The organism is Ramlibacter sp. Leaf400 (genome assembly GCF_001424545.1).
Classification (GTDB): Bacteria; Pseudomonadota; Gammaproteobacteria; order Burkholderiales; family Burkholderiaceae_C; genus Ramlibacter.
In genome coordinates this window covers 335235-446762 of sequence record NZ_LMQL01000011.1, presented here as the reverse complement: position 1 = coordinate 446762, position 111528 = coordinate 335235, and the positions used below count along the sequence as shown (strand labels likewise).

General features: G+C 70.1%; 106 protein-coding genes and 1 tRNA gene (2 of these 107 running past the window's edge). 47 read left to right on the top strand and 60 right to left on the bottom strand.

The window, feature by feature from the left end; all coding sequences use genetic code 11:
- A protein-coding gene (locus ASG30_RS15725) for a winged helix-turn-helix transcriptional regulator (RefSeq protein WP_055898669.1) crosses the window boundary here: on the bottom strand, nucleotides 1-223 show its 5' portion. 107 nt of this gene lie to the left of the window's left edge; only the first 223 of its 330 coding nucleotides appear in the window; its start codon is at nucleotides 221-223; its stop codon lies off the left edge, out of view.
- A gap of 161 nt (nucleotides 224-384) precedes the next feature.
- On the opposite strand from ASG30_RS15725, the gene ASG30_RS15720 reads away from it, so the two are divergent.
- On the top strand, nucleotides 385-1092 hold the full coding sequence (locus ASG30_RS15720) for an SOS response-associated peptidase (protein ID WP_055898666.1): 708 nt from the start codon (nucleotides 385-387) through the stop codon (nucleotides 1090-1092).
- Between the two features lie 10 nt (nucleotides 1093-1102).
- Here ASG30_RS15720 and ASG30_RS23020 read toward each other — a convergent pair whose 3' ends face one another.
- Nucleotides 1103-2440: an MATE family efflux transporter gene (locus tag ASG30_RS23020; protein WP_055898661.1), complete on the bottom strand. Its 1338-nt coding sequence runs from the start codon at nucleotides 2438-2440 to the stop codon at nucleotides 1103-1105.
- Entirely contained in the window at nucleotides 2437-3183 is a 747-nt protein-coding gene (locus ASG30_RS23015) for a hypothetical protein (RefSeq protein ID WP_055898658.1), read from the bottom strand. The genes ASG30_RS23020 and ASG30_RS23015 overlap by 4 nt, the downstream gene beginning before the upstream one ends.
- A gap of 209 nt (nucleotides 3184-3392) precedes the next feature.
- Between ASG30_RS23015 and ASG30_RS15705 the strand changes: the two genes are divergently transcribed.
- On the top strand, nucleotides 3393-6293 hold the full coding sequence (locus ASG30_RS15705) for a PAS domain-containing protein (protein ID WP_082522134.1): 2901 nt from the start codon (nucleotides 3393-3395) through the stop codon (nucleotides 6291-6293).
- A 3-nt stretch (nucleotides 6294-6296) separates the two neighbouring features.
- On the opposite strand, the gene ASG30_RS15700 is transcribed toward ASG30_RS15705, so the two are convergent.
- Both ASG30_RS15700 and ASG30_RS15695 read right to left on the bottom strand, forming a co-directional pair.
- A complete protein-coding gene (locus tag ASG30_RS15700; protein WP_055898653.1) occupies nucleotides 6297-7175 on the bottom strand; it encodes a restriction endonuclease in 879 nt (292 codons plus the stop codon).
- Nucleotides 7176-7183: 8 nt separating this feature from the next.
- Entirely contained in the window at nucleotides 7184-7582 is a 399-nt protein-coding gene (locus tag ASG30_RS15695; protein WP_055898650.1) for a response regulator, read from the bottom strand.
- Nucleotides 7583-7889: 307 nt separating this feature from the next.
- Here ASG30_RS15695 and ASG30_RS15690 point away from each other — a divergent pair, with 307 nt between their 5' ends.
- Nucleotides 7890-8261: a hypothetical protein gene (locus ASG30_RS15690; protein WP_055898647.1), complete on the top strand. Its 372-nt coding sequence runs from the start codon at nucleotides 7890-7892 to the stop codon at nucleotides 8259-8261.
- 13 nt (nucleotides 8262-8274) lie between these two features.
- Here the strand turns inward: ASG30_RS15690 and ASG30_RS15685 are convergent, their stop codons facing one another.
- Nucleotides 8275-8637 (bottom strand): DsrE family protein, encoded by a 363-nt coding sequence (locus tag ASG30_RS15685; RefSeq protein WP_055898645.1) that lies wholly within the window; start codon nucleotides 8635-8637, stop codon nucleotides 8275-8277.
- Nucleotides 8638-8811: 174 nt separating this feature from the next.
- Here ASG30_RS15685 and ASG30_RS15680 point away from each other — a divergent pair, with 174 nt between their 5' ends.
- From ASG30_RS15680 to ASG30_RS15670, 3 genes are all read left to right on the top strand, one after another.
- On the top strand, nucleotides 8812-9234 hold the full coding sequence (locus ASG30_RS15680; RefSeq protein ID WP_055898641.1) for a VOC family protein: 423 nt from the start codon (nucleotides 8812-8814) through the stop codon (nucleotides 9232-9234).
- Nucleotides 9235-9335: 101 nt separating this feature from the next.
- Complete coding sequence (locus tag ASG30_RS15675) at nucleotides 9336-11594, top strand: hybrid sensor histidine kinase/response regulator (RefSeq protein WP_055898638.1); 2259 nt, start codon at nucleotides 9336-9338, stop codon at nucleotides 11592-11594.
- 139 nt (nucleotides 11595-11733) lie between these two features.
- On the top strand, nucleotides 11734-12981 hold the full coding sequence (locus ASG30_RS15670; protein ID WP_055898635.1) for a hypothetical protein: 1248 nt from the start codon (nucleotides 11734-11736) through the stop codon (nucleotides 12979-12981).
- A gap of 27 nt (nucleotides 12982-13008) precedes the next feature.
- On the opposite strand, the gene ASG30_RS15665 is transcribed toward ASG30_RS15670, so the two are convergent.
- Complete coding sequence (locus tag ASG30_RS15665) at nucleotides 13009-13455, bottom strand: DUF1294 domain-containing protein (protein WP_082522133.1); 447 nt, start codon at nucleotides 13453-13455, stop codon at nucleotides 13009-13011.
- A gap of 124 nt (nucleotides 13456-13579) precedes the next feature.
- Between ASG30_RS15665 and ASG30_RS15660 the strand changes: the two genes are divergently transcribed.
- Nucleotides 13580-14227: an HAD family hydrolase gene (locus ASG30_RS15660; protein WP_055898623.1), complete on the top strand. Its 648-nt coding sequence runs from the start codon at nucleotides 13580-13582 to the stop codon at nucleotides 14225-14227.
- A 132-nt stretch (nucleotides 14228-14359) separates the two neighbouring features.
- On the opposite strand, the gene ASG30_RS15655 is transcribed toward ASG30_RS15660, so the two are convergent.
- From ASG30_RS15655 to ASG30_RS15615, 10 genes are all read right to left on the bottom strand, one after another.
- Nucleotides 14360-15031: a DUF2894 domain-containing protein gene (locus ASG30_RS15655; protein ID WP_082522132.1), complete on the bottom strand. Its 672-nt coding sequence runs from the start codon at nucleotides 15029-15031 to the stop codon at nucleotides 14360-14362.
- Complete coding sequence (locus ASG30_RS15650) at nucleotides 15028-15732, bottom strand: OmpA family protein (protein ID WP_055898764.1); 705 nt, start codon at nucleotides 15730-15732, stop codon at nucleotides 15028-15030. The genes ASG30_RS15655 and ASG30_RS15650 overlap by 4 nt, the downstream gene beginning before the upstream one ends.
- 5 nt (nucleotides 15733-15737) lie before the next feature.
- Complete coding sequence (locus ASG30_RS15645) at nucleotides 15738-17813, bottom strand: hypothetical protein (protein ID WP_055898617.1); 2076 nt, start codon at nucleotides 17811-17813, stop codon at nucleotides 15738-15740.
- Nucleotides 17810-18544 carry a DUF3348 family protein gene (locus tag ASG30_RS15640; protein ID WP_055898607.1) on the bottom strand — a complete coding sequence of 245 codons (735 nt, stop codon included), beginning with the start codon at nucleotides 18542-18544 and terminating at the stop codon, nucleotides 17810-17812. The genes ASG30_RS15645 and ASG30_RS15640 overlap by 4 nt, the downstream gene beginning before the upstream one ends.
- A gap of 344 nt (nucleotides 18545-18888) precedes the next feature.
- Entirely contained in the window at nucleotides 18889-19968 is a 1080-nt protein-coding gene (locus ASG30_RS15635; RefSeq protein WP_055898605.1) for an alpha/beta fold hydrolase, read from the bottom strand.
- A gap of 88 nt (nucleotides 19969-20056) precedes the next feature.
- A complete protein-coding gene (locus ASG30_RS15630) occupies nucleotides 20057-20764 on the bottom strand; it encodes a pseudouridine synthase (protein ID WP_055898602.1) in 708 nt (235 codons plus the stop codon).
- 23 nt (nucleotides 20765-20787) lie between these two features.
- Entirely contained in the window at nucleotides 20788-22191 is a 1404-nt protein-coding gene (gene dbpA / locus ASG30_RS15625; protein WP_055898598.1) for an ATP-dependent RNA helicase DbpA, read from the bottom strand.
- An 89-nt stretch (nucleotides 22192-22280) separates the two neighbouring features.
- The gene (locus tag ASG30_RS22875) at nucleotides 22281-22430 is read right to left on the bottom strand and encodes a hypothetical protein (RefSeq protein WP_200947305.1); all 150 of its coding nucleotides are present in this window, start codon (nucleotides 22428-22430) and stop codon (nucleotides 22281-22283) included.
- A gap of 104 nt (nucleotides 22431-22534) precedes the next feature.
- Entirely contained in the window at nucleotides 22535-24868 is a 2334-nt protein-coding gene (locus ASG30_RS22620) for a P-loop ATPase, Sll1717 family (protein WP_156385570.1), read from the bottom strand.
- A 22-nt stretch (nucleotides 24869-24890) separates the two neighbouring features.
- Nucleotides 24891-26681 (bottom strand): glutamine--tRNA ligase/YqeY domain fusion protein, encoded by a 1791-nt coding sequence (locus ASG30_RS15615; protein ID WP_235579814.1) that lies wholly within the window; start codon nucleotides 26679-26681, stop codon nucleotides 24891-24893.
- A 166-nt stretch (nucleotides 26682-26847) separates the two neighbouring features.
- On the opposite strand from ASG30_RS15615, the gene ASG30_RS15610 reads away from it, so the two are divergent.
- On the top strand, nucleotides 26848-27237 hold the full coding sequence (locus ASG30_RS15610) for a hypothetical protein (RefSeq protein WP_055898588.1): 390 nt from the start codon (nucleotides 26848-26850) through the stop codon (nucleotides 27235-27237).
- A gap of 90 nt (nucleotides 27238-27327) precedes the next feature.
- Here the strand turns inward: ASG30_RS15610 and ASG30_RS15605 are convergent, their stop codons facing one another.
- On the bottom strand, nucleotides 27328-27570 hold the full coding sequence (locus tag ASG30_RS15605) for a hypothetical protein (protein WP_055898585.1): 243 nt from the start codon (nucleotides 27568-27570) through the stop codon (nucleotides 27328-27330).
- Nucleotides 27571-28119: 549 nt separating this feature from the next.
- On the opposite strand from ASG30_RS15605, the gene ASG30_RS15600 reads away from it, so the two are divergent.
- Nucleotides 28120-29904 carry a thiamine pyrophosphate-requiring protein gene (locus ASG30_RS15600; RefSeq protein ID WP_055898582.1) on the top strand — a complete coding sequence of 595 codons (1785 nt, stop codon included), beginning with the start codon at nucleotides 28120-28122 and terminating at the stop codon, nucleotides 29902-29904.
- Between the two features lie 121 nt (nucleotides 29905-30025).
- On the opposite strand, the gene ASG30_RS15595 is transcribed toward ASG30_RS15600, so the two are convergent.
- From ASG30_RS15595 to ASG30_RS15575, 5 genes are all read right to left on the bottom strand, one after another.
- Nucleotides 30026-30577 (bottom strand): DUF3455 domain-containing protein, encoded by a 552-nt coding sequence (locus ASG30_RS15595; protein ID WP_055898579.1) that lies wholly within the window; start codon nucleotides 30575-30577, stop codon nucleotides 30026-30028.
- Between the two features lie 88 nt (nucleotides 30578-30665).
- Complete coding sequence (locus ASG30_RS15590; RefSeq protein ID WP_055898576.1) at nucleotides 30666-31454, bottom strand: LytR/AlgR family response regulator transcription factor; 789 nt, start codon at nucleotides 31452-31454, stop codon at nucleotides 30666-30668.
- Complete coding sequence (locus tag ASG30_RS15585) at nucleotides 31451-32587, bottom strand: sensor histidine kinase (protein WP_082522131.1); 1137 nt, start codon at nucleotides 32585-32587, stop codon at nucleotides 31451-31453. Before ASG30_RS15585 ends, ASG30_RS15590 begins: the two co-directional genes overlap by 4 nt.
- Before the next feature lie 23 nt (nucleotides 32588-32610).
- The gene (locus ASG30_RS15580; protein WP_055898574.1) at nucleotides 32611-32901 is read right to left on the bottom strand and encodes a 2TM domain-containing protein; all 291 of its coding nucleotides are present in this window, start codon (nucleotides 32899-32901) and stop codon (nucleotides 32611-32613) included.
- Between the two features lie 45 nt (nucleotides 32902-32946).
- The gene (locus ASG30_RS15575; RefSeq protein WP_055898570.1) at nucleotides 32947-33357 is read right to left on the bottom strand and encodes a DUF2306 domain-containing protein; all 411 of its coding nucleotides are present in this window, start codon (nucleotides 33355-33357) and stop codon (nucleotides 32947-32949) included.
- A 265-nt stretch (nucleotides 33358-33622) separates the two neighbouring features.
- Between ASG30_RS15575 and ASG30_RS15570 the strand changes: the two genes are divergently transcribed.
- Nucleotides 33623-34567, top strand: coding sequence for an alpha/beta hydrolase (locus ASG30_RS15570; protein ID WP_055898568.1), 945 nt, complete (start codon nucleotides 33623-33625; stop codon nucleotides 34565-34567).
- Nucleotides 34568-34657: 90 nt separating this feature from the next.
- Here the strand turns inward: ASG30_RS15570 and ASG30_RS22615 are convergent, their stop codons facing one another.
- Complete coding sequence (locus ASG30_RS22615; RefSeq protein ID WP_235579813.1) at nucleotides 34658-35230, bottom strand: hypothetical protein; 573 nt, start codon at nucleotides 35228-35230, stop codon at nucleotides 34658-34660.
- A gap of 193 nt (nucleotides 35231-35423) precedes the next feature.
- Between ASG30_RS22615 and ASG30_RS15560 the strand changes: the two genes are divergently transcribed.
- Entirely contained in the window at nucleotides 35424-36248 is an 825-nt protein-coding gene (locus ASG30_RS15560) for an undecaprenyl-diphosphate phosphatase (protein ID WP_055898565.1), read from the top strand.
- A 132-nt stretch (nucleotides 36249-36380) separates the two neighbouring features.
- The gene (locus ASG30_RS15555; protein ID WP_055898563.1) at nucleotides 36381-36584 is read left to right on the top strand and encodes a hypothetical protein; all 204 of its coding nucleotides are present in this window, start codon (nucleotides 36381-36383) and stop codon (nucleotides 36582-36584) included.
- Between the two features lies 1 nt (nucleotide 36585).
- On the opposite strand, the gene ASG30_RS15550 is transcribed toward ASG30_RS15555, so the two are convergent.
- The 4 genes from ASG30_RS15550 to mutS all read right to left on the bottom strand — a co-directional run bounded on the left by ASG30_RS15550 (nucleotide 36586) and on the right by mutS (nucleotide 41852).
- Entirely contained in the window at nucleotides 36586-37335 is a 750-nt protein-coding gene (locus ASG30_RS15550) for an alpha/beta fold hydrolase (RefSeq protein ID WP_162243744.1), read from the bottom strand.
- Between the two features lie 85 nt (nucleotides 37336-37420).
- The gene (locus ASG30_RS15545) at nucleotides 37421-38230 is read right to left on the bottom strand and encodes an alpha/beta fold hydrolase (protein WP_055898557.1); all 810 of its coding nucleotides are present in this window, start codon (nucleotides 38228-38230) and stop codon (nucleotides 37421-37423) included.
- A gap of 173 nt (nucleotides 38231-38403) precedes the next feature.
- A complete protein-coding gene (locus tag ASG30_RS15540) occupies nucleotides 38404-39231 on the bottom strand; it encodes a proteasome-type protease (protein ID WP_055898555.1) in 828 nt (275 codons plus the stop codon).
- Nucleotides 39228-41852 carry a DNA mismatch repair protein MutS gene (gene mutS, locus ASG30_RS15535; RefSeq protein ID WP_055898552.1) on the bottom strand — a complete coding sequence of 875 codons (2625 nt, stop codon included), beginning with the start codon at nucleotides 41850-41852 and terminating at the stop codon, nucleotides 39228-39230. Before mutS ends, ASG30_RS15540 begins: the two co-directional genes overlap by 4 nt.
- Before the next feature lie 128 nt (nucleotides 41853-41980).
- Between mutS and ASG30_RS15530 the strand changes: the two genes are divergently transcribed.
- The gene (locus tag ASG30_RS15530; protein WP_055898549.1) at nucleotides 41981-42532 is read left to right on the top strand and encodes a GAF domain-containing protein; all 552 of its coding nucleotides are present in this window, start codon (nucleotides 41981-41983) and stop codon (nucleotides 42530-42532) included.
- Nucleotides 42533-42595: 63 nt separating this feature from the next.
- Here the strand turns inward: ASG30_RS15530 and ASG30_RS15525 are convergent, their stop codons facing one another.
- Nucleotides 42596-44119 carry a sialidase family protein gene (locus tag ASG30_RS15525; RefSeq protein ID WP_156385568.1) on the bottom strand — a complete coding sequence of 508 codons (1524 nt, stop codon included), beginning with the start codon at nucleotides 44117-44119 and terminating at the stop codon, nucleotides 42596-42598.
- A gap of 247 nt (nucleotides 44120-44366) precedes the next feature.
- Here ASG30_RS15525 and ASG30_RS15520 point away from each other — a divergent pair, with 247 nt between their 5' ends.
- Nucleotides 44367-44669 (top strand): hypothetical protein, encoded by a 303-nt coding sequence (locus ASG30_RS15520; RefSeq protein ID WP_055898543.1) that lies wholly within the window; start codon nucleotides 44367-44369, stop codon nucleotides 44667-44669.
- 100 nt (nucleotides 44670-44769) lie between these two features.
- On the opposite strand, the gene ASG30_RS15515 is transcribed toward ASG30_RS15520, so the two are convergent.
- On the bottom strand, nucleotides 44770-45873 hold the full coding sequence (locus ASG30_RS15515; RefSeq protein WP_055898540.1) for a mechanosensitive ion channel family protein: 1104 nt from the start codon (nucleotides 45871-45873) through the stop codon (nucleotides 44770-44772).
- 1 nt (nucleotide 45874) lies between these two features.
- Nucleotides 45875-46786: an inositol monophosphatase family protein gene (locus tag ASG30_RS15510; protein WP_055898536.1), complete on the bottom strand. Its 912-nt coding sequence runs from the start codon at nucleotides 46784-46786 to the stop codon at nucleotides 45875-45877.
- Between the two features lie 124 nt (nucleotides 46787-46910).
- Here ASG30_RS15510 and ASG30_RS15505 point away from each other — a divergent pair, with 124 nt between their 5' ends.
- The gene (locus tag ASG30_RS15505) at nucleotides 46911-47636 is read left to right on the top strand and encodes an RNA methyltransferase (RefSeq protein ID WP_055898533.1); all 726 of its coding nucleotides are present in this window, start codon (nucleotides 46911-46913) and stop codon (nucleotides 47634-47636) included.
- A gap of 634 nt (nucleotides 47637-48270) precedes the next feature.
- On the opposite strand, the gene ASG30_RS15500 is transcribed toward ASG30_RS15505, so the two are convergent.
- The 3 genes from ASG30_RS15500 to yjgA are packed head-to-tail and all read right to left on the bottom strand — an operon-like array spanning nucleotide 48271 to nucleotide 50688.
- Entirely contained in the window at nucleotides 48271-49482 is a 1212-nt protein-coding gene (locus ASG30_RS15500) for an amidase (protein WP_055898531.1), read from the bottom strand.
- Nucleotides 49479-50081, bottom strand: coding sequence for a molybdopterin adenylyltransferase (gene mog / locus ASG30_RS15495; RefSeq protein ID WP_055898528.1), 603 nt, complete (start codon nucleotides 50079-50081; stop codon nucleotides 49479-49481). The genes ASG30_RS15500 and mog overlap by 4 nt, the downstream gene beginning before the upstream one ends.
- Entirely contained in the window at nucleotides 50074-50688 is a 615-nt protein-coding gene (gene yjgA / locus ASG30_RS15490; RefSeq protein ID WP_055898525.1) for a ribosome biogenesis factor YjgA, read from the bottom strand. The genes mog and yjgA overlap by 8 nt, the downstream gene beginning before the upstream one ends.
- A 62-nt stretch (nucleotides 50689-50750) precedes the next feature.
- On the opposite strand from yjgA, the gene pmbA reads away from it, so the two are divergent.
- Nucleotides 50751-52160, top strand: a complete 1410-nt coding sequence (gene pmbA, locus ASG30_RS15485; protein ID WP_055898522.1) for a metalloprotease PmbA — start codon at nucleotides 50751-50753, stop codon at nucleotides 52158-52160.
- Between the two features lie 153 nt (nucleotides 52161-52313).
- On the opposite strand, the gene ASG30_RS15480 is transcribed toward pmbA, so the two are convergent.
- The 11 genes from ASG30_RS15480 to nirB all read right to left on the bottom strand — a co-directional run bounded on the left by ASG30_RS15480 (nucleotide 52314) and on the right by nirB (nucleotide 63045).
- Nucleotides 52314-52535: a type II toxin-antitoxin system HicA family toxin gene (locus ASG30_RS15480; protein ID WP_055898520.1), complete on the bottom strand. Its 222-nt coding sequence runs from the start codon at nucleotides 52533-52535 to the stop codon at nucleotides 52314-52316.
- A complete protein-coding gene (locus tag ASG30_RS15475) occupies nucleotides 52528-52734 on the bottom strand; it encodes a hypothetical protein (protein WP_055898510.1) in 207 nt (68 codons plus the stop codon). The genes ASG30_RS15480 and ASG30_RS15475 overlap by 8 nt, the downstream gene beginning before the upstream one ends.
- 21 nt (nucleotides 52735-52755) lie before the next feature.
- Nucleotides 52756-53205, bottom strand: a complete 450-nt coding sequence (locus tag ASG30_RS15470; protein ID WP_055898506.1) for a GatB/YqeY domain-containing protein — start codon at nucleotides 53203-53205, stop codon at nucleotides 52756-52758.
- 92 nt (nucleotides 53206-53297) lie between these two features.
- Entirely contained in the window at nucleotides 53298-53510 is a 213-nt protein-coding gene (gene rpsU / locus ASG30_RS15465) for a 30S ribosomal protein S21 (protein WP_012346814.1), read from the bottom strand.
- A gap of 225 nt (nucleotides 53511-53735) precedes the next feature.
- Nucleotides 53736-54947, bottom strand: a complete 1212-nt coding sequence (locus ASG30_RS15460) for an NAD(P)/FAD-dependent oxidoreductase (protein ID WP_055898503.1) — start codon at nucleotides 54945-54947, stop codon at nucleotides 53736-53738.
- A 6-nt stretch (nucleotides 54948-54953) separates the two neighbouring features.
- Nucleotides 54954-55379 carry a DUF2784 domain-containing protein gene (locus ASG30_RS15455; protein ID WP_055898501.1) on the bottom strand — a complete coding sequence of 142 codons (426 nt, stop codon included), beginning with the start codon at nucleotides 55377-55379 and terminating at the stop codon, nucleotides 54954-54956.
- A gap of 203 nt (nucleotides 55380-55582) precedes the next feature.
- Nucleotides 55583-56356, bottom strand: a complete 774-nt coding sequence (cobA, locus tag ASG30_RS15450) for a uroporphyrinogen-III C-methyltransferase (protein ID WP_055898758.1) — start codon at nucleotides 56354-56356, stop codon at nucleotides 55583-55585.
- Nucleotides 56357-56376: 20 nt separating this feature from the next.
- Nucleotides 56377-57279, bottom strand: a complete 903-nt coding sequence (gene ybiB / locus ASG30_RS15445) for a DNA-binding protein YbiB (RefSeq protein ID WP_055898498.1) — start codon at nucleotides 57277-57279, stop codon at nucleotides 56377-56379.
- A 54-nt stretch (nucleotides 57280-57333) separates the two neighbouring features.
- Nucleotides 57334-60156, bottom strand: a complete 2823-nt coding sequence (locus ASG30_RS15440) for a nitrate reductase (protein WP_055898755.1) — start codon at nucleotides 60154-60156, stop codon at nucleotides 57334-57336.
- Nucleotides 60157-60172: 16 nt separating this feature from the next.
- Entirely contained in the window at nucleotides 60173-60601 is a 429-nt protein-coding gene (nirD, locus tag ASG30_RS15435) for a nitrite reductase small subunit NirD (RefSeq protein WP_055898495.1), read from the bottom strand.
- Nucleotides 60598-63045 carry a nitrite reductase large subunit NirB gene (gene nirB / locus ASG30_RS15430; RefSeq protein WP_055898492.1) on the bottom strand — a complete coding sequence of 816 codons (2448 nt, stop codon included), beginning with the start codon at nucleotides 63043-63045 and terminating at the stop codon, nucleotides 60598-60600. The genes nirD and nirB overlap by 4 nt, the downstream gene beginning before the upstream one ends.
- 68 nt (nucleotides 63046-63113) lie before the next feature.
- Here nirB and ASG30_RS15425 point away from each other — a divergent pair, with 68 nt between their 5' ends.
- Complete coding sequence (locus ASG30_RS15425; protein WP_055898490.1) at nucleotides 63114-64832, top strand: bifunctional protein-serine/threonine kinase/phosphatase; 1719 nt, start codon at nucleotides 63114-63116, stop codon at nucleotides 64830-64832.
- 101 nt (nucleotides 64833-64933) lie between these two features.
- On the opposite strand, the gene ASG30_RS15420 is transcribed toward ASG30_RS15425, so the two are convergent.
- A complete protein-coding gene (locus ASG30_RS15420; protein ID WP_055898487.1) occupies nucleotides 64934-66184 on the bottom strand; it encodes an MFS transporter in 1251 nt (416 codons plus the stop codon).
- Nucleotides 66185-66390: 206 nt separating this feature from the next.
- Between ASG30_RS15420 and ASG30_RS22610 the strand changes: the two genes are divergently transcribed.
- Nucleotides 66391-67659 carry a type IV pili methyl-accepting chemotaxis transducer N-terminal domain-containing protein gene (locus ASG30_RS22610; protein WP_162243743.1) on the top strand — a complete coding sequence of 423 codons (1269 nt, stop codon included), beginning with the start codon at nucleotides 66391-66393 and terminating at the stop codon, nucleotides 67657-67659.
- A 15-nt stretch (nucleotides 67660-67674) separates the two neighbouring features.
- Here the strand turns inward: ASG30_RS22610 and ASG30_RS15410 are convergent, their stop codons facing one another.
- The 7 genes from ASG30_RS15410 to ASG30_RS15380 all read right to left on the bottom strand — a co-directional run bounded on the left by ASG30_RS15410 (nucleotide 67675) and on the right by ASG30_RS15380 (nucleotide 75325).
- A complete protein-coding gene (locus tag ASG30_RS15410; protein ID WP_055898482.1) occupies nucleotides 67675-68139 on the bottom strand; it encodes a chemotaxis protein CheX in 465 nt (154 codons plus the stop codon).
- Complete coding sequence (locus ASG30_RS15405; RefSeq protein ID WP_055898479.1) at nucleotides 68139-68510, bottom strand: response regulator; 372 nt, start codon at nucleotides 68508-68510, stop codon at nucleotides 68139-68141. The genes ASG30_RS15410 and ASG30_RS15405 overlap by 1 nt, the downstream gene beginning before the upstream one ends.
- A gap of 17 nt (nucleotides 68511-68527) precedes the next feature.
- Nucleotides 68528-70651, bottom strand: coding sequence for an ATP-binding protein (locus tag ASG30_RS15400; RefSeq protein WP_055898476.1), 2124 nt, complete (start codon nucleotides 70649-70651; stop codon nucleotides 68528-68530).
- Nucleotides 70652-70709: 58 nt separating this feature from the next.
- The gene (locus ASG30_RS15395) at nucleotides 70710-71561 is read right to left on the bottom strand and encodes an ABC transporter ATP-binding protein (RefSeq protein ID WP_082522128.1); all 852 of its coding nucleotides are present in this window, start codon (nucleotides 71559-71561) and stop codon (nucleotides 70710-70712) included.
- A gap of 17 nt (nucleotides 71562-71578) precedes the next feature.
- Complete coding sequence (ntrB, locus tag ASG30_RS15390; RefSeq protein WP_082522127.1) at nucleotides 71579-72442, bottom strand: nitrate ABC transporter permease; 864 nt, start codon at nucleotides 72440-72442, stop codon at nucleotides 71579-71581.
- A 32-nt stretch (nucleotides 72443-72474) separates the two neighbouring features.
- Complete coding sequence (locus ASG30_RS15385; RefSeq protein WP_055898468.1) at nucleotides 72475-73785, bottom strand: CmpA/NrtA family ABC transporter substrate-binding protein; 1311 nt, start codon at nucleotides 73783-73785, stop codon at nucleotides 72475-72477.
- Nucleotides 73786-74104: 319 nt separating this feature from the next.
- Nucleotides 74105-75325 (bottom strand): nitrate regulatory protein, encoded by a 1221-nt coding sequence (locus tag ASG30_RS15380; protein ID WP_055898465.1) that lies wholly within the window; start codon nucleotides 75323-75325, stop codon nucleotides 74105-74107.
- Nucleotides 75326-75385: 60 nt separating this feature from the next.
- Here ASG30_RS15380 and tsaD point away from each other — a divergent pair, with 60 nt between their 5' ends.
- On the top strand, nucleotides 75386-76426 hold the full coding sequence (gene tsaD, locus ASG30_RS15375) for a tRNA (adenosine(37)-N6)-threonylcarbamoyltransferase complex transferase subunit TsaD (protein WP_055898462.1): 1041 nt from the start codon (nucleotides 75386-75388) through the stop codon (nucleotides 76424-76426).
- Between the two features lie 152 nt (nucleotides 76427-76578).
- On the opposite strand, the gene ASG30_RS15370 is transcribed toward tsaD, so the two are convergent.
- Nucleotides 76579-76962 carry an Hsp20/alpha crystallin family protein gene (locus ASG30_RS15370; protein ID WP_055898459.1) on the bottom strand — a complete coding sequence of 128 codons (384 nt, stop codon included), beginning with the start codon at nucleotides 76960-76962 and terminating at the stop codon, nucleotides 76579-76581.
- Between the two features lie 114 nt (nucleotides 76963-77076).
- Between ASG30_RS15370 and ASG30_RS15365 the strand changes: the two genes are divergently transcribed.
- The 25 genes from ASG30_RS15365 to ASG30_RS15245 all read left to right on the top strand — a co-directional run bounded on the left by ASG30_RS15365 (nucleotide 77077) and on the right by ASG30_RS15245 (nucleotide 101873).
- Nucleotides 77077-78324: a branched-chain amino acid ABC transporter substrate-binding protein gene (locus ASG30_RS15365; RefSeq protein WP_055898456.1), complete on the top strand. Its 1248-nt coding sequence runs from the start codon at nucleotides 77077-77079 to the stop codon at nucleotides 78322-78324.
- A gap of 10 nt (nucleotides 78325-78334) precedes the next feature.
- Nucleotides 78335-79492, top strand: a complete 1158-nt coding sequence (locus ASG30_RS15360) for a pyridoxal phosphate-dependent aminotransferase (RefSeq protein ID WP_055898453.1) — start codon at nucleotides 78335-78337, stop codon at nucleotides 79490-79492.
- A 985-nt stretch (nucleotides 79493-80477) separates the two neighbouring features.
- Nucleotides 80478-80741, top strand: a complete 264-nt coding sequence (gene rpsO, locus ASG30_RS15355; RefSeq protein ID WP_055898450.1) for a 30S ribosomal protein S15 — start codon at nucleotides 80478-80480, stop codon at nucleotides 80739-80741.
- 237 nt (nucleotides 80742-80978) lie between these two features.
- Entirely contained in the window at nucleotides 80979-83240 is a 2262-nt protein-coding gene (pnp, locus tag ASG30_RS15350) for a polyribonucleotide nucleotidyltransferase (RefSeq protein WP_055898447.1), read from the top strand.
- A 39-nt stretch (nucleotides 83241-83279) separates the two neighbouring features.
- Nucleotides 83280-84266 (top strand): NAD(P)H-quinone oxidoreductase, encoded by a 987-nt coding sequence (locus ASG30_RS15345; RefSeq protein WP_055898444.1) that lies wholly within the window; start codon nucleotides 83280-83282, stop codon nucleotides 84264-84266.
- 126 nt (nucleotides 84267-84392) lie between these two features.
- A complete protein-coding gene (gene tpiA / locus ASG30_RS15340) occupies nucleotides 84393-85136 on the top strand; it encodes a triose-phosphate isomerase (RefSeq protein ID WP_055898441.1) in 744 nt (247 codons plus the stop codon).
- Nucleotides 85137-85175: 39 nt separating this feature from the next.
- Nucleotides 85176-85598 carry a preprotein translocase subunit SecG gene (gene secG / locus ASG30_RS15335; RefSeq protein WP_055898438.1) on the top strand — a complete coding sequence of 141 codons (423 nt, stop codon included), beginning with the start codon at nucleotides 85176-85178 and terminating at the stop codon, nucleotides 85596-85598.
- Between the two features lie 119 nt (nucleotides 85599-85717).
- Nucleotides 85718-85802 (top strand) — tRNA-Leu (locus ASG30_RS15330).
- A gap of 86 nt (nucleotides 85803-85888) precedes the next feature.
- Nucleotides 85889-86260, top strand: a complete 372-nt coding sequence (locus ASG30_RS15325; RefSeq protein WP_055898435.1) for an NADH-quinone oxidoreductase subunit A — start codon at nucleotides 85889-85891, stop codon at nucleotides 86258-86260.
- 32 nt (nucleotides 86261-86292) lie between these two features.
- On the top strand, nucleotides 86293-86772 hold the full coding sequence (locus ASG30_RS15320; protein WP_027102937.1) for a NuoB/complex I 20 kDa subunit family protein: 480 nt from the start codon (nucleotides 86293-86295) through the stop codon (nucleotides 86770-86772).
- A 4-nt stretch (nucleotides 86773-86776) separates the two neighbouring features.
- Nucleotides 86777-87421, top strand: a complete 645-nt coding sequence (locus ASG30_RS15315) for an NADH-quinone oxidoreductase subunit C (protein ID WP_055898432.1) — start codon at nucleotides 86777-86779, stop codon at nucleotides 87419-87421.
- Nucleotides 87414-88670, top strand: coding sequence for an NADH-quinone oxidoreductase subunit D (locus tag ASG30_RS15310; protein ID WP_055898424.1), 1257 nt, complete (start codon nucleotides 87414-87416; stop codon nucleotides 88668-88670). The genes ASG30_RS15315 and ASG30_RS15310 overlap by 8 nt, the downstream gene beginning before the upstream one ends.
- Nucleotides 88670-89161 (top strand): NADH-quinone oxidoreductase subunit NuoE, encoded by a 492-nt coding sequence (gene nuoE / locus ASG30_RS15305; protein ID WP_055898750.1) that lies wholly within the window; start codon nucleotides 88670-88672, stop codon nucleotides 89159-89161. Before ASG30_RS15310 ends, nuoE begins: the two co-directional genes overlap by 1 nt.
- The gene (nuoF, locus tag ASG30_RS15300; protein ID WP_055898420.1) at nucleotides 89158-90522 is read left to right on the top strand and encodes an NADH-quinone oxidoreductase subunit NuoF; all 1365 of its coding nucleotides are present in this window, start codon (nucleotides 89158-89160) and stop codon (nucleotides 90520-90522) included. Before nuoE ends, nuoF begins: the two co-directional genes overlap by 4 nt.
- Nucleotides 90523-90530: 8 nt before the next feature.
- On the top strand, nucleotides 90531-92696 hold the full coding sequence (nuoG, locus tag ASG30_RS15295; protein ID WP_055898417.1) for an NADH-quinone oxidoreductase subunit NuoG: 2166 nt from the start codon (nucleotides 90531-90533) through the stop codon (nucleotides 92694-92696).
- On the top strand, nucleotides 92693-93775 hold the full coding sequence (gene nuoH, locus ASG30_RS15290; protein WP_055898414.1) for an NADH-quinone oxidoreductase subunit NuoH: 1083 nt from the start codon (nucleotides 92693-92695) through the stop codon (nucleotides 93773-93775). The genes nuoG and nuoH overlap by 4 nt, the downstream gene beginning before the upstream one ends.
- 7 nt (nucleotides 93776-93782) lie before the next feature.
- Nucleotides 93783-94304, top strand: a complete 522-nt coding sequence (gene nuoI, locus ASG30_RS15285) for an NADH-quinone oxidoreductase subunit NuoI (RefSeq protein ID WP_055898410.1) — start codon at nucleotides 93783-93785, stop codon at nucleotides 94302-94304.
- 96 nt (nucleotides 94305-94400) lie between these two features.
- Nucleotides 94401-95081: an NADH-quinone oxidoreductase subunit J gene (locus ASG30_RS15280; RefSeq protein WP_055898407.1), complete on the top strand. Its 681-nt coding sequence runs from the start codon at nucleotides 94401-94403 to the stop codon at nucleotides 95079-95081.
- A complete protein-coding gene (nuoK, locus tag ASG30_RS15275) occupies nucleotides 95078-95386 on the top strand; it encodes an NADH-quinone oxidoreductase subunit NuoK (protein ID WP_055898404.1) in 309 nt (102 codons plus the stop codon). Before ASG30_RS15280 ends, nuoK begins: the two co-directional genes overlap by 4 nt.
- Before the next feature lie 31 nt (nucleotides 95387-95417).
- Nucleotides 95418-97451: an NADH-quinone oxidoreductase subunit L gene (nuoL, locus tag ASG30_RS15270; protein ID WP_055898401.1), complete on the top strand. Its 2034-nt coding sequence runs from the start codon at nucleotides 95418-95420 to the stop codon at nucleotides 97449-97451.
- Nucleotides 97452-97464: 13 nt separating this feature from the next.
- Nucleotides 97465-98940 carry an NADH-quinone oxidoreductase subunit M gene (locus ASG30_RS15265; protein ID WP_055898398.1) on the top strand — a complete coding sequence of 492 codons (1476 nt, stop codon included), beginning with the start codon at nucleotides 97465-97467 and terminating at the stop codon, nucleotides 98938-98940.
- Between the two features lie 13 nt (nucleotides 98941-98953).
- Nucleotides 98954-100441: an NADH-quinone oxidoreductase subunit NuoN gene (gene nuoN, locus ASG30_RS15260; RefSeq protein ID WP_055898396.1), complete on the top strand. Its 1488-nt coding sequence runs from the start codon at nucleotides 98954-98956 to the stop codon at nucleotides 100439-100441.
- A gap of 101 nt (nucleotides 100442-100542) precedes the next feature.
- Nucleotides 100543-100851 carry a DUF2818 family protein gene (locus tag ASG30_RS15255; RefSeq protein WP_055898392.1) on the top strand — a complete coding sequence of 103 codons (309 nt, stop codon included), beginning with the start codon at nucleotides 100543-100545 and terminating at the stop codon, nucleotides 100849-100851.
- Entirely contained in the window at nucleotides 100844-101422 is a 579-nt protein-coding gene (locus tag ASG30_RS15250; protein ID WP_055898389.1) for an NUDIX domain-containing protein, read from the top strand. Before ASG30_RS15255 ends, ASG30_RS15250 begins: the two co-directional genes overlap by 8 nt.
- A gap of 7 nt (nucleotides 101423-101429) precedes the next feature.
- Nucleotides 101430-101873, top strand: a complete 444-nt coding sequence (locus ASG30_RS15245; protein WP_055898387.1) for a DUF1178 family protein — start codon at nucleotides 101430-101432, stop codon at nucleotides 101871-101873.
- Nucleotides 101874-102058: 185 nt separating this feature from the next.
- Here ASG30_RS15245 and ASG30_RS15240 read toward each other — a convergent pair whose 3' ends face one another.
- The 3 genes from ASG30_RS15240 to ASG30_RS15230 all read right to left on the bottom strand — a co-directional run bounded on the left by ASG30_RS15240 (nucleotide 102059) and on the right by ASG30_RS15230 (nucleotide 105514).
- Entirely contained in the window at nucleotides 102059-103333 is a 1275-nt protein-coding gene (locus ASG30_RS15240) for an NAD(P)/FAD-dependent oxidoreductase (protein ID WP_055898384.1), read from the bottom strand.
- Between the two features lie 10 nt (nucleotides 103334-103343).
- Nucleotides 103344-103664: a c-type cytochrome gene (locus ASG30_RS15235; RefSeq protein ID WP_055898381.1), complete on the bottom strand. Its 321-nt coding sequence runs from the start codon at nucleotides 103662-103664 to the stop codon at nucleotides 103344-103346.
- A 77-nt stretch (nucleotides 103665-103741) separates the two neighbouring features.
- The gene (locus tag ASG30_RS15230) at nucleotides 103742-105514 is read right to left on the bottom strand and encodes an ABC transporter transmembrane domain-containing protein (RefSeq protein ID WP_055898378.1); all 1773 of its coding nucleotides are present in this window, start codon (nucleotides 105512-105514) and stop codon (nucleotides 103742-103744) included.
- Nucleotides 105515-105639: 125 nt separating this feature from the next.
- Here ASG30_RS15230 and ASG30_RS15225 point away from each other — a divergent pair, with 125 nt between their 5' ends.
- Nucleotides 105640-106194 (top strand): hypothetical protein, encoded by a 555-nt coding sequence (locus ASG30_RS15225; protein ID WP_055898375.1) that lies wholly within the window; start codon nucleotides 105640-105642, stop codon nucleotides 106192-106194.
- A 102-nt stretch (nucleotides 106195-106296) separates the two neighbouring features.
- Here the strand turns inward: ASG30_RS15225 and ASG30_RS15220 are convergent, their stop codons facing one another.
- Nucleotides 106297-107346 (bottom strand): lipocalin-like domain-containing protein, encoded by a 1050-nt coding sequence (locus ASG30_RS15220; RefSeq protein ID WP_055898370.1) that lies wholly within the window; start codon nucleotides 107344-107346, stop codon nucleotides 106297-106299.
- Nucleotides 107346-109874 carry an FtsX-like permease family protein gene (locus ASG30_RS15215; protein WP_055898366.1) on the bottom strand — a complete coding sequence of 843 codons (2529 nt, stop codon included), beginning with the start codon at nucleotides 109872-109874 and terminating at the stop codon, nucleotides 107346-107348. Before ASG30_RS15215 ends, ASG30_RS15220 begins: the two co-directional genes overlap by 1 nt.
- 32 nt (nucleotides 109875-109906) lie before the next feature.
- Here ASG30_RS15215 and ASG30_RS15210 point away from each other — a divergent pair, with 32 nt between their 5' ends.
- Nucleotides 109907-110644, top strand: a complete 738-nt coding sequence (locus tag ASG30_RS15210; protein WP_055898748.1) for a GNAT family N-acetyltransferase — start codon at nucleotides 109907-109909, stop codon at nucleotides 110642-110644.
- Nucleotides 110645-110660: 16 nt separating this feature from the next.
- On the opposite strand, the gene ASG30_RS15205 is transcribed toward ASG30_RS15210, so the two are convergent.
- Nucleotides 110661-111149: a hemerythrin domain-containing protein gene (locus tag ASG30_RS15205; protein WP_055898363.1), complete on the bottom strand. Its 489-nt coding sequence runs from the start codon at nucleotides 111147-111149 to the stop codon at nucleotides 110661-110663.
- A gap of 239 nt (nucleotides 111150-111388) precedes the next feature.
- Between ASG30_RS15205 and ASG30_RS15200 the strand changes: the two genes are divergently transcribed.
- Nucleotides 111389-111528: the 5' portion of a ribbon-helix-helix protein, CopG family gene (locus tag ASG30_RS15200; RefSeq protein ID WP_442965692.1), read on the top strand. Its footprint extends 94 nt past the window's final position; only the first 140 of its 234 coding nucleotides appear in the window; its start codon is at nucleotides 111389-111391; its stop codon lies beyond the right edge, outside the window.

Sequence of the window (111528 nt, the reverse complement as noted above, 5' to 3'; positions counted from 1 at the left end):
GAGTGACGCAATAGCCGTCGGGGCCGTGGCCGATCAGGCCCGCCTCGCGCATCTCCTTGATGCGGGTGTTCAGCGTGTTCGGGGTGATGCCGCCCACGCTGTCCTGCAGCAGGCGGAAGGTCTGCGGATGCCCGTCGCGCAGCGCCCACAGCACGCGGATCGCATAGCGCGCCTCCAGCAGGGCCAGCAGCTGGTGGATGGCCACGTTGTCCTTGGAACTCATGCTTTCTTGTTCTCCCCGCCCCGGCGCGGACGTCGCATTCGCGGCGTGGACGTCGCATTCGCGGCGCGGGCGTCGCGGCGGGAGGGGGAGTGTACGCAGCCTGCGCTACACAAACAATAGCGGGGAAACCCAGCTTCCTGCGGCTCCGCTACCATCTTCCGATGTGTTCGAACTACGTGCCGGTGAGCCGGCGCGAACGGCTGCTGACCTTCTTCGGCGTGGAACGCGACCGCGACGACGCGCCGGTCGACACCTGGCCGCTGGGCCTGGCGCCCTTCATCCGGCTGGCCGAGGAAGGCTCGGGCTTCGAGCGGGTGGTGGACGACGGCGTGTTCGGCCTGCTGCCCGATTTCGCCACCGAGATCGGATTCGGAAGAAGGACCTACAACGCACGCAGCGAGACCGTGGCGCGCCTGCCCAGCTTCCGCGAATCCTGGGCCCGCGGCTGGCGCTGCATCATCCCCTGCGAGGCGATCTACGAACCCAGCTGGGAGACCGGCCAGGCGGTGCGCTGGGCGATCTGGCAGGAAGGCTTCGTGCCGTTCGGCGTCGCCGGCATCTACCGCAAGTGGCGCCACCCCGATGGCCGCGACGTGTTCAGCTTCGCCATGCTCACCGTCAATGCCGACGCCCATCCGCTGATGCGGCGCTTCCACCGGCCCGAGGACGAAAAGCGCATGGTGGTGATCCTCGACCCCGAGGACTACGGCAACTGGCTCACCTGCCGCGTGCAGGAGGCGAGCAACTACCTGCGGATGTGGGACAGGCCGCTGGTGGCCGAGGCCTCGCCGCTGCCACCGCGCACGCCCAAGGCGTCCAGCGTCCGCACCACGCGTCCCCCGCCGCCGGAGACCGGCAGCCTGTTCTGACGCGGCGGTTTCAGACCAGGCTGCGGATCGGCTGCCGCTTCCACACCCCGTGGAAGTACGCGGCCTGCAGCAGCAGCCCGACGCCGTAGGTGGCGGGATAGGCCAGCCAGATCCAGCGCAGGCCCAGCGTGCGGTCGAACAGCCAGCCGAGCGGGAAGACCAGCAGCGCCAGGCAGCCCAGCGAGATGGCCGTGGGCACGCGCACCGTGCCGGCGGCGCGCATGATGCCGCTGAACACGCTGGCCATCCCGAACAGCACGCTGCCCACCACCATGATGCGCAGCACCGAGGCCGCCAGTGCCACCACCCCGGCATCGGTGAGGAACAGGCTGGCCGCGGGCCGCGCCAGCAGCGCCACCAGCAGGGCCAGCCCGCCGGTGATCGCCAGGTTCATGCCCAGGCCGATGCGCGTGACCTGCGCGATCTGCGCGAGGCGGCCGCCCCCGATCGCCTGCGCCGCGAACACCGAGGACGCGATGGCGATCGACATCGCCGGGAACTGCACGTAGGCCATCACCTGGTTGACCGCGCCCCAGGCCGCCGTGGCGTGCACGCCGTGCGCGTTCACCAGCGACAGCAGGGCGATGTCGGCCAGCGAGCCGACCGTGAAGAACAGGCCGGTCGGGATGCCCAGGCGCACCACCTGCCGCAGCAGGGGCCCTTCGAAGCGCAGGTGCGGCACCAGCGTGGACCAGGCCAGCACGTGGTGGCGGCGCGAGAGGTGCCAGGCCAGCCAGAGCAGCCCCGCCACGTTGCCGGCCAGCACGGCCCACGCCGCGCTGGCCACGCCGGCGCCGGCCCGGATCAGAGCAGGCGTCAGCAGCATCGAGAACAGCGTGGTGATCGCCAGCATGCGCAGCGGCGTGACGGTGTCGCCCACGCCGCGCAGCAGCGAGGCCGCGACGATGGAGACGAACAGCGCCGGCAGCGCCAGCAGCAGGACGTGGGCATAGGCGACCGCCTGCGGCAGCACCGCTGCGGGCGTGCGCAGCCCCTGCAGCATCCGGTCGATGCCCAGGAAGCCCAGCCCCATGATGACGACCCCGAGCACCACCGCGCCGGCCAGCGTGGTGCCGGCCACGCGCCGCACCACGTCGTGCTTGTGGGCGCCCCAGGCCTGGCCGACCAGGATGGTGCTGCCCGTGCCCAGGCCGATCACCAGCGCGATCAGGAACATCAGCAGCGGGAAGAAAGCGACCGCGGCGGCCAGCGCGCTGGTGCCCAGCATGCGGCCCAGGTAGATGTTGTTCAGCGTGCCGGAGAGCGCCTGCAGCACATTGGTCAGGACCAGCGGCGCGAGGAAAGCGAGGAAGCGGGTCCAGAGCGGTCCCGCGTCGCCGCGGGTCAACCGCCGGACCGCGGACGCTGCGCCGGCGGCGGGGAAGGCTCGATCGGCGCGGGCGCCGTCTTGCCGAAGACGGGCATGGGCTGCGTCTTCTCGAAGCCCATGGGCTGGGTCCGGGTGAAGCCCGAGCCGTCGCCACCGAAATCGCGGTCGCGTTCGCTGAGCATGCGCTCGAGCGCCTTGCGCCGGTCGTCGCCGGGCTGCTGGATGCGGGTGGGTCCGGTGATCACGTCGCCGCTGGCCTGCGCAGGCTCGGGGACCGGCCTGGCGACCGCACCCGTGCCCACGGAGAAGGGCCTGGCGGTGTCCGCGGTCCAGCTGCCGGGGTGGGGCAGGGGCGGGCAGATGGAGACGTCGTCCAGGTCGAACTGCCAGGACAGGCCCATCAGCCAGTGCTCGGCCTGCGGGTCCAGCGCGAGGATGCGCTTTTCCACGTGCTCCTGCAGGGCGACCGAGTGGTGCATCAGCCGGGCGTCCCAGTGCTTGACCACCAGCCGCACGTGCACGCCGGCATCGCGGCCGGGGGCGGACGTGGTGAGGGGATCGGCGCGGATCCAGGCGCTGGGGATGCCGTTGTGCAGCAGCGTCTCGCGGACCGTGACGCGCACCAGCTCCTTGCGGATCGACTGCGGCGTGCCGCCTCCGCCCCGGGTCGACGGGCCGACGCTGTTCTGCACGCTGCTCGCCGCGCGTGGCGCGGCAGGCTTGGCCGCCGCCTTGCCGAACAGGCGATCCATGAGTCCCATGCGAGTCCCTCCGGTGGCGCCGTTGCGGCGCTTGTTGTAGCTGTCGAGTATGCGCGCTGGCCGGCATTCCGGCAAAGCGACGTCGTTTTACTTACACGGCGGCCCGGCCCCGCGTGAAAGCACGTCCGGCGGCGCGTCGGGTGCGGCCGGGTTCATGGGACGATCACGGGTTCGAGGGCATCGCGACCCCAAAAAATGACAAGACAGGGATGAGGAAAACGACGCCCAGCACATCGGATTTCGGGCCGACCGTGATGTCGCTGGCCGTTCCGGCCGCTACGCTGCCCGGGCGCAGCGCGCTGGTCTGGGTGGCCGTGTTCGCCGTGGTTTCGGGGGTCCTGGTGGCCACCGCGCTGTGGCTGCTGCGCGGCGAGGCCGTGCGCTGGGGCGAGCAGCTCACCACCGCGCTGGCCCGCGTCATCACCGAGCAGACCACCCGCAGCATCCAGACGGTGGACCAGCGCCTGCAGTTCGCCGAACAGACGCTGCGCGATGCCGCCGAGGCGGGCCGGGTGGAGGGCGTCGCCGGGGACGCCCTGCTGCGCGCGCAGCTCAAGGACCTTCCCTACGTGCGCGCCCTGTGGACCACGGATGCCCAGGGCCAGGTGGTCCACCACACCGACGGCGGCGCGGGCATGCCCAGCGGCTCCGACCGCGAGTACTTCATGGGCCCGCGCGCCGCCGAGGGCCCGCCGGCCGCCTACGTCAGCCCCACGGTGCGCAGCCGCGCCACCGGGCGCCTGCAGATGACGGTGTCGCGCCCGGTGCGCGATGCCGGCGGCGCCTTCCAGGGCGTGATCGTCGCCGCCATCGAGCCGACCTATTTCCAGTCGGTCTGGCAGGGGCTGGACGTCGGCAGCGGCGGCATCGTGAACCTGATGCACCGCAACGGCCAGCTGCTGATGCGAAGCCCGCCGAACGAGTCGGCGCTCGGGCGCGACTACGGGCACCTGCCGCTCTTCAGGGAGTGGCTGAACCATTCGTCCCAGGGCCTGTTCCACGGGCGCAGCGTGATCGACGACGTCGAGCGCCTGGTGGCCTACCGCTCGCCGTCCACCTACCCGCAGCTGGTCGTGATGGTGGGCTCGTCGTACGCCAACATCCTGGCGCCCTGGCGCCGGTTCGCCGCGCTCACCGGCGGCGTGTGGCTGCTGTCCGTGCTGGGGGCCGCCGCGCTGGCGCTGCAGGTGCACCGGCAGGCGGCGCGCCGGCGCCACCTGGAGCAGCGGTTCGGCGATCTCGCCCAGGCGATGCCGCAGATCGTGTTCATCACCAACGCGCAGGGCGTGGTGGAGTTCGTCAACCAGTGCTGGTCCGACGCCACCGGCCGGCCGGCCGAGGAGACGCACGGCGTGCGCTGGTTCCAGCTGGTCCATCCGGAGGACGCGCTGCGGGCCGAAGCGGAAACGGCGCCCGGCGTCGCCGCCGGCGAGCCGGTGCAGGCCGAACTGCGCCTGCGCTATGCCGACGGCTACGACCGCTGGCAGCTGGTGCGCGCCCGGCCGAATCGCAACGGCGCCGGCCAGGTGGTGTCGTGGTACGGCACCTCCACCGACATCCACGAGCTGAAGATGGCGCAGGAGCAGCTGCAGGAGCAGGCCGACATGCTGCGGCTGGCCGGCGAGCTGGCGCGCCTGGGCAGCTGGGAGCTGGACCTGGAGAGCGGGCGCATCGCGCTGTCCGGGGTGGCGGCGGCGATGCTGGACCTGCCGCCCGGCGCCATGCCGGCGCTGGGGGAGTTCTACGGCCTGATGGGCCCCCGGGGCCGCGCCAAGGCCCAGGTCACCCTGCAGCGCTGCGTGCATTACGGCGAGCCCTTCGACCTCGAGGGCCGGGTGCGCACCCCGGCCGGCCGCGAGGTGTGGATCCGCGCCATGGGCCAGCCCGTGCGCGACGCCGCCGGCCGCGTCATCCGCGTGCAGGGCGCGCAGCAGGACGTCACGCAGCGCGTGCGCATGGTGGCCGAGATCCGCGAGCTCAATGCCACGCTGGAGCAGCGCATCGCCCAGCGCACCCTCGAGCTGGAACGCCAGGAGGCGCTGTTCCGCACCCTGGCCGAGCAGGCCCCTTTCCCGATCTGGACGCTGGACCCGAGCGGGCGCGCCACCTTCTTCAGCCCCGCCTGGTACCAGCTGGTCGGCGGCGCCGCGCCCGGCGGCCTGGGCATGGAATGGACCCAGGCGCTGCATCCCGACGACCGTCCCCTGGTGCTGGCCAACTGGTCGCGCTGCCAGAAGGACGGCGGCACCTTCCAGGGCACGCGGCGCCTGCGCGCGGGCGACGGCACCTTCCACACCACCTCGTACCGGGCGACGCCGGTTCGCGGGGAGGAGGGCCGGATCGTGTTCTGGGTGGGCATCGACGCCGACATCACGGACCTGAAGGCTAACGAGGCGGCCCTGAGCCTGGCCAACGACCAGTTGCGCTCGTTCTCCTACTCGGTCTCGCACGACCTGCAGTCGCCGCTGCAGCGCATCGGCTCGTTCGCCCAGCTGCTGGCGCAGGAGCTCGGGCCGCTGCCCGCCGGATCGAGGGCCGACCATTTCCTGCGGCGCATCCAGGCCAATGCGGAAGAGATGGTGCAGCTGGTGCAGGGCCTGCTGCTGCTGGCCGAGGTTTCGCAGGCCGACATCGTCCGCGGCCGCGTCGACCTGAGCGCCATCGCCACCGAGATCCTGGAAGGCCTGCAGGCCGAATCCCCCGCGCGCCAGGTGCGCTGGCACGTCGCGCCGGACCTGGTGGTGCTGGGCGACGTGCGCCTGATGCGCTCGGTGATGGAGAACCTGCTGGGCAACGCCTGGAAGTTCACGGCGCAGCGGGAGGTGGCCGAGATCGCCGTGGGCGGCTCGGTATCGCGCGGCGAGTTCTTCGTCCGCGACAACGGCGCCGGATTCGACATGGCCCATGCCGACAAGCTCTTCGGCACCTTCCAGCGGCTGCACGGTCAGAACGAGTTCCCGGGGACCGGGATCGGCCTGGCGACGGTGGCGCGGGCGCTGCAGCGGCAGGGCGGGGCGGTGCACGGCGAGAGCGAGCCGGGCCGCGGGGCCACCTTCCGCTTCACGATGCCGGTGCCGGCCGATGCGGCGCCTGCCGCCCTGCCGGCCTGAAGTTCAGGCCTCGGCGACGGGCAGGGTGAAGCGGCAGCGCGGGAAATCGGCGCAGCCCCAGAAGCCGGCGCCGCCGTTGCGGGCGCTGACCTCCACCATCTTCAGGCCGCAGCGCGCGCAGGTGGGCCGCCAGTACTCGCCCTCGTAGGCGAGTTCGATCAGCGCCTGCTGCTGCTCGGGCGAGCGCTGCGCGATCAGGTCCAGCAGGCCGTCGGCGTCGCGCGTGTGGATGCCGTGGGCGCGAGCGAACTTCAACGCGTCGGGCGTGAAGGTCGAGGTGGTGAGGTAGGTGCCGCGGGCCAGGTTGTGCGAAGCCATCAGGGCCAGGAATTCGCGCAGTTCCTGCACGCCCACCGGACGCGTGCGCCAGTGCCTGCACTGGACCACCGCCACCGGCCCCTGCGCGTGGCGCGAATGCAGCCAGAGGTCCGCGCCGCCATCCACCCCGTGCGACTGCAGCCGGGTCTCGAAGCCGGCCTGCGCGAACAGGCGGGCGCACACGGTATCGAAGCGCTGCCACTCGATGTCGTCGAACACCTGCGGGCCCCAGGTCCGCGCCGGCGGCCGCTGGCCGCGGTGCGAGCGCGGGTCGTGCGGCTCGGGCGGCGGCGTCATGGTGCCGACGAAATCGGTGGAGTCCACCGGGATCAGCGTGGCTTCTCCCGCGCGGCGCGCCAGGCTGGGCCGGGGCTTGAGCGCGTAGCCCACCGCGCCCAGCACCAGGCCGGTCAGCAGCACCACGGGCGCCGTCTGCAGCATCGAGCTGTCCGAGCTGCCCAGCATGAACCTGAACAGCAGCAGCGCGCAGCCCAGCCCGAAGAGCGAGACGGCCGTGCCCACGAGGGTGTGCGAGAAGTGGCGGCCGCGAGACTTCCTGGCCATGGGATGGTTCAGCTGTCGTGCCCGGCCGCCGTGCAGGCCAGCGTGAGCGAAAGCTGCTGCACCAGGTCGCCGAAGTCCAGCGGCTTGAGCCACAGCTCGTCCACCGGCACCGCGGCCGCGCAGGCGCGGTCCTCGGCCGTGAACCAGGTGCCGGTGAGCACGATGCGGGTCTGGTCGAAGCGCGGGTTGGCGCGCAGCACGCGGGCCACGTCGAGGCCGCAGCCGCCCAGGAGGTGGGTGTCGACCAGCACGGCGCGCGGTGTGGCTTCGCGCAGCCACACCAGCGCCTCATGCGGGCTGGCGGCGGTGCGAACCTGGTAGCCGCAGAACTCCAGCGCCATCGCCAGCGTCTCGCGGCAGTCCGCGTGGCTGTCGACGACGAGAAGGGTTTGGCTGGCGTGCCCCATGCGTTGCAGTCTGGCTCAGGTCGCGGCTGCTGGCAATCGCGGATCGATGAAGGAATCTCCTGAGGCAGGATAGTGCAGGTCCCCGGGTAAGACCCGATGCGTGGGCCAGGCCGCAACGAAGCGGTGAAACGGACGGCACTTTCGCAAGGCCGCGAATCACGCGGGCGTTGCTGAACCGCGACGAACTGCCGAGCTTGGTTACAAGACTCACGGTTTGTGCGTTGGCGTACGCAACGTTGCACTTCGGGTGCGACCACCGCCCCGCGGCTTGGCAGCATCAAGCTCAGCTGTTTCATCCGGAGCCACGATGCTGCCCCTTCGACCCACCTTCTTCGCCGCTTCCCTCGTGCTCGCCGCCGGACCGCTGGCTGCCCAGGACGACACCTGGCAAAGGCAGGTCTACAAGTGCAACGGCCACACCTATTCCCACGCGCCGTGCGCCGACGCCCCCATGGGCTCGCGCCGCGTTTCCAAGACCTTCGACTCGCCGGTGCCCCAGGACCGCGCCAAGCAAATGAACCGCGCGCAGCTGCCGCGCGAGGCGCGCGAGCAATGCGCCGATCTGGAGTCGTCCATCCGCCGCGAGGAGGCGCGCCTGAAGGGCAAGCCTTCGCCCACCGAGGAAGAGCTCGGCAACGTCGCGATCCAGCGCGTGAAGTACCGCGAGATGCGCTGCTGAAGGCAGCGGCGCTTCAGAAGCTCAGGCTGGCCGCGCCGGCCTTGAACTTCTCGTGGATCACGCTGGCGCCGGCGATCTGCACGCCTTCGATGAAATCCTCCTGCGCATAGCCGCGCGCCTTCACGCAGGGCGGGCAGGCGATCAGCGTTCCGCCGCGCGAGACGAAGTCCTGGATCAGCGACTTGAGCGGATCCATCGGCGCCACCTGCGTGGTGTCCACCGCCTTCTTGCGCACCAGGTCCACGGCCGAGCTGGTGAGGAAGGCCGTCACCTTGAGGCCGGAGGTGATGCCGCCGCAGGCGATGGTGAAGGCGACCGAGGAGAGTTCGTGGTCGGTACCGCGGGTGACGAGCACGACGAGTTCACGGGTGTCCATGGCAGGTTCCTTTCGAAGGGGCAAGGATCATCCGGCCGCGCCCCGCATCCCGCAAGATGGTGGACAGGCCGCTCGCGGAACCTTGTCGATTTCCGCCGCCCCCGTTCGTCGTGCGGGTGGACGGGCGCCCGGCGCGGGACGCGCCCGTCCTGCCCACCCCACAGGAGATCCGCCATGCCCACCCTCGACAGCTACATCTTCTTCGACGGCCAGTGCGCCGAGGCCATGCGCTTCTACGAGCGAACGCTCGGCGGGAAGATGGAAACCATGATGAGCTACGCCCAGTCGCCCGACCCGCAGGCCTGCCCGCCGGGCGACCCCGACCGCGTGATGCACGCCTGCGTCGTGCTGCCCGACGGCCGCATGCTGATGGCCTCGGACTCGCCCGAAGGCATGCACAAGCCGATGTCCGGCTTCGCTCTCTCGCTCAACTACCCGACGGCCGACGAGGCCCGCCGCGTGTTCGACACGCTCGCGGCCGGCGGCAGCGTGACGATGCCGATGGCCAGGACTTTCTGGACCGAAGCCTTCGGCATGCTCACCGACCGCTTCGGCACGCCGTGGATGGTCGGCGGCGGCCAGCAGCAGGGCGGCTGACGCAGCCCATCCGGGCGTGGCGGCGCCGTCCTACGACGGCGCTGCGCAGCTTGGTTAGATTGTCCGGGTCGGTGGCGCCGGCTGCGCCGCCGCGCCCACCCATGCCGTCGTTCCGTCCCAAGACCCTGAACCAGACGCTGTGGCGTTTGCTGGCGGCGGTGCTGGCGCCGCTGCTCCTGGGCACCCTGGGCCTGCTGGCACTGCAGACGGTGCAGGAGAACCGCCTTGCGCAGACGCGCCTGTCCGCGCTGGCGCAGACGCTGGTGCAGGCGGCCGACGCCGAGTTCGACCGCGCCCGCGCGCAGCTCGAAGTGGTGGCCGCCTCGCCCCTGCTGCACGAAGGCGACTGGCCGCACATGCGCGAGTTCGCCAGCGAGGTCACGCGCAGCCTGCCGGGCAGCCTGATCGTGCTGGTCGGCTCCGACGGCCAGGTGCTGTTCAGCACCGCGATCGCGCCGGGCGATCCCCTGCCCAACCTGTGGCAGCTGGGCGCCCAGAACAAGGAGGTGCTGTGGGAGGGCCGCCCGCTGCCGCTGAGTTCGGGCAACCTCTCGCGGCAGGCGCTGGAGACGGGCGGCCCGGTGTACAGCGATTTGTACTTCGGCGCCCAGGTCAACCGGCCGGCGCTGTCGGTGTCCATCCCCGTGCAGCGCGACGGCGTCGCGCACTACGCGCTGATCTTCTCCTTCTCGCCCAACCTGCTGCAGGAGCGCCTGCAGGCCGCGGTGCGCGTGCCGGAGATCCGCGCCGTGCTGGTGGACCGCCGCGGCGCGGTGGTCGCGGCCAACGATGCGGCGTCCACCCGCATGGGCGACCTGGCCACGCCGATCAGCCGCAAGGCCGAGGCCACCAGCGGCTTCTACCGCGCCCGGGGGTACGACGGCGTGGACCTCACCGGGGCCTACGCGGTGTCGCCGATCGGCTTCACCATCCGCGTGTCGCAGCCGCACGGCAGCGACCTGTTCCCCACGCGCTGGACCTCGCTGGCGCTGGTGGGCCTGCTGCTCACCGCCGTCGTCGTCAGCGCGCTGCTGGCCGGCGTGCTCAGCCGCAAGCTGGCGCGCCCGCTGCGCGAACTGGGCGACGACGTGCTGGCCGGCCGTTCGCCGCCGCCCGAGCGCGACACCGGCATCGCCGAGATCGACCTGCTGGCGCAGGCGCTGCGCGACGGCGCGACGGCCGAGCACCGCCGCGCCGAGGAGCAGACGCGCCGGCGCGTGGCCGAGCACCAGGAATCGATGCTGCGCCAGGCCGACCGCCAGAAGGACGAATTCCTGGCCACGCTGGCGCACGAACTGCGCAACCCGCTCGCCCCGATCCGCACCGCGGCCGAGCTGATCCGGCTGCGCGGGCCGGCCGACCCGGTGATCGAGCGCGCCCGCGCGGCCATCGAGCGGCAGACCATGCACCTGTCGCACCTGGTGGACGACCTGCTGGACGTGTCGCGCATTACGCTGGGCCGCATCCAGCTGCGCCAGGAGCCGGTGAACCTGGGCGAGGTGGCGGCGACGGCGGTGGACTCGATCACGCCCGCGGCCGCCAAGGGGGGCCTGTCGGTCGAGCGGGACATCGAGAGCCCGGCGCCTTTCGTCCGCGGTGACCCGACGCGCCTGGCGCAGTGCGTCGTCAACCTGCTCAACAACGCGGTGAAGTTCACCGCCAGCGGCGGCCGCCTCAAGGTGCGCGTGATGCGGCAGGGAGACCACGCGGTCGTCGAGGTACAGGACAACGGGGTGGGCATCGCGGCGGAGAATCTGGAACGCATCTTCGATCTGTTCGTTCAGGAGCGGCACAGCGGCCACGGCGGCAACACCGGCCTGGGCATCGGGCTGGCGCTCGTCAAGCGGCTGGTCGAACTGCATGGCGGCAGCATCCGTGCCCACAGCCACGGCCTTGGGCAGGGCAGCTGCTTCCGCATCGAGTTGCCCGTGACGGAGGCGCCCATGACATCCATGCAACCCCAGGCCGCACCGGAACGCGCGCGGGACAGCGGTGCTCGCGTGCTGGTGGTGGACGACAACCGCGATGCAGCCGAGACGCTCGGCGAACTGCTCGGCATGAGCGGCTACCGCGTCCTGCTCGCGCACGACGGCGTGTCGGCCGTGCGCGCCGCGCTGGACCAGGCACCGGACGTGGCGCTGCTCGACATCGGCCTGCCGGACATCGACGGCTACGAGGCCTGCCGGCGCATCCGCGCGCAGGCCGACCGCGAGCACCAGCCGCTGCTGGTGGCCGTCACCGGCTGGGGGCAGGAGAGCGACCAGAAGGCCGCCCGCGACGCCGGCTTCGATGCGCACCTGACCAAGCCGGTGGCGCCCGAGCAGCTGATGGCGCTGCTGAAGGAGCGCCTGGCGCGCTGAGGCCGCTCGTTGCGCTTATTGCGCGGGAGCAACAGCGCGGGCCACGGGCCCGTGCGGTATGCACGGTTCGCTGCCAGCGGGCCTGAAGGTCTTGTCACAGACGAGCCTGCGGTGCGCCCGAACCTAGCATCGTCCGTACATGCGACCTGCCTCGATCCCCCGCCGTCCGCTGTGCGCCGCGCTGTGCGTCGCGCTGGCGGGGATCGCGCACGCCGAGTCGCCCACACTGCCGGCGCCGCCGACGACCGCCGCGCCCACCACCGCCGCGCCCACGACGACCGCCGCGCCCGTGGCGCCCCAGGCACTGCCCGCCGCCCCCGGGGCGGCCACCGGTTCGCTCGAATCGCCCGAGGTGCAGCTGCGCTACGAGCTGGTGGCGCCGCGCGAGGGCCAGCAGGGCCGCGTGCTGCTGCAGGGCGAAGTGGAAGCGGGACCGACCCGCCTGCGCACGCAGGTGCGCATCGCGCCGGGGACCCAGGACCAGCCGGTGGGCGGCGTCGACGCGAGCTGGGACGTGCCCGCGCCCGGGCCGCTCGGCCGCATGGTGCTGGGCGACGGCTACACCGGCGGCGCGGGCTGGAGCCCCGCCGCGCGCATGACGGGCGTGCGCCTGGGCCGCCCCGTCGCCCTGCGCGAGCCCCTTCGTGCCGATTCGGTGCCGGTCGGCGTGCCCGCGTTCTCGGGGGCGCACCCGAGTGCCGGCTGGGAGGGCCGCTGGCGCGCCGAGGCGCGGCGACTGCTGCCCGCGCCCGACGGCCCCTCGGCCCCGATGCCCGGCGACGCGCAGCCGCTGGCCGTCGGCGCCACCGACTACGAACTGCAGCTCGGCCGCCTGCGCGAAGGCTGGGACACCACCGACCGTCGCTACGGCCAGGGCTTCGGCGCCGCCGCCTACCGCGCGGGCGTGCTGCGCGGGCTCACCGCCGAAGCGCGCGCCGAGTGGACGCCGACGCAGAGCGCGCAGGGCTTCGAGCTGCTGCAGCAGCTGGGCGGCGACACGGCGCTGCAGGCCGTGAGCGCCCAGTCGTCGGCGGTCGAAGGCACGGGGCAGCGCTGGGGCATCGGCCTCGTCAGCCCCGGTGATCGGCTGCGCTGGCGCCTGTCCTATGCCGCGGCGGACCGCGAGTTCCGCTCGCCCATCGGTGGCGCCGAGGCGCGCGAAGGCGTGCGCCTGGACACCCGCCTGCAGCTCACGCGCCGCGCGAGCGCCGAGGCCAGCGTCGCGCGCCGCATGGCCTGGGACGCCGTCGCCCCCGAGTCCACGCTGGCGCTGGGCAGCCAGCTGGAGCTGACGCAGCAGGTGCACATGCGCATGGACCTGTCGCGCCGCGTGGGCGTCGATCCGGCGTGGCGGGCAGGGGTGTCGGTGTCGCTGCCCTTCGAGTGAGCTGGCGACGAGGCGCTGGCGGGGGGTTCACCCGCCCGGAAGGTGAAGGTGGAGCCAGTAGCCCAGGCCCGCGCAGTGCGCGGCCACCGTGAACCAGTACACCTGCCGGAAGGACAGCTTGCTCGTCTTGTGGCGCAGCACCTGCTGCGCGAACCAGGCGCCGCCCCAGCCGCCGGCCAGGCTCCAGAAGTGCAGCGTGTCTTCGGGCGTGCGCCAGCCGCCCCGCCCGGCCGCGTACTTGTCCTGCCAGTAGGCGAAGAACGCCAGCAGGTTGACGACGGGCGACAGCGCGAGCACCCACCACGGCAGCTTCTGCGTCCAGACTGCCCACACCAGCACGGCCGCATAGCCCGCCATCAGCGGCAGGATCAGCCAGGCGCCGCTGGAAAGGGCGGCAGGGCGGTGGGTGGACGCCCGATGCGGCCTGTCGCGCGAAGGCGCTTTCTCGCGGGTCCGCTTTCCCTGTGTTCGCATGGCGCGGATTGTCGAGACGGGGCGTGCGGGCGGCAAGCGAGGGGCTGGCAGATTTCGCAATCGCGGCCGTCCTACGCCTGTCCACCGACGCGGGCGTCATGCTCCAGGGCAAGCGAAAGTCCCCATGCCCCAGCCCTGCCAGGCCATCCTTTTCGACCTCGACAACTGCCTCTGCGATTCACGCGAGGCCGGCGAGGCGCTGTTCGCGCCGGCCTTCGCGGCGATGGCGCAGGCCAACCACGGCCACCTGTCCGAGGAGCGCCTGCACCAGGCTTTCGAGGAGTGCTGGTACACGTCCCTGGACCTGGTCGCGCAGCGCTACGGCTTCACGCCGTGGATGTACGACGCGGGCCATGCGGCGTTCACCAAGCTGGACGTGACGCAGCCGCTGAAGGGCTACCCCGACCTGCAGGTCCTGCCGCGGCTGGCAGTGGACAAGCACCTGGTCACGTCGGGTTTCCGGCGCCTGCAGCAGACCAAGGTGGATGCATTGGGCATCGCCCACTGGTTCACCAGCGTGGTGATCGACGCCGTGGACGTGCAGCCGCACGTCGGCAAGCAGCGGATCTTCGAGGACATCGTGGCCGGGTACGGCTACACGCCAGGGCGGGTGCTGGTCGTGGGCGACAACCCGCTGTCGGAACTCAAGGCTGGCAAGGCGCTGGGGATGACCACGGTGCAGTCGCTGCGGCCGGGGGTGAAGAAGGCCGAGGCGGATGTGCATATCCGCAGCTTCGAGGAGTTGATTGCGCTCGTGGGACCGGCGAGCTGAGCTCGTTTCCCCCCACCGTCATCCCCGCGAAGGCGGGGACCCAGGGCTTTCGGCAGTCCGCGAAGGCGGACGCACTGGGGGCGAAGGCGGATGCACTGGATTCCCGCCTTCGCGGGAATGACGGGGCCCCGCCTACTTCTTGCGCCGATTGCGCGCCGCCGCCTTCCCCGGCTTGCCCTTCCCCTTCCCCTGCTCGCGCGGGTACTGCTCGCGCGCCTTCTCCAGCCACTGCAGCGTCTCGACCTGCGCGAGGAAGCGGCGCAGGTAGTCGGTGGACAGCTCGCGCATCAGGCCCAGTGAACGCAACACCAGCGCGTGCGAGTTGAGCGGGCCGGCGTTGGCCGGCGTGCGGGAGATGGCCTGTTCGATGCGGTCGAGCGTGCGGCCGCTTTCCCACGACTGGCGAAAGCGCCGGGCGTTCGGCAGTTCGTCGCGGCCGGACGCACCTTCGTCCGCATCCGTGCCGGCTTGCGCCGCGGTCGCATCGCGCAGGTAGGCGTTCAGTTCCGCGAGCGGGGCGCAGCCCGCCTTGGGCCGCGCCGCCGCGACGACCGGCTTGCGGGGTTCGCCCACCGGTTCGCGCTGCGGATGCTGCCGCGCGTAGTCGTCCAGCGCCGCCTGCAGCTTCCCCTCCAGCAGCCGCCGCACCGACGCCTGCTGCGCCGGGATGCGCTCCGACAGCGCCTCGATGTACCGGAACCGCGCCGGGTCGGCCCGCCACCCGCCGCCGTCGCGCAGGGCCGCGACGCGGGCGGCCAGGCTGCCCGCCCCGTCCTGCGAACCCTGCGCCCCCTCCATGCTCATCGAGTCGCCGTCGCCGTCGCCGTCGCCGTCGCCGTCGCCGTCGCCGTCGCCGTCGCCGTCGCGGCTTGCGCGGTCTTCGCCGCCTGCACCCGCGGCACCGGCGCCATCTCCACGCGGCGGTTGAGCGCGCGCCCCTGCTCGTTGGCATTCGACGCCACCGGCTGCTCCGGCCCGAAGGCCGCGGCGAACACCTGCGACGACGGCATGCCTTCTTCCACCAGCACGCGCGTCACCGTCAGCGCCCGCTGCGCCGACAGCTCCAGGTTGTCGTCGAAGCGGCGGTTGCCGCCCGAGACGGGCTTGTCGTCGGTGAAGCCGCTGACCATCAGCAGCTCGTTGCGCTCGCCCAGGTACACCTTGAGCGGATGCACCAGGCTCTTGAGCAGCAGGCGGCCGTCGGGCCGCAGCTGGTCGGAGTTGACGGCGAACAGCACGCTGCCGCTGATGCCGATGCGGCCGTTGTCCACGGTGATGCGTCCGGTGGCCAGCGGCACGGCCAGCGCCTTCTCCAGCGCCATGCGGCGCTGCTCCTCGATGCGCCGCTTCTCGATCTCCACCTGCAGCGTGGCCACCAGGTCCATCTGGCCCACCAGCACGCCCACCAGCACCAGCACGAACGCGCCCACCAGGCCGGCCATCAGGTCGGCGAACACCGTCCAGACCGGCGCGACCTCCTGCGCGGCCGCGTCGCTGTCGTCCATCTCGATCACGCGACGCTCTCCGCCACCGGCGCGCTGCGGGCCTTGCCCTGCAGCTGGCGCAGGCTCTCCACCAGGCCCTGCTGCGAGGCGATGCTCAGGTCGATGACCTCGCGCGCCTGCGCCACGTAGTAGGCCAGCTGCTCGTCGCTGCGCGCGGTGGACCGCGTGAGGGACGTCTCCACCCGCTGCAGCGTGTCGCTCAGCTTGTCGTGGCTGGCCTGGAAGTGACGCACGCTCTCGCCGAACGATTCGGCCACGCTCGCCATCTCGACAGCGCTGCCGCTCACGTGCGCCGCCATCTCGGCGGCCTGGCCGGCCTGCGTCTCCATCGTCTTCGCGAAGCGCTCCTGCGCCTGCGCCAGCACCGACGTGGCCGACCCCACCATGCCCTCGACGGCCGCGCGCTGCTCGCCCGCGGCCTGCTCCAGCGACTGCACCAGCGCGGTCAGGCGCTCCAGCAGCACGGTGCGTTCCTGCAGCGCGAGGTTGTCGCGCTCGGCCACGCGGCTCATCTCCTGGCGCAGCTGGCCGATCACGCCGGCCGCGGCCTGCGGCACTTCGGCGGCGGTGTTCAGCAGGCGCGTGATCGGCGCCTCCAGCGCGGCGCCCAGCGTGGCCAGGTGCTGCGCCACGGCGGCCTGCAGCTCGGACAGGCGCTGCACCGCGGCGTCGCCGCGCTGGCCTTCTTCCTGGCGCAGCGCGCCCAGTTCGCTGCGCCACAGTTCCGCGGCACGGTCGATGCGCTGAACGGCCGCTTCGCCGCGCTGGCTTTCTTCATTCCGCAGCGCACCGAGTTCCGTGCGCCAGAGTTCGGTGACCTGGTCCAGGCGCTGCACGGCGGCATCGCCCCGCTGGCTCTCTTCGGTGCGCAGCGCGCCGAGTTCGGTGCGCCACAGCACGGCCAGCTTGTCCATGCGCTCGCCGTGCTCCTGCAGCCAGCGCGCTTCCGCCTCGGCGCGGGCAGCCACGAGCTGCTGCGACTGGTCCAGCAGCCGCGACACCTGCTCCAGCGCTTGCCGCGACTGCGCGCCCGCGCGGTCGGTGACCTGGTTGGCGCGCTGCTCCAGCGCCCCGGTCCAGGCCTCGAGCCGCTGCTGCTCGGCGGCGGTGAACCGCTGCGTGAGCGCGTCCACCTGGTCCTGCGCCACTTCGCCCAGGCGCTGGTGCAGGCGCTGCGATTCGGCCACGACGTGCGTCATCGCCTGCTCGACGATGGGCTTGACCGTCTCGCCGGTGCTCTTCGCGTTCGCCGCCAGCGTCTGCTGCAGCGAATCGCCGACGCTGCGTGCCAGCGCCGAATAGGCCAGCGTGACGTCGCGCTGCAGCTGCGCCTGCCGCTCCAGCAGTTGCGCGTCCAGCTGCTCGCTGCGGCGCTCGATGCGGTCCATCACCGCATGCAGCGCGGTGACCACCTCGGGCAGCGAATGCGCCTGCGCCTGCAGCGCGCGCACGGTTTCCTGGCGCTGGTGCGCCAGGGAGAAGGGCTGCAGCACCGAGGCGATGCGGGTGTCCAGCAGGCGGCCCACCTCCAGGCGTTCGCGCCGGCCGATGGCCGACATCAGGCCCAGCATGGCGGAGGCGGCCACGCCGGCCACGGAGGTGCCGAAGGACAGGCCCAGGCCGCGGATCGGTTCGGCCAGCGCCGAGCGGATCGCCTGCAGGTCGGTGGAGCCCTGCAGCGCGAACACCGCGCCCTTGAACGTGACCACCATGCCCAGGAAGGTGCCCAGCATGCCCAGCATCACCAGCAGGCCCACGAGATACGGCGTGAGCGCCGGGCCGGGGAGGCCGCTGCGCTCGCCCTCGATGCGCGAGCGCACCACGGGGCGCAGGGCCGCGGGCACGCGATCCAGCCAGTCGGCCAGCGCCGCGGGCGGCTCCTTGAGGCCTTCCAGCGCCCCGCGCAGGCCGGTGGTGGTGGCGCGGAACTGCCGCAGCTCGAACGCGCCCACCAGGTAGACCGCGGCGATCACCGCGGTCATCACCAGGGCCAGCCAGCTGGTGCCGACGAAGCTCCAGCCCACCCACCCCAGTGCGAGCAGGCCGATGCAGAAGGCGATGGTGAAGAAACGGTGGTTCATGGGGTCGGGGATCCGGGTTCGATGTCCTGGCGCAGCGCGTCGACCAGGCCGGCGACGGGCTCCAGCCGCAGGTCCAGCTCGGCCAGCAGGGCCTGGCGCCAGTCCTGCGTGAAGGTGGCCAGCCAGCCGCCCGGCTGGGTCCACTGGCCGGGGTCGTCGGCCTCGCCGGCGGCTTCGAGCTCCTGCCGGTGGGACGAGCGAAGCTGGTGGAAGCGGCGCTCCAGCAGCGTGGTGGTGGTGGGCAGCAGCGCCTGCTCGCGGTCGGCGAGCAGTTCCTCGAAGGCCGCGTCCAGGAGGGCCAGTTGCCGCAATCGGGGCGAAACGCGCGAGACGGTCTGGCGCACGTGGTCGCGCAGCGCGCCCAGCATCTGGCCGAACTGCCGCTGCAGCTCGGCGTGGCGCTGCTGGTAGAGGAGCCAGCCGAAGTCCTCGTCGGCCGGCTTCAGGTGCGCCAGGGCCAGCGGGTCCTGCGCGACGGCCTTGGCCAGCACGCCGAGCACGCGCTGCACGTGGTCGGCCAGGGGCTGGGCCTGCCGGGCGGCCGCCTTCGAGGGCGCGCCGGCTTCGGCCGCGGCCAGGGACTGGTGCAGGCCCTGCAGGCGGATCGCGTCCAGCGGTCCGAACCACAGGCTCAACCGCTCGGCCACGTCCATGCCCGCGGCGTCCGTTTCCACGGGCGCCCACGGGTCCAGCACGCGAACCATCTTCGAACGGGTGAAGGTGCTCTGCAACAAACGATCCTCTGCACCCTCGTGGGGTGCGGTCCAAGTCCTCCGGGCCGGGGACGCGGATCCGCTTTCCGCGGTGCGCCGCCGCGCCTGCTTGTGCAGGCCGGCACCCTGGGCCCGGCTCAACCGGACCCCTGTGCGGGCGTATTAGAAACGATCCGGCTGGGCTGGCGGACGTCGGTTGCCGTCGGTTGCGTTACGCAGGACGAGCCCGCCCGGAGGAAGTTGCTCCAGGCCCCCGTCCGCGTGCATTTGTCGCGCCGGCTGCATCTTGATGCAGACAACGGCGGGCAAATGTGCCTATTCCCTCCGGGCGGCCGCCTGGGCGCGCCCGGCAGGCGGGCAGGTCAATATCCGGCCGTGGACAGCGAGGCGGCGGCGGCGGGTGGCGAGCCGGCCTGCGCGGACGCCGCGGGAGCCGTCCGCTCGACGGCCGCTACCGTGCCCGGCTGCACCAGCCCGGGTTGCCCGCTCGCCAGGGCCTCGTCGATGGCCGTGCAGATCTGCTCGTGGGCGTGGTGGTGCGCCATGTGCCCCACGCCCGCCAGCAGGCGCAGGCGGCTGTGCGGCAGCTGGTGGTGCAGCCGTTCGGACTGCCGCGGCGACACGATGTGGTCTTCCGCGCCGGCGATCAGCGTGAGCGGTGTGCGCAGGCGGTCGTACTGCTTTCGCAGCGCCCGCGCCTGGGGAACCATGTGGCGGCCATCCTCCGCCGCCGACCGCTGCTGCAGGGGCCGCAGCAGCATCTCGCGCGGCAGCAGCTCGCGGAAGCGCTCGGGCACCGGGGCCGGCGCGAACATCGCCCGGATCGCCATGTCCAGGGTGGCCCGGGCGGTCCAGGCGGCGGTGGTGTAGCGCAGCACGTCGCCCAGCACGGGCACGGCCGCCGGCAACGCCATCCAGCGGTCCAGCCGCAGGCTCGGCCAGTAGTAGCCGCCCACCAGCACCAGCCCGGCCACGCTGCCGGGGTCCTGCAGCGCCATCGCCATCGCCACCTGCGTGCCCAGCGAGTGGCCGACGACGACAGGCCTGTGCACGTGGAGCGTCTGGGCGGCCTGGTGCAACAGCCGGGCCTGCCGGGCCGGGGTCCACACCACGCCGCGCGGGCGATCGCTGTGCCCGAAGCCCGGCCGGTCGATCACCAGCACCTGGTGCCGCCGGGCCAGCCGGTCCACCAGCCCGCTGGCCTCGAAGTCGGCGCCGTCCACCATGTTGCCGTGCACCAGCATCACGGGCGGGCCTTCGCCCACCAGCCGGTAGTGCAGGCGCGTGCCGTCGATGTAGACCAGGTTGTGCGGCGCCTGGTGCCGGCGCTCGGCGGCGCGCGCCTGGCGCTCCACCCACAACGCGCTGCCCGCCGCGGCCACGGCGGCCAATGCACCGAAGGACGCGGCGCGTGCGCCGCCCGAGGGGATGTTCATGCTCATGGGACGAGCATCGCGGCTCGGGCCGGGCCTGCTGTCGGGCGCGACTGACAAATGGCGTAGTTCATTCCTGCACCACCCTCGCGGTGGCTCATGCGGGGCGGGTCAGCTGATCCCACTCGGGCCCGCACGGCGCCTCGATCCGCAGCCCGCCGGGCAGCGTGAGGCTGGCCGCGTGCAGCCACAGCCGGCTTGCGCCCAGGTGCGCCGCCACCGCCCGGTTGTGCGCGCCCTTGCCGTGCGTGGTGTCGCCCACCAGCGGATGCGCGATGTGCTTGAAGTGCCGGCGGATCTGGTGGCGGCGGCCGCTGAGCGGCTCCACTTCCACCAGCGCGTAGCGGCTGGCCGGGTGCCGGCCGTCCACGCTGAACGGCCATTCGAAGCAGCGCAGGCGCCGGTAGCGGGTGAGGGCGGAAACGCGAGGCTGGCCCGCGGAGGGCAACTCGGGGTCGCGGGCCAGGGCGTAGTCGATCTCGCCGGATTCGGGTGGCCAGCCGCGCACCAGGGCCAGGTAGCGCTTGGCGACGGCACCGGCTTCGAAGGCCTTGCCGTACTCGCGGGCGGCTTCCGCGCTGCGCGCGAAGAGCAGGACGCCGCTGGTGGCCTTGTCCAGGCGGTGCAGCGGGAAGAGGCGCTCGCCCAACTGCGCCTGCAGCAGGTCGAGGGCATTGAACGGCTCGTGTGCGTCGAGCCCGCTGGCGTGGACCAGCAGTCCGGCGGGCTTGGCGATGGCCACCAGCTGCGCGTCGAAATGCACCACGCGCAGTTGGCCAGGCCCCGCGTTGGCGCTGGAAGACATCGCCGGATCGCGGACCGCGGGACTCAGTCGCCCGACTCGCTGTCGTCCAGCACGCGCACCTTCACGCTGCGCCCCTTCACGCGGCCCGCGTTCAGCCGTGCCGCCACCTGCTGCGCGATGCCGCGCTCCACGGCGACGTAGGTCGAGAACTCGTTGACGTCGATCTTGCCCACCTGCTCGCGCGTGTAGCCCAGGTCCTTGGTGAGCGCGCCCAGCACGTCGCCGGGGCGGATCTTCTCCTTGCGGCCGCCCTGGAGGTGCAGCGTCGCCATCGGCGGCACCAGCGGCCCGCCCCCGGGCGCCGTGAGTTCGGCCAGCGGATGCCAGGTGCTCTCCTGGCCTTGCAGCAGCTCGATGCGGCCGACCGCGCCCATCTCGTCCAGGCTGGCCAGGCTGAGCGCCAGGCCGCTCTCGCCGGCGCGGCCGGTGCGGCCGATGCGGTGGATGTGCACCTCGGGGTCGGGCGTCACGTCCACGTTGAGCACGCAGGCCAGGCTGGCGATGTCCAGGCCGCGCGCGGCCACGTCGGTGGCCACCAGCACCGAGCAGCTGCGGTTGGCGAAGCGCACCAGCACCTGGTCGCGCTCTCGCTGCTCCAGCTCGCCGAACAGCGCCAGCGCGGAAAAGCCCTGCGCCTGCAGCGAAGCCGCCACCTCGCGGCAGCGCGCCTTGGTGTTGCAGAAGGCCAGCGTGCTGGCCGGGCGGAAGTGGTCCAGCAGCCGGCTGACGGCGGGGAGGCGCTCGCGCTCGGTCACCTCGTACCAGCGCTGCTCGATGGCCGCGCCGGTGTGCTGCGCCTCGACCTTCACCGTCACCGGCTCGCGCAGGAACTGCGAAGCCAGCTTGGCGATGCCCTCCGGGTAGGTGGCCGAGAACAGCAGCGTCTGCCGCTGCGCCGGGCATTGGCGGGCGACCTTGGCGATGTCGTCGAAGAAGCCCATGTCCAGCATGCGGTCGGCCTCGTCCAGCACCAGCGTGTTGAGCGCGTCCAGCTGCAGGCTGCCGCGGTCCAGGTGGTCCATCACGCGGCCGGGCGTGCCCACCACGATGTGCGCGCCGTGCTCCAGCGTGGCCAGCTGCCCGCGCAGCGGCACGCCGCCGCACAGCGTGACCACCTTGATGTTGTCCTCGGCGCGCGCCAGGCGCCGCACCTCGGCCGTCACCTGATCGGCCAGCTCGCGCGTGGGACACAGCACCAGCGTCTGCACCGCGAAACGGCGCGGGTTGAGGTTGGCCAGCAGCGTCAGCGCGAAGGCGGCGGTCTTGCCGCTGCCGGTCTTGGCCTGCGCGATCAGGTCCTTGCCCAGCAGGGCCGGCGGCAGCGCAGCCGCCTGGATGGCCGTCATCTCGGCGTAGCCGAGGCGGTCCAGGTTGGCGAGGGTGGCGGGGGAGAGGGGGAGCGTGGAGAACGCGAGGGAAGCGGGCATGCGGGGATCATTCCACACGCCGCACCGTCATCCCCACGTCCACGTCATCCCCGCGCAGGCGGGGATCCAGAGCGTTGGGCTCCGCCTGCTTACTGCTTGTTCTTCAGCTTGCCCTTGGGCATGACCGTGGTGGTCGGGGGGAGGGGACGGTCCGAAGTGGAAGAGGACTCCTTCGGGGGAGAGGTGTCCTTCTTCGGCTTCTTCGCCATCTTGTTGCTGCGTTGTTCGCCTTTGGCCATGGGGGTCTCCGAGGAAACTTGGACTTTAGCTCAGCGCGCAGTGAGGGAAGGACCTTCACGACCTCACACGTGGGCGCGTCGGGCGTCTCCCTGGCGAAAGTTGGCTACTGGATCTCTAGGCCTGCCCAGAACCCCGGATTGATCTGAAACGCTACGCCGTTTAATTCCCGCTTCTTGGCCATTGCTCTCAAGATCTTAATGTCGTAGTTAACGTTATAGATGTACCTGGTCTGTCTCGCATCGAGTGCGACGCCTAAAAATCCAAACCACAGCAAAAGATCAATGACATTGTCGACATCATTGTCTTCGACGTGGAATTGAGTACATGTTGATCGAACATCCTGCGCGGTGAGCGAGCGTGTCGAACCGATAAAAGCGTACAGAACGTCTTTGTACTTCGGGAAGACGTCTTGAATTTCAAGGCTGATCTCTGACAACAAATTTGTTGAGTACGCTCGGACGCCTTTCTCGATGTCGTCCTCCAATACCTTCATGTGTCGAAGATTGATCGCATACCCCTTGCAGTGATTGATCAGGTCGATTAGACACCGAGGTCTCATGAGGCATCGGTCAAGTAAGAACTGCGAACTTTCCTCGCCGAAAACATATGGGGCAAAGAGTTGGCGCCACAATACCTCGAAGCTTGGCTCTGTGTCGAGTTCCTCACTGAAAATGATGCGCCTTCGAACTAGCTCCCGGAGCAAGTCAGCATCCGTCCAATCAACATTCGCGCGTGTCTCTTTACCCCGATCAGGCGTCTCTTCGATTAGAAGTTCGTAAACGTCATTACGCAAAAAGACGACCGAATGGGCCTCGATCTGCCTGTTTCGCAGTTCCCGTTCAATCTTTCTCGTCGCTTCAAGGAGCGAACGAATAATCACCAGATCTTCTGCTCGGAGACCGTGAGTGGGCCATCCTTTATCCAGGTTGTCAAATAGAAGCCACAGTTCTTTCTTGAACTGCAAATAGGAATGGACTTCTTTTCTCAGCTTCGCAACGTCGTGCCGATACAAAAGCGCCGTCAGCTGCTGTCCCGTCAGCGCGACGCTTTCTCGAACGCTCCCGAACTGCGTGACGAAGTCTTGGCTGATGTGAGTGAGCATCTGGCTGAGTCGCTCCGCAAAGTCGCCTTCTCTCACATACGCATCGGATTCGTATAAAGCGCGCAGCCGTTGATAGGGTTCAAACAGTTTCTGATCGCGCTTGTGATTCTCTTCATCCTTCTCCAAGATTTTGTAGCAAATTTCTAGCATTAGGAGGTACTCCCAAAACGCGGTCAGCGTGTGTTCGACAGTACCTCCGGCCATGCTTGTTAGCACCGCATCCTTGAACTTAAGAAGTTGATAGCCGTCGGGCTTGAGATCCAAGACGACATTCTCACGATTTGATCTAATTTGATCTCGTAAGCGAAAGAATACTGCTGTCTTGCCGGAGCCCTTTCGACCAGTAACAAGCCTGACTTCTTTTCGCTTCGCCCGAAGAAATGCATCAGTCTCCAAGTAATACCCGCCGAGGTGCGCCAGTTCGTTTTCAGCCGATGAAGCACCAAGGTTTAGGGATTCGAGTTGAGTGCTTGGGGTGTGACTGGAGAAAGTAATCGACTGTTGAAGTGCTTCAACTACTTTAGGGCCAAACTTGGAGACAAGCTCCCCATACTGATCTGGGTGGAGGCAGACGTCGACGAGGTCTCTATAGTCGATAGGAGTCTGATCAACGCCAGATTGGATGAATAGATAGGGGATCTCCAGTCCATAGGCAAGGCCCGCAATGAAGGCGCCGCGGAGATTGTGCAACCGTTGCTCATCGATCTCTGGAGGCAAGAAGTGGACGATGACGCCGTTGGACGCGGAGACCTCACGGATTGCCTCGATGGCAGATAGACGCGGCGTTTCGTTGGGATCGAATTGGCGAAAGTAAATTCTCAGCTTTTTGATGGCTGAGATAATTTTTGATTCAAACTCGGTCTTGTGTTTTCCAACATTGATATAGAGAGGGGCTTTTTGATCCTTTTGGCTTGGGACCGTGAGCGGGTCTATGCTGTTGATGCTGGTGATGTGAGCGCATAGGGCCTCTCCGTTGTCATAGTTCACGTACCCTAAGGTATCAATGATCCCGAGCACTCCTGCGAGTTCGTCCTGTTTTATTGACGAGTTTCGAACAAGAAACACCCGCTTTCGCTTGCCGATTGCAAAACCGATCTCGAATAAAACGTTGCAATTCAATACGGTCACGTCGGCTACCAGTACATCTGATAGCCCGATGTGTTCGAGGATTGCCGCGGAGATTTCTTTGCCTCCGATATCCAAGCTCCGCCAGCTCTTCGCAGTGAGATTGGGGCGCCTGACCTGAAGTTGAAGAATCGAGCTTTCGATTGCGAGGCCGACAGATGTCGGCGCCGACGCGTAGGCAAAAAATGCGGAAACCGGCCCTTGCTGCATGTCTTCTTCCTCTGCTTTTTAGTTATCTGGGACGACTATCCTTCAGCCCCGTGACTCTATTGAGGATAGGCCGTATCCCGTTCTCACGATGCTCCACCCGATCCGCCACAAAATACCCATGCCTCTCGAACTGAAACTTCTCATCCCCCTTCGCTGACGCCAGCGACGGCTCCAGATACGCCGTCACCACCTTCAACGACTCCGGATTCAGCTCCTCCAGGAAGTCCTTCTCCCCCGTATCTGGCTGCGCCACGGCAAACAGCCGGTCATACAACCGCACTTCCGCCCTCAGCCCGTCGGCCACGCCCACCCAGCTGATGTTCCCCTTCACCTTCACCGCATCCGCGCCCGGCGTGCCGCTCTTGGTGTCGGGGACCAGCTTGGCGCGCACCTGCGTCACCGCGCCGTTCGCGTCCTTGTCCGCGCCGATGCACTCGATGACGTGCCCGTACTTCAGGCGCACCTTGTTTCCGGGGAACAGGCGGAAGAAGCCCTTGGGCGGCGTCTCTTCGTAGTCGCTGCGCTCGATCCACAGCTCGCGCCCGAACATGAACTTGCGGCGGCCGCGGGATTCGTCGTGCGGGTGCACCGGCGCGCTGCATTCGTCCAGCACGTCGTCGCCGCCCATCACCTCGCCCCAGTTCTCGATCACCAGCTTCACCGGGTCCAGCACCGCCATGGCGCGGGCGGCCTTGGGGTCGAGGTCGTCGCGCAGGGCGGCTTCCAGGATGCTGAAGTCGATCCAGCCGTTGGCCTTGCTCACGCCGATGCGCTCGCTGAAAAGCTGCAGGCTCTCGGGCGTGTAGCCGCGCCGGCGCAGGCCGACGATGGTGGGCATGCGGGGGTCGTCCCAGCCGCTCACGTGGCCCTCGTCCACCAGCTGCTTGAGCTTGCGCTTGCTGGTGACCACGTAGGTGAGGTTCAGCCGCGCGAACTCGTACTGGCGCGGATGCGGCGTGTTGATCAGGCCGCCTTCCGACAGGCGGTCCAGCAGCCAGTCGTAGAACGGCCGCTGGTCCTCGAACTCCAGCGTGCAGATGCTGTGGGTGATGTTCTCCAGCGCGTCCTCGATCGGGTGCGCGTAGGTGTACATCGGGTAGATGCACCACTTGTCGCCGGTGTGGTGGTGCTCGGCGTGCTTGATGCGGTAGAGGGCCGGGTCCCGCAGGTTGATGTTGGGGCTGGCCATGTCGATCTTGGCGCGCAGCACCGCGGCGCCGTCGGGGAGCTTGCCGTCCCGCATGTCGCGCAGGCGCTGCAGGTTCTCCTCGATGCTGCGGCTGCGGAAGGGGCTGTCCACGCCGGGGCGCGAGAAGTCGCCGCGGTTGGCGCGCATCTCCTCGGGCGACTGTTCGTCCACGTAGGCCAGGCCCGCCTCCACCAGGTATTCGGCGGCGCGGTACATGAAGTCGAAGTACTCGCTGGCCTGGTACAGGTGGCGGGTGCCGTGGGCCTCCCAGCTGAACCCGAGCCAGCGCACCGCGTCCTTGATGCCTTCGACGTACTCCATCTCCTCTTTTTCGGGATTGGTGTCGTCGAAGCGCATGTGGCACACGCCGCCGTAGTCGCGCGCCAGCCCGAAGTTCAGGCAGATGCTCTTGGCGTGGCCCACGTGCAGGTAGCCGTTGGGTTCGGGCGGGAAACGGGTGCGGATGCGCGCCGGGTCGGCGGAGCCGGCGTGGTGCGCGGCGGCGTCGGCGGGGTGGCCGGCCCAGTGCCGCTGCGCGTACGTGCCCTGTTCCAGGTCGCGCTCGATGATCTGGCGCAGGAAATTGCTGGGCTTGACGCTGTCTTTCTCGGCGGGGGAAGTCATATTGAAGGGCATTCTAGGTGGGCCCTTCGGGTTACCCCGAACTCGACGGGGTTACGTCTGGCAACGGTCTTGACCGTGCAGCCGTAGTCGCCACCCCAGCCGCAGCGTTAAATACGCACAGAGGGCGTGTGTTCGCCGCCCCTGAAACCGTTGCAGGAGATTTCACATGCTGTTCCGTTCCCTGTTTTCCAAGGCCCTCGCGGTCGCGGCCCTCGGGCTGGCCGCCGCCGGCGGTGCGCAGGCGAGGGACGTGTATTGGTCCGTCGGCGTCGATGCCGCACCCGGCGTCAGCGTCGGCGTGGGCAACCACCGGCCGGTGATCGTGCAGCCGGCGCCGGTCTATGTGGCGACGCCGCAGGTCGTCTACGCGCAACCCCAGGTCATCTACGCGCCGCAGCCGCAGATGGTCTACCCCAACGGCTACCTGGCTCCGGTGGTAGTGCACGGCCCGGTGTACCGCTCGTACGGCGGCCACCAACACGGCCACCACTGGCGCAGCCACGGCGGCCACGGCCACGGCGGCAAGCACTGGAAGAAGAACCGCCACTGGGATTGATTGAAGATGAGTGATCGCTGAAGGGCGAACCCTCTTTCGGTTCTCTCCAAGGCTGCCCCCGCAAGCGCATTGGCGCCGCGGGGGCTTTTTTCATGGCTTGCGGGTTTCGTCCCCGTCGGGCCCGTAGTCCTCGGGGAACGAAGGGCGCAACAGCCGCTGCTGCTCGAGCTGGGCCCTCAGGTGCGGGCGGATGCTTTCCATGCCGTAGCCGCTGCGGCCGATCCGCGCCGTCCAGCTGGCGCCCGGCCGGTCCCGCTGCACGCTGCGCGCCGCCGCGCCCGAGCCATTGCGCTTGCTCTCGGGGTCACGGGGGGAGTCGTCGTCGCGGGCCATGGTGTTGTGTCTTGCCGCCGGACCATCCTCTGTATCCGGCGTGTGAAGACACGGTATCGCGCCGTACGCGCCCGCGTTGACCGAGCCCTTCAAGAGCGCCGGTAGGAGGGACCTTACCTGTTTGCCTTCTCCTACAGTTTTCGCAGGCGAGGCCCACAGGCGCGTTCCGGCATCGCCTAGGACAAGTGGCAAGGAGGCAAAAGCAGGCGCCCAAAAAAGAGCCCCCAGGCTTTGGGCCTGGGGGCAACATGCCAGTCGCGGGACGGAGGGCCGGACCAGCTCACCCCGGAGGAGGAGGGGACTCAGAGGAGTCGGGGTGATTTCCGTAGCGGGGTGGGTCGACCTGTGGTACGGCCCGCCCTGCAAAACCGATGCCGTAGTAAACCGCAGCAGGCCCCCCGGCCCTGTAGGACGGGGCCGCATTTGTTGTCGGTTGGGACCTGTTCCGCGCGAGTTGGCATGCGTTCCAACGCGACGCGCGTGGCGGCCTACTGCGCGGCGTGCGCTGCACCGACGCCGCGCTGCCGCCCCCCTGCCTAGTCTTCGCCGATGGGCAAGACCGTGGGCGACCAGATCCTCGAACGCTTGCACGCCTGGGGCGTGCGGCGCGTGTTCGGCTATCCCGGCGACGGGATCAACGGGCTGATGGGCGCCTTCGGGCGCATCGGCGACCGCATGCAGTTCATCCAGGCGCGCCACGAGGAGCTGGCGGCCTTCATGGCCTGCGCGCATGCCAAGTTCACCGGCGAGGTGGGCGTGTGCATGGCCACGTCGGGCCCGGGCGCGATCCACCTGCTCAATGGCCTCTACGACGCCAAGGCGGACCACCAGCCGGTGGTGGCCCTGGTCGGCCAGCAGGCCCGCACCGCCATGGGCGGCGACTACCAGCAGGAGGTGGACCTGGCCTCGCTCTTCAAGGACGTGGCGAACGAGTACGTGCAGACGGCGATGGCGCCCGGCCAGGTGCGGCACCTGGTCGACCGCGCCATGCGCATCGCGCGCGACCGCCGCACCGTAACCTGCGTGATCCTGCCGCACGACCTGCAGGATGAGCCCGCGGTGGAGACGCCGCCGCGCGAGCACGGCACGGTGCACACCGGCATCGGGCTGACCTCGCAGGCCGGCGTGCCGGGCGCCTCGGCGCTGCAGGCGGCAGCGGACGTGCTCAATGCGGGCGAGCGCGTCGCCATCCTGGCCGGCGCGGGCGCGCTGCAGGCGGGGCACGAGTTGCTGGAGGTGGCCGACCGCCTGGGCGCCGGCATCGCCAAGGCGCTGCTGGGCAAGGCGGCCGTGTCCGACGACCTGCCGTTCGTGACCGGCGCCATCGGCCTGCTGGGCACGCAGCCGAGCTGGGAGCTGATGGAGGGCTGCGACACGCTGCTGATGGTGGGGTCGAGCTTCCCGTATTCGGAGTTCCTGCCCAAGGAGGGCGCGGCGCGCGGCGTGCAGATCGACCTGGACAGCCGCCGCCTGGGCCTGCGCTACCCGATGGAGGTCAACCTGGTGGGCGACAGCAAGCTCACCCTGCAGGCCCTGCTGCCGCTGCTCAAGCCCAAGGCCGATCGCGCCTGGCGCGCGCAGGTCGAGGCCGGCGTGGCGCGCTGGTGGAAGGTGATGGAGGAGCGCGCGATGAGCGACGCCCGGCCTATCAATCCGCAGCGCGTGTTCTGGGAACTGTCGTCGCGCCTGCCCGACGACGCGATGGTGATGTGCGACTCCGGCACCGTGGCCGGCTGGTACGCGCGCGACCTGCGATTTCGGGGCGGCATGATGGGCTCGGTGTCCGGCGGGCTGGCCTCGATGGGTTGTGCGATGCCGTACGCACTGGCCGCCAAGCTGGCGCATCCCAACCGCCCGGTGTTCGCGCTGCTGGGCGACGGCGCGATGCAGATGATGGGCCTGAACTCGCTGATCACCGTGGCCGACCGCTGGAAGCAGTGGCAGGACCCGCGACTGATCGTGATGGTGCTGAACAACGGCGACCTCAACATGGTCACCTGGGAGCAGCGCGGCACTGCGGGCAACCCGCGCTTCGATGCCTCGCAATTGCTGCCGCCTTTCCCGTATGCCGACTACGCCCGGATGCTGGGCCTGCGCGGCATCCGCATCGACCGGCCCGAGCAGGTGGGGCTGGCCTGGGAGGAGGCGCTGTCGTCCGACCGGCCGGTGCTGCTGGACATGGTGACCGACCCCAACGTGATGCCGATCCCGCCGCACGTCACGACCAAGCAGGCCCGGTCATACCTGTCGGCGCTGTGGAAGGGCGATCCGGAGGCGGTGGCGACGCTGAAGGCGACGGCGCGGGAGTGGTGGGCGTCGGTGACGGCGCGGTAGTTCCTGTTCCGTCGAACGCGCCCGTCCCGTCATCCCCGCGAAGGCGGGGACCCAGTGCTTCCGGCAGTCCGCGAAAGCGGACGCACTGGATTCCCGCCTCCGCGGGAATGACGAAGGCCGCTCACATCGCCTTGTAGAAGATGTAATCCGCCTGGTACTTCACCACCTGCTTGGCACCCACGTTCCCCTGGGCGCAGGCCATCGCCGGCGCCACGCCGCCCTGGGTGGCGACGCGCTGGATGTAGGTGGTGCCGGTCATCGCGCCGCTGCCCATGGCGGGGTTGGCCTTGACCAGTTGCAGCGGGATGCTGCCGGCGGCGGCCGGGGCCACGGCCACCTGGGTGGCGGTGACCTTGGAGCCGTCCATGTTCTCCCAGGTCGCGGGCGGGCCGAAATAGCGGCCGACCTGCTTGCCACCGCGGTCCATCAGCTTCGCATCGGGTCCGACGAAGACCCACTCGAACTGGCCGGGCATGTCGGCCTTCACGCGGCATTCATAGGTGATGTCGCCGGCGCCCACGGTTTCCATCGCCACCTTGTGGCCGGCGGGCACCTGAACGGCGGCCGGCAGGCCGCTCTGGCTGAAGGGCTTGCTCATGGCCATCGGCGTGCCGGCGCAGGCGGCCAGCAGGGTGGTGGCCGCGGCGGCGGCGAGAAGGGCGGGTCGGTTCATGTCGGGCTCCTGTTCGGTCTGCGAAAGTGACGTCGGGCGTCAGGAGCCGATACGCAGCAGGCGCGCGGATGGATTCAACCCATCGGTTTCACATCGCCTTGAACAGGTGCGAATAGAGCCGGCTCACCGCCAGCTTTTCCGGCCGGCCGCGGACCGCCAGGTGCAGCTTGCCCGCCTCGTCCCGCGTCACCGCCTCGATGGCCGACGCCCGCACCACCGTGCCCCGGTGCACCTGCCAGAACTCGCTGGCATCGAGCTGCGGCAGCAGGTCCTTGAGCGGCGTGCGGATCAGCAGCTCCTGCCCGGCGGTGAGCACCCGCACGTACTTGTCGGCGGCCTCGAACACCAGCACTTCGGCCACCGGCACCACGCGGATGCTGTTGCCCACGCCGGCCTGGATCACCTTGAGCGGTGCCGAGGCCGCGGGCGGCGCGGCCAGCAGGTGGCGCAGCCGCTCGACGGCGGCGTCCAGGCCCGGCTCGTCGCCGCGTTGCGCCAGCTGGTCCTTCAGGCGCGCGACGGTACGCTCCAGCCGCGCCGGCTGCACCGGCTTGAGCACGTAGTCGACCGCCTGCGCCTCGAAGGCCTGCACCGCGTACTGGTCGTAGGCGGTGACGAACACCAGCGCCGGGAAGGGCGCGCCGGCCGGCCACTCGTCGGCCAGCTGAACGGCGGCGTCCAGGCCGCCCACGCCCGGCATGCGGATGTCGAAGAACAGCACGTCGGGCTGGTGCGCCAGCGCCTCGCGCACGGCCGAGGCGCCGTCGCCCACGGTGGCCACGATGCGCAACTGCGGCCAGGCGCGCGCCAGCTCGGCCTGCAGCGCCTGGGCCAGCAGGGGCTCGTCTTCGGCGATGAGGGCGGTGGGCGCGGTCATGCGCGTCCGAGGGGAAGGCGGAGGGTGACGCGCAGGCCGGGAGTGCCCCCACCCCGGCCCTCCCCCAGCGGGGGAGGGAGCAAGTCCGGGTGCAGGGGCTCGAAAGACAGCTGCGCCGCCGGCCCGTACAGCGTGGCCAGGCGCTCGCGCACCTGCACCAGGCCGAAGCCGTCGCCTTCGAGCAGCGGCGAAGGCGCACCCATGCCGGTGTCGCGGACCTCGATCACCAGCTGGCCGCCTTCGGTGCGCGCCTGCACGTCGAGCCGCCCGCCTTCGACCTGCGGTTCCAGCCCGTGCTGGATCGCGTTCTCCACCAGCGGCTGCAGCAGCAGCGTGGGCACGGGCTGCTGCGTGAGCTCCGGCTGCAGGTCCAGGCCGTACGACAGCCGCGGCCCCATGCGGATGGCCATCAGCTCCAGGTAGTCGCGCACCCGGTCGAACTCCACCTGCAACGGATGCGTGGTGGCGCGCGAAGCGTCCAGCGTGGCGCGCAGGTACGCGATCATGTGGTCGAGCATGCGCTGCGCCCGCGGCGGGTCGACCGCGATCAGCGCCCGCAGGTTGGCCAGCGTGTTGAACAGCATGTGCGGCTCCAGCTGCGTCTCCAGCAGCTTGAGCCGGGCCTCGTCGGCGTGGCGGCGCGCCTCGGCCATCTTGTTCTCGAGGTAGTGGCCGCGGTTGATGCTGTAGAAGTAGAAGCTCGCCACCACGCCGGCCATGGCGGTGATCAGCAGGGCCGAGCGGTGGTTGGCGGCGTCGTGCACCGGCACCACGTCGCCGTACCAGCCGAAGGTGCGGCACAGCGCGTCGCCCAGCGCGGTGCCGCCGAAGAAGCCGGCCAGGATGCCCAGCAGCACCAGCACCAGGCCGGGCAGGCGGTCGGGCCAGCCGGTCTCGCGCGAGGAAGGGAAGAAATGCCGCCCCAGGTCCACCACCGCCCAGCTGATGCTGCCGATCGACAGCGAGAAGGCCAGCGCCGGCAGGAAGGGCTTGTTCGGCTCGAAGCCCACCTGCAGCAGCGCGATGGCCAGGCAGAACAGCCAGGTCTGCAGCAGGTGGCGCGCCTTCGAGCGCGGGTCGATGCGCACGCCGGGCAAGAGCGGGAGGGTGCGATCGGCGGCGGGGGCGGACATCAGCAGGGCATTCTAGGCAGCGCTCACCGGGCGTCGCGCCGCAGGGACAGGCGCAGGCGCTCCTGCTGCACCAGGCGCTCGTAGACGCCGCTGCCGTCGGTGAGGAAGAACACCACCAGGCCGTGGATCGCGACGCCGGTGCCCCAGCCCAGGGCCGGGTACACCGCCCAGGACCGGCCGCCCAGCGCGGACAGCAGGCCCAGCGCCGTGGTGACCACCACGTAGACGCCGGCGTGGATGTACCAGCCCAGGCGGGCCCCCGCGCGGCGGCGGGCGATGCGTTCGAGGTCGCTGTCGCTGAGGTTCGTGTCCATGGCTCGTGCTCCTTGGGTTGGGTTGAGTCAGGTAAGGGGAAGAGGTCAGGCCAGCCCGACCGCGCTCCAGAGCATCCGGCCGAGGTAGCGGTTGGGCAGCAGGGTGAAGAGGCCCGCCGTCACGCAGGCGCCCAGGTACAGGTTGCGCATCACCATCCGGTGGCCGGCGATGTTGCCCTGGGCCAGCTTGTAGAAGGCGCCGAAAAGGCTGATCAGCGTGACCGGCACGAGGAGGTGGATGGGCGTGTAGCCGGCCAGGTTGGGCAGCTGGAAGTCGCGGATGAACAGCGCCGAGAGCGCGGTCACCAGCATCAGCGTGACCCAGGCGTAGCCGAAGGCGCGGTGCAGCTTGGGCCGCTGCGCGCCGGCGCGGCGGGCCCACAGCGCGACCGGACCGGTGGCCAGCGCGCCCAGCGCGGCGGTCATGTGGACGGCGATGACGGGGGTGAGTTCCATGGCGGTGCTCCTGGTGGCGTCTTCGATGGGGGGACTGTGCTCGCGGGGCCGGGGCGCCGCGACGTCGGCGCGACGAACCGCCGCAGGGGCCGACGAAGCGCTGGAAAGCGGGAGTGAAAAACAAGGCCGTCGTCCTCGCGAAGGCGGGGACCCAGGGCTTCCGGCAGTCCGCGAAAGCGGATGCACTGGATTCCCGCCTCCGCGGGAATGACGAGCGGGCGCTGTGTCAGACTGCGGCGCTCACACCGCTGCCGAGGAGACCCCGATGCTGCACCCCCAGGCCCAGGCGCTGCTGCGCCTGATCGAGGAAAAGGGCATCCCGCCCACCCACACGCTGACGCCGGAGAAGGCGCGCGAGTACTACCTGGTGCGGCGCGCCGTCACCCAGCCCGACCCGCCCGAAGTGGCCCTGGCCCGCGACCTGGCCGCGCCCGGCCCGGGCGGCGAGATCCCGCTGCGGCTCTACCGGCCGATGGGCGCTTCGGCCGCACAGGTGCTGCCGGTGCTCGTCTACTACCACGGCGGCGGCTGGGTGATCGGCAACCGCGACTCGCACGACGTGCTGTGCCGCCAGCTGGCCAACGGCTCGGGCTGCGCGGTGGTGTCGGTGGACTACCGCATGGGGCCGGAGAACCGCTTCCCCGCGGCCGTGGACGATGCCATCGCGGCCACGCGCTGGGTGCATGCGAATGCCGCGCAGCTGAAGCTCGACCCGGCCCGGCTGGCGGTCGGCGGCGACAGCGCCGGCGGCAACCTGGCGGCGGTGGTCGCGCTGGAGGCGCGCGACCGCGGCGGGCTGCCCATCGCGTTCCAGCTGCTCATCTACCCGGCCACCGACCAGCGGCGCGGCTGGCCCTCGCACCAGACCAACGGGCAGGGCTACCTGCTCACGCGCGACTCGATCACGTACTTCCACGACCACTACATCGACGACCCGAAGCACGACCTGGACTGGCGTGCGTCGCCGCTGCTGCACGAGGACCATTCGAAGCTGCCGCCGGCTTTCGTGCTCATCGCCGGCTACGACCCGCTGCGTGACGAAGGCCTGGCCTATGCGCAGAAGCTCACCGAGGCGGGCAGCCGCGCGGCGCTGGTGAATTTCGAGCGGCAGATCCACGGCTTCATCACCATGGGCCGGGTGATCGACGAGGCCATCGTGGCGGTGCAGCTGTGCGCGGCGCAGCTGCGCGAGGCGCTGCGGCCGGGGTGAAGGCGGGAGCTCTGGATTCCCGCCTTCGCGGGAATGACGGCAACTCGTCGTCCCCGCGGAGGCGGGGACCCAGTGCGTCCGCCTCTCGGCCTACGGCTTGTCCGGACCGCCCTCGCGCGGCAGGTTCCCCGCCGCCAGCGCACGCGCCCGGTCCCACGCCTCTCGCGACGCCGGCCGCGCACGCTGCCAGTCCAGCCGCGACCCGCCGCAAGAGCCGCTCCAGCCATCGCACAGGTCGCCCTCCAGCTCGTCGAAGTCGCGCCTGGGATGGCGGTTGTACGCCTCCACGCCGTAGCGGTAGGCCGGGCTCCAGTCCTGCTCGTAGCTGAAGTCGCCTTTGGCGTACTCGCGCTGCTGCCAATTGCCGCGCCAGTACTCGTCCTCCTGCTCGGGATCGACGACGGCGTCGGCCGCCAGCGAGCCGGCCAAGCCGCCCGCCACCGCCCCGATCGCGCCCCCGACGGCGGCGCCGATCGGCCCGGCGATGCTGCCGGCCGCCGCGCCCGCCGCGACCGCGCCCGCCACGCCGCCCACGGCGGTGCCCACCGGGTGCGGTCCCAGCTCCTTGCCCTCGGCATCGCGCTCGATCTCACGCCCGACTTCACGCACGCGGGCGTCGGGCATCCTGGGCGCGCCGCGGGCCGCCGGCTTGTCTCGTTCCATGAGGGACTCCTTCGAAGGCTGCTGATGCTTCCATTTCAGCCCGCGTGTGGCGCGGCGGCATCGGTCGTGCTCCCCTTGACCTGTAGGCGGGCGCCGATGCGCGACGGCTGTGAGCCGATCGGGCCATTCGCGCCGAAATCATTGCTGAGGCAATCGATAATCCGCGATTCACATCGAGGAAAAGGGAGAGCGAGTGGATGTCGTCCTGCTGGTAAAGGCCGCGATCATGGGCGTGGTCGAGGGGCTCACCGAGTTCCTGCCGATCTCCAGCACCGGCCACCTGATCCTGGCGGGCTCGCTGCTCGGCTTCGTCGACGCCAAGGCCAAGGTCTTCGACATCGCGATCCAGACCGGCGCCATCCTCGCGGTCATCATCGTCTACTGGCAGAAGATCAGCAGCACGGTGGCGGCCCTGCCGACCCAGCGCCAGGCCCAGCGCTTCGCGCTCAACGTGCTGATCGCCTTCTTCCCGGCCGTGCTGCTCGGGCTGGCCCTGGGCAAGGCCATCAAGGAGCACCTGTTCACCCCCGAGGTGGTGGCCACCACCTTCATCCTGGGCGGGCTGGTGATCCTGTGGGCCGAGCGGCGGCAGCAGGGCAGCGTGCGCATCGAGGACGTGGACCAGATGAGCGCGCTGGACGCCATCAAGGTCGGCCTGGTGCAGTGCCTGGCCATGATCCCGGGCACCAGCCGCAGCGGCGCCACCATCATCGGCGGGATGCTGCTGGGGCTGTCGCGCAAGGCGGCCACCGACTTCTCGTTCTACCTGGCCATCCCCACACTGATCGGCGCGGGCGCGTACAGCCTCTACAAGGACCGCGGCCTGCTCTCGATGCAGGACCTGCCCATGTTCGCGGTCGGCCTGGTGTTCTCCTTCATCAGCGCCTGGGCCTGCGTGCGCTGGCTGCTGCGCTACATCTCCAGCCACAGCTTCACGCCCTTCGCCTGGTACCGCATCGCCTTCGGCATCGTGGTGCTGCTGACCGCATCGATGGGCTGGGTCGACTGGACGGAGTGAAGTTTGCTGCGCGCTGCACGCCCGCCGTGCGCGTCGCGTCCTACTCGCGCAGGCTTCGCGTCCGACACCCATCGGATATGCAGCGGATCATCATGGCTCGAGGCTGCCCCCAGGACAGCCAAGGCAGCAAGGATGGACCAGCAGGATCGAGGCCCGGACGCGAAGGCGCCCGAAGACAAAGCACCGGCGCAGGGAAAGCGTCCCACGGACGAATCCGCCAATGACAGCAATTGGGGCGTAGGCTCGGCCAGCGCCCTGGACAACCTGCGACGCCACGGCTATCGCGCCCGCCGCAGCAAGCCCGCGGACCTGGACGACCGGCCGTCGTCCGACTAGCTCAATTCACCGGCTTGTTGCGCCAGCGGCGCCATTTGCCTTCCGGCTGCGCGAGCCGGTCCACCACGATGCCCAGCACCCCGGGGTGGGTCGCCATGCCCAGGTGGCTGGCCGAGACTTCCACGCTTTCCGCCAGCGGCGAGCGGCGCTCGATGCAGTCCTGCCAGCACACCACGCCGTCGCTCTTGCTGTAGATCGAGGTGGTCGGCACCGGCGGACACTGGCGCAGGCGCGCCTTCAGTTGGGGCGTGACTCCGGCGGCGTCGCCGTTCAGGAGCTTGTAGACCGAGTCGGCATGCGTGGCGCCGCGCATCGACGCGAACGGCGTGCCCAGGGTGATCACCTGCCGCACGCATTCCGGCCGGCGCTTGGCCAGCTCGCGGGCATAGATGCCGCCCAGGCTCCAGCCCACCAGGCTGACCTTGCGGCCGTCCTGCTCGAACCGGTCTTCCACGTCTTCCTCCAGCCCGTCCAGCCAGTCGTCGAAGTCGCCGCTGGGGCCGGTGTTGATGCCGCGCCCCCAGCAGTGGGCGGTGAAGCCGCAGCCGTCCAGGTGGCCGCGCAGGTGGGAGGTGGTGAAGGGCGCGCCCCCGAGGCCGGGGAACACCATGACCGGATGGCCGTCGCCCACCGCTGCCGCGCGCACGGCGAGAGCGGCGGCGGCGAAATCGAACATGGCGCGCAACGGCTCCATGGCGAGCAGGGACAGGGGAGGGGCCTTGGGCGCTGAGCGCAGGATCGCTGTTGGCATGCCTCCATCTTGAGGCCTCGAGCCCATCCGTGGTTGTCGGGCTCTTCGGCGGGCCGCTGTAGGACGGGGGCGCCCGCGCAGACTCCTAGGCAGCGCTCTCCAAAGAGCGCAGCAGGGCTTCGATGGCCGCCGCCGTGGCGAGCGGCTGCTCCATCGGGAACAGGTGGCTGCCATCGAGCATGGCCATGCGCCCCTGCGTCACCTGGGTGGTCAGGGCCAGGCCGACCTGGCGCAGCTCCAGCGACTGCAGGCCGCCGACGAATGCCGCCGGGCAGCGCAGCGGATGGCGCTTGAGCACGCGTTCCAGGTGGTGCGGCAGCGTGTTGTAGATGGCGGTCTCGATGTCGCGGTCGAACGAGAGGACCCGCTCGCCGCCCTCGTCGTGGGTGCACAGGTGGACGTAGTCGCGCAGCACCTGCTCGTCCCAGCGCGCGAAGGCCTTCTTGTGGCGGAAATGCTCCATCGCCGTTTCGGGGTCGGGCCAGCGGTGGCGGCGCTTGCGGCTGATGCGGCCGGGCGAGATGGATCCCACCAGCTGCGTCGACTTGGCCGCGCCCAGCGCGGTGGCCTTCCAGCCGCCGATCACCGGCGAGTCCAACAGCAGCACGCCGCGCGCCAGCTGCGGGTGCCGGGCCGCGCACAGCAGGCTGAGAATGCCGCCCAGCGAGTGGCCCACCAGGAAGGCCGGCTCGCCCGCCCGCGCCACCTCGCGTTCGGCGAAGTCGTGCAGCTGCTGCACCAGGTGCGGCCAGTTGTCGGTGACGGGATAGCGCTCGTCGTGGCCGAATTTGTCGACCGCCTTGACCGTGAAGCCGCGCGAGCGCAGCTGCCGGAAAAGCACGCCGTAGGTGGCGGCGGGAAAGCTGTTGGCGTGGGAGAAGACGATGAGGGACATATCAGGGGCGTCGTCCCCGCGAAGGGCAGGGATCCAGGCAAGGCCGTCATTCCCGCGAAGGCGGGAATCCAGGGGGCGCGTGCGCCGAGAGGAAAGCTCTGGATTCCCGCCTTCGCGGGAATGACGAGATCAATTCGCGGGGATGACCGGCACGGTGCCCGAGGCGCGCGGCGTCAGATCAGTTTTTCTTCCGGCCGCGTGATCTTCTTCAGCGGCTTGTTCTGCGCATCGGTCACCTTCAGCGGCGTGTCGGTGTGGGCGTCGTCCCAGACCGGATCGTCCAGGCTGTCGAACACCTCGCGCAGCTTCTGGCCCCAGCTGGAATGCAGCATGCGGTAGTACGGGTTGGCCATGTCGATGCACACCAGCCGGTCGCTCTGGAACTGGTTGGCCTCGTACACCACCAGGTCCAGCGGCGGGCCGACCGAGAGGTTGGACTTCATGGTGGAGTCCATCGACACCAGGGCGCACTTGGCGGCTTCGTCCAGCGGCGTGTCGGGCGTGAGCACGCGGTCCAGCACCGGCTTGCCGTACTTGGACTCGCCGATCTGGAAGTAGGGCGTCTCCGGCGTGGCCTCGATGAAGTTGCCGGCCGAGTACACGGAGAACAGGCGCATGCCCTCGCCCCGGATCTGACCGCCGAAGATCATGGAGATGTTGAACTCCACGCCGGCGTACTTGAGCGACTCGCCGTCGCGCTCGTAGACGCGGCGCACCGCCTGGCCCAGCACGCGGGCGGCGTCGAACATGCTGCGCGCGTTCCAGATGGTGATCGGCTCGCCGCCCTCGGGGTCCTTGAGCTGCTCCACCTGCAGGATCTCGCGCACCGACTGCGAGATCGACAGGTTGCCGGCCGTCAGCAGCACCATGAAGCGGTCGTTGGGCCGCTCGTACACGATCATCTTGCGGAAGGTGCTGATGTGGTCCACCCCCGCGTTGGTGCGCGAGTCGGACAGGAACACCAGGCCTGCATTGAGTTTGATGCCGACGCAGTAGGTCATTTCGGTTCCAGTTTCTTCCTCAGCGCGTAGAGCGCGTCCAGTGCTTCGCGCGGGCTCATCGTATCCGGGTCCAGCGCGGCCAGCGCGGCCTCGGCCGGGCTGGGGCCCTGGCGCACCGGCTCGGGCGGCGGCGCGAACAGGTCGACCTGCTCGCGCGCGGCCTCCTGCTGCTGCTCGAGCGCGGCGAGCGCATGGCGCGCATGGTTGACCACCGCGGCCGGCATGCCGGCCAGCCGGGCCACCTGGATGCCGTAGCTGCGGCTGGCCGGGCCGGGCTGGATCTCGTGCAGGAACACGATGTCGCTGCCCGATTCGGTGGCGCTGACGTGCACGTTCACCGCGCAGTGGTGCCGGGCCGGGAACTCGGTCAGCTCGAAGTAGTGCGTGGCGAACAGGGTGAAGGCCTGCGTCCGGTCGTGCAGGTGCGCGGCGATGCCCGAGGCCAGGGCGAGGCCGTCGAAGGTGGACGTACCGCGGCCGATCTCGTCCATCAGCACCAGGCTCTGCGGCGAGGCCGAATGCAGGATCTGCGCCGCCTCGGTCATCTCCAGCATGAAGGTGGACTGGGCGTTGGCCAGGTCGTCGGCCGCGCCGATGCGGGTGTGGATGGCGTCCATCGGCCCGAGCCGGCAGGCCGTGGCCGGCACGTACGAGCCCATCGCCGCCAGCAGGCAGACCAGCGCTACCTGCCGCATGTAGGTGCTCTTGCCGCCCATGTTGGGGCCGGTGATGACCTGCATGCGCTGCCTGGGGCCCAGCCGCGTGTCGTTGGCGATGAAGGCGCCGCCGGAGGTTTCGGCCAGGCGCGCCTCCACCACCGGATGGCGGCCGCCGGTGATCTCGATGCCGGGTTCGCGGGTGAACTGCGGCCGGCACCAGCCCAGCGTGAGCGAGCGTTCGGCCAGCGCGCACAGCGCGTCGACGGACGCCAGCGCGCGCGCCAGCCGGCCGAGCGCGGGCACGTGCGGCTGCAGGGCGTCCAGCAGCTGCTCGTAGAGGAACTTCTCGCGCGCCAGCGCCCTTTCCTGGGCCGACAGCGCCTTGTCCTCGAAGGCCTTGAGCTCCGGCGTGATGAAGCGTTCGGCGTTCTTCAGCGTCTGGCGGCGGCGGTAGTCGGCCGGCACCTTGTCCAGCTGGCCCTGGCTCACCTCGATGTAGAAGCCGTGCACGCGGTTGAACTGCACCTTGAGGTTGGCGATGCCGCTGCGCTCGCGCTCGCGCCGTTCCAGCTCCAGCAGGAAGCCGTCGGCGTTCACCTGGATGGCGCGCAGCTCGTCCAGCTCGGCATCGTGGCCGGCCGCGATCACGCCGCCGTCGCGCACCAGCGCCGCCGGTTCTTCCATCAGCGTGTGCTGCAGCAGCTGCGCGCAGCCGGGCGGCGGGGCCAGGTCGGCGCGCAGGCGCGCCAACAGGTCCGTGCCGCCTTCCAGCGCACCGGCCAGCTGCAGCGCCTTGTCGAGCGACTGGCGCAGCCCCACCAGCTCGCGCGGGCGCACCTGGCGCAGCGACGTGCGGGCGGTGATGCGCTCCACGTCGCTGGTGCCCTTGAGCTCGGCGCGCAGCCGCTGCCAGGCGCCGCCGCGCAGCAGCTCGATGGCATCGAGCCGGTCCTGCGCCTGCGTGCGCTCGCGCCGCGGCTCCAGCAGCCAGCACTTGAGCAGGCGGCTGCCCATGCCGGTCATGCAGGTGTCCAGCAGCGAGAACAGGGTGGGCGAGTCCTCGCCGCGCAGCGTCTGCACCAGCTCCAGGTTGCGGCGGGTGGTGATGGGCAGGTCGATCAGCTCGTCGTCGCGCTGCACCTGCAGGCTGTGCACGTGCGACAGGGCGCGGCCCTGGGTGTGTTCGGCATAGCTGAGCAGCGCGGCGGCCGCGGCGTGCGCGTGGGTGAGTTCGTCCGCGCCCCAGGCCGCCAGCGTGGCGGCGTTGAGCTGCTCCAGCAGCTTGCGCAGGCCCAGGCCGGCGTCGAACTGGAAGGCCGGGCGCTCGGTGAGCGAGACGCTGGTGGAAAAGCGCAGCGCGTTCAGGCGCTGGGTGAAGACGGGCGTCGCCTCCGCGCTGTAGAGCAGCTCGCTGGGCGCGATGCGCGCCACCCAGGCCTCGACCTCGTCGCCGGCGCATTCGGCCAGCTGCAGCGCGCCCTGCGTCACCGACAGCCAGGCCAGGCCGCAGCGGTGGCGCGAGCCCTGGTGCACCGCCAGCAGCACGGCCTCGGACTTGTCGGAGAGCAACTCGGTGTCGGTCAGCGTGCCGGGCGTGACCACGCGCACCACCTTGCGTTCCACCGGGCCCTTGGACGCCCCGACGTCGCCCACCTGCTCGCAGATGGCGACCGACTCGCCCAGCCGGATCAGGCGGGCCAGGTAGCCCTCGACCGAATGGAAGGGCACGCCCGCCATCACCACCGGCTGGCCGGCCGAATTGCCGCGGCGGGTGAGCGTGATGTCCAGCAGGCGCGCGGCCTTCTCGGCGTCGGCGTAGAACAGCTCGTAGAAGTCGCCCATGCGGTAGAACACCAGCGTCTTCGGGTGCTGGGCCTTGATGGCGAGGTACTGGGCCATCATGGGCGTGTGACCGTCGGCCTTCAGGGCCATCTCTTCGGTGTTCAGGGGACTCTCCTCCATGCCGCGCCCTACCGCGCCGGCGCCTCGTTCCGCGTCCGGCTGCGGACTTATTGGGTGTGCCTTGCCGTTCCGCCCCCGATTATCCGGCCTGGGACTGAGCCGGACGGTGGGCGCGATAGACTGAACAGATGGATGCCGCCGTCAATCGCGAAGCCACCCGGAGGGACACCCAGGAGATCGTCCAGCGCACCCGCAACCGGGTGGCGGAGCTCCTGGCGCGCGGCGCCTCCCCGCGCGAGACGCTGTCGCAGCTGACCTCGGCCGTCGAACAGTTCGCCGAGGGTCGCACGGTGGCCTCCATCCTGGTGCTCGACCGGGAAGGCCTGCTGCGCAACGGCGCCTCGCCCAACCTGCCGGCGGACTACCTGGACAAGATCGACCGGCTGCGCCCCCATCCGGGCCTGGGCACCTGCGCGTCGGCGGCCGCCACGGGCGAGGTGACCCTCACGCCGGACTTCCAGCTGGACGACAAGTGGGCCGAGCTGCGGCACCTGCCGCTGTCGATCGGATTCCGGGGCGCGTGGAGCATGCCGATCAAGGGCGCCGACGGCCGGGTGCTGGGCACCTTCGGCACCTACTTCCGCGAAACGCGCGAGCCCACCGATGCCGAGATGCGGGTGGTCGCCGACCTGGCACCGCTCGCGGCCCAGGTCATCGAGGCCTGCGCCAAGGCGCGCTGAGGCGCCGGCCGCGCCGCGCCGCCAGGGCGCGGCGGCACCGGGCCGCAGCCCGGTGCGCGAACTTCAGCGCACGCTGAAGGTTCCACTCGAGGAGCGAACGCTCCAGCGCGCGGCGCCCTCCGGCGTGGCCCCGTCGAAGACCAGTTCCACCGACGAGCCCCGACCGCCCTCCAGGCGGCCCGGGCCGTAGCTGGTGCGGTTGCCGACCGACGTGTAGAGCTGGCCCGTGAGGGCGGTGAACGTGCCCGCGGCCACCGTCAACGCATTGCCGTCGCTGGACAGGGCCACCGCGCGCCAGTTGGTGTCCGTGCCGGGCATCTGCAGCGGGGCGAAGGTGGCACCGCCGTCGCGCGAGACCTGCACGCTGCCGGTGGGCGCGCCCGCGCCCGTGGCGTTCGTCAGGGTGGCGGCGATCACGCTGCCATCGCCGTTGATCGACACGGCCGTGTAGTCGCCGGTGGGCGTGTTCGCCCGCGTCCACGTCACGCCCTGGTCGCGCGAGAGGTACAGGCCCGAGTTGAAGCGCCCGGCGATCGCCATCACGCTGCCGTCGCGCGCGATCGCGGCCCGGTACCAGGAGTCGCGCAGCACCGTCCCGTTGACGACCACGGGCCGCGGCGTCCAGCCGTTGGCGAGGTTGGTGGAGACCAGCAGTTCACCGTCCTGCGAGCCGGCGACGGCGACGCCGGTCTGCGACAGCGCGATGCCGCGCCAGCCGCTGACGGTGGGCGTGGTCGTGCCCTGCAGCACGGTGGCCACCCAGGGGCTGGAGGTCGAGGCGCGGTAGTAGATCGGCGCGCCCAGGGCGGCGGCGATGGCCACGCCCTGGTCGATGGCGGAGACCGACTCCCAGTCGCGGACGGAGAAGTCGACGCCGGGCATGCCCGACTGCACGGCCACCCAGAAGCCGCTGGAGTTCGTCTCGAACAGCCCGCCGCCGAAAGCAGCGGCCAGCACGTTGACGTTCTCCAGGCCGTTGACGTCGTTGGGCCCGCTCGTGTGGTAGACCGAAGCGCCCACCCAGTTCTGGACCGGGCTGAGGCCCGGGTCCCAGGTCTGGCCGGCATCGCGCGAGACATGGATCTGCCCGGGGTTGTCCATCGCGACGAGCACGCGGCCCAGCCGGTCGGAGGCCACCCAGTGCCACTCCATGGGCGTCAGGCGCGGCGTCCAGACCTGGCCCGGCTGCGGATTGCCGGCGAGGTTGCGGGTGTCGATGACGATCGGCATCGGGGAGGGCCGCGCAGCGGTGGGCGGGACCCAGCCGGTGGTCAGCTGCCAGGGGGCGGATCCCGCGCCCGTGACGCGGACGGTGTCGCCCGGCTGGACGGCGTCGGCCATGGCCAGCGAAATGCCGATCGGCGAAGAGCCGTCGGCGACCACCGCGTAGCTGGTGTTGGGCCGCGCCGTGACGCTGGAGCCGATCTGCACGGCCGTCGTCGCGGCCGGGGCGCCGCCTCCGGCTGCCGGGCCGGGCGCCGGGCCGGCATCACCCCCGCCACCGCCACCGCAGGCAGCCAGGAACAGGGTGGTCAGGGTGGCGAGCACCGCCGCTCTCGGCCGCAGTGCGTGGGTTCGTAATTTCAAGGAGATCTCCCGACGCACCGTGCGCCGCGCGGCAATGCTGAGGCTGTATGGCCGCGCTCGGAGCTGCTGGGCCAGCGACAGGGCGTGTAGGCGCAGATTCCGTTCGAAAGTGGGACCCCATTGATCCGTCGGAAAGCGGCGTGGCGCGAACCCACAGCGCACGTCGTGCGCGTCCTACAGGGTGGCGGCTGTCGGCTTGCGACCATGCTTCATCCATTCGGAACACGCGCAGGGAGGCGTTTCCAACATGACGGGCAAGAAAGAGGAATTCGTGGTCGTGCCCCAGCACCAGCTGGGCTACCTCAAGGTGGTCTGCGCCGCCGCCAGCCGTTCCGCCGCCAAGGCCCAGGAGTCGGCCACCGCCGCCCGTGCCGAGCTGGCCGATGCGGTGGCCACCGGCCTGAAGCCCGCGCAGCTGCAGCACGTGTGGCGCCTGCACCGCGAGGCCATCCAGAAGATGAACATCGTGCTGTTCTTCGGACAGCTCTACGTGTCGGCGTTCCGCCGTCATCCGCCGCGCGGGCCTTCGCTGGCCTGGGACGGGAATTAGCCCAAGCCGTCATCCCCGCGAAGGCGGGGATCCAGTGCTTCCGATTTGCAGTGCGCCGCCTGGATTCCCGCCTACGCGGGAATGACGGGCAGGCGGGTGATCAGTTCGCGGAAACAGCCGCCACGCCGCCCGGCTCGCGCGCCCCGTCGGTCGCCTCCACCGCCAGGTGCCGCACGCTCGGCAGGCACTCCGGATGCTCCCGCGCCACCCAGGCGATCAACCCCTCCCGCACGTGGCAGCGCAGGTCGAACGCCCGTCCCGAATCCGTCGCCGAAACCAGCACCCGCACCTGCATGGTCCGTTCCGTCGCATCGGTGACCTGCACCACGAAAACGCGGCCGTCCCACTCGGCGGCGGACTCGACCAGGCGCCTGGCCTCGGCGCGAAGGGCGTCCATCGGCAGCGAGTAGTCGACGTTCAGGAACACCGTCCCCAGGATCTGGGCGCTGCTGCGGGTCCAGTTCTGGAACGGGTTCTCGATGAACCACTGCAGCGGGATGATGAGCCGCCGCTCGTCCCAGATCTTGAGCACCACGTAGGTGCCGGTGATCTCCTCCACCCGGCCCCATTCGCCCTGCACGATCAGCACGTCGTCCAGCCGGATCGGCTGCGCCAGCGCGAGCTGCAGGCCCGAGATCAGGTTGCTGAACACCGGCCGCGCGGCCAGGCCGGCCACCAGGCCCAGCACGCCCGCGGACGCCAGCAGGCTGGCGCCAACCTGGCGCGCGCCGGGGAAGGTCATCAGCGCCATCGCGATGCCCGCGATCAGCACCACCACCATCGCGCTGCGCGCCAGCACCCGCGCCTGCGTGTGGATGCGGCGCGCCTGCATGTTGTCCTCGACATCCACCGGGTGCTGCGAGATCACGCCGTCGGCCACGCCGCGGATCGTGGCGATGAAGAACCAGGTGAGCGCGCCGATCAGCAGCAGGCCGTTGGCATGGCGCACGTTGCCGATCAGGCGAAGGTCGTTGGGCGCGAGCTGCCACACGACCTGCAGCGCGATCAGCGGCAGCGCCGCGCCGGCGGCGCGTTCGACATCGACCAGGATGGCATGCAGGACGGGCGCGCTGCGCGTGGCGCGCCGCAGCAGCGACCCCACGATCCAGTGGAACGCCAGGGCGGCGACCACGGCCGCCATCGCCAGCACGGCGGTGGTGGTCCAGGGGTCCTGTTGCAGCAGTTCGGCGAACGGTCCCGTCATCTCACTCGGAACGGTCGTCGGGGGCGTCGGTGGCGTGGGTGGTGGGCGTGGTGTCCGGCGACACCAGGCTCGGGGCCTGGCGCACCAGGGCCTTCTCGCCGGCGGAGGCGAACTTGCTGTATTTGGAGAGCAGGCCGACCAGCTGGCCGTAGATGCGCGGGTTGCCCGCCACGCATTCGCGCTGGTCGATGAAGTCCGACTCGCCGGTGAAGTTGCCGATCAGGCCGCCCGCCTCGGTGACCAGCAGCGAGCCGGCGGCCACGTCCCAGGGCGACAGGCCGGTCTCGAAGAAGCCGTCGGTGAAGCCGGCCGCCACGTAGGCCAGGTCGAGCGCCGCGGCGCCCGGGCGGCGCAGGCCGGCGGTGCGCTGCATCACGTCGGACATCATGCGCAGGTAGTTGTTGAAGTTGTCGCCGGGGCGGAACGGGAAGCCCGTGGAGATCAGGCAGCGCGACAGCTCGGTGCGCTTGGACACGCGGATGCGCCGCTCGTTGACGTAGGCGCCGCGGCCGCGGGTGGCGGTGAACAGGTCGTTGCGCGTGGGGTCGTAGATCACGGCCTGCTCGATGCGGTCCTTCACGCGCAGCGCGATGCTGACGCAGTAGACCGGGAAGCCGTGGATGAAGTTGGTGGTGCCGTCCAGCGGATCGATGATCCAGACGAAGTCGGAACCCTGTCGTCCGTGCTGCTGGCCCGACTCCTCGGCCAGGATGGCGTGGTCGGGGTAGGCGGTGAGCAGCGTCTCGATGATGGCGTTCTCGCTGGCGTGGTCGACCTCGGTCACGAAATCGTTCACCTGTTTCTGCGAGACGCGCACCGCTTCGACGTCGAGGGCGGCGCGGTTGATGATGGCGCCGGCGGCGCGTGCGGCCTTGATGGCCACGTTGAGCATGGGGTGCAGATTGGACGACATGGGTTTTTAAGTGGCCGGTGCGCGGACAAAGGTTCCGTGCGCGGCGCTACAGGAGCGGCACCAGGGTGCGGGAGCCCCCGACGATGCGGGCGGCGACAATGCACGCGATTTTACCGGGCCTGCCTTGAAGACGCGCTTCATCCTCATTCAGACCAGCCACGCCGGCAATGTGGGCGCGGTCGCGCGCGCGATGAAGGTGATGGGCTTCGACGACCTGGTGCTGGTGGCGCCGCGCTGGCCCGACGTGTTGTCGCGCTCGGAGGCGGTCGAGCGCGCCAGCGGCGCCACCGACGTGCTGGCCAATGCCCGCATCGTGGCGACGCTGGACGAGGCGCTGGAAGGCGTCGACACGCTCTGCGCGACCGCGATGACGCCGCGCGACTTCGGCCCGCCCACGGCCACGCCGCGCGAGTACCTGCCGCTGCTGCCGCAGCGTTCCCAGGGCGTGGCCTTCCTGTTCGGTTCCGAACGCTACGGCATGCGCAACGAGGACGTGTACCGCTGCCATGTCGCGCTCACCATCCCGACCGCGCCCGACTACGGTTCGCTCAACATCGCCGCGGCGGTGCAGCTGATCGCCTACGAGTGGCGGCAGGCGCTGGGCGGCTTCGGCGTCGAGCCTTCGGCGACGCAGGTCGCCCCGGCCGATGCGCAGGCGGTGGCGGGGATGCTGGAGCACTGGGAGAGGGCGCTGGTGGACATCGGATTCCTGGATCCGCAGGCGCCCAAGAAGCTGATGCCGCGGCTGAACCGCCTGTTCAACCGCGCGCAGCTGACGCCGGAGGAGATCCACATCCTGCGGGGGGTGGCGAAGGCGATGCAGCAGGGGGCGGGGAAGGAGAAACGCTGAAGGAAGCCGTCATTCCCGCGAAGGCGGGAAACCAGAGCTTCCGGCTTTTCTCAGGTCGTCGCAGGCGCGCTGCGCTGGATTCCCGCCTTCGCGGGAATGACGGGGACAGGGGACCGGGATCGACATGCTCAGCGCGAACGGAGGGGGTGAGCGGACTTGCCCGCACCTGCACCCGTCCCGTTCCCGTTCCCGTTCCCGTTCCCGTTCCCGTTCCCGTTCCCGTTCCCGTTCCCGTTCCCGTTCCCGTCCCGCACCTTGTTCCCACGCGGCAGGCGGTGCCTGGCCCGGGCGATTTGTGGGACGAGCCGGGCTTTCCGCGGCCCGGCCGTTGCGAGCCGCAGGCGAGCTTGAGATCAACCTCTGACTCGCGGCAGCTGTCTGAACGGAGCGCTGCGCAGCAGCGCGCAGTGAGTTCTGCCGCGCAGGCCGGGCCGCGGAATGCCCTGCGAGTTCCAACCTCTGACTCGCGGCAGCTGTCTGAACGGAGCGCTGCGCAGCAGCGCGCAGTGAGTTCTGCCGCGCAGGCCGGGCCGCGGAATGCCCTGCGAGTTTGCGAGTGCAACGAGCAAACCGGCCCACCATGAGCCCGGGCCAGGCACCGCCTGCCGCGCGGGCGCGCGGCCCACGAAACAAATCAGAACCGGAAGGCCCTTTCCAGGAACCGACCGGCCTTCAGGCACAGCGCTTCTTCGCCCATCGACGCAACAACCTGCACCCCCACAGGCAACCCGTTCACCCCGGTAGTCCCCGGCACCGACAGGCAAGGCATATGCAGCAGCGTCCAAGCACGGTTCCACGTCGAAGCACCCGTGGACCCGAACCCCTCCGGCGCTTCATCCGGCGCACTCGGCGTGAGCAATACGTCGATCCCGTCGAACAGCGCCGGCAAGGCGCGACGGCCAGCAGCCGCCTGCACCAGGCCAGCCTCGTACTGCGCATCGGAAACTTGCCGTGCCTGCCCGAGGTACTCCCGCAAGATGGGCGACAGCGCGTCCGCATGGAACCCGTATTCATCCGCCAGCGCGCGAGAAGCCTCCCAGCCCTGCACCGCGTCATGCGCCTTGAACACAGCGCCCATCCACTCGGGCAGCTGCACGTCGCGCACCGTGGCGCCCGCCGCACGCAAGGCCGTGGCCGCAGCCTCCAGCGCCTTGCGGCCGCTGGCGGACAACGCTTCCCACGGGTAGTCCCACGCGATGCCGAACACCGGCGGGCGGCTTTCGCGCAGCCGCCAGTCGCGCCCGGCGAGAGCCGACGAAGACGTGGCCATCTCGTCCACCGTGCGGGTGAACAGCCCCACCGTGTCCAGCGACCAGGAGAAGGGCTTGAGCCCCGGCGTCGGCAGCGCGCCGTAGGTCGGCTTGAAGCCCACGACGCCGCAGTACGACGCGGGCCGGATCACCGAGCCGCCGGTCTGCGTGCCCACGGCGAGCGGCACCAGGCCCGCGGCCACGGCCGCGGCCGAGCCCGCCGACGATCCACCCGGCGTGCGGCCGGGCGCATTCGGGTTGCGCGTGTCGGTCGGGTTCAGGAAGGCGAACTCGGTGGTGCTGGTCTTGCCCACGACCACGCCGCCCGCGCGGCGGATCGCCTGCACGATGGCGGCGTCGCAGCGCGGCTGGTGGTCGCGGTACAGCGAGGAACCGTAGCCGGTGGGCAGCGCCGCCGTGTCGAAGATGTCTTTCACGCCGACCGGCAGCCCCTGCAGCACGCCATTGCCCGCAAGAGCCCGCTCCAGCTCCCGCGCCGCGCCGGCGGCATCGTGCAGCGCCACGAAGGACCGCAGCTCGCCGTCGCGCGCCGCGATGTCGTCCAGCGTGCGCTGCAGTTGCTGCTGCGCGCTCATGCCGCGCGCGGCGGACGCACCGCCGACTTGGGCCGGAACGCCTTGCAGACCTCGTCGTGGGTTTCGAGGTAGGGCCCGCCGATCAGGTCGATGCAGTAAGGCACGGCCGCGAAGATGCCGGCCACCACGGACTTGCCGCTCTCGTCCTTCAGGCCTTCCAGCGTCTCCTGGATGGACTTGGGCTGTCCCGGCAGGTTGATCACCAGGCTCTCGCCGCGGACCACCGCCACCTGGCGCGAGAGGATGGCCGTGGGCACGAAGCGCAGGCTGATCTGCCGCATCTGCTCGCCGAAGCCGGGCATCTCCTTGTCGGCGACGGCCAGCGTGGCCTCGGGCGTCACGTCGCGCCGCGCGGGGCCGGTGCCGCCGGTGGTGAGCACGAGGTGGCAGCCGACCTGGTCGACCAGGTCGACGAGGGCGGCGCTGATGCGCTCCTTCTCGTCGGGGATCAGGCGCGCCTCGAAGGTGACGGGGTTCTTCAGCGCGCGCGTGAGCCAGTCGCGCAGCGCGGGCAGGCCCTTGTCCTCGTACACGCCGCTGGAGGCGCGGTCGCTCACCGACACGATGCCGATGCGCACGGGGTCGAACGTCTCACTCATCCTGCAACTGCTCCTTCACGAGCTGGAAGATCTCGCGGAAGGCGCGCCCGTGGCGCGGCACCATCCCGCGCGAGATCTCGTCCTGGTTGGGCTGGCGGTCCTTGCGGGCCTGGCGGATCAGCGCGCGCAGCTGCTGGCTGTCGGTGCCGGGGTGCTGGTCCAGCCAGCGCTGCAGCGCGTCGTCCTTCTCGATCAGGTCGTCGCGCCACTGCTCGGCCTCATGCAGCGCCAGGCTCTCGCGCGCCGAGCCCTGGCGCTGGGTGTCCAGCGCCTCGCGCACGGCGACCAGCATCTCCTCGTCCAGGCCGCGCATCAGCTTGCCGATGTACTGCATCTGGCGGCGGCGGCCCTCGAAATCGGTGATGCGGCGCACCTGGTCGAGCGCCTCGAGCAGCTTCTCGGGCAGCTGCAGGCGATCCAGCAATTCGGCGCGCAGCGTGAGCAGCGACTCGCCCAGCTTCTGCAGCTCGGCGCTCTCGCGCTTGAGCTCGGTCTTGCTGTTCTCCTGGAAATTCTTGAGTTCGGCCTTGAGCTGCAGGTCCAGCTCGCTGCCTTCGGCGACGAACTGGCCGCGCACGAAGTAGCCCTTTTTTGGTTTGCGTGACATGGCGGGAAGAGGGGGCGCGGGGGCCGGTGGCGCAGGGTGGCCGCAAGTATCATAGCCCCGCCATGACAGACCACTCCCGCGCTTCCAACGCTTCAGCACCCGCCACTTCGTCGAACTCGGCCCAGGGTTTCTCGTACAGCCGCGCCACCTTCGAACAGCTCGTCGACACGGCACTCGCGCATGCAAAGAAGCTCGGCGCCACGGATGCGGCGGCCGAAGCCTCCGAAGGCTGCGGCCTCTCGGTCTCGGTGCGCAAGGGAGAGCTGGAGAACGTCGAGCGCAACCGCGACAAGTCGCTGGGCGTGACGGTCTACATCGGCCAGCGCCGCGGCAATGCGAGCACCTCCGATTTCTCCGAGGCCGCCATCGCGCAGACGGTGCAGGCCGCCTACGACATCGCGCGCTTCACCGCCGAGGACCCGGTGGCCGGCCTGCCGGATGCCGGCGACATCGCCGGCCCCGACGAGCAGCCCGACCTGGACCTGTTCCACCCCTGGTCGGTCGACAGCGAGGAGGCCGCCCGCATCGCGCTCAAGTGCGAGGCCGCGGCCTTCGCCACCGACAAGCGCATCACCAACAGCGAAGGCGCCGGCGTGTCGGCGCAGCAGAGCCATTTCTTCAGCGCCCACACGCGCGGTTTCCGCGGCGGCTATGCCAGCTCGCGCCACTCGGTGTCGGTGGCGCCGATCGCGGGCAAGGGCGAGGACATGCAGCGCGATGCCTGGTACTCGTCCATGCGCGCGGCCGGCGAACTGGCCGATCCCGAGGCCGTCGGGCGCTACGCGGCCGAGCGGGCGCTGGCCCGCCTGAAGTCGCGCAAGATCGCCACGCGCGAGTGCCCGGTGCTGTTCGAGTCGCCGCTGGCGGCGGGCCTGCTGGGCGCCTTCGTGCAGGCGGTCAGCGGGGGAGCGCTCTACCGGCGCAGCACCTTCCTGCTGGACTCGCTGGGCAAGCCGGTGTTCCCGTCGCACATCGACGTGCTGGAGGACCCGCACCAGAGGCGCGGCAAGGGCAGCGCGCCCTTCGACGAGGAGGGCGTGCGCACGTCGGCCCGCAAGGTGGTCGACGCCGGCCGCGTCGGGGGCTATTTCCTCTCCAGCTATTCGGCGCGCAAGCTGGGCATGAAGACAACAGGCAATGCCGGCGGCTCGCACAACCTGTCGCTGGTGTCGCGCCAGACGCGGCCCGGCGACGACCTGGTGGAGATGCTGCGCAAGCTGGGCACGGGCCTGTTCGTCATCGAGCTGATGGGGCAGGGCGTCAACTACGTGACGGGCGACTACTCCCGCGGCGCCAGCGGCTTCTGGGTGGAGAACGGCGAGATCGCCTTCCCGGTGCAGGAGATCACCATCGCCGGGAACCTGAAGGACATGTTCCAGGCGATCGACGCGGTGGGGTCGGACACGTACAACTACGGGGCCAAGACCGTGGGGTCGGTGCTGGTGAACCGGATGAAGGTGGCGGGGTCGTAAGCGACTCGTGAAGGGTCCTTGGGTGGTCGCCGTCCTGCAGCTAGTTTCTGCGGTCCTTCTACCGCGGGAGTGAACATCCAGGGGTTTTCTGAAGCAGCGGCGCGCCTCTTGGCGTTCGATGAACCTCCTGCTCGCTGAGTTGTAGTCGCCCAGTCAGTTCTTCAGGCCGGCGATGAAGTCCGCGGCGCTCACGCCGGCTTGCTTCAGGATTCCCGACAGGGTGCCCACCTTGACCTCCCGGTGGTCGGGCACGACGCATCCCGTGGCCCCTCGGCGCAGCACGACGTGGCTGCCGCGCTGGCGAAGGCGAACGAAGCCCATTCGTTCCAGCGCGCGAATGATCTCGGCGCCGGACAGGTGAGGCAGGCTAGGCACTCGCCTGAACGTCGAAGGTTGTGACGATCGGGTGGCCCGTGCTCAGAACCGGAAACTCCTCCAGATAAAGCGCCGTCGCCTCGCGCAGGTTGCTGATCGCATCCTGGATGGTCTCGCCTTCGGTGGTGGTTCCGGTCTCCGGATTGAGCGCGGTGTAGCCGCCTTCCGGTGCGGGCATCAGGACAGCGGTCAGTTGCATGATGGTCTCCGTGCGACGGTCTCAGCCGCCGGATAGTACCGCCTTCACCGCCGCCGACACCTGCCCCATCTCCGCCTTGCCCGCCAGCCGCTGCTTGGCGGCGCCCATCACCTTGCCCATGTCGCCGGGGCCCGAGGCGCCCAGTTCGGCCACGATGGCTTTGACTTCCGCCGCGACCTCGTCGGCCGACAGGCGCGCCGGCAGGTAGGCCTGGAGCACCGTCACTTCCGCCGCTTCCTTGTCGGCCAGGTCCTGGCGGGCGGCCTTCTGGAAGGCTTCGATGCTGTCCTTGCGCTGCTTGATGAGCTTGTCGACGATGCCGACCACGGCGGCGTCGTCCAGCTCGATGCGCTCGTCCACTTCCTTCTGCTTCATGGCCGCCGTCAGCAGGCGGATGGTGCCCAGCCGCTCGGCGTCCTTGGCGCGCATGGCGGCCTTCATGTCCTCGGTGATGCGTTCCTTCAGGCTCATGGCCAGTTCCTCCAGTCGTGAAATGAAAAAAGCCTGCCGCGAGCGTCCCCGGGGCAGGCTGGGCGGGCGGCCGCGCTGCGGCGCCTGCTGGATCAGTACAGCTTCTTGGGCAGCTGCATGCTGCGCACGCGCTTGTAGTGGCGCTTGACCGCGGCAGCCTTCTTGCGCTTGCGCTCGGCGGTGGGCTTCTCGTAGAACTCGCGGGCGCGCAGTTCCGTCAGCAGGCCGAGCTTCTCGATGGTGCGCTTGAAGCGGCGAAGGGCCACGTCGAAGGGCTCGTTTTCCTTAACTCGAATGGTCGTCATGAATCCGTGGATCTCGAAAGGGTGCCGCAAGAAGATCGGGCTTGCGACGGGGTGTCCCCGACTGAAGGTGATCAGGCCGTCGGGGGATGCCGGCAAAGCCAGAGATTATAGCGGGCTGAACCGGGCGGGCAACCCGGCCCCCTCCGTCATTCCCGCGGAGGCGGGAATCCAGGGCTCCCGACTTTGCACTGCGCCCCCTGGATCCCCACCTGCGCGGGGATGACGCTAGTGGGCGGCAGCCATCCCCTGCGCGCAGGCCCAGGCGCTGGCCCAGGCCCACTGGAAGTTGTAGCCGCCCAGCCAGCCGGTCACGTCGACCACCTCGCCGATGAAGTACAGCCCCGGCTGGCGCGATTCCAGGGTCTGCGACGACAGCTCCCGGGTGTCGACCCCGCCGGCCGTCACCTCGGCCTTGCGGTAGCCCTCGGTCCCGCTGGGCACCAGCTCCCAGTGGGACAACCCCAGGGCCAGCGCCCCCAGCGCCTTGTCCGAGGCCTCGTTCACCGGGCGCTGCCAGCCCGCATCGCGCTGCGCCCAGGCATCGGCCAGGCGCGACGGCACCCAGGCCGCCAGCTCGTTGGCGATGAGCTTGCGCGAACGCGCCTTGGCCCGCTGAAGCTCGGCCGGAAGGTCGGCCCCCGGCGCCAGGTCGATGCGCACCGGCGTGCCGGGCTGCCAGTAGCTGGAGATCTGCAGCACGGCCGGGCCGGACAGGCCGCGGTGGGTGAACAGCAGGTCCTCGTCGAACGCGACCGCCGATTTCTTCGCGCCGGTCGCGATGCGCACCGGCAGCGCCAGCCCGGCCAGCTGGGCGTACGGCGACCAGTCCTCGCCCTCGAAGGTCATCGGCACCAGGGCCGGCCGAGGCTCGACCACGCGCAGGCCGAACTGCCGGGCCAGGCGGTAGCCGAAATCGCTGGCGCCGATCTTGGGGATGGACAGCCCGCCGGTGGCGACGACCACCCGCTTCGCACCCACCGGGCCCTGGTCGGTGTCCAGCTCGTAGCCCTCCGCGCCCTGCCGCACGGCGGCCACGCGGCAGGGCTGCCAGCGCGTCACGCCACCCGCATCGCACTCGGCCAGCAGCATCCGGATGAAGTCCTCCGAGCTGCGGTCGCCGAACAGCTGGCCCTTGTGCTTCTCGTGGAAGGCGATGCCATGGCGCTGGACCAGGCCCAGGAAATCGGCCGCGGTGTAGCGCGACAGCGCGCTGCGGCAGAAGTTCGGGTTGTCGCCCAGGAAGTGCTTGTGCGGCGCGCGCGGGTCCAGGTCGCGGTTGGTGAAGTTGCAGCGGCCGCCGCCCGAGATGCGGATCTTCTCGGCGATGCGCTCGCTGTGGTCCACCAGCAGGACCTTCAGGCCGAGCTGGCCCGCCACCCCCGCGCAGAACAGGCCGGCCGCGCCGGCGCCGATGACGACCGCGTCGAATCGCTGCACCGCGGCTCAGCCTCCACGCAACCGCGGCGAGCGGTGCGGCGGGAAAGCGATCCAGGCGGCCGCGACGGCCAGCCCGAAGGCGGTGTACACGAGCGCGAACACCCAGGCCGGCGCCTCGTAGAACAGCAGCCACTGCACCCAGTGCTCGACGAAGCCGCGGTCGTAGGCGGTGTCGCCCGCCTGCAGGCGCAGCCAGCTTTCCAGCGTGGTGAGCGGGCAGGCCGCCCCCAGCCATTGCTGCGCCACCACGTAGCCGATGGCCGCCAGGTGGGCCAGCCGGAAGGCCAGCGAATTCACCCAGCGCCAGCCGCGCGCATTGCCCGCGACCACCAGCACCAGGCCGCCGACGACGAACAGCACGATGCCCAGGTGCAGCACCAGCACGGCGTCCGCCAGCAGGCGGTAAAGGGAAGGGGATTCGGCGAGAGCCATGGCAGCGGGCCGCCATTGTGCCGCGCCGAGTTCGTCATCCTCGCGGAGGCGGGGAAGTAATCCGTCATCCCCGCGGAGGCGGGGAGGGAATCCGTCATCCCCGCGGAGGCGGGGATCCAGTGCTTCCGGCTTTGTCGGGTGCCGGGGGCGCGCTGCGCTGGGTTCCCGCCTTCGCGGGAATGACGAACGCCGCGAACCCGCGCTCAGGCCGCGCGGACCTGCGGCTGCTCGTGCCGGATCGCGACCACGCCGCGGATCACGTCGCCCACCACGATGACGGCGGGGCTGGCCATCTGCTCGCGCGCGATGGTCGCGGCCAGTTCGCCCAGGGTGGTGACGGCTTCGCGCTGGTCGGGCATGGTGGCGCGCTGGATCACGGCCGCCGGCGTGCGGGCGGGCAGGCCGGCCAGCAGCTGGTCCTGGATCTGCTGCGCGCCGCTCACGCCCATGTAGATGACGAGCGTCAGGCGCGCCTGGTGCGCAGCCTCGGAGAGCGCGCGCCAGTCGGGCGGCTCGCCGCCGCGCTGCGCATGGCCGGTGACGAACACCACGCCCTGCGCATGCTCGCGGTGGGTCAGGGGAACGCCCAGCGACGTGACGGCCGCCAGGCCCGCGGTGATGCCGTTGACCACTTCCACCGTGACGCCGGCTTCGCGCAGGTGCTCCACCTCCTCGCCGCCACGGCCGAAGATGAAGGGGTCGCCGCCCTTGAGGCGCACCACGTTCTCGCCCTCGCGCGCGGCCATCACCATCAGGCGCTCGATGAAGGCCTGCGGCGTGCTCTTGCAGCCGCCGCGCTTGCCCACGTGCACGATGCGAGCGCCCTTGGGCGCCAGCGCGACGATCTCTTCGCTCACCAGGTCGTCCACCAGCACGACGGTGGCGGCGCGCAGCGCCTTGACGGCCTTGACGGTGAGCAGGTCCGGGTCGCCGGGCCCCGCGCCCACGAGCGTGACCTTGCCTTGCGATTCATCCATGGTCTTCGTCTCCCTGTTCGTCATGCCGAGGCCAGACGCAAGATATGTTCCACCTGAAGTGCGATCGACGTGGGCAGCGGTTGCCGTTCCTCGATGACGTTTCGGATGTACGCGGCCGTGGCCGCGGCATCCACGCCCGAGGGCCAGCCGGGCAGGTCGGTCAGGGTGCCGCGCTCCTTTTCCTGCAGCACCACGCGCCGGCCCGCGACGAAGCCTTCCATCTGCGGCATGCGCCGCGCATCGGCCACTGCTTCGCCCTCGGTACCGCGCAGCAGCAAGGCCGTCGAGCCCATGAGCTCGAACACCGCGCCCATGGACTGCGCGTATTCCGGATGCGTGTAGCTGCCCACCAGCACCGCCGGACCTTCGCACGGGTCCATCAGCTTGACCAGGCTGTGCGAGGAATTGCGCAGGCCGACCACGCGGCGCACGTCGAGCAGGCGCTTGAGGCCCGGGTGCAGCCGTTCGGTGGGCGCGAAGGCCGCCTCACCCTTGTGCAGCGGCCGCAGCGTGTCCAGAGTGGCGATGCCGACCTCGGCCAGCACCTCGGTGATGAACACGCGGCTGCTCTCGGTCGAGGTGCCGTGCACCAGCACGGGCAGCCCGCGCTGCGCCAGCAGGAGCGCGAGCAGCGGCGTGAGCACCGGAAGGCGGCGCGCGCCGTTGTAGCTCGGCAGCACGACCACCGGCGCTTCGCAGCGCGGCAAGAGGTTCATGCGCGAGCGCGTGGCATCCAGGAAGCCGGCCATCTCCTCGGGCGTCTCGCCCTTGATGCGCATGGCCAGGCAGAAGGCGCCGACCTCCAGGTCGGTGACCGACCCGTCCAGCACCTGGCCGAAGAGGTCGGCCGCCTGCGCGCGGTCGAGCGGGCGCGCGCCCTGCTTGCCGCGGCCGATCTCCTTGAGGTACTGGCTGATGCCCACGCGTCGATTGTCCCAAAGGCGTTAGCACCGCCGGCTATAAGCCCAATGACGGGCTCAGGCGGCGCGGCGCAGCAGGGGCGTGGCGCGCACCAGCCGCTTGAGCTCGGGGATGCACGAGCCGCAATTGGTCCCGCAGCGCAGCCGGTCCTGCACCTGCTGCAGCCGCGCGCCGTCGGCGCCTTCGCAGTCGGCCAGCACGCCCAGGATCTCGGATTCGCCCACGTTGAAGCAGGTGCAGACCTGCTTGCCGCGCGAGACCAGCGCCACCGGCGCCTTGGCGCCCGGGGCCAGCAGCAGCCGGCCGTAGGCCTGGGCCGGCCGCTCCTCCTGCAGCAGGGTGCGGATCCAGGATTCGGCGCGCGTGTCGCCGGCCAGCAGGAAGGCCTCGAGCCGCGTGTCCTCGCCGTGGCGGACCAGGCGCGCCGCGCGCCGCTGGCCCCTGCGGCGGTCGGCGTAGCGCAGCACCTGCGGACCGTCGAGCTGGAGCGCGGCTTCCAGCCGGACCAGCAGCTCCTCGGGCGGCGCCTCGTAGGCGGCGGCACGGAACAGCACGCCGGAGCGCTCGCGCCCGAAGGGCACGCAGGTGGCGAAGGGGAAGGCCGACATCAGGCCGCGCAGCGTTTCGCGGGCGCGCAAGGCATCGTCCTCGGGCAGCCAGCCCATGGCCAGCAGCGTCCAGCCGAGCTCGGCCTTGATGATCTTGACGGCCGCGTGCTTGAGCTCGGGCTGCCTGGACTGCGGGCAGTAGGCCGAGGTGGTGATCGCGTTCACGCCGGCCAGCCGCGTGCCCGTGCTGGAGACACCCGAGAGGTACTCCTCGCCCCAGTGCATGGCGATGAAGGCCTGGTTGAGCCCCAGGTCCGGGCTGGCCTGCACCGGCACCACGATGGAGCCGCGCTTGGAGGTCAGGTGCACCAGGTCGCCTTCCTTGAGCTGGCGGCGCTCCATGTCCTGCGGGTGCATCTGCACCGCGGGTTCGGCGACGTGGCCGAACAGCCGTGGCAGCGTGCCGGTGCGGCTCATGCCGTGCCACTGGTCGCGCAGGCGCCCGGTGGTGAGCGAGAACGGGTAGCGCGATTCGCGCGGTTCGGCGACCGGCTTGTAGGGCGCGGCCACGAAGCGGGCCTTGCCGTCGGGCGTGGGGAAGCGGCCGTCTTCGTAGAGGCGGGGCAGGCCGGTGGTGGCGCCGGCGGGGAAGGGCCATTGCTGCGGGGCCTGTTCGAGCAGCGCGTAGCTCAGGCCGGTGATGTCCAGATCGCGGCCGCGGGTGGACTCGCGGTGTTCGAGCCAGACGGATTCGGGGGTGGGGTAGGGGAAGAGGGTGGAAGCGGGATCGCTCCCTCTCCCGCTTGCGGGAGAGGGCTGGGGTGAGAGTGCCCACCCTTGCAACCGCCGCTCCAGCCTCCGCGCAAAGTCCACCACGATGGCCCAGTCATGCCTCGCCTCGCCCGGCGCCGGCACCGCAGGCCGCACGCGGCTGATGCGCCGCTCGCTGTTAGTGACCGTCCCGTCCTTCTCGCCCCAGGTGGTCGCCGGCAGCAGCAGGTCGGCCCAGTCGCAGGTCGCAGTCGTCGCGAAAGCCTCCTGCACCACCACGAACTCCGCGCGCTCCAGCGCCCGCCGCACCGTCGCCTGGTCGGGCATCGACTGCGCCGGATTCGTGCAGGCGATCCACAGCGCCCGGATCTCGCCGTCGGCCGCGGCCTGGAACATCTCCACGGCCGTCTTGCCCGGCTTCTCCGGCACCGACGGCACGCCCCACAGCGCGGCGACTTCCGCGCGGTGCTGCGGGTTCGCCAGGTCGCGGTGCGCCGACAGCAGGTTGGCCAGCCCGCCCACCTCGCGCCCACCCATCGCATTGGGCTGCCCGGTCAGCGAGAACGGTCCCGCCCCCGGCCGGCCGATCTGCCCGGTGGCCAGGTGCAGGTTGATCAGCGCGGCGTTCTTGGCCGTGCCGCTGCTGGACTGGTTCAGCCCCTGGCAGTAGAGGCTGAGCGTCGCGTCCGACGTGGCGAACCACCTGGCCGCGGTGAACAGGTCCTCTTTGCGCAGCCCGCACACCTGGGCCACCACCTCGGGCGTGCACTCGCGCACCAGCGCCTTGAGTTCGTCGAACCCGGTGGTGTGGCCCGCGATCCAGTCGGGCCGCGTCCAGCCTTCCCACAGCATGATGTGCAAGAGGCCGTTGAACAGCATCACGTCGGTGCCGGGCTGCAGCGGCAGCACCAGGTCGGCCAGTTCGGCCGTGTCGGTGCGGCGCGGGTCGCACACCACCACCTTCATGTCCGGGCGCCGCGCCTTGGCTTCCTCGACGCGGCGGAACAGCACCGGGTGCGCCCAGGCCGCGTTGCTGCCGGCGATGAACAGGCAGCCGGCGTGGTCCACGTCCTCGTAGCAGCTGGGCGGCGCGTCGGCGCCCAGCGTCAGCTTGTAGCCCGCGACCGCGCTGCTCATGCACAGGCGCGAGTTGGTGTCGATGTTGTTGGTGCCGATCAGGCCCTTGGCCAGCTTGTTGAAGACGTAGTAGTCCTCGGTGAGCAGCTGGCCGGAGACGTAGAAGCCCACGCTGTCGGGCCCATGGTCGCGGATCACCTGCGAGAACGTCTCGGCGGCGAAATCGAGCGCCGCGTCCCAGCCGACCGCCCTGGGCGCATCGCCGCGGCGCTCGCGCCGCATCGGCTGCAGCAGGCGGGCCTGCCGCGTGATGGCCGGGGTCGCGGTCAGGTGCAGGGTCGAGCCCTTGGTGCAGAGGCGGCCGAAGTTGGCGGGGTGCTGCGGGTCGCCGCGCACGCCGGTGACCTGGCCGCCGCGCGATTCGATGATCACGCCGCAGCCCACGCCGCAATAGGGACAGGTCGACCTGGTTTCGCCGGTCATCGCCTCGCCTGCCATCTCACTGCCCGTGCGGCGCCTGCACGTCGTGCGAGGCGTCGCCCAGCGCGCCGGTGCCCGCGCACGGGCCGGCCCGCGGCGGCTCGACGTCGGTGGCCAGCGTCGCCAGCTCCACCGGGTCCAGCAGCACCTGGCCGTCCTGCACCTTGCAGGCGAAGCGCTGGGTGCAGCCTTCGTCCGGCCCCTTGGCGCAGCCGTCGTCCAGCCCGATGGTCCAGTTGTGCAGCGGGCAGGCCACGCTGGTGCCGAACACGATGCCCTGCGACAGCGGGCCGCCCTTGTGCGGGCAGCGGTCGAGCAGGGCGAACACCTGGTCCTGGTCGTTGCGGAACACCGCGACGTCCATGCCGCGCGGGCGCGCCACGCGCCGGGACCCCAGCACCGGGATGTCGTCCACCCGGCAGATCACTTTCCAGTCGTTCGTCTTCATGCTTCCTGTCCCTCGGCCTGCAGCTTGCCGAACTGCCGCGTGTCCACCTGCGCCTTGTCGTGCTCGAACCAGGGGTCGGGCTCGCCGTCCAGGCTGAACTGCAGCCGCTCCCACAGCGCCTTGCGGCCTTCGTGGTCGTCCAGCACCTTCTTCTTCACGTGATCCAGGCCGACGCGGTTCACGTAATGCACGGTCCGCTCCAGGTACCAGCCTTCCTCGCGGTACAGCTGCAGGAACGCGCCGCTGTACTCCAGCACCTCCTCGCGGGTCTTGACCTTGCAGAAGAACTGGCCGGCCTCGGTCTTGATGCCGCCGTTGCCGGCGACGTAGAGCTCCCAGCCGGAGTCCACGCCGATCACGCCCACGTCCTTGATGCCGGACTCGGCGCAGTTGCGCGGGCACCCCGACACCGCCAGCTTCACCTTGTGCGGCGCGTACATGCGCCAGAGCGCCTTCTCCAGGTCCTTGCCCATCTGGGTGGAGTCCTGCGTGCCGAAGCGGCACCACTCGCTGCCCACGCAGGTCTTGACCGTGCGCAGCGCCTTGGCATAAGCGTGGCCCGAGGGCATGCCGATGTCCTTCCAGACGTCCTGCAGGTCCTCCTTCTTCACGCCCAGCAGGTCGATGCGCTGGCCGCCCGTGACCTTCACGGTGGGGATCTGGTACTTGTCCACCACGTCGGCGATGCGCCGCAGTTCGGCCGCGGTGGTCTCGCCGCCCCACATGCGCGGGATCACCGAGTAGGTGCCGTCCTTCTGGATGTTCGCGTGGCTTCGCTCGTTGATGTAGCGCGACTGCGGATCGTCCCTGGCCTCCTTGGGCCAGGTGGAGATCAGGTAGTAGTTGATCGCCGGGCGGCAGGTGGCGCAGCCGTTGGGGGTGCGCCACTCCATGAACTTCATGGTGTCGGCGATCGTCAGCAGCCGGTTGGTGCGGATGGCGTCGCGCACGTCCTGGTGGCTGTGGTCGGTGCAGCCGCACACCGCCTTCTTCTTGGGCGTGGCCGAATAGTCGCCGCCCGCGGTGAACATGATGATCTGCTCCACCAGGCCGGTGCAGGAGCCGCAGGACGCGCTGGCCTTGGTGTGCTTGCGCACCTCGTCCAGCGTGAACAGGCCCTTTTCCTTGATCGCCTTGCAGATCGAGCCCTTGCTCACGCCGTTGCAGCCGCACACCTCGTCGGTGTCGGCCAGGGCGGCGGCCTTGCTCTGGCCCTGGTGGCCGGCATCGCCCAGGTTGGACTCGCCGAACATCAGCTTGTCGCGGATGTCGCTGACCTTGCGGCCCTCGCGCAGCAGCTTGAAGTACCAGCTGCCGTCCACGGTGTCGCCGTACAGGCAGGCGCCCACCAGCTTGTCGTCCTTGATCACCAGCTTCTTGTAGACGCCGCCGAAGGGGTCGCTCATCACGATCTGCTCGCTGCCTTCGCCGCCCATGAACTCGCCGGCGGAGAACAGGTCGATGCCGGTCACCTTCAGCTTGGTGGAGGTCAGCGAGCCGGTGTAGCGGCCGATGCCGAACTGCGCCAGGTGGTTGGCCGCCACCTTGGCCTGCTCGAACAGCGGCGCGACCAGGCCGTAGGCGATGCCGCGGTGCGCCGCGCATTCGCCCACCGAGTAGATGCGCGCGTCGGTCACGGTCTGCATGGTGTCGGTGACCACGATGCCGCGGTTGCAGTGCAGGCGCGCCTTCTCGGCCAGCTCGGTGCTGGGACGGATGCCCACGGCCATCACCACCAGCTGGGCTTCGTCCTCGGTGCCGTCCTTGAAGCGGATCGCCTTGACCCGGCCGCCGTCGTCGCCCACCAGCTCCTGCGTCTGCGCGCCCATGCGGAACTTCAGGCCGCGCTCTTCCAGCGACTTCTGCAGCAGCTTGCCGGCCACTTCGTCGAGCTGGCGCTCCATCAGCCAGGGCATGACGTGGACCACCGTGACGTCCATGCCGCGCTTCATCAGGCCGTTGGCGGCCTCCAGGCCCAGCAGGCCGCCGCCGATCACCACCGCCTTCTTGTAGACGCTGGCCGCCTCGATCATGGCGTTGGTGTCGGCGATGTCGCGGTAGGCGATCACGCCCTGCAGGTCCTTGCCGGGCACCGGCAGGATGAAGGGGTTGGAGCCGGTGCACAGCAGCAGCCGGTCGTAGGGCTCCTCGGTGCCGTCCTCGGCGCGCACCACGCGGCGCACGCGGTCGATCTCCACCACCTTCTTGCCGGCGTGCAGGCGGATGCCGTTCTGCTCGTACCACTCCCAGGAGTTCAGCACGATCTCGTCCAGCGTCTGCTCGCCGGCCAGCACCGGCGACAGCAGGATGCGGTTGTAGTTCGGGTGCGGCTCGGCGCCGAACACGGTGATCTCGTACAGCTCCGGTGAGATCTTCAGCAGTTCCTCGATCGTGCGGACGCCGGCCATGCCGTTGCCGACCATCACTAGCTTCATCTTCTTCATCGGGGGACTCCTGTCTTCAAGAAACGATTCGGGGATGCAATGCGGGCGCGCGCCGCTACCATCGGCGCATGGCGCTGCGGGTGGACATCGGCTGGCACAGCGAACGCGGCGCGCGGGCCGGGAACGAGGATTTCGCCGCGGCGCAGCGGCCGCAGGCGCATGAAACCGGGCACGGCCTGGTGGCGGCCATCGCCGACGGCGTCGCGGCGGGCGGCGGCGGCCGCGAGGCGGCCCAGACCACGGTGATGACGGTGCTGCAGGACTACTTCGGAACGCCGGCCACCTGGGACACCAGCGTGGCGCTGGACCGCCTGATCGGCGCCCAGAACGCCTGGCTGGCCTCGGCCAACCGGCGCGCCGGGGGCGGCGCCATGACCACGCTGACGGCCCTGGTTCTTCGCGGCCACAGCTACACCCTGGCCCACGTCGGCGACACCCGCGCCTGGCTGCTGCGCGAGGGCCGCTGCGAGCAGCTCACGACCGACCACGCCTTCGAGCATCCCGACCTGCGCAGCCGCCTCACCCGGGCCATCGGCCTGGAGGACCACGTGCGGGTCGACTACCTGCAGGGCGAGCTGCAGCGGGGCGACGTGTTCCTGCTGACCAGCGACGGCGTGCATGGCGCGCTGGGCGCGATGCAGCTGCGGCAGCTGGCGCAGCGCGCCACCGAAGGCGAGGCGCAGGCGGCCAGCGAGACCCTCGTGCGCGCCGCGCTGCAGGCCGGCAGCCGCGACAACGCCAGCGCGCTGGTGATCCGAGTCCTGGACCTGGCCGACGCGCGGCTGGAGGAGCTGATCGGCGGCCGGCAGCGGCCGGTGCCCGGGCGCCTGAAGGTGGGCGACACGCTGGACCAGTACACGGTCACCGCCGTCGTGGCCGACACCGGCCTGCACCGGCTCTACCAGGCCCGCGACAACGCCAGCCGCGAACTGGTGACGATCAAGACCCTGCACGAATCGCGTGCCGGCGACCCGGAGGAGCGCGCCATGCTGGCCCACGAGGTCTGGCTGGGGCTGCGGCTGGCCGAGCGCTCCGGCGGCACCGGCAGCGGCTTCGTCAACGTGCGCGAGCCGCGCGAGCCCAGCGCCTTCTACGCCGTGTTCGACTGGCATGGCGGCAGCACGCTGGAACAGGCGCTCGCGCGCAAACGCGCGTTCAGCGTCGAACAGGTGGTGCAGGGCGGCATCGCCGTGGCCCGCTCGCTCGGCCGGCTGCACCGCCAGGGGGTGGTGCACCGGGACATCAAGCCCGGCAACCTGCACCTGGGCGACGACGGCGCCTGGCGCGTGCTGGACCTGGGCGTCGCGGTGTCCGGCCAGGAGTCGGCGGTCGAACGCAGCCTGCATGCCGGCACGCCCAGCTACATGAACCCCGAGCAGTGGGAGGGCGAGGGCGGCGCCGCCGCGACGCCCGGCAGCGACCTGTACGCCCTGGGTGTGACGCTGTACCAGTGGCTCACCGGCCACCTGCCGTACGGCGAGGTCGAGCCCTACCAGCTGGCGCGCTACCGGCGCGACCCCAAGCCACCGTCGCGGCTGCGGCCGGACGTGCCGATCTGGCTCGACCACGTCGTGCTGCGCGCGGTCGCCCGCGACGCCCGGCAGCGGTTCGAGACCGCCGAGGAATTCGTGCTCGCGCTGGAGCGCGGCGCCTCCCGCCCGATCGCCGCGCCCGGCGCCACGCCCTACTTCAGCCGCGACCCCGCCGGCGTGTGGAAGGCCGCGCTGGTCGCGTCCGTGGTCCTGAACGGCCTGCTGCTGTTCTGGCTGCTGTTCCTGCCGAGATAGAGCCCTCGTCGTCCCCGCGGAGGCGGGGACCCAGTGCTTCCCTTGCGGGGCACCGGAATGCGGAAGCTCTGGATTCCCGCCTTCGCGGGAATGACGGGCTGTCATGCCGCCTTCCCTCCGCGCACCGGCGCCGGCGAAGGCCGCAGCCGCGCGCGGCCACCCTTCTCGGCCCAGGTTCGGGTCCAGCGGATCTGCATGATGCGCATCACCACCAGCACCACCAGGGACAGCGCCGCGAACAGGAAGAAGCCCCAGGCGTAGCTGCCCAGGTACTGGCGCGACAGGCCCATCGACGCCGGCACCAGTCCGCCACCCAGCGCGCCGATCTCGCCGATCATCGAGCCGGCCACCGCCGTGGTGGTGGGCCAGCGCAGCGGCACCAGCTGGAACAGCGCGCCGTTGCCCGCGCCCAGCGCGGCGAAGCACAGCATCATCAGGAGCGTGGTGGCCACCAGCGACGCGCCCGAGAACCCGATCAGCACGAGGGAGACGGTGACCACCACCAGCACCAGGGTGAGCGTGTTCAGGCCGCCCCAGCGGTCGGAGATCCAGCCGCCCACCACGCGCAGCGTGGCGCCCATGAAGGCCGCCAGCATGGTCAGCTGCCCCGCCTGCACCTTGCTCACGCCGAACTGCTCGAAGTAGTACGAGGGCAGGAAGCTGGTCAGGCCGATGAAGCCGCCGAAGGTGACGCAGTAGATCAGGCTGAACACCCAGCCGTCGCGCTCGAACAGGCAGGCCGTGTGCTCGCGCAGGCCCGCGTGCGGGTCCACGTCCTGGGGCTCGCGGGCGAAGATCACCATCACCGCGGCCGGGACCAGGATGGCGCAGGCCGCCACGCCGTAGACCGCCTGCCAGCCCAGCCACTGGGCCAGCGGCGGCGCCGCCAGCACCGACACCGCGGTGCCCACGTTGCCGGCGCCGACCAGGCCCATGGCCAGGCCCTTGTGCTGCGGCGGGAACGAGCCAGCGCCCAGGGACAGCGCCACGCCGAAGCTGGCGCCGGCGATGCCCAGCAGCACGCCCATGGCCAGCAGGTCGTTGAAGCTGTCGACGAACAGCAGGCCGAACAGCATGGCCACGCAGACCAGGCCCATCTCGACCAGGGTGGCCGACTTGCGGCCGATGTACTGCGCCAGCAGGCCCAGCGGGAAGCGCATGACGGCGCCGGCGATGATGGGCACCGACAGCATCAGGCCCTGCTGGGCGGCGGTGAGCTGATAGGCCTCGCGGATGAAGGGCGCCATGGCGCCGTTCAGCACCCAGATCGCGCAGGAGAACGCGAAGTACAGGAATGCCGCGACGAGGGTGGGAACGTGGCCGGACTGCAGGAAAGGCGTGCGCTGGTTCATCGTGTGTCTGGACCCGGGCGGAGCCGGGGCGGCTCCACCCCATTCGGGGGAGTACAGGACAGCACACGGCGTTGTGCGCGGGACCGGCGGTACGGTGCACGGTCCGGGTGCAGCATCGCACCCGACGCCTGCCTCCATGCACGGTCCGTGCCAGCGGCGCGCCGCAGGGCTTGCACTATGCTGTCGGCCCCTTCGAAAGCCCGCGCGTGACCTCCGTTCTGCTGCTCCTGACCCCCGATCCGTCGATGCCCGCGGTGGCCGGCGACCTTCGCAACGCCGGCTTCACGCTGGCCGGCGAGGGCGAGTGCGCGAACCTTGTGCGCGATGCACTGCGGGCGCAACCCGATGTGGTGCTTTGCTGGCAGCCCCGCCCGGACGACGCCTTCCTGGAGGCCGTGGGCACGCTGCAGGCGCAGCAGTCGGTGCCGCTGCTGGTGTTCACCCAGGACGCGGGCGCCGAGCCCATGCGGCGGGCCCTGGCGGCCGGGGTCCACGGCTGGGTGGTGCAGGGCTACGCGCCCAACCGCCTGCGGCCGCTGGTGCAGCTGGCCCAGGCACGCGAGGCGCACGAGCGGGCGCTGCGCGGGCAGGTGGCGGAGCTGGAGCGCAAGCTGGAGGAGCGCAAGCTGCTGGACCAGGCCAAGGGCGTGCTGATGCGGGCCCGCCGGGTCGACGAGCAGGAGGCGTTCGCGCTCCTGCGCAGCGCCGCCATGCACGGCAACCTGCGCGTGGGCCAGGTGTCGCGCCAGGTGATCGACGCGGCGCGCGCCGCCGACGCGATCAACCGCGCCGGCCAGCAGCGCATGCTGTCCCAGCGGCTGGTGAAGCTGTACGCCCTGGTCTGCCACCGCAGCGAGGCACCCTCGGCCCTGGCCCTGGTCCGGGCCTCGGTGGCCCGCGTGGAGGAGAACCTGCAGGCCCTGGACAAGGAGCTGTCGCCCGCCACCTTCGGCGACCTGCTGGCGGCGGCCCGCAGCGGCTGGCAGGCGCTGCGCGCCCCGCTGGAGGCGGCCCCGCGTGCGCAGGCGCTGGCCGCGGTGGACGCCCTGGCCGAGGACGTGCTGCGCCAGGCCGACGCGCTGGTGCTGGCGCTGGAGTCCTCGGGGCTGGCCACCACGGTGCGCATCGTCAACGTCGCGGGCCGCCAGCGCATGCTGTCGCAGCGCGCGGCCAAGCTGGCGCTGCTGGCCGCCCAGCCCGGCGCCGACGCAGGGGCCGCCGATGCCCTGGCCGCCACGGTGGGCGAATTCGAGGAGGGCCTGCGTTCGCTGGCCGAGGCGCCTCTGTCCACGCCGGAGATCCGCGAGCGGCTCGACCGCGGCCGCCAGGGCTGGGAGGCGCTGCGCCTGGCGCTGCCGCAGGCCGGCACCGCCCCGGGCCGGGCGAAGCTGGCGGCGGCCAGCGAGGCGCTGCTGGAGGACTTCGACCAGCTGACCGACGCCTACCAGCACAGCATCCAGGTCCTGATGGGCTAGGACGGCCCGGGTGGGCTAGGAGCGCCGCTCCATGTCGATGCAGACCAGCGCCGGCTGGTGGTTCCAGCGCAGCGTGATCACGCAGGGGTGCTTGCGCACGCGGGCCTGGATGCCGGCGCTGCCGTGCAGCTTCACCGGCACGCCGATGTTCAGCCCGGCGCCCAGGCTGCTGCGCGCGTTGCCGGCCAGGGTGTTGGCGATCTCGCCCACCGCGTCCAGCAGGTTGCCCGGCGACAGGTCGGTCTCCTTCTGCAGCAGGAGCAGCTCGCGCAGCAGCGGCGCCGGCATCGACACCATGACGTGGCCGTCGTAGCTGCCGGAGAAGCTGACGATGCCGTTGTAGTCGTGCCCCTGGACGTCGCCGGTGGCCAGGTAGGCCGAGGTGATCTGCGGCTCCTGCTGGGTGGTGGCCTTGAAGTAGTGGCGCACCGAGTCGACGAACAGCTTGAGCTCGGTCTCATGCAGCGGCTGATGTCCCATCACCGGACCTCCATCACTTCGAGCAGGGCCATCTTCAGCTCGTCGTCCGAGAACGGCTTGGCGACGAAGCCGCGCGCGCCCTTCCTGAGCGCCGCGATGGCGGTGCTCTTGTCGGACAGGGCGCTGACCACCAGGATGTTGAGCGTGGGCATCATCGCCAGCAGGTGGCCGATGCACTCGATGCCGTCCATCTCGGGCATGGTCAGGTCCATGGTGACCACGTCGGGGCGGGTGGAGCGCGCGATGCGCACGGCCTCGGCGCCGTTGCGGGCCAGGCCCACCAGGGACAGCGAGCCGATGCCGCCGTCCTGCACCACCCGCGAGATGCGCGAGCGGATCATGTTGGAGTCGTCGACGATGAGCAGGCGCATGCGGTGGTCTCCCCGCGTCAGGCGGCGAACCGCACCTTGAACTCGGTGCCCTGGCCCGGCGTGGACTGCAGCACCAGGCGGGCGCCGAGCTTGCGGATGTTGGCCTGCACCAGGTCCAGGCCGACGCCGCGGCCGGCGTGCATCGACAGGCCGTCGGCCGTGGAGAAGCCGGGCCGGAAGATGTGCGAGACCACCTGCCGCTCATCGAAGGCGTCCAGCTGCGCGGGCGTGTACCAGCCCAAGTCCAGCAGCCGCTGGCGCACGCGGGTGGCCGACAGGCCGGCGCCGTCGTCGCGCACGGAGAGCGTCCACTCGGTCTCGCCGCGGGTGAGCCGGGCCTCGACCGCGCCGGCCTCGGGCTTGCCGGCGGCGCGGCGGCGCAGGGGCGACTCGACGCCGTGCACCACGGCATTGCGCAGCAGCTGCACGGCGATCTCGCGCAGCAGCCCGGCCGGGCCTTCGTCCAGGTCGCCGAGGGCGGACAGCTGCACCACCGTCGCCACCTTCTTGCCGCAGTCGCCGGCCACCTCGTGCGCCAGCTGGGCCAGCGCGGCGTTGCCGGCCTCGGTCGCCGGCACGGCGGCCGACCGCTGCACGCCGGTCAGGCCCTTGAGGGCGGACACCTTGTTCAGCAGGTCCTCCAGCGGCAGGGGCAGGGCCAGCAGGGCGGCACCCACGTCGCCGCCGCCGGCCTCGCGCACCCGGGCCAGCTCGGTCTCGAACTGGTGCGCCTGCGACGCGACGGTGTCCAGGCCCAGCGTGCCCGCATCGCCCTTGATCGCGTGGATGCGGCGCGCCGCGTCCTCCAGGCGCTTGAGCACCGCGGCCTCGCCCTGGGCGGTGGAGGTGCTGCGCAGCAGGTCGTTGACCTCCAGCAGGCTGGCCTCGGCGCGCTCGACGAACTGGCGCAGCAGCGCCGGGTCGGCGTCGATGGCCTTGAGCAGCATGCCGAATTCCTTCTGCGACTTCAGGCGCTCGCCGGCCAGCTGGCGCTGCAGCTCGATGCGGGCCGTGATGTCCTGCACCGTCACCAGCAGGTGGCGCACGCCGGAGCCGTCCTGGACCCGGTTGAAGTGGAACGACAGCCAGCGCCGCTCCGGATTGCCCAGGCGGTTGCGGCCGAGCAGCTCCACCTCGGACAGCGGGTTGATGTCCTGCACCAGCGCCTCCTTGACGTGCGGCGCGAACAACAGGGCGACGTAGTCGCGCGCGTCGGTCAGGGCCTTCTCGGTCACCAGCGGCTGCAGGACGGTGAAGAAGTCCTCGCCGGCGGCGACGCGGCGGCCGAACAGCGTGTGGGCCGAGGCCGACAGCTGCGAGCCCAGGCGGTGGTCGGGCGTGATCAGGAACAGGCCCTCGCGCACCGCCTCCAGGATCTCGCGGTTCTCCTCGCCGGCGGCCTCGATCGCGGCGTCGGAGGCGCGCAGCCGGCGCAGGAACTTGAACAGGATGAAGGCGAAGTTCAGCAGCGCGAGCAGGATGCCGCCGGTCTGCACCATGCGCAGCGTGCTGGCCCGCGAGGCGCCGATCGACTGCGTCTCGGTGACGAACTCGTTGGCGATGTCCAGCAGGCGGATGTTGTTGGCCTGGCTGTAGGCCAGCGCGGCGGCCAGGTCCTCGGGCGTGAAGCCCTCGCGCAGCAGCGGCTGCAGGCGCTCGAAGTAGGGCTTCCACAGCGTGTCGATCCGCGCCTCGAGCTCGCGTCCGCGCGGCGAGGTCACGGCCTCCAGGAAGACCGGCTTGCCGTCGCCGCCCGGAATGGTCGCGCCGGTCTTGAAGGCCCCGTGCGACAGGTCGAAGATCCTGGTGCCCGCGCGCAGCTCCGCCAGCGTCTCGGGCTGGAAGGGGCGGCCGGCGGCCCGGGCCGCGTCCAGCTCCAGCAGGGTGCGGGCGATCCGCTGCGACACGTAGCGCTGGCGGCCGGCCAGGTTGATGGCCACGGTGTCCTGGTCGATCTTGAACGACGTGTAGAAGTTCAGCACCAGCACGCCGAGATCGAACAGCAGGAAGAAGGCCACCGCGATGACGATCTCGCGGTACTTGCCGGAGGCGAAACCGGCGCGGCGGGCGCGCGGGGAGGCCGCGGCGCGCGCGGGCGCGCCGGCGGCGGGGGCAGGGGCTAGGGACAGGACGGCGGCCAAGGATCCTCCGGGGTGGGTGCTTCGCGGTGGGGGGCGGGCGGCGCCGCCCCGGCTCACGTCAGGCGCGCAGGGCGACCTTCTGGCGCGCCATCGCCTTCGCGGGACGCGAGGGGTGGATGGGTTCCACCTTGCGCTGCTTCTCGTAGAGGAAGCTCAGGATCTCCTGGCGGCAGTGGTTGTAGACCCGGTCCTCGGCCAGCTGGATGCGGTTGCGCGGGCGCGCCAGCGGCACGTCCATGATCTGGCCGATGGTGGCGGCCGGCCCGTTGGTCATCATCACCACGCGGTCGGACATCAGCACGGCCTCGTCGACGTCGTGCGTGATCATCATCACCGTGTTGCCCAGCTCCGACTGGATGCGGATCACCTCGTCCTGCAGGTGGGCGCGGGTGAGGGCGTCCAGCGCGCCGAAGGGCTCGTCCAGCAGCAGCACCTTGGGCTCCATCGCCAGGGCGCGGGCGATGCCCACGCGCTGCTTCATGCCGCCGGAGATCTCCGAGGGCAGGCGGTCCAGCGCGTGCGACATGTTCACCATCGCCAGGTTGTGCAGCACCCAGTCGCGCCGCTCGGCCGCCGGGCGCGTGCCGCGGAAGATCTTCTCCACCGCAAGCTCCACGTTCTGGTAGACCGTGAGCCAGGGCAGCAGCGAGTGGTTCTGGAACACCACGGCGCGGTCCGGGCCCGGCGCGTTCACCTCGCGGTTGTCCACCAGCACGCCGCCCGACGTGGCCTTGAGCAGGCCGGCCACGATGTTGAGCACCGTGCTCTTGCCGCAGCCGGAGTGGCCGATCAGCGAGATGAACTCGCCGCGCTGGACATCGAGGTCGATGCCCTTGAGCACCGGGTTGGCGCCGTTGGCGCCCTGGAAGGTCATGTCGACCCGGGAGATGCAAAGGTAGGGAGTGCTCATCGCTCGTCCTCGTGGGTTCAGCTGGCGGCGGTGCCGCGGGTGACCTTGCGGCCGATGAAGGCGACGATGCGGTCCAGGGCGTAGCCGACCAGGCCGACGTAGACGAGCGCCAGGATGATGTCGCTGATGCGCGAGGAGTTCCACGCGTCCCAGATGAAGAAGCCGATGCCCACGCCGCCGATCAGCATCTCGGCCGCGATGATGGCCAGCCAGGACAGGCCCACGCCGATGCGCAGCCCCGAGAAGATGAAGGGCGCGGCGGCCGGCAGCATGATCTTGGCGAAGTACTCGATGCCGTTGAGGCGGATCACCTTCGCGACGTTGCGGTAGTCCTCGGGGATGTTCCGGATGCCGATCGACGTGTTGATGATGATCGGCCAGATCGAGGTGATGAAGATCACGAAGATGGCCGACGGATGCCCGTCGCGAAAGCCCGCCAGCGAGATCGGCAGCCAGGCCAGCGGCGGCACGGTGCGCAGCACCTGGAACAGCGGGTCCAGGCCGCGCAGCGCCCAGGTCGACTGGCCGACCAGCACGCCCAGGCTCACCCCCACCAGCACCGCGAGCGAGTAGCCGTAGGCCACGCGCTTGAGGCTGGCCAGCAGCTGCCAGGCGATGCCCACGTCGTTGCCGCCGTTGTCGTAGAACGGGTGGGCGATCAGCTCCCAGGTGTCCTGCACCACCTTGGTGGGCGCGGGCAGGGCGGCGCCGGGGCGGCTGCCCAGGGCCTGCCAGATCAGCAGCAGCACGCCGATGATGAGCAGCGGCGGCAGCACGTGCGTGACGAAGCCGCGCGCGGCGGCGGCCAGCCCGTTGCGCAGCGCGCCCGGCTCGGCCGGCGGGGCCAGCCGGATCGCTTCGACGGTGTCGGAGGGGGTCATGGGGTTTCCTTGGATGCGGGACGGGGGCTCGGTCAGGCGGCGGTCTTGAGGTACTTGATGGACAGGCTGTCCAGGTACTTCTTGGGGTTGGCCGGATCGAACACCTTGCCGTCGAAGAACTTCTCGATGCCGCGCGAGGTGGAGGTGGGGATGTCCTTCTTGTCCACGCCCAGCTCGGTGGCCGCGGCCTTCCACAGGTCCTCGCGGTTCACCTTGGCGATCAGCGCCTTGGTGTCGATGTTGGGCGGCAGGTAGCCCCAGCGGATGTTCTCGGTGAGGAACCACAGGTCGTGGCTCTGGAACGGGTAGCTCGCGTGGTCCTTCCAGAAGCGCATCTGGAACCTGCTGTTGGCCTCCACGCGGCCGGTGCCGTAGTCGAAGTCGCCCTTGACGCGGTCGATGACGTCCTCCACCGGCGCGTTGATCCAGCGGCGGCGCGCGCAGATCTCGGCCACCTCGGCGCGGTTCTTCGGGTCCTCGCACCACATCTGGGCCTCCATCACCGCCTTGAGCAGCGCCTTGGTGGCGTTGGGGTTGGCCTGCACGTAGTCGGCGCGCATCGCGAACGCCTTCTCCGGATGGTTCATCCAGAGCTCGCTGGTGGTCAGCGCCGTGTAGCCGATCTTCTGGTTGATCAGCTGGCGGTTCCAGGGCTCGCACACGCAGAAGGTGTCCATGCTGCCCACCTTCATGTTGGCCACCATCTGGGGCGGCGGCACCACGATGGTGTTGATGTCGCGGTTGGGGTCCACGGCGCCTGCGGCCATCCAGTAGCGCATCCACATGTCGTGCGTGCCGCCGGGGAAGGTCATGGCGGCGTTCACGGCCTTGCCCGTCTTCAGTCGCTTGGCCAGCAGCGCCTTGCCGAATTCCTTGTTGTCCAGCCCGACCTTCAGGTCCTTGTACTCGTTGGCCACCGAGATGCATTGCCCGCCCAGGTTGAGGCGGGCCAGGATGTTGATCGGCACCGGCACGTTGTTCGCCGTCACCGCGCCGGTGGAGATCAGGTAGGGCATGGGCGTCAGGATGTGGGCGCCGTCGATGCCGTTGCTCCTGGAGCCGAGCACCAGGTTGTCGCGCGTCGCGCCCCAGGAGGACTGCTTGAGCACCTCCACCTCGGTCATGCCGTGCTTCTTGAAGAAGCCCTTCTCGTCGGCGACGAAGAGCGGCGCGGCGTCGGTCAGCGCGATGAAGCCGATCTTGGCGGCCTTGGTCTCCAGGGCCGTGCCCTGCGCGAGCACGTGGCGCGGCCAGAAGCCTCCGGCGACTCCGGCGGCGCCGAGGGCGGCGGCGCCCTTGATCACGGTGCGGCGGGAAGGGGTGTTCGTCTTGGGGCTGTCCATGCTGTTCCTCCAGGGGGCGGTAAAAAAAATCGGCGTCCACCTCCCGCACGCCCGACCGGGCACGCAGGAGATGGACGCCGTTGTCCAGGTTCGCTTGTGCTGTCGTGCGCCGCCGTTGGCGCCCGTCTCGGGGGAGGAGTTAGCAGCATCCGTGCCAACTCTTGGCTGTCATCCCCGCGGAGGCGGGGACCCAGTGCTTCCGCCTTGGTTTGCGAGGGAGGCGGAAGCCCTGGATTCCCGCCTTCGCGGGAATGACGGCTTTTGAGTGGCAGTTCCCGGGCGCCAGCGCACCGTATTCGTGCGCAGCCGAGTGCGCGCCTCAGCGCACCTGCGGCAGCACCTCGGCCAGCGAGAGCACGTTGCTGGCCACGTCCACCAGGCGCCGGCCCTGGTTCATCGCCAGCTGGCGCAGCGCCTTGTAGGCCTCCTCCTCGGTCAGCTGGCGGTGGGCCATGAGCAGGCCCTTGGCGCGCTCGACCAGCTTGCGTTCGTTGAGCGAGGTGCGCACCGAATCGAGTTCGTCGCCCATGGCCTGCAGCCGGCGCGACTGCTCCTGCACCATGGTGAACAGCGACCGCTCCAGGTGCGGGCCGTAGGGCGCGGGGGTGGCGGCGCCCTGCGAGGCGGTGCGCTCCCACAGCGCGTCGAGGGCGGCGCGCTGGTCGCTCAGCCCGGCGCGGGCCTGCACGATGCGCTGGCCGCACAGCTCGCGCAGGTGGGCGGCCAGCAGGTCCTCCACCGCCTTCATCTCGTCGATGCGCCGGGTGCACCAGTAGTACCAGTCGCGGCTGAGGGCGGTGTCCAGCCCGCCGCGCAGGGCCCCGCCCAGGCGGCGCAGGCGTTCGATCTCCGAGAGCACGACCGGGTCGCGCGCGGCGAGGTCGGCGTGCAGCACCTCGGGCTCGGCGCACTCGGCGTAGACCTGCAGGCATCCCTGCTGCGAGTCGACCAGGTGGCGCCACAGCTGCAGCCCGCCGGCGTCGATGCCGCCGGCGGCGAACACGCGCCCGCCCAGCGCGCGCTCCTGGCCGGCGAACTCCTTGCCCTGCATGAAATGGAACATCGCCACCAGCGCGCGCGAGACCTTGGGGTCGCTGGCCATGTCGGCCGCCTCGAACACCACGCCCAACAGGCCGGAGACCAGCTTGACGATGGCGGCGGTGGCCTCCGCGGCGCCCAGCGCCTGGAGCGAGATGCGGGTGCGCAGCTCGGGCAGGCCTTCGAGGGCGTGCAGGACGACCGCCACGTGGCTGAACAGGCGCGCACCGTTGCGGGCGGTGCACGATTCCGTGTCCAGCCGGTCCAGGTGCCGGCGCACCTCGGCCTCGGCCGCGTCGCACTCCTGGATCTGCCGCTCGCGCTGATCGGCGAACTGCGTGCCGTGCGAGCTGAGGTAGATGTTGGACATGCCGCGCTCCCGCTGCAGGGCGTGGATGAAGCGCGCGATCACCCCCACCAGCTCGCAGGTCTGCGCCAGCTGCTCCAGCTCGGCGATCTCGCACTGCCGCGCGGCCAGGAGGAAGGTGAATTCGGTCTTCATCGCGGCAAGCCCTGCAACTCCCGTGCCGAGCCGCGCGCACGCGCTCGGTACACTCGAGCGATGCTGGTGCTGGGGATCGAATCTTCGTGCGACGAGACCGGTGTCGCACTGGTCGACGCCGGCGGGCCGGGCGTGCCGCGACTGCTGGGCCACGCCCTGCACAGCCAGGTGCGCATGCACGAGGCCTACGGCGGCGTGGTGCCGGAGCTGGCCAGCCGCGACCACATCCGGCGCGTGCTGCCGCTCACGCACGAAGTGCTGCAGCAGGCCGGCCGCACGCTGCAGGACATCGAAACCGTGGCCTACACGCGCGGCCCCGGCCTGGCCGGCGCGCTGCTGGTGGGTGCGGGCGTCGCGTGCGCGCTGGGGGCGGCGTTGGGCAAGCCGGTGCTGGGCGTGCACCACCTGGAAGGCCACCTGCTGTCGCCCTTCCTGAGCGCGGATCCGCCGGAATTCCCGTTCGTGGCGCTGCTGGTCTCGGGCGGCCACACGCAGCTGATGCGGGTGGAGGGGGTCGGCGACTACGAGCTCCTGGGCGAGACCATCGACGACGCCGCCGGCGAGGCCTTCGACAAGAGCGCCAAGCTGATGGGCCTGGGCTACCCGGGCGGGCCGGCGCTGTCGCGGCTCGCGCAGCAGGGCGACCCCAAGGCCTTCGCGCTGCCGCGGCCGCTGCTGCACAGCGGCGACCTGGACTTCTCGTTCGCGGGGTTGAAGACGGCGGTGCTCACGCAGGCGCGCAAGCTGGGCGACGGACTGGGGGCCCGCAAGGCGGACCTGGCCGCTTCGACCGAAGCGGCGATCGTGGAGGTGCTGCTGAAGAAGTCGCTGGCCGCCTTGAAGGCGTCAGGGCTCAAGCGCCTGGTGGTGGCAGGCGGCGTGGGCGCCAACCGGCTGCTGCGCGAGCAGCTGGACCAGGCGTGCGCGAAACGGGGGGTGCGGGTGCACTACCCGGAGCTGGAGCTGTGCACGGACAACGGCGCGATGATCGCGATGGCGGCGGCGATGCGGTTGGGGGCGGACGTGGAAAAGGCCAGCCGGTCCTACGCCTTCGACGTCAAACCGCGCTGGCCTCTGCACGAGCTGAGCGCTCGCCGCTGACTCGTCATCCCCGCGAAGGCGGGGACCCAGTGCTTCCGGCAGTCCGCGAAAGCGGACGCACTGGATTCCCGCCTCCGCGGGAATGACGGAGTGGGATTCCCGCCTCCGCGGGAATGACGGAGTGGGATTCCCGCCTCCGCGAGACGGGAGGTTTACTTGACCTCGATCTGCCGCGCGTTGCTCACCGGCTGCTTCTTGGCCAGCGTGAGCGTCAGCACGCCGTTCTCGAGCTTGGCGGTGGTGGCGTCGACGTCGATCTCCTGCGGCAGCTCGTAGGCGGCCTTGTACTGGCGCCGGGCTTCGGCCTTGGTCTCGATGCGCACGATGGCGCCTTCGATGTTGATCGACAGGTCTTCACGGGCGATGCCGGGCAGGTCCAGCGTGACGGTCCAGGCCTTGTCGTCCTGGTCCAGCTGGAAGCCCTTGCGGGCGCCGGCGCCGAAGAAGGCGTCGTTGACGAAGCGCTCGAAGCTGCGGTCGAACGAGCGGTGGGCCGGCACGGTGGCGCGGGTGCGGACGACGGGTGCGAAGAACATGGTGGAACTCCTTTTAAACTGCGCGGCTTCCATGCGCCGCTTGCATCCAACGTGTGCACGCGGCGCAGTTTTTTCAAGAGGAGATCGGGGTTGAAAAACGAACGCAGGCGGGTCTTGAAATCCCTGGCCGCAACGCTATTTGTTCCCGCCCTCGCGCAGGCGCAGGCGACCGGGGCTCCGGTCAAGCTGGCCCTGATCGAGGCGCTGTCCGGGGCGTTCGCCAACACCGGCGAGGCGGTGTTCCGCAACCTGCTGTGGGCGGTGGAGCGGGTCAACCAGCGCGGCGGCGTCAAGCTGCCGGGCGGCGCGCGGCCGCTGATGCTGGAGCGCTACGACAGCAAGGGCCAGGCCGAGGAGGCGATCTCGATGCTGCGCTCGGCCATCGACGACGGCGCGCGGTTCATCCTGCAGGGCAACTCGTCCGCGGTGGCCGCGGCGCTGCTGGACGCCATCAACAAGCACAACGAGCGCGAGCCCGACAAGCGCGTGCTGTACCTCAACTACTCGGCGGTCGATCCGGCGCTGACCAACGAGCGCTGCAGCTTCTGGCACTTCCGCTTCGACGCCCACGCCGACATGCGGATGGCGGCGCTGATGGAAGTGCTGGGCCCCGACAAGTCGGTGCGCAACGCCTACCTCATCGGCCAGGACTACAGCTTCGGCCAGTCGGTGCTGCGCGAGGCGCGCCGGCAGCTGGGCGCGCAGCGGCCCGACGTGCAGATCGTGGGCGACGAGCTGCATCCGCTGGGCCGGGTGAAGGACTTCCTGCCGTACGCCGGCAAGATCAAGGCCAGCGGCGCCGACGCGGTGATCACGGGCAACTGGGGCAACGACCTCACGCTGATGGTCAAGGCCGCGCGCGAAGTCGGCTTCGAGGGCAAGTTCTACACCTTCTACGGCAACGCACTGGGCGCGCCCGCGGCCATCGGCGAGGCGGGCCTGGGCCGAGTGGTGGCGGTCGCCGACTGGCTGCCCAACGTGCCGACGGCCCCCAGCGAGGCCTTCTACCAGTCGTTCCGGCAACGCTTCCCGCGGCCGCAGGACGACTACGTGCACATGCGCATGCAATTGCTGGTGGAGGCGCTGGCGCAGTCGATCGAGCGCGCGGCCAGCGTGGCCGCGGTGCCGGTGGCGAACGCGCTGGAGCGCGCCAGCGTCAGCCTGTCGGGCCAGTCCGGCCGCATGCGCGCGGCCGACCACCAGTTCCAGCAGACGCTGGTGGTGGGCGTGATGGACAGGCAGGGCGCGCCGGGCGTGAAGTTCGACGTCGAGGGCTCGGGCTACGGCTTCCGCGTGGTGCGCGTGATCGCGCCCGAGAAGGCCGAGCTGCCCACCTCCTGCAAGATGCAGCGCTTTTCCTGAAGGACCGGCCATGCGACAAGCCATCCTGAACCTCGAGGAATCCAAGATCCGCGAGGTCGCCAATGCCGGCATGGGCCGCTGCGACGTGCTGGCCTTCTGGTTCGGCGAGAGCGACGAGGTCACGCCGGACTTCATCCGCGAGGCCGCGATCGAGTCGATCCGCCAGGGCGAGACCTTCTACGCGCACAACCTCGGCCTGCCCGAGCTGCGCGAGGCGGTGGCGGCGTACACCTCGCGCCTGCACGGCAAGGTGGGTGCCGAGCGCATCGCCATCACGTCGGGCGGCGTCAACGCGCTGATGCTGGCCGTGCAGATGCTGGTGGACGACGGCGACGACGTGGTCGCCGTCACGCCGGTCTGGCCCAACCTCACGGCCCAGCCGCTGATCCTGGGCGGCAAGCTGCGCCGGGTGTCGCTCAAGCCCGAGGCGGGCGCCTGGAAGCTGGACCTGGCCGAGCTGCTGGACGCGGTGCGGCCCGGGACCAAGCTGTTGATCGTCAATGCGCCGAACAACCCGACCGGCTGGACGCTGTCGCGCGAAGAGCAGCAGGCCATCCTGGACCACTGCCGCCGCACGGGCACCTGGATCCTGGCCGACGAGGTGTACGAGCGGCTGTACTACGAGCCCACGCCCACCGGCTGCGCGCCCAGCTTCCTGGATGTCGCCACGCCGGACGACCGGCTGGTGGTGGCGCACAGCTTTTCCAAGAGCTTCCTGATGACCGGCTGGCGCCTGGGCTGGCTGGTGATGCCGGCCGCCATGACGCACCCGATGGGCAAGCTCATCGAGTTCAACACCTCCTGCGCCAGCGTGTTCACGCAGCGGGCGGCGCTGGCGGCGGTGCAGCGCACGGACGAGGTCACGCCGCGGGTGGTGGCGCACCTCAAGCAGTGCCGCGACACGCTGGTGCCGCGGCTGCAGGCGCTGCCGCGGGTGAAGCTGGCCCGCCCGTCCGGTGGGATGTACGCCTTCTTCAAGCTCGACGGGTTCGGCGATTCGCTGGAGCTGGCCAAGCGGCTGGTGGCGGAGGCGGGGCTGGGGATCGCGCCGGGGAATGCGTTTGCGCCGGAGGCGCAGGGGTGGTTGCGATGGTGCTTTGCGTCGAAGGACGTGGGGCGGTTGGGGCGGGGGGTGGAGAGGTTGGAGGGGTGGTTGAAGGGGCGCTGACCGGGCGTCGGTCTGCAGGTGGGCACGGCGCATTGGCGTTCGTGGCCTGCGGCAGGGGGTCCCCGGCGGGGGGCTCATGCTGTGCCTCTCCGCCTGCTTCGCTGGCGCTCGCAGTGCTGCGCGCGTCGCCTTCCGTGGTGCGGGCCCGCGCGGCAAAACTCACTGCGCGCTGCTTCGCACCGCTCCGTTCAGACAGTTGCCGCGAGATGGAGGTTCATGTCGAGCTGCGAGCTGCGCCCGCTTGCCGCGGGCTCGCAGGGCCCGCACCACTGCGCGACGCTCGGCACAGAAATCGCCCCCCGCCGGGGACCCCCTGCCGCTGGAGGCGGAGGCGGTTCGTTGGCAGGGCGATCGTCATCCCCGCTCCCCTGTCCGTCATTCCCGCTCCCCTTGTCCGTCATTCCCGCGAAGGCGGGAATCCAGCGCAGCGCGCCTCCGGATGCGGGTTGAAGGCGGAAGCCCTGGATTCCCGCCTCCGCGGGAATGACGGTGGCAAGAAAAAATTCGAGTGGCGGCGGCGGAGCGGCGAGGGCTTCCTGCCCGCCCCCGCACCCGCACACCGTTCCCACGCGACAGGCGGTGCCTGGCCCGGGCGATTTGTGGGCCGAGCCGGGCTTTCCGCGGCCCGGCCGTTGCGAGCCGTCAGGCGAGCTTGATGTCAACCTCTGACTCGCGGCAGCTGTCTGAACGGAGCGCTGCGCAGCAGCGCGCAGTGAGTTCTGCCGCGCAGGCCGGGCCGCGGAATGCCCTGCGAGTTGCGAGTGCAGCGAGCAACCGGCCCACCATGAGCCCGGGCCAGGCACCGCCTGCCGCGCGGGCGCACGGCTCGAACAAGCACCGTCCGCTGCTCAGCCCGGGGAGGGACCAAGACACCCGACCCCTTCCGCTATAATCCTCGGGTTCTGCACCTTGCCGGTGCGGATCAGCACGTTGGAGCCCTTCCAGCCCCAACGCAAGTCAAACCCCCTGTTTCAAGGAAACCAAGATGTCCGCCATCAACAAGGCCGAGATCGTCGCTGCGCACTCGCGCGGCACCAACGACACCGGCAGCCCCGAAGTCCAGGTCGCCCTGCTGACCGCCCGGATCAACGAGCTGACGCCCCACTTCAAGACCCACGCCAAGGACCACCACGGCCGCCGCGGACTGCTGCGCATGGTGAACCGCCGCAAGAGCCTGCTGGCGTACCTGAAGGACAACGATGCCGAGCGCTACACGGCGCTGATCGGCAAGCTGGGCCTGCGCAAGTAAGCGGGCCTCGACGAATCCGCAAGAGCGCCTGGGTTGGCTGACGCTGGCTCAGGCGCTTTGCACATCGGAGCTGCGACACGAATGCGCGCTGTGTCATTCCTCAGGGGCTAGGGACTAGGGGCTAGGGACTAGGGGTCAACCGGATCGGTATTCCCCTAGCCCCTAGGCCCCAGCCCCTAGTCCCTCAGGAATGGCATCGCGTTCGCGGCGGGCTCCACCTACCTGAGAGACAACGCAATGAGCATCTTCAACAAAGTCACCAAGACCTTCCAGTGGGGCCAGCACACGGTCACCATGGAAACCGGCGAGATCGCCCGCCAGTCCGGCGGCGCCGTGGTGGTCAACATCGACGACACCGTGGTCCTGGCGACCGTGGTCGCGTCCAAGACCGCCAAGCCGGGCCAGGACTTCTTCCCGCTGACGGTCGACTACATCGAGAAGACCTACGCCGCCGGCAAGATCCCCGGCAGCTTCTTCAAGCGCGAAGCCAAGCCCAGCGAACTGGAGACCCTGACCAGCCGCCTGATCGACCGCCCGATCCGCCCGCTGTTCCCCGAAGGCTTCTTCAACGAAGTGCACGTGGTCATCCACACGCTGTCGCTCAACCCCGAGGTGGACGCCGACATCGCCGCCCTGATCGCGGTCAGCGCCGCGCTGTCGATCTCCGGCATCCCGTTCGCGGGCCCGGTGGGCGCCGCGCGCGTGGGCTACGTCAACGGTGAATACGTGCTGAACCCGGGCCAGACCCAGCGCAAGGAATCGCAGCTGGACCTGGTGGTGGCCGGCACCGAAGCCGCCGTGCTGATGGTGGAGTCCGAGGCGCAGCAGCTGCCCGAGGAAGTGATGCTGGGCGCCGTGGTGTTCGGCCACGAGCAGAGCCGCATCGCCATCAACGCCATCCACGAGCTGGTGCGCGAAGGCGGCAAGCCGGTGTGGGACTGGCAGCCGCCGGCCCGCGACGAGGGCTTCATCAGCCGCGTCGAGCAGATCGCCGAGGAGAAGCTGCGCGCCGCCTACCAGATCCGCAGCAAGCAGGCCCGCACCCAGGCCCTGCGCGAGGCCAACGCCGCCGTGCACGCCGGGCTGAAGGAGCAGGGCATCGACTTCGACGCCGTGAAGGTCGACGAGCTGCTGTTCAACGTCGAGGCCCGCATCGTCCGCAGCCAGATCCTGGCCGGCGAGCCGCGCATCGACGGCCGCGACACCCGCACCGTGCGCCCGATCGAGATCCGCAACGGCGTGCTGCCGCGCACCCACGGCTCGGCGCTGTTCACGCGCGGCGAGACGCAGGCCCTGGTGATCACCACCCTGGGCACCGAGCGCGACGCCCAGCGCATCGACGCGCTGGCCGGCGAGTTCGAGGACCGCTTCCTGTTCCACTACAACATGCCTCCCTTCGCCACCGGTGAAGTCGGCCGCATGGGCAGCACCAAGCGCCGCGAGATCGGCCACGGCCGCCTGGCCAAGCGCGCGCTCATCGCCTGCCTGCCCAGCAAGGAGGACTTCCCCTACACCATCCGCGTGGTGTCGGAGATCACCGAGTCCAACGGCTCCTCGTCGATGGCCTCCGTGTGCGGCGGCTGCCTGGCCATGATGGACGCCGGCGTGCCGATGAAGGCGCACGTGGCGGGCATCGCCATGGGCCTGATCAAGGAAGGCAACCGCTTCGCGGTGCTGACCGACATCCTGGGCGACGAGGACCACCTCGGCGACATGGACTTCAAGGTGGCCGGCACGACCAACGGCATCACCGCCCTGCAGATGGACATCAAGATCCAGGGCATCACCAAGGAGATCATGCAGGTCGCCCTGGCCCAGGCCAAGGAAGCGCGCATGCACATCCTGGGCAAGATGCAGGAAGCGATGGGCGAGGCCAAGACCGAGATCAGCAGCTTCGCCCCGAAGCTGTACACGATGAAGATCAACCCCGAGAAGATCCGCGACGTGATCGGCAAGGGCGGCTCGGTGATCCGTGCGCTGACCGACGAGACCGGCTGCCAGATCAACATCGAGGAAGACGGCACCATCACCATCGCCGCCACCGACGCCGCCAAGGCCGAGGAGGCCAAGAAGCGCATCGAGCAGATCACCGCGGAAGTGGAGATCGGCAAGGTCTACGAAGGCCCGATCACCAAGCTGCTGGACTTCGGCGCGCTGGTCAACCTGCTGCCCGGCAAGGACGGCCTGCTGCACATCAGCCAGATCGCCCACGAGCGCGTGGAGAAGGTCACCGACTACCTGAGCGAAGGCCAGGTGGTGCGCGTCAAGGTGCTGGAGACCGACGACAAGGGCCGCGTCAAGCTGTCCATGAAGGCGCTGCTCGACCGGCCGGCCGGCATGGAAGACCAGGCGCCGCGCGAGCGCCGCGACCGTGGCGACCGCCCGCCGCGCGGTGACCACCGTGGCGATCGTGGCGATCGCGGCGACCGCCCCGAAGGCGGCGGCGACCGTCCGCCGCGCGATCCCCAGCCCCAGGCCACGCTGGACCCGCAGGAGTGAGGCGCCGGCCCGCCCTGCGGCGGGCCTGACGCTCAAGCCATGAAAGCGGTCGAGATCACCCGTTTTGGTGCGCCCGAGGTGCTTCGCCTGGGCGAGCGGCCCGACCCCGTCGCGGGGCCGGGCGAGGTGCTGGTGCGCGTCGCCGCCAGCGGCGTCAACCGGCCCGACGTGCTGCAGCGTTCGGGCAACTACCCGCCGCCGCCGGGTGCGCCGGACCTTCCGGGCCTGGAGATCGCGGGCGAGATCGTCGCCGGCGATGCGCAGGCCATGGCCCAGGCCGGGCTGCAGGTCGGTCAGTCGGTGTGCGCGCTGGTCGCGGGCGGCGGTTATGCGCAGCTGTGCGTCGCGCCGGTCGGACAGTGCCTGCCGGTGCCGCAGGGGCTGTCGGCCGTCGAGGCGGCTTCGCTGCCCGAGACCTTCTTCACCGTCTGGAGCAACGTGTTCGACCGCGGCCGCCTGCAGCCGGGCGAGACGCTGCTCGTGCAGGGCGGCACCAGCGGGATCGGCGTCACCGCCATCCAGCTGGGCAAGGCCTTCGGTGCGCGCGTGATCGCCACCGCGGGCAGCGACGACAAGTGCGCGGCCTGCCTGCAGCTGGGCGCCGACCACGCCATCAACTACCGCACCCACGACTTCGCCGAAGAGGCGAAGAAGCTCACCGGCGGCAAGGGCGTGGACGTGGTGCTGGACATGGTGGCCGGCGACTACGTGGCGCGCGAGGTCGAGTGCCTGGCCGAGGACGGCCGGCTGGTGATCATCGCGGTGCAGGGCGGCGTGAAGTCCGGCTTCAACGCCGGCCTGGTGCTGCGGCGCCGGCTGGTGATCACCGGTTCGACGCTGCGGCCGCGGCCGGTGGCCTTCAAGGCGGCCATCGCCGCCTCGCTGCGCGAGAAGGTGTGGCCGCTGCTGGCCTCCAGGGCGGTGCGGCCCGTGGTCCACAAGACCTTCGCGGCCGCCGACGCGGCGCAGGCGCACGAATTGATGGAATCGAACCAGCACATCGGCAAGATCGTGCTGACCTGGTGAACGAAGAGTGGAGCGCCCCCCGCATCGTCATTCCCGCGCAGGCGGGAATCCAGTGCGTCCGACTTGGCGAGCGGGAGGGAAGCTCTGGATCCCCGCCGTCGCGGGGATGACGGAGAAGAACGCGAAATGAAGAGAAAGCTGATCGCCGGCAACTGGAAGATGAACGGCAGCATCGCGGCCAACGACGCGCTGGTGCGCGCCGTCATCGCCGGGATGAAGGACGCCACCTGCCACGTGGCCGTCTGCGTGCCCGCGCCCTACCTGGCGCAGGTGCAGATGCTGCGCCACGGCAGCGCGCTGGACCTGGGCGCGCAGGACGTCTCGCACCACGAGCAGGGCGCCTACACCGGCGAATGGTCGGCGGCCATGCTCAAGGAGTTCGGCGTGCGCTACGCCATCGTGGGCCACTCCGAGCGGCGCCAGTACCACGGCGAATCCGACGAGCTGGTGGCCGACAAGGCCAAGGCGGCGCTGGCCCACGGCATCACGCCCATCGTGTGCGTGGGCGAGACGCTGGCCGAACGCGAGGCCGGCCGCACCGAACAGGTGGTCAAGCGCCAGCTGGCCGCCGTGGTCCACACCAACGGCCACTGCATCAGCGAGATCGTGGTCGCCTACGAACCCGTCTGGGCCATCGGCACCGGCCGCACCGCCACGCCCGAGCAGGCGCAGCAGGTGCACGCCGTGCTGCGCGCCCAGCTCCACGCCGCCACCGAGCACGCCGACCGCGTGGCCATCCTCTACGGCGGCAGCATGAACGCGGCCAATGCGGCCAGCCTGCTGGCCCAGCCGGACATCGACGGCGGGCTCATCGGCGGCGCCGCGCTGAAGGCCCCCGACTTCCTGCAGATCATCGCGGCGGCGCGCTAAGAAGCGCCCCCGCCCCAGTTCCCCGGAGCGACAAAGACAATGAACGTGATCCTCACCCTCGTCCTGGCCGTGCAGATCCTGACGGCCCTGGGCATGATCGGCCTCATCCTCATCCAGCACGGCAAGGGCGCCGACATGGGCGCGGCCTTCGGCAGCGGCAGCTCGGGCAGCCTGTTCGGCGCGTCCGGCAGCGCCAACTTCCTGTCGCGCACCACGGCCGTGCTGGCCAGCGTGTTCTTCGTCTGCACGCTGGCGCTGGCCTACTTCGGCAACTACCGCCCGGCGGAATCGGGCAGCGTGCTCGACCGTGCCGCCGCGCCGGCCACCGCGCCGCAGCCGGCCGCGTCGGGCCCCGCCGCGCAGATCCCGAGCACTTCGGTGCCCGCGGCGATCCCGGGCACCACCGTGCCGGCGGCGCCCGCCACGCCGGCTTCCGGCGCGGCGCAGATCCCGACCAAGTAGGACCACGTACCGATGCGCTAGCACCGGAAAGCGCATCCGATTCGGAGTAAACTCCAAGGCTGCCCGGAAAGCCGACAACAAGACAGATTCCTCAAGGCTGTCCGGGCGAGCAACACACGGCCGTCGTGGTGAAATTGGTAGACACGCTATCTTGAGGGGGTAGTGGCGAAAGCTGTGCGAGTTCGAGTCTCGCCGACGGCACCAACATAAGAAGAGTCGCGGAGCATTCGATACCGGCGCGGCCGGTGCGTCGAAGCCCCCGCGGCTTGAAGCGCCGACCAGAGCCTCAGATGCAACTCGATCAGTACCTCCCGGTCCTTCTCTTCATCCTGGTGGGCATCGGTGTAGGGGTGCTGCCGCAGGTGCTGGGCTACGTCTTCGCCGGCGCGGCGGGCTTCAACAAGCCGGACGCCGCCAAGAACTCCCCCTACGAGTGCGGCTTCGAGGCCTTCGAGGACGCGCGCATGAAGTTCGACGTGCGCTACTACCTCGTGGCCATCCTGTTCATCCTGTTCGACCTCGAGATCGCGTTCCTCTTCCCGTGGGCGGTGGCGCTCAAGGAGATCGGGCCCGTGGGCTTTGGGGCCATGATGGTCTTCCTCGCGATCCTCGTGGTCGGGTTCATCTACGAGTGGAAGAAGGGCGCGCTCGACTGGGAATGATCCCGGCCGCGGCCCCAAGGACTCACAAAGCAATGGCTAACGAAGGCATCCTCGACAAGGGCGTCGTCACGACGACCGTGGACAGCGTCATCAACTGGGCCAAGACCGGCTCGCTCTGGCCCATGACGTTCGGGCTGGCCTGCTGCGCGGTGGAGATGATGCATGCGGGCGCGGCCCGCTACGACATCGACCGCTTCGGCATGCTGTTCCGCCCCAGCCCGCGCCAGTCCGACCTGATGATCGTGGCCGGCACGCTGTGCAACAAGATGGCGCCGGCGCTGCGCAAGGTCTACGACCAGATGCCCGAGCCGCGCTGGGTGCTCTCCATGGGCACCTGCGCCAACGGCGGCGGCTACTACCACTACAGCTACTCGGTGGTGCGCGGCTGCGACCGCATCGTGCCGGTCGACGTGTACGTGCCGGGCTGCCCGCCCACGGCCGAGGCGCTGCTCTACGGGATCATCCAGCTGCAGCAGAAGATCCGCCGCACCCAGACCATCGCCCGGGCCTGACCGCATGACCGCCCCCCACCGTTACGCGGTCGATCCCGCGGACCTGCACAAGACGATCACCGACACCCTGGGCGCGCTGGCCAGGCGCGTGGACCTTCGCCTGGGCGAGGTCACCGTCACCGTCTCGCCCGACAACTACCTCAAGGCCGCCGAGGTCCTGCGCGACTCGCCCGCCTGCCAGTTCGAGCAGCTGCTGGACGTGTGCGGCCTGGACTACTCCGACTACCGCAACGGCGGCTGGGACGGCCCGCGCTACGCGGTGGTGTCGCACCTGCTGTCGGTCAGCCTCAACCAGCGCGTGCGGCTGCGCGTGTTCTGCGCCGACGACGAGCTGCCCGAGGTGGAGTCGCTCAACGGCCTGTGGGGCTCGGCCAACTGGTTCGAGCGCGAGGCCTTCGACCTCTACGGCATCGTCTTCCTGAACCACCCGGACCTGCGCCGCATCCTCACCGACTACGGCTTCATCGGCCACCCGTTCCGCAAGGACTTCCCGGTCTCCGGCCACGTGGAGATGCGCTACGACCCGGAGCGCCAGCGCGTCATCTACCAGCCGGTGACCATCGAGCCGCGCGAGATCACGCCGCGGATCATCCGCGAGGAGAACTACGGCGGCATCCAGCCGGGACGGGGCCTGGACAACCATGGCTGAAATCAAGAACTACACGCTCAACTTCGGCCCGCAGCACCCGGCGGCGCACGGCGTGCTGCGCCTGGTGCTGGAGCTGGACGGCGAGGTGATCCAGCGCGCCGACCCGCACATCGGCCTCTTGCACCGCGCCACCGAGAAGCTGGCCGAGACGCGCACCTACATCCAGTCGCTGCCGTACATGGACCGGCTGGACTACGTCTCGATGATGTGCAACGAGCACGCCTACTGCCTGGCCATCGAGAAGCTGATGGGCATCGAGGTGCCGATCCGCGCGCAGTACATCCGCGTCATGTTCTCCGAGCTCACCCGCCTGCTCAACCACCTGCTGTGGCTGGGTGCGCACGGGCTGGACTGCGGCGCGATGAACATGCTGATCTACACCTTCCGCGAGCGGGAGGACATCTTCGACATGTACGAGGCGGTGTCCGGCGCGCGCATGCACGCGGCCTACTTCCGCCCGGGCGGCGTCTACCGCGACCTGCCCGACAGCATGGCGCTGTACAAGGCCAGCAAGGTTCGCAACGAGCGCGAGATCAAGCGCATGAACGAGGACCGGCAGGGTTCGCTGCTGGACTTCATCGAGGCCTTCACCCGGCGCTTCCCCGGCTACGTCGACGAGTACGAGACGCTGCTCACCGACAACCGCATCTGGAAGCAGCGCACCGTGGGCATCGGCGTGGTGACGCCCGAGCGCGCGCTCAGCCTGGGCTTCACCGGCCCGATGCTGCGCGGCTCCGGCATCGCCTGGGACCTGCGCAAGACGCAGCCCTACGAGGTCTACGACCGGATGGACTTCGACATCCCGCTGGGCCGCACCGGCGACTGCTACGACCGCTACCTGGTGCGCGTGCAGGAGATGCGCGAGTCCAACCGCATCATCCAGCAGTGCGTCGCCTGGCTGCGCGCCAACCCCGGCCTGCCGGTGATCACCGACAACCACAAGGTGGCGCCGCCCGACCGCGAGAGCATGAAGGCCAACATGGAGGAGCTGATCCACCACTTCAAGCTCTTCTCCGAGGGCTTCCGCGTGCCCGAGGGCGAGGCCTACGCCGCGGTGGAGCATCCCAAGGGCGAATTCGGCATCTACATCGTGAGCGACGGCGCCAACAAGCCCTACCGCCTGAAGATCCGCCCGCCGGGCTTTCCGCACCTGGCGGCGCTGGACGAGATGGGCAGGGGCCACATGATCGCCGACGCCGTGGCCATCATCGGCACGATGGACATCGTGTTCGGGGAGATCGACCGTTGATCATCACTGACAGCACCAGGAGCCGCTTCGACCGCGAAGTGGCCAAGTACCCCGCGGAGCAGAAGCAGTCCGCCGTGATGGCCTGCCTGGCCATCGTGCAGCAGGAAGAGGGCTTCGTCAGCAAGGAAGCCGAGAAGGCGATCGCCGACTACCTGGGCATGGCGCCGATCGCCGTGCACGAGGTCACGACCTTCTACAACATGTACAACCAGCACCCGGTCGGCAAGTTCAAGCTGAACGTGTGCACCAACCTGCCGTGCCAGCTGCGCGACGGCGCCAAGGCGCTGCACCACCTGGAGCAGCGGCTGGGCATCCGCATGGGCGAGACCACGGCCGACGGCCTGTTCACCCTGCAGCAGAGCGAGTGCCTGGGCGCCTGCGCCGACTCGCCGGTGATGCTGGTCAACGACCGCACCATGTGCAGCTTCATGAGCAACGACAAGCTCGACCAGCTGGTCGACGGATTGCGCCAGTCGGAGGGCAAGGCATGAACGCCCAACAGGTGCTCCAGCAGTTCCAGGCCACCGGCGTGCAGACCTGCTTCCACGACCGCCACATCGACCCGCAGATCTACGCGGGCCTGGACGGCACCAACTGGCGCCTGAAGGACTACGAGGCGCGCGACGGCTACAAGGCCCTGCGCAAGATCCTGTCCGAGGGCCTCACCCAGGACCAGGTGATCGCCACCGTCAAGGAATCGGCCCTGCGCGGCCGCGGCGGCGCGGGCTTTCCCACCGGGCTGAAGTGGAGCTTCATGCCGCGCCAGTTCCCCGGGCAGAAGTACCTGGTGTGCAACTCCGACGAGGGCGAGCCGGGCACCTGCAAGGACCGGGACATCCTGCAGTTCAACCCGCACATCGTCATCGAGGGGATGATCATCGCCGCCTACGCGATGGGCATCACCGTGGGCTACAACTACATCCACGGCGAGATCTTCCAGACCTACGAGCGCTTCGAGGAAGCGCTGGAAGAGGCGAGGGCGGCCGGCTACCTGGGCGACAGGATCCTGGGCAGCGGCTTCAGCTTCCAGCTGCACGCCTTCCACGGCTTCGGCGCCTACATCTGCGGCGAGGAGACGGCCCTGATCGAATCGCTGGAGGGCAAGAAGGGCCAGCCGCGCTTCAAGCCGCCTTTCCCGGCCAGCTTCGGCGTGTACGGCAAGCCCACCACGATCAACAACACCGAGACCTTCGCCGCGGTGCCCTGGATCATCCGCAACGGCGGCCAGGCCTACCTGGCGTGCGGCAAGCCGAACAACGGCGGCACCAAGATCTTCTCGGTGTCCGGCGACGTGGAGCTGCCGGGCAACTACGAAGTGCCGCTGGGCACGCCTTTCAGCAAGCTGCTGGAGCTGTGCGGCGGCGTGCGCGGCGGCAAGAAGCTCAAGGCGGTGATCCCGGGCGGCTCGTCGGCCCCCGTGCTGCCGGCCGACATCATGATGGGCTGCACGATGGACTACGACTCCATCGCCAAGGCCGGCTCCATGCTGGGCTCGGGCGCGGTCATCGTGATGGACGAGACGCGCGACATGGTCGAGAGCCTGCTGCGCCTGTCGTACTTCTACATGCACGAGTCCTGCGGCCAGTGCACGCCCTGCCGCGAAGGCACGGGCTGGCTGTGGCGCGTGGTCGACCGCATCCACAACGGACACGGCAAGCCGGCCGACATCGAGCTGCTCAACTCGGTGGCCGACAACATCCAGGGCCGCACCATCTGCGCCCTCGGCGACGCGGCGGCCATGCCGGTGCGCGCCATGATCAAGCACTTCCGGCATGAGTTCGAGGCCAGGATCACCCGCCCCGAACCGCAGCCCGACCCGAGAGCGCCCGTCCCCGCGGGCGCCCGGGCCTGAAAGAACCTATGGCCGAAATCACTCTGGACGGACAGAAGGTCGAGATCGCCGACGGCAGCATGGTCATGCATGCGGCCGAGAAGGCCGGCACCTACATCCCGCATTTCTGCTACCACAAGAAGCTCTCCATCGCGGCCAACTGCCGCATGTGCCTGGTCGAGGTGGAGAAGGCGCCCAAGCCGATGCCGGCCTGCGCCACGCCCGTCACCAACGGCATGGTGGTCCACACCCGCAGCGAGAAGGCCATCAAGGCCCAGCAGTCGGTGATGGAGTTCCTGCTGATCAACCACCCGCTGGACTGCCCGATCTGCGACCAGGGCGGTGAGTGCCAGCTGCAGGACCTGGCGGTGGGCTACGGCGGCTCCTCCTCGCGCTACGACGAGGAAAAGCGCGTCGTGCTGCACAAGGACGTGGGCCCGCTGATCTCCATGGAGGAGATGAGCCGCTGCATCCACTGCACCCGCTGCGTGCGCTTCGGCCAGGAAGTGGCCGGCGTGATGGAGCTGGGCATGATCCACCGTGGCGAGCACTCCGAGATCACCACGGTGCTGGGCGATACGGTCGACTCCGAGGTCTCCGGCAACATGATCGACCTGTGCCCGGTCGGCGCGCTCACCAGCAAGCCCTTCCGCTACAGCGCCCGCAACTGGGAGCTGTCGCGACGCAAGTCGGTGGCGCCGCACGATTCCAGCGGCGCCAACCTGATCGTCCAGGTCAAGAGCAACCGCGTGATGCGCGTTCTCCCGCTGGAGAACGAAGCCGTCAACGAGTGCTGGCTGGCCGACCGCGACCGCTTCTCCTACGAGGCCCTGAACGGCGACGACCGCCTGACCTCGCCCATGCTCAAGCAGGGCGGCGAGTGGAAGTCGGTCGACTGGCAGACGGCGCTGGAGTACGTGGCCAACGGCCTGAAGCAGATCAAGGCCGACCACGGCGCCGGCAGCATCGGCCTCCTGGCCAGCCCGCACAGCACGGTGGAGGAGCTGTTCCTCGCCGGCCGGCTGGTGCGCGGCCTGGGGTCGGAGAACATCGACCACCGCCTGCGCCACGCGCAGTTCACGGCCCCCGAGGGCGTGCGCTGGCTGGGCACCTCCATCGCGTCGCTGAGCCTCCTGCAGCGCGTGCTGGTGGTGGGCTCCAACCTGCGCAAGGACCACCCGCTGTTCTCGCTGCGCATCCGCGCCGCGGCCCGCAAGGGCGCGCAGGTCTCGCGCCTGCACGACGTGGAAAACGACTGGGCGATGCCGCTGGCCTCGTCGGTCACGGTCCCGGCGGGGCAGTGGGCCCAGTCGCTGGCCGACGTGGCCGCCGCGGTCGCGCAGTCCAGGGGCACCTCCGCGCCCGCGCAGGGCAACGCCAGCGATGCCGCCAAGGCCATCGCCGCGTCGCTGCTGTCGGGTGAACGCAAGGCCATCCTGCTGGGCAACGCCGCCGTCCACCATGCCAACGCGTCCACGCTGCTGGCGCTGGCGCAATGGATCGGCGAGGCCACGGGCGCGACGGTCGGCTACCTGACCGAAGCGGCCAACACGGTCGGCGCGCAGCTGGTCGACGCGCTGCCGGGGCAGGGCGGGCTGAACGCCGGCCAGATGCTCTCCGGTTCGCTCAAGGCCGCGATCCTGCTGAACACCGAGCCGCAGCACGACAGCGCCGCCGGCGCCAGTGCCGCGCAGGCGCTGGCCAAGGCCGAGATGGTCGTCACCCTCAGCCCCTTCATGGCCAACATGGACTTCAGCGACGTGCTGCTGCCCATCGCGCCCTGGACCGAGACACCCGGCACCTTCGTCAACGCCGAAGGCCGCGTGCAGTCGTTCCACGCCGTGGTCAAGCCGCTGGGCGAGACCCGTCCGGCCTGGAAGGTGCTGCGCGTGCTGGGCAACCTGCTGGGCCTGCAGGATTTCGGCTGGGATTCGGCCGGCGAAGTGCTGGCCGCCGCCCGCGGCGCCGCCGATGCCGGGCAGGCCCTGGTGCAGGGCGACAGGCTGTCCAACCGCACCTCGGCGGCCATCGACCTGTCGGTGCAGGCGGGCGCGCCGGCCACGGCCTCGATCTACCAGCTCGACTCCATCGTGCGCCGCGCCGAGTCGCTGCAGCTCACCGCCGACGGCCAGGCTGCGCTGCCGCAATCGCATCGCCTGCTGCGCGTGGCGCGGGAGCCGGAGGTGCTCGCATGATCGAATCGATCTACGGCTTCGGCAACGGCCTGATCGCCGCGCCCTGGTGGTCCGCCGCCGGCTGGCCGGTGGTGTGGACGCTGATCAAGATCGTCCTGGTGGTCGCGCCCCTGATGGGCGCCGTGGCCTACCTGACGCTCTGGGAGCGCAAGGCCATCGGCTTCACGCAGATCCGCATCGGCCCCAACCGCATCGGCCCCTTCGGCCTGCTGCAGCCGATCGCCGACGCCTTCAAGCTGCTGACCAAGGAGATCATCCTCCCGACGGTGGCCAACAAGGGCCTGTTCCTGCTGGGGCCGATCATGACCATCATGCCGGCGCTGGCCGCGTGGGTGGTCATCCCCTTCGGGCCCGAACTCGCGCTGGCCAACATCAACGCCGGCCTGCTCTTCATCATGGCCATCACCTCGCTGGAGGTGTACGGCGTGATCATCGCGGGCTGGGCCTCCAACTCGAAGTACGCCTTCCTGGGCGCGCTGCGCGCGTCGGCCCAGATGGTGAGCTACGAGATCGCCATGGGCTTCGCGCTGGTGGTGGTGCTGATGGTCACCGGCAGCCTGAACATGACCGACGTGGTGCTGTCGCAGGGCCGCGGCTACTTCGCCGACCGCAACATCAACTTCCTGTCCTGGAACTGGCTGCCGCTGCTGCCGATCTTCCTGGTCTATTTCATCTCCGGCCTGGCCGAGACCAACCGCCACCCGTTCGACGTGGTGGAGGGCGAGTCGGAGATCGTCGCAGGCCACATGATCGAGTACTCGGGCATGAGCTTCGCCATGTTCTTCCTGGCCGAGTACGCCAACATGTGGCTGGTCTCCATCCTGGCGGTGATCATGTTCCTGGGCGGCTGGCTGCCCCCGATCGACGCGCCGCTGCTCAACTGGATCCCCGGCTGGATCTGGCTGGGCATCAAGACCTTCATGGTCGTCACCATGTTCCTGTGGGTGCGCTCCACGTTCCCGCGCTACCGCTACGACCAGATCATGCGCCTGGGCTGGAAGATCTTCATCCCGGTCACGCTCGTGTGGCTGGTCGTCGTGGGCGCCTGGATGCAGACCCCGTACAACATCTGGAAGTAAACCCTTCATGTCCGCCCAAACCCTGCAACGGCAGCCCTCGGCGTTCTCGCTCAAGGACTTCCTCTCCAGCTTCATGCTGGTGGAGCTGTTCAAGGGCCTGGCCATCACCGGCAAGTACGCCTTCAGCCGCAAGATCACGGTGCAGTTCCCCGAGGAGAAGACGCCGCTGTCGCCGCGCTTCCGGGGCCTGCACGCGCTGCGCCGCTACGAGAACGGCGAGGAGCGCTGCATCGCCTGCAAGCTGTGCGAGGCCGTGTGCCCCGCGCTGGCCATCACGATCGAGAGCGACCAGCGCGCCGACGGCACGCGCCGCACCACGCGCTACGACATCGACCTGACCAAGTGCATCTTCTGCGGCTTCTGCGAGGAGAGCTGCCCGGTCGACTCCATCGTCGAGACCCACGTCCTCGAGTACCACGGCGAAAAGCGCGGCGACCTGTACTACACCAAGGAGATGCTGCTGGCCGTGGGCGACCGCTACGAGGCCGAGATCGCCGAGCGCCGGGCCCAGGACGCCAAGTACCGCTAGAAATGACGACCACCCCGAAGCGCCTTCGGCGCCTCCCCTCAAGGGGCGCCACCCCGGCCCGGCAAAGCCGGTTCCGTGGTGGCCGCTAGATTGACCATGGACATCAAGACCGGCTTCTTCTATCTCTTCTCGGCGGTGCTGCTGTTCGCCGCGTTCCGCGTCATCACGGCGCGCAACCCGGTGTACGCGGCGCTCTACCTGGTGCTGGCCTTCTTCCAGGCCTCGGCCGTGTGGCTGCTGCTCAAGGCCGAGTTCCTGGCGATCTCGCTGGTGCTGGTCTACGTGGGCGCCGTGATGGTGCTGTTCCTGTTCGTCGTGATGATGCTGGACATCAACGTGGACAGCCTGAAGGCCGGCTTCTGGAAGCACTTCCCGCTGGCCGGCACGGTCGGCGTGATCATCGCGCTGGAGATGGCGTGGGTGCTGATGGGCGGGTTCCGCACCATCGAGGAACCCCGGGCCGGGGCGGCCGCCGTGCAGGCGGCGTCCAGCGGCGTCGCCCAGGTCTCCAACACCAAGGAGCTGGGCAAGCTGCTCTACACCGAGTACCTGTACCCGCTGGAGGTCGCGGCCGTGATCCTGCTGGTGGCCATCGTCGCCGCCATCGCGCTCACGCTGCGCCAGCGCAAGGACAGCAAGCACATGGACCCGGCCCGGCAGGTGCGGGTGCGCGCCGGCGACCGCCTGCAGGTCGTGAAGATGCCGCCGACGATGGTGGCACCCCCGCCGCAGCCGGAGCCGGCGGCCGCGGCCGCCGCCGAAGGGGGCAAGGCATGAGCGTCACCCTCGGCCACTTCCTGTCGCTGGGCGCGATCCTGTTCGCGCTGTCCGTCGTCGGGATCTTCCTGAACCGCCGCAACCTGATCGTCCTGCTGATGGCCATCGAGCTGATGCTGCTGGCGGTCAACATGAACTTCGTGGCGTTCTCCTACTACCTGGGCGACATGCACGGCCAGGTGTTCGTGTTCTTCATCCTGACCGTCGCCGCCGCCGAATCGGCCATCGGCCTGGCCATCCTGGTGCTGCTGTTCCGCAACAAGTCGAACATCAACGTCGAAGAACTCAACACGCTCAAGGGCTAGGCGCGAACGACAAGAACGGCCCGGAAGAAACATGAGTCAGACCCTCTCTGCATCGACCCTGCTCGCGGTCCCGCTGGCGCCGCTGGTCGGCTCGCTGATCGCCGGCATCTTCGGCACCACCTTCGGCGGCAACCGGATCGGCCGGCGCCTGTCGCACACGGCCACCATCCTGGGCGTGCTGGTGGCCTTCATCCTCAGCGCCATGACGCTCAAGAGCGTGGCGATCGATGGTGCCCGCTTCAACGAGACCCTCTACGAGTGGATGGTCATCGGCGGGCTGAAGATGGAGATCGGCTTCCTGGTTGACGGCCTCACGGCCATGATGATGTGCGTGGTGACCTTCGTGTCGCTGATGGTCCACATCTACACCATCGGCTACATGGAAGAGGACGACGGCTACAACCGCTTCTTCTCCTACATCTCGCTGTTCACGTTCTCGATGCTCATGCTGGTCATGAGCAACAACTTCCTGCAGCTGTTCTTCGGCTGGGAGGCGGTGGGCCTGGTGTCGTACCTGCTGATCGGCTTCTGGTTCAACAAGCCCAGCGCCATCTTCGCCAACATGAAGGCCTTCCTGGTCAACCGGGTGGGCGACTTCGGCTTCATCCTGGGCATCGGCCTGATCGCCGCCTTCGCCGGCACCTTGAGCTATGCCGAGACCTTCGCCAAGGCCGGCGAACTGGGCACGCTGAAGTTCCCCGGCACCGAGTGGCTGCTGATCACCGTCATCTGCATCTGCCTGTTCATCGGCGCCATGGGCAAGAGCGCGCAGTTCCCGCTGCACGTCTGGCTGCCCGACTCGATGGAAGGTCCGACGCCCATCTCCGCGCTGATCCACGCCGCCACCATGGTGACGGCCGGCATCTTCATGGTGGCGCGCATGTCGCCGCTGTTCGAGCTGAGCGACACGGCGCTTTCGTTCATCCTGGTGATCGGCGCCATCACGGCGCTGTTCATGGGCTTCCTGGGCATCATCCAGAACGACATCAAGCGGGTGGTGGCGTACTCCACGCTGTCCCAGCTCGGGTACATGACGGTCGCCCTGGGCGCCTCGGCCTACTCGGTGGCGGTGTTCCACCTGATGACGCACGCGTTCTTCAAGGCGCTGCTGTTCCTGGCGGCCGGCTCGGTGATCATCGGCGTGCACCACAACCAGGACATCCGCTGGATGGGCGGCCTGCGCAAGTACATGCCCATCACCTGGATCACGTCGCTGCTGGGCTCGCTGGCGCTGATCGGCACGCCGCTGTTCTCCGGCTTCTATTCCAAGGACAGCATCATCGAGGCGGTGCACTTCAGCAAGCTGCCCGGTGCCGGCTTCGCCTATTGGGCGGTGCTGATCGGCGTGTTCGTCACGGCGTTCTACTCGTTCCGGATGTACTTCCTGGTCTTCCACGGCAAGGAACGCTTCGACCAGGTTCCGCCGCACGAGCACGATCCTTCGGAGGAGCCCGACCCGCACCACCACCAGGACGAGCACCACACGCCGCACGAGTCGCCCTGGGTGGTCACCGCGCCGTTGCTGCTGCTGGCCTTCCCCTCGGTCGTCATCGGCTTCCTCACCATCGGCCCGATGCTGTTCGGCGACTTCCTGAAGGACGCCATCGTCGTCGACGCGGCCCGCCATCCGGCCATGGCCGAACTGGCCAAGATCTTCCACGGCCCGGCGCAGATGGCGGTGCACGCCTTCAGCACGCCGGTGCTGTACCTGGCGATCGCCGGCGTCGCGCTGTCCTACTACATGTACATGGTCAACCCGGCGCTGCCGGCGCGGATCGCCTCGATGTTCGCCCCCGTCTACCGGCTGCTGGAGAACAAGTACTACATGGACTGGTTCAACGAGCACGTGCTGGCGCGCGGCGCACGGGGACTGGGCATCGGCCTGTGGAAGGGCGGCGACCAGGCCGTCATCGACGGCGCCATGGTCAACGGCAGCGCCCGCGTGGTGGGCCTGTTCGCCGGCGTCGTTCGCCGCGTGCAGTCCGGCTACCTCTATCACTACGCACTGGCCATGATCGTCGGGGTCTTCATCCTGATGACCTGGTTCGTCTGGCTCGCCCGATAAGGAGAACAAGAAAGTGGGTCTGCTGAGCCTTGCCATCTGGACGCCGATCGTCTTCGGCACCGTGCTGCTGGCGCTGGGGCGCGACGATCAGGCGAAAGCCGTTCGCTGGATCGCGCTGATCGGCGCCGTCGCCAGTTTCCTGGTCACGCTGCCGCTGTACGGGAAGTTCGACCGCGGCACCGCGGACATGCAGTTCGTGGAGCGCGCGCCCTGGATCGAGCGCTTCAACATCCATTACCACCTGGGCCTGGACGGCATCTCGTTCTGGTTCGTGCTGCTGACGGCCTTCATCACCGTGGTGGTGGTCATCTCCGCCTGGGAGGTGATCACCGAGCGCGTCAACCAGTACATGGGCGCCTTCCTGATCCTCTCGGGGCTGATGGTGGGCGTGTTCTGCGCGCTGGACGCGATGCTGTTCTTCGTGTTCTTCGAGGCCACGCTGATCCCGATGTACCTGATCATCGGCATCTGGGGCGGGCCTAACAAGATCTACGCGGCGTTCAAGTTCTTCCTGTACACGCTGCTCGGCTCGCTGCTGATGCTGGTCGCGCTGGTCTACCTGTACGGCAAGTCCGGCGGCAGCTTCGACATCTTCACCTGGCACCAACTGCCGCTGCCCATGGGTGCGCAGACGATGCTGTTCTTCGCCTTCTTCGCCGCCTTCGCGGTGAAGGTGCCGATGTGGCCGGTGCACACCTGGCTGCCCGACGTGCACGTGGAGGCGCCCACCGGCGGCTCCGCCGTGCTGGCGGCCATCATGCTGAAGCTGGGCGCCTACGGCTTCCTGCGCTTTTCCATGCCGATCGCTCCGGACGCCTCGCACGAGTGGGCCTGGTTCATGATCGCGCTGTCCATCATCGCGGTGATCTACGTGGGCCTGGTGGCGATGGTCCAGCAGGACATGAAGAAGCTGGTGGCCTATTCGTCGGTGGCCCACATGGGTTTCGTGACCCTGGGCTTCTTCATCTTCAACCCGCTGGGCGTGGCCGGCGGCCTGGTGCAGATGATCGCCCACGGCTTCGTGTCGGGCGCCATGTTCCTGTGCATCGGCGTGCTGTACGACCGCGTGCACTCGCGCGAGATCTCCAGCTACGGCGGCGTGGTCAACACCATGCCCAACTTCACCGCCTTCGCGCTGCTGTTCGCCATGGCCAACTGCGGCCTGCCGGCCACGGCCGGCTTCGTGGGCGAGTGGATGGTGATCCTGGGCACGGTCAAGGCCAACTTCTGGCTGGGCGCCGCCGCCTCCACCGCGCTGATCTTCGGCGCCGCCTACACGCTGTGGATGTTCAAGCGCGTCTACCTGGGCCCCGTGGTCAACGACGACGTGCGCCAGCTCACCGACATCAACGCGCGCGAGTTCCTCATGCTGGGCCTGCTGGCCGCCGCCGTGCTGTACATGGGCATCCACCCCAAACCCTTCACCGACATCATGGACGCGTCCGTCGCCAGCTTCCTGAAGCACGTCGCCGTCTCCAAACTGAACTGACGGAACCGCCCCCATGCTGGACAAACTGAGCCTGGTCGTCGCCGCGCCCGAGATCCTGCTGCTCGTGATGACGTGCGTCATCGCGATGGTGGACCTGGGCGTCAAGAGCCGCCTGCGCGGCCTGACCTACTGGCTGACGCTGGCCACGCTGGCCGTGGCGGCGTTCGCCACCGCCGACATGGCCATGGACGGCCGCACCTTCTACGCCTTCGGCCGCATGGTCGTGAGCGACCCGATGGGCAACTGGCTGAAATGCTTCGCCACCATCGCGGTGATGGTCACGCTGGTCTACGGCCGTCCCTACGCGGCCGACCGCGACATGCTGCGCGGCGGCGAGATGTTCACGCTGGCGATGTTCGCGCTGCTGGGCATGTACGTGATGATCTCCGGCAGCAACTTCCTGGTGATCTACCTGGGCCTGGAGCTGATGACGCTGTGCAGCTACGCCCTGGTGGCCCTGCGCCGCGACAACCACGTCGCCACCGAGGCGGCGATGAAGTACTTCGTGCTGGGCGCCATGGCAAGCGGCTTCCTGCTCTACGGCATCTCCATGCTGTACGGCGCCACCGGCTCGCTCGACATCGACGAGGTGTTCGCCGCCATCGGCAGCGGCCGCATCAACCACCAGGTGCTGGTGTTCGGGCTGGTGTTCATCGTCTCCGGCCTGGCCTTCAAGCTGGGCGCGGCGCCGTTCCACATGTGGATCCCCGACGTGTACCAGGGCGCGCCCACCGCCATCACGCTGATGATCGGTTCGGCGCCGGAGCTGGCCGCTTTCGCCATCGCCATCCGCCTGCTGGTGGAAGGCATGATCCCGCTGGCGCTGGACTGGCAGCAGATGCTGATGCTGCTGGCCGTGGCCTCGCTGCTGGTGGGCAACCTGGCCGCCATCGCGCAGACCAACCTCAAGCGCATGCTGGCCTACTCCACCATCGCGCAGATGGGCTTCGTGGTGCTGGGTCTGTCGGCCGGCGTCGTCAACGGCAACACCGCCAACGCCCAGCATGCCTACAGCGCGTCGATGTTCTACATCGTCACCTACGTGCTCACCACGCTGGGCGCGTTCGGCATCATCCTGCTGCTGGCGCGCGAAGGCTTCGAGAGCGACGAGATCACCGACCTGGCCGGCCTCAACCAGCGCAGCCCGCTGTACGCCGGCATCATGGCCATCTGCATGTTCTCGCTGGCCGGCGTGCCGCCGCTGGTGGGCTTCTACGCCAAGCTGCTGGTGCTGCAGGCGCTGGTCGCGTCGGGGCAGACGCTCTACATCGGCCTGGCGGTGTTCGCGGTCATGGCCTCGCTGATCGGCGCGTTCTACTACCTGCGCGTGGTCAAGGTGATGTACTTCGACTCGCCGATCACGGCCACCACCGTCTCGGCCCCGGCCGACGTGCGGGCGGTGCTGTCGCTCAACGGCGCGCTGGTGCTGATCCTGGGCATCCTGCCGGGCGGGCTGATGGCGCTGTGCGCCGACGCCGTCATCAAGACGCTGGCCACCTAGGAATCATGGCCCCCACGCTCCGCACTTCGTGTCGTCGCTGCCCCCCGAGGGGGCCCAGGCCGCCTTGGGGCGGCCCGGCGGCGGCCTGACGCGCCTTCTTCGTGTCGCAGACGGCCTCCATCTGGCTGGTGATCGCGGCTGCCTTCGTCGCGGCCAACCTGCCTTTCCTGCTCGACCGGCACCTGCTGGCGGTGTGGCCGCTGAAGGCCTCCAAGTCCATCGCGGTGCGGCTGGCCGAACTCGTGGCCTGGTACTTCATCGTTGGCGGCATCGGCCTGGCGCTCGAGCAGCGCGCCGGCCAGATCGCGCCGCAGCGCTGGGAGTTCTACGCCATCACCGGCGCGCTGTTCCTCACCTTCGCCTTCCCCGGCTTCGTCTGGCGCTACCTGAGGAAGCACCGGCGTGGCTGACGGCAAGGACGGCCACCTGCGCGAGCGCACGGTCTCGACCGAGCCGCTGTTCCAGGGCCACTTCCTGCAGGCGGTGCGCGACCACGTGGAACTGCCGGACGGCGGGCGCACCACCCGCGAGTACATCCTCCATCCCGGCGCGGTGATGGTGGTGCCGCTGCTGGACGACGGCCGCGTGGTGCTGGAGCGCCAGTACCGCCACCCGGTGGGCCGCGTGATGACCGAGTTCCCGGCCGGCAAGCTGGACCCGGGCGAGGACCGCCTGGCCTGCGCGCGCCGCGAGCTGCTGGAGGAGACCGGCTACTCGGCGCGCGAGTGGGCGCATGCGGGCGAGCTGCATCCCGTCATCTCGTACTCCACCGAGTTCATCGACATCTGGTTCGCGCGCGGGCTGACGCTGGGCGAGCGCCGGCTCGACGACGGCGAGTTCCTGGACGTCATCGCCGCCACGCCGCAGCAGCTTCAGGATTGGTGCCGCGCCGGCGAGGTGACGGACGCCAAGACGCTCATCGGCGCGCTGTGGCTGCAGAACGTCCTCTCCGGTTCCTGGGCATTGGACTGGCGCTCATAATTCAGCCATGAAGGTCCTGAACCTGCAGTGCGTCCACCACCATGCCTTCGAAGGCTGGTTCGGCTCGGAAGAAGACTTCCAGAGCCAGCTGGAGCGCGGCCTGGTCGAGTGCCCCTTCTGCGGCGACACGGGTGTTGCCAAGCTGCCCAGCGCGCCGCGGCTGAACCTGGGCGCCGCGCAGCCCGCGACGGCGCCCAAGCAGGAGGTGGCGGCCATGCCCGACGCGTCGCTGCAGGCGGCCTGGCTGAAGATGGTGCGCCACGTGATGGCCCACACCGAGGACGTCGGCGGGCGCTTCGCCGAAGAGGCCCGCCGCATCCACTACGGCGAGACCGAGGACCGCGGCATCCGCGGCCAGGCCTCGCGCGAGGAAACCGAGGCGCTCCTGGACGAGGGCATCGGCGTGCTGCCGCTGCCGATCCCGAAGGCGCTCAAGGGGCCGGTGCAATAACCGTCGTCCTCGCGACGGCGGGGACCCAGTGCTTGCCTCGGACATCGAAAAACAGAACACGCAGGCACAGAGGCACTGAGGGAAGAGGAGGCATTCCATTCGGAAGTCTCTGAATGCCTCTGTGCCTCTGTGCCTCTGTGTTCTGTTCTGCACCCTGGATTCCCCCCATCGCGGGAATGACGGAATTACGCCAGCGCGTCCGCCCAGATGTTCCGCGCCCAGTTCCACGCGTAGACGCCCTCCAGCTCCGTCGCCCCCGGCGACAGGCCGCCCGAGCCCTGCACCACGCGCCAGGTCTTTTCCGCCGGCGCGTACTCGTGCACGCTGGCCACGTGCATCACGCGCTTGTCGTCGACGAAGCTGTAGCAGGTGTTGGTGAGCATGGGCGCGGCCGGCACCTCCCAGCCCATCAGGCGCGCCACGATGGCCGCCGCCGCCACCTTGGCGTGGTTGTTGGCCATGTGGGCGCTCTTGGGCATGCCGGAGGCGGCGAGGATGGAGTCGCCGACCACGTGCACGTCCCTGGCCGCGGTGGACTCGAACGTCAGGTAGTCCACGCCGCACCAGCGGTTGGACGCCTGGTTGGCCAGCCCCGACTGCACCGCGATCAGGCCGGCGCGCATCGGCGGCAGCACGTTCATCACGTCCGCGCGCACGTCGTCCTGCAGGTCGAAACGGATGCGCTTGCTGGCCACGTCCACGCCCAGCGCCTTGTGGCTGGCGCGGTATTCGACGATCCCGCCGTACTGCTCGGCCCAGACCTTCCTGAAGAGCGCGCCCTTGGACGTGACGTCGGGGTTGGCGTCCAGCACCAGCACCTTGCTGCGCGGCTTGGCGTTCTTGAAATAGAAGGCCACCTGGCAGGCGCGCTCGTACGGGCCGGGCGGGCAGCGGTAGGGCTGCTCGGGGATGGCGATCGCATAGACGCCGCCATCGGGCACCGCCTCCAGCTGGCGCCGCAACGCCAGGGTCTCGGGCCCGGCCTTCCAGGCCTGCAGCACGGCGCCCGACGCCTGCGCGGCCGCCAGGCCCTCCACCTGGTCCAGCCGCAGGTCGACGCCGGGCGAGACCACCAGCTTGTCCCAGTGGATCTGCTGGCCGCCCGCGAGCGTGACCGTCTTGCCCGCGGTGTCGATGGCGCGCACGCTGTCCTGCACCAGCGTCACGCCGTGGCGGCTGGCCAGGCCCGAGAGCGGCGTGCTCATCTGCTGCAGGGTCGCGCTGCCGCCCAGCACCAGGTTGGACATCGGGCAGGAGATCAGCGCGGCCTGCGGCTCGACGAGCGTGACATCGACCTTCTGGCCGGAGAACAAGCGCACGTACTTGGCCGCGGTGGCGCCCCCGTAACCGCCGCCGACGACGACCACGCGCGGGCGCGACCCGCCGACGCCCGCGCAACCCGCCAGGGCCGCGGCACCCGCGGCAGCGCCCGAAAACTTCAGAAGTGTGCGACGACGCATGCGGTGCTCCTTAGCGGGGTTGGCGCGAGAAGTAGGTGGCGATCTGCTCCAGCTGGGCGTCGCTGTAGCCCTTGGTGAGCTGGTGCATGATGGTCGCGGGCCGTGCACCGGAGCGGAAAGCCTTGAGCTGCTCCAGCATCGCGTCCTTGTTCATCCCCGCCAGCGAAGGCAGCGCGTTGCCGACCCCCTTGCCCTGCGTGCCGTGGCAGTTGGCGCAGGTGGCGGCCAGGCCGGCGACCTGCAGCGTCTGCGCGTCCTGGGCCAGGACGGGAAGGGCGGACGCCGCGGCGGCGGCAGTGGTTGCGGCGGCGATCAGCCTGCGCAGGTGCATGGTGAAGCTCCGTTACAAATGGCGCGGCTGACTATAGGTTGCGCTTGCCGGCCGCGCAACCAGCGGCCCGGCCAGGGTCAGGCCAACAGCTGAAGCGCGGCCAGCCGCGCGTACACGCCGCCGGCCGCCACCAGTTCCTCGTGCCGGCCCTGCTCGACGATGCGGCCGTGGTCCAGCACCAGGATGCGGTCGGCCTGCTGCACCGTCGCCAGCCGGTGCGCGATGACCAGCGTGGTGCGATCGCGCATGGCGGACGCCAGGGCGGCCTGCACCATGCGCTCGCTCTGGGCATCCAGCGCGCTGGTGGCCTCGTCCAGCAGCAGCAGCGGCGGGTCCTTCAGGATCGCGCGCGCGATGGCGATGCGCTGGCGCTGGCCGCCGGACAGCCTCACGCCGCGCTCGCCCAGGAAGGTGGCGTAACCCTCGGGCAGGGCCTGGATGAAGTCGTGCGCGAAGGCGGCCTGCGCCGCGCGGACCACCTCCTCGTCGCTGGCCGAGGGACGGCCGTAGCGGATGTTCTCCATCGCGCTGGTGGAGAACACCACCGGCTCCTGCGCCACCAGCCCGATGCGCCCGCGCAGGTCGTGCAGCGCGAGCTCGCGGATCGGCAGGCCGTCGATCGAGATGGCGCCGCGGGCCGGGTCGTAGAAGCGCAGCAGGAGCGCGAACACCGTGGTCTTGCCCGCGCCGCTCGGCCCGACCAGCGCCACCGTCTCGCCCGGCGCGACCTCCAGCTCGAAGTCCTGCAGGGCCGCCGTGGCCGGGCGCGAGGGGTAGTGGAACGTCACGCCGCGCATCGACACGGCGCTCGCGCCCGCCGACGGTGGCGCGGCGAGCGGCCGCTCGGGCGGCGCCACGGGGGAACGCGCGGCCAGCAGCTCCATCAGGCGCTCGGTCGCGCCGGCGGCGCGCAGCAGGTCGCCGTAGACCTCGCCCAGCACGGCCACCGCGCCGGCGAAGATGACCACATACAGCGCCGCCTGCCCGAGCTGCCCGGGGCTCAGCTGGCCCGCCATCACGGCCTGCGCGCCGCGGTACAGGCCCCACAGCACGATGGCGGCGTTGGCGATGATGACGAACGCCACCAGCACGGCGCGCGCGCGGGTGCGGCGCACGCCGGTGTGGAAGGCGTGGTCGGTGGCCTCGGCGAAGCGCCGGGTCTCGCGTTCCTCGCCGGTGTAGCTCTGGACCACCGGGATGGCATTGAGCACCTCGGCCGCGATCGCGCTGGAGTCGGCCACGCGGTCCTGGCTGGCCCGTGACAGGCGGCGCACCCGGCGCCCGAAAGCCATCGCCGGCAGGACCACTCCCAGCACCGCCGCGAACACCAGCGACATCACGTAGGGATGGGTGTAGACCAGCATGGCGAGCGCCCCGATGCCCATCACGCCGTTGCGCAGCCCCAGCGAGAACTGGGAGCCGACCACGGTCTGCACCAAGGTGGTGTCGGTCGTCAGGCGCGACAGCACTTCGCCGGTCTGGGTGGTCTCGAAGAACTCGGGACTTTGCTTCAACACGTGCGAGTACACGGCCGTGCGCAGGTCGGCGGTGACGCGCTCGCCGAGCCAGCTGACCATGTAGAAGCGTCCCGCCGAGAACAGGCCCAGGGCGACGGCCACGGCGAACAGCTCCAGGAAATGCCCGCGCAGGCCGACCAGCCGCTGGCCCTGGGCGCCCGGCGCCAGGCCCTGGTCGATCAGCCCGCGCAGCGCGATCGGGAAGAGCAGCGTCGCCGCGGCCGCGAGCACCAGGAAGAGGACCGCCAGCGCGATGCGCCCGCGGTAGGGGCGCACGAAGGGCAGCAGGCCCGAGAGCGAGCGGGGCGAAGCGGTGGAAGGGGCGGAGGCCATGACGGCAAGTGTAGGAAGGCTCAGCTTCGTACCCAGCCGTTAATCGGAACGCAGCTCTTTACAAAATCGACGTGATGCCGATGCATGAGGATGGAACACTGCAGATCTCTCGAGGGGAGGTTGACATGTCGCCGATCTTCACGCCGGTGCTGGGATGGGTGGCCGCTGCCGGCGCGGCCATGGGACTCGCGGTGGCTGCACCGCACGAAGACTGGGTGCTGGGCAAGATCCCGAGCATCCTGGCGGAGCGCCTGGACCGCACGCCGCTGCAATTGCCGCAGGAATTGCCCTCGGGCCGCACGCTGGCCCTGGTGGTGTTCAACGGCCACCAGCAGCGCGAGGAGGCCCACAGCTGGATCGAGGGGCTGGAACTCCACCGCGACAAGTCGATCGCCTGGTTGAAGCTCCCGGTGTTGAACGACCCTGGTGACGAGAAGGCGCGGCGCGGCATCGTGCAGCGTCTCCTGGACAAGCACCAGGGCGAGGACGATCGCACCCGCATGGTCCCGGTGTTCACCAACCGCGACGCCTTCGTTCGCGCCACCGGCCTGGACAGCGCCGACCACGCTTCGGTGCTGGTGATCGATCGCAAGGGCAATGTGCTGGCACGGGCGCAGGGGCGCTTCGATCCCGACAAGGGGCAGGCGCTGCGCGAGACGCTGCTGGCTCGCAGCGATTGACACTCTCCGTCATCCCCGCGCAGGCGGGGATCCAGGGCTTGCGGCAGTCCGCTGAAGGCGGGCGCACTGGCTTCCCGCCTTCGCGGGAATGACGGCTTCCAGCTACAGCCTGAGCCGCTGCGCGTACCCCGTCATCTCCAGGTACCCGCGCCCCACGCGCCGCCCATTGCTGTCCAGCAGGTCCGACAACCCTTCCCAGTACACGCTCCCCGTCGACTGCCGGCTGTCCAGTTCCTGCGCGTCGATCACGGCCCGCACCGTGTAGAAGTCGGCCGGCGTCTGCACCATCCACTCGACCGGATAGGTGGCGCCCGACAGCGGGCTGGTCCAGCGCCGCTGCGCCTTGAAGCGCGTCTCGCCGCGCGAAGCGATGTAGGTGCTGCCGCTGGCCGCGCGGAAGGAGCCGCCGTCCCACAGCGCCGTGCCGTCCTTGCGCCGCAGCTGGAAGGCGGTGAGCGCGCTTCCGTCGTCCAGGTTCATGCCGATCCAGTCCCAGCCCACGGCTTCGGGGTGCATCAGCGCCTCGCTCCATTCGTGGTCCAGCCAGGCCTTGCCCTGCACCTCGAAGCGGCGGCCCTGCAGCCGGATCGAGCCCGCGGCCGCCAGCTGCGGGATGCTGTAGTAGTAGCTGGCCTGCTTCGGATCCGGCCCCTTGCGCGACAGGCCCTGCGCGCCCTGCAGCAGGGGCGGCTGGGTGGGCGAGAAGCGCAGGTCCAGGGCGAACTCCTGCGTCGGGAGCTGGGCCAGGTACACGCCATCGGCCTGGCGTTCCAGCTGCCAGTCGCGCAGCCGCACCCGCGTGTCGCCGGGCTCCGCCTGCGCCACGCCGAAGCCCTGGCGCGCGATGCGCTGGTCGTGCAGCAGGCGCCGGCCCTGCACGTCGGTCACCGCGGCATGCGCGAACACGAGCTGCCGGGCGGCGAACTTCGAGGACATGTCCTGGGTGGCGTCCACGCGCGAGCGGAAGAAGGTGAGCTGGAAGCCGAACTCGCGCCCCTCGCCCGCGGCGGTGCCGGTGATGTACCACCACTCGGTGCGCAGGTCGGGATGGGCGCCGTGGTCGCGCGGGAACTGCAGCCTGCGCGGCGCCAGGGCGTGGGCCGCCGGCAGGCCGAGCAGGGGCAGGGCGTAGAGCAGGGCGCGCCGGTGCATCACCAATCCTCCTTCACGGCCAGCACGGCGTCGCGTCCCGCGGCGGCGCGGCCCGCGAGCCAGGCGGTCAGCGTGCCAGCGGCCACCACGGCCACGGCCAGCGCCAGCAGGCGCCCCCAGGGCACGAGCAGGTCCATGGTCCAGTGGAAGCTCTGCGGGTTGACCACGTGCACCAGCACCACCGCCACCGCGAGCCCGAGCACGATGCCGGCGAGCGCGCCCACCAGCGTCCAGGCGGCGCCTTCGCCGGCCACCACGGAGAGGATCTGCCGGCGCGTGAGTCCCAGGTGCGCGAGCAGCCCGAACTCCTTGCGGCGCGCCAGCACCTGCGCGCTGAAGCTGGCGGCGACACCGAACAGGCCGATGCCGATCGCCACCGCCTGCAGCCAGTAGGTGACCGCGAAGCTGCGGTCGAAGATGCGCAGCGAGGTGGCGCGCAGTTCGGCGGCCGAGGCGAATTCCAGCAGCGGCCCGGCGGCGCCGGCCAGGTCGCGCAGGCGCGCCTGCACGGCGGCGGGATCGGCGCCCGGCGCCAGCCAGAGCTGCAGGTCGTTCACGCGGCGGTCGCCGGTCAGGCGCTGGTAGTCCGCCTGCCGCAGCAGCACGGCGCCGCTCTGGCGCACGTAGTCGCGCCAGACGCCGGCCACGGCGAAGCGGCTGGCGCCTTCGGGCAGGGACGGCAGGCCGAGCGCGGCATCGAGCAGCGGCAGGTCGGCGCCCAGGCGAGCGCCGTGCAGGTCGACCAGCGCTTCGCTCACGTACACCGGCACGCGCCCGGGCGCGACCGTCGACAGGGCGCCGACCAGCGGCAGCTCGCGCGCCGCGTCACCCAGCGGCCGCGCCAGCAGGGCGACCGCCGGGCGCTGCGGGTCGGGCAGCAGCGAGCGCACGCGCTGGGTGGCGGTGCGTTCCACGCCCGGCAGGCGCCCGGCGGCGGACACCAGCGCTTCGTCCAGGAAGGCCGTGTCGGCCGTCGAACCGCTGAAGCCGGTGCGCACGTAGAGGTCGGCCGGCAGCACCACGTCCAGCCAGCGCGTGACCGAATCGCGGAAGCTCGCCACCATCACGGTAAGCGCGACCGCCAGGCTGAGCGCCGCCACCACGCCGCTCACCGCGACCGCCGCGGTCTCGCGCACGCGCCGGGCGCGTTCCACCGCCAGCAGCGGCAGCACGCGGTGCGCCAGCAGCGGCGCCAGCCGGTCGTAGGCCAGGCCCACCAGCGGCGGCAGCGAGGCGATCCCGCCCACCAGCAGCAGGCCGACGGCGAAGTAGGCCGCCAGGGGCAGGTCGAACACCGGCGGCAGGAGCGCCATCGCCAGCGCGGCCACCAGCAGCACCGGACCCAGCCACTTCAGGCGCGGCGCCGCCGAGCCGGCGCGCAGGCCCTTGAGCGATTGCGCCAGCGGCAGCCGCTGCGCGTCGCGCGCCGGGAACCAGCCGCCCGCCATCGCGGCCACCACGCCGAGGAGCCCGTAACCCACGGCCGCCGGGGTGCTCCATTGCAGGCGGGGGGCCACCCCCTCGAAGTAGCCGCCGCCCAGGTCGCCGCCCAGGAGGCGCAGCGCGATCGCGGCGAGCCCCGCCCCCAGGCCGACGCCCGCCAGCGCGCCCGCGGCTCCCAGCGCCGCCGATTCGAGCAGCACCAGCCGTTGCCGCTGCTTCGCATCGAGCCCCAGCACGCCCAGCAGCGCGAACTGCTGGGCGCGCCGCGCCACGCTGAGCGCGAGCACCGAGAACACGAGGAAGGCGCCGGTGAACAGCGCCACCAGCGCCAGCACCATCAGGTTGACGCGGTAGGCGCGCGAGAGGTTGCTCACGCGCTGGGTGGCGTCGCCCGGCTCGGCCGCCACCACGTCGGCGGGCAGCGCCATCTTCGCCAGCCAGGCCTGCCGGTCGGTGCCGGGCCGCAGCTTCACGTCGATGCGCGAGAGCTCTCCCGCGCGGCCGAACAGCTCCTGCGCCGCGGCGATGTCCATCACCGCCAGCGGCGCGCCCCCGGCGGTCACGCTGCCGGCCACGCGGGCTTCGCGCAGCTGCAGGCCGGCCTGCAGGCGCACCTGGCGGTCGCCCAGCTGCTCGCGCGCCGTCGCATTGAGGAACACCGTCGCGGGCGCGAACAGCGAGAGCCGGTCGGCGTCGGCCCCGGGCACCGGCACCAGCGCGGGGGCGAGCGCGGCGGCCGCCAGCGCGTCCAGGCCGACCACGCGCAGCGGCACGCGCCGGCCCTGCAGGTTGACCGTGTTGGTGGCCAGCTCCAGCACCGGGCTGGCCAGCTCCACCTGCGCATCGGTGGCCACGCGTGCGAACAGGGCCTCGTCGAAGCCGCCGCGCGCGGCACGCAGTTCCAGGTCCGGCTGGCCGTTGACCGCGCGCACCGCCGCCGAGAACTCGCTGAGGGCGGAAGCGTTGATCAAATGGACGGCCAGCGCGAGCGCCACGCCCAGCATCACCGCGCCGACCGCGCACAGGCTGCGCCACGGGTGGTGGCGCAGGTCCTGCCAGGAGAACGTGCGCAGCAAGGCGAGCATCCGGCCATTGTGCAGAAGCTAGGATGGGCACCATGGATCAGCAAGCCGTCGAATCGCTGGAAAAGGCCACCCTGGCGGCGGTGCCGCCGAAGGCGGTCGAGGCGCTCGACGGCTGGCTGCTCGCGCTGGACCAGGGCACGGTCGGGCGGGCCCACAGCGCGGTGCCCACCCGTCACGAGCGCATCGATCCGGCGGTGGCGGCTGCGATCGAGCAGCGCTATGCGCAGCACGGACTGTCCGCGGTGTTCCGCGTGCCGCAGTCCGCGGCCTTCGACGGGCTGCGCGCCGAACTGCGCTCGCGGGGCTACGCCGAAACGCAGCCGACGCTCACGATGGTGGGCCAAGCCCAGGCCGCCGCGCGGGAGGCGCCGCGGATCGCGGTGGACCTGTCCTCCCAACCCGATGAAGACTGGGCGTCCGTCTACCTGGGCGAAGGCTTCGATCCGGTGGACGGGGCGAGCCGGGTGGGCTTCCTGCGCCGCTCCCGGCACAGCGTCTTCGCGCGCGTGCGGGCCCAAGGGGAGGTGGTCGCCGTCGGCTGCGGCTGCTTCGCCGAAGGCTGGTGGGGCGTGCACGGCATGCGCACCGCGGTATCGTGGCGCGGGCGCGGGTTCGCGGCCGCCATCCTGGCCGCGCTGGGCCGAGAGGCGGTCGGGCGTGGCATCGCGCGCGCCTTCCTGCAGGTGGAACAAGACAACGCGGCGGCACAAGAGCTGTACCGCCGCGCGGGGTTCGGCGACGCCTGGTGCTACGAGTACTGGCGCCGCTGAATTTGCCGGCGTGCCGTCAGGCCGCGGCGCCCATCTCCGACATCAGCTCTTCCTTGCGCGCTTCGATCTCGTCGCGCATGGTCACCAGGTCGAGTTTGCGGGCGGCGCGGGCCTTGGGGAAGATCTCGCCGCGCTCTTCCTTCACGTGGTGGTCGATGTACTCGCCGAGCACCTTGACCTTGGCATCGAACTTGTCGTCGGGCTCCGCCGCCCCCTCGATCTGCGCGATCAGGTCCTTGGCGGTCTGGTGCTCGACTTCGGCTTCGTCCAGGAGGTCGGTGTCCTTGATCGCGGCGCGCAGGGCGGGATAGAAGATCTCTTCCTCGACCTGGGCATGCACGGTCAGCTCCATGCAGATCTGGTGGGCGAGTTCGAGCTTCTTCTGCGCGGCGCCGCGGGCGCGGGACCCGGTCAGCTCCTCGTATTCCTTGAACATCTTCTTGACGGCCCGGTGGTCGGCGTCGAGAAGGTCGCAGGCGTCTTTTCCGGCGCGAGTGGTGGGCATGGGGAGGCTCCTTGGTGTGATGTCCGATCTTGAAAGCGACGAACCGGCCAACATGTAGGAAAAGCTCGCGTCAGCCCTGCCGACTATGGGTGTGCGTGGGGTTCACGACTTCCGTGGCCGCCTTGGGGTGAACCTACATACGGTTCAGCAACGAGGACCGCGCGGACGCGAAACGCGCCTGCCTGAACGGTCGGCGTGGGCCTGCCTCGTCGGGCCGCCCGCAGGTGCATAGTATTATCATGTTATTCACCTATCAGACTCCGATGGAAGACAAGCTGGAAGACAAGCCGGCCCGGTTCACGATCCTCATCGACGCCGACAAGAAGAAGGCCTTCGATGCACTCTGCGCGGCCCAGGACGTCACGGCCTCCCAGATGAT

Coding starts and splice junctions, on each gene's coding strand:
- ASG30_RS15720 (WP_055898666.1), top strand. CDS start 385: ATGTGTTCGAACTACGTGCCGGTGAGCCGGCGCGAACGGCTGCTGACC.
- ASG30_RS23015 (WP_055898658.1), bottom strand. CDS start 3,183: ATGGGACTCATGGATCGCCTGTTCGGCAAGGCGGCGGCCAAGCCTGCC.
- ASG30_RS15705 (WP_082522134.1), top strand. CDS start 3,393: ATGAGGAAAACGACGCCCAGCACATCGGATTTCGGGCCGACCGTGATG.
- ASG30_RS15700 (WP_055898653.1), bottom strand. CDS start 7,175: ATGGCCAGGAAGTCTCGCGGCCGCCACTTCTCGCACACCCTCGTGGGC.
- ASG30_RS15695 (WP_055898650.1), bottom strand. CDS start 7,582: ATGGGGCACGCCAGCCAAACCCTTCTCGTCGTCGACAGCCACGCGGAC.
- ASG30_RS15690 (WP_055898647.1), top strand. CDS start 7,890: ATGCTGCCCCTTCGACCCACCTTCTTCGCCGCTTCCCTCGTGCTCGCC.
- ASG30_RS15685 (WP_055898645.1), bottom strand. CDS start 8,637: ATGGACACCCGTGAACTCGTCGTGCTCGTCACCCGCGGTACCGACCAC.
- ASG30_RS15680 (WP_055898641.1), top strand. CDS start 8,812: ATGCCCACCCTCGACAGCTACATCTTCTTCGACGGCCAGTGCGCCGAG.
- ASG30_RS15675 (WP_055898638.1), top strand. CDS start 9,336: ATGCCGTCGTTCCGTCCCAAGACCCTGAACCAGACGCTGTGGCGTTTG.
- ASG30_RS15670 (WP_055898635.1), top strand. CDS start 11,734: ATGCGACCTGCCTCGATCCCCCGCCGTCCGCTGTGCGCCGCGCTGTGC.
- ASG30_RS15665 (WP_082522133.1), bottom strand. CDS start 13,455: ATGCGAACACAGGGAAAGCGGACCCGCGAGAAAGCGCCTTCGCGCGAC.
- ASG30_RS15660 (WP_055898623.1), top strand. CDS start 13,580: ATGCCCCAGCCCTGCCAGGCCATCCTTTTCGACCTCGACAACTGCCTC.
- ASG30_RS15655 (WP_082522132.1), bottom strand. CDS start 15,031: ATGAGCATGGAGGGGGCGCAGGGTTCGCAGGACGGGGCGGGCAGCCTG.
- ASG30_RS15650 (WP_055898764.1), bottom strand. CDS start 15,732: ATGGACGACAGCGACGCGGCCGCGCAGGAGGTCGCGCCGGTCTGGACG.
- ASG30_RS15645 (WP_055898617.1), bottom strand. CDS start 17,813: ATGAACCACCGTTTCTTCACCATCGCCTTCTGCATCGGCCTGCTCGCA.
- ASG30_RS15635 (WP_055898605.1), bottom strand. CDS start 19,968: ATGAGCATGAACATCCCCTCGGGCGGCGCACGCGCCGCGTCCTTCGGT.
- ASG30_RS15630 (WP_055898602.1), bottom strand. CDS start 20,764: ATGTCTTCCAGCGCCAACGCGGGGCCTGGCCAACTGCGCGTGGTGCAT.
- dbpA (WP_055898598.1), bottom strand. CDS start 22,191: ATGCCCGCTTCCCTCGCGTTCTCCACGCTCCCCCTCTCCCCCGCCACC.
- ASG30_RS22875 (WP_200947305.1), bottom strand. CDS start 22,430: ATGGCCAAAGGCGAACAACGCAGCAACAAGATGGCGAAGAAGCCGAAG.
- ASG30_RS22620 (WP_156385570.1), bottom strand. CDS start 24,868: ATGCAGCAAGGGCCGGTTTCCGCATTTTTTGCCTACGCGTCGGCGCCG.
- ASG30_RS15615 (WP_235579814.1), bottom strand. CDS start 26,681: ATGACTTCCCCCGCCGAGAAAGACAGCGTCAAGCCCAGCAATTTCCTG.
- ASG30_RS15610 (WP_055898588.1), top strand. CDS start 26,848: ATGCTGTTCCGTTCCCTGTTTTCCAAGGCCCTCGCGGTCGCGGCCCTC.
- ASG30_RS15605 (WP_055898585.1), bottom strand. CDS start 27,570: ATGGCCCGCGACGACGACTCCCCCCGTGACCCCGAGAGCAAGCGCAAT.
- ASG30_RS15600 (WP_055898582.1), top strand. CDS start 28,120: ATGGGCAAGACCGTGGGCGACCAGATCCTCGAACGCTTGCACGCCTGG.
- ASG30_RS15595 (WP_055898579.1), bottom strand. CDS start 30,577: ATGAACCGACCCGCCCTTCTCGCCGCCGCCGCGGCCACCACCCTGCTG.
- ASG30_RS15590 (WP_055898576.1), bottom strand. CDS start 31,454: ATGACCGCGCCCACCGCCCTCATCGCCGAAGACGAGCCCCTGCTGGCC.
- ASG30_RS15585 (WP_082522131.1), bottom strand. CDS start 32,587: ATGTCCGCCCCCGCCGCCGATCGCACCCTCCCGCTCTTGCCCGGCGTG.
- ASG30_RS15580 (WP_055898574.1), bottom strand. CDS start 32,901: ATGGACACGAACCTCAGCGACAGCGACCTCGAACGCATCGCCCGCCGC.
- ASG30_RS15575 (WP_055898570.1), bottom strand. CDS start 33,357: ATGGAACTCACCCCCGTCATCGCCGTCCACATGACCGCCGCGCTGGGC.
- ASG30_RS15570 (WP_055898568.1), top strand. CDS start 33,623: ATGCTGCACCCCCAGGCCCAGGCGCTGCTGCGCCTGATCGAGGAAAAG.
- ASG30_RS22615 (WP_235579813.1), bottom strand. CDS start 35,230: ATGGAACGAGACAAGCCGGCGGCCCGCGGCGCGCCCAGGATGCCCGAC.
- ASG30_RS15555 (WP_055898563.1), top strand. CDS start 36,381: ATGGACCAGCAGGATCGAGGCCCGGACGCGAAGGCGCCCGAAGACAAA.
- ASG30_RS15550 (WP_162243744.1), bottom strand. CDS start 37,335: ATGCCAACAGCGATCCTGCGCTCAGCGCCCAAGGCCCCTCCCCTGTCC.
- ASG30_RS15545 (WP_055898557.1), bottom strand. CDS start 38,230: ATGTCCCTCATCGTCTTCTCCCACGCCAACAGCTTTCCCGCCGCCACC.
- ASG30_RS15540 (WP_055898555.1), bottom strand. CDS start 39,231: ATGACCTACTGCGTCGGCATCAAACTCAATGCAGGCCTGGTGTTCCTG.
- mutS (WP_055898552.1), bottom strand. CDS start 41,852: ATGGAGGAGAGTCCCCTGAACACCGAAGAGATGGCCCTGAAGGCCGAC.
- ASG30_RS15530 (WP_055898549.1), top strand. CDS start 41,981: ATGGATGCCGCCGTCAATCGCGAAGCCACCCGGAGGGACACCCAGGAG.
- ASG30_RS15520 (WP_055898543.1), top strand. CDS start 44,367: ATGACGGGCAAGAAAGAGGAATTCGTGGTCGTGCCCCAGCACCAGCTG.
- ASG30_RS15515 (WP_055898540.1), bottom strand. CDS start 45,873: ATGACGGGACCGTTCGCCGAACTGCTGCAACAGGACCCCTGGACCACC.
- ASG30_RS15510 (WP_055898536.1), bottom strand. CDS start 46,786: ATGTCGTCCAATCTGCACCCCATGCTCAACGTGGCCATCAAGGCCGCA.
- ASG30_RS15500 (WP_055898531.1), bottom strand. CDS start 49,482: ATGAGCGCGCAGCAGCAACTGCAGCGCACGCTGGACGACATCGCGGCG.
- mog (WP_055898528.1), bottom strand. CDS start 50,081: ATGAGTGAGACGTTCGACCCCGTGCGCATCGGCATCGTGTCGGTGAGC.
- yjgA (WP_055898525.1), bottom strand. CDS start 50,688: ATGTCACGCAAACCAAAAAAGGGCTACTTCGTGCGCGGCCAGTTCGTC.
- pmbA (WP_055898522.1), top strand. CDS start 50,751: ATGACAGACCACTCCCGCGCTTCCAACGCTTCAGCACCCGCCACTTCG.
- ASG30_RS15475 (WP_055898510.1), bottom strand. CDS start 52,734: ATGCAACTGACCGCTGTCCTGATGCCCGCACCGGAAGGCGGCTACACC.
- ASG30_RS15470 (WP_055898506.1), bottom strand. CDS start 53,205: ATGAGCCTGAAGGAACGCATCACCGAGGACATGAAGGCCGCCATGCGC.
- rpsU (WP_012346814.1), bottom strand. CDS start 53,510: ATGACGACCATTCGAGTTAAGGAAAACGAGCCCTTCGACGTGGCCCTT.
- ASG30_RS15455 (WP_055898501.1), bottom strand. CDS start 55,379: ATGGCTCTCGCCGAATCCCCTTCCCTTTACCGCCTGCTGGCGGACGCC.
- cobA (WP_055898758.1), bottom strand. CDS start 56,356: ATGGATGAATCGCAAGGCAAGGTCACGCTCGTGGGCGCGGGGCCCGGC.
- ASG30_RS15440 (WP_055898755.1), bottom strand. CDS start 60,156: ATGACCGGCGAAACCAGGTCGACCTGTCCCTATTGCGGCGTGGGCTGC.
- nirD (WP_055898495.1), bottom strand. CDS start 60,601: ATGAAGACGAACGACTGGAAAGTGATCTGCCGGGTGGACGACATCCCG.
- nirB (WP_055898492.1), bottom strand. CDS start 63,045: ATGAAGAAGATGAAGCTAGTGATGGTCGGCAACGGCATGGCCGGCGTC.
- ASG30_RS15425 (WP_055898490.1), top strand. CDS start 63,114: ATGGCGCTGCGGGTGGACATCGGCTGGCACAGCGAACGCGGCGCGCGG.
- ASG30_RS15420 (WP_055898487.1), bottom strand. CDS start 66,184: ATGAACCAGCGCACGCCTTTCCTGCAGTCCGGCCACGTTCCCACCCTC.
- ASG30_RS15410 (WP_055898482.1), bottom strand. CDS start 68,139: ATGGGACATCAGCCGCTGCATGAGACCGAGCTCAAGCTGTTCGTCGAC.
- ASG30_RS15405 (WP_055898479.1), bottom strand. CDS start 68,510: ATGCGCCTGCTCATCGTCGACGACTCCAACATGATCCGCTCGCGCATC.
- ASG30_RS15395 (WP_082522128.1), bottom strand. CDS start 71,561: ATGAGCACTCCCTACCTTTGCATCTCCCGGGTCGACATGACCTTCCAG.
- ntrB (WP_082522127.1), bottom strand. CDS start 72,442: ATGACCCCCTCCGACACCGTCGAAGCGATCCGGCTGGCCCCGCCGGCC.
- ASG30_RS15385 (WP_055898468.1), bottom strand. CDS start 73,785: ATGGACAGCCCCAAGACGAACACCCCTTCCCGCCGCACCGTGATCAAG.
- ASG30_RS15380 (WP_055898465.1), bottom strand. CDS start 75,325: ATGAAGACCGAATTCACCTTCCTCCTGGCCGCGCGGCAGTGCGAGATC.
- tsaD (WP_055898462.1), top strand. CDS start 75,386: ATGCTGGTGCTGGGGATCGAATCTTCGTGCGACGAGACCGGTGTCGCA.
- ASG30_RS15370 (WP_055898459.1), bottom strand. CDS start 76,962: ATGTTCTTCGCACCCGTCGTCCGCACCCGCGCCACCGTGCCGGCCCAC.
- ASG30_RS15360 (WP_055898453.1), top strand. CDS start 78,335: ATGCGACAAGCCATCCTGAACCTCGAGGAATCCAAGATCCGCGAGGTC.
- rpsO (WP_055898450.1), top strand. CDS start 80,478: ATGTCCGCCATCAACAAGGCCGAGATCGTCGCTGCGCACTCGCGCGGC.
- pnp (WP_055898447.1), top strand. CDS start 80,979: ATGAGCATCTTCAACAAAGTCACCAAGACCTTCCAGTGGGGCCAGCAC.
- ASG30_RS15345 (WP_055898444.1), top strand. CDS start 83,280: ATGAAAGCGGTCGAGATCACCCGTTTTGGTGCGCCCGAGGTGCTTCGC.
- tpiA (WP_055898441.1), top strand. CDS start 84,393: ATGAAGAGAAAGCTGATCGCCGGCAACTGGAAGATGAACGGCAGCATC.
- secG (WP_055898438.1), top strand. CDS start 85,176: ATGAACGTGATCCTCACCCTCGTCCTGGCCGTGCAGATCCTGACGGCC.
- ASG30_RS15325 (WP_055898435.1), top strand. CDS start 85,889: ATGCAACTCGATCAGTACCTCCCGGTCCTTCTCTTCATCCTGGTGGGC.
- ASG30_RS15320 (WP_027102937.1), top strand. CDS start 86,293: ATGGCTAACGAAGGCATCCTCGACAAGGGCGTCGTCACGACGACCGTG.
- ASG30_RS15315 (WP_055898432.1), top strand. CDS start 86,777: ATGACCGCCCCCCACCGTTACGCGGTCGATCCCGCGGACCTGCACAAG.
- ASG30_RS15310 (WP_055898424.1), top strand. CDS start 87,414: ATGGCTGAAATCAAGAACTACACGCTCAACTTCGGCCCGCAGCACCCG.
- nuoF (WP_055898420.1), top strand. CDS start 89,158: ATGAACGCCCAACAGGTGCTCCAGCAGTTCCAGGCCACCGGCGTGCAG.
- nuoG (WP_055898417.1), top strand. CDS start 90,531: ATGGCCGAAATCACTCTGGACGGACAGAAGGTCGAGATCGCCGACGGC.
- nuoH (WP_055898414.1), top strand. CDS start 92,693: ATGATCGAATCGATCTACGGCTTCGGCAACGGCCTGATCGCCGCGCCC.
- nuoI (WP_055898410.1), top strand. CDS start 93,783: ATGTCCGCCCAAACCCTGCAACGGCAGCCCTCGGCGTTCTCGCTCAAG.
- ASG30_RS15280 (WP_055898407.1), top strand. CDS start 94,401: ATGGACATCAAGACCGGCTTCTTCTATCTCTTCTCGGCGGTGCTGCTG.
- nuoK (WP_055898404.1), top strand. CDS start 95,078: ATGAGCGTCACCCTCGGCCACTTCCTGTCGCTGGGCGCGATCCTGTTC.
- nuoL (WP_055898401.1), top strand. CDS start 95,418: ATGAGTCAGACCCTCTCTGCATCGACCCTGCTCGCGGTCCCGCTGGCG.
- nuoN (WP_055898396.1), top strand. CDS start 98,954: ATGCTGGACAAACTGAGCCTGGTCGTCGCCGCGCCCGAGATCCTGCTG.
- ASG30_RS15245 (WP_055898387.1), top strand. CDS start 101,430: ATGAAGGTCCTGAACCTGCAGTGCGTCCACCACCATGCCTTCGAAGGC.
- ASG30_RS15240 (WP_055898384.1), bottom strand. CDS start 103,333: ATGCGTCGTCGCACACTTCTGAAGTTTTCGGGCGCTGCCGCGGGTGCC.
- ASG30_RS15235 (WP_055898381.1), bottom strand. CDS start 103,664: ATGCACCTGCGCAGGCTGATCGCCGCCGCAACCACTGCCGCCGCCGCG.
- ASG30_RS15230 (WP_055898378.1), bottom strand. CDS start 105,514: ATGGCCTCCGCCCCTTCCACCGCTTCGCCCCGCTCGCTCTCGGGCCTG.
- ASG30_RS15225 (WP_055898375.1), top strand. CDS start 105,640: ATGTCGCCGATCTTCACGCCGGTGCTGGGATGGGTGGCCGCTGCCGGC.
- ASG30_RS15220 (WP_055898370.1), bottom strand. CDS start 107,346: ATGCACCGGCGCGCCCTGCTCTACGCCCTGCCCCTGCTCGGCCTGCCG.
- ASG30_RS15215 (WP_055898366.1), bottom strand. CDS start 109,874: ATGCTCGCCTTGCTGCGCACGTTCTCCTGGCAGGACCTGCGCCACCAC.
- ASG30_RS15210 (WP_055898748.1), top strand. CDS start 109,907: ATGGATCAGCAAGCCGTCGAATCGCTGGAAAAGGCCACCCTGGCGGCG.
- ASG30_RS15205 (WP_055898363.1), bottom strand. CDS start 111,149: ATGCCCACCACTCGCGCCGGAAAAGACGCCTGCGACCTTCTCGACGCC.